Consider the following 85,759-nt stretch of genomic DNA (forward strand, 5'->3'; position numbering starts at 1 on the left):
TGCGTTCCTCACCTACAAAGCAGCCCGAGCTGGTGTTCCGATGATCGAAGTCGATCCCCGGAACACCAGCCGCCGTTGCACCGCGTGTGGACATATCGATAAACGGAATCGGACCAGCCAAGCCGGATTCGTGTGTCGGGACTGCGGATACATCGCAGAACACGCAGACATCCTCGGTAGCGACAACATCGCCTACCGGGCCGCAAGCTCCTGGGCCCAGTCAACGGCCCCTGGCGCGGCGTAAACCTGACAGCCAGTCAGGGACAACAGCTGCAAACCTGCCCCTTCACGGGCGGGTGGTTGACGGTAAGTGAGAAGGTGTGGCTGACGAGGCAGGGGAGATCGGTCGGTTGTATCGATTGGAGCGGTTTCAGCCCGCGGTAGCCGCGCTCGCTATCGCCGCTCTATCGGCGTGCGGAACGCCAGACACGCACGAACGGCCCGGCGATACGCCGCCAGCCGCGACTCCCACCCCCGTTGTCTCGCCGCCGCCGGGGACGATCTGCCGCACTGAAACAGAACTGGTCGTGGAGGTCACCTCAGGCGGTGTCTCTTGCCGCGACGCTGTCGGGCTGATCGAAACGTACCTGGCGCTGCCGATTACAGGGGAGTACGGCCAGGCGAATATTCGGCCCGTCGGCGACTGGGATTGTGCGCTGACAATCGCGATCTCCATGCAGGAAGAACTCGGATATGTTGCCCGGTGTACGCGTGGAGAACTCGAGGTCAGGGTGCCAGTTTGGTAGTGGCTTCCACCTTCGAGGATGGTTTCGCGGCGCAGTGACTGCGCGACTGCGCTTCGTCGTGGGATGATTTGGCTTGTGGTAGTCAGAACCGCCGATGATGAGCGCCTGCGCGATCTCGCGCTGCTCCGGCGCGTCCGTGATCGGATCGACCGCGAGTATGCTCAACCGCTCAACGTCGAGGCACTCGCCCGTGGCATCAATATGTCGGCCGGCCACCTGAGCCGAGAGTTCCGGCGCGCTTACGGCGAATCCCCTTACTCCTACCTCATGACGCGGCGCATCGAACGGGCGATGGCGCTGCTGCGTCGCGGCGATCTCAGTGTCACCGAGGTGTGTTTCGCTGTGGGCTGCTCCTCGCTCGGCACGTTCAGTACGCGCTTTACCGAACTCGTGGGAATGCCGCCGAGCGTGTACAAGCGAGAGGCGGTCAACGATGCGGCGGGGATACCCCCGTGCGTCGCAAAGCAAGTCACCAGACCGATCAGGAATCAAGAAGCGCGCGTCATCGCACCTCATTAACGTGGTCGGCATGGACATCACCATCAACGCCAGTTTTCTCCCACACACAGATGCCGAAGCCTCACTCACGTTCTATCGCGATGCGCTTGGCTTCGAGGTGCGCAAGGACGTCGGATATGACGGAATGCGCTGGATTACAGTCGGTCCTGAGGGGCGCCCCGATATGAACATCGTGCTCACCCCGCCGGGTGCAGACCCGGGTATCACCGATGAAGAGCGTCGCACGATCGCCGAGATGATGGCGAAAGGAACCTTTGCCGCCATCATGCTTGCCTCGAACAATGTCGACGCTACGTTCGAGCGTGTGCAGGCCAGCGGCGCGGAAGTTATGCAGGAACCTACGGACCAGCCTTGGGGCGCACGTGATTGCGCTTTCCGCGACCCTGCGGGCAATACCGTCCGCATCCAGGAAATTCGCTGACGTAACCGTCGAGATGGAGACACAATGAGCATTGCCACTGAAGCCGGGCCGGCGGTCTTGCACACTGCCGACAGTCACGACATGATCCGCGTGCATGGCGCGCGCGAGAACAATCTGCAAGATGTCAGCGTCGAAATCCCCAAACGGCGCCTGACCGTCTTCACCGGTGTCTCCGGTTCTGGCAAAAGCTCATTGGTGTTCAGCACGATCGCCGCCGAGTCACAGCGGCTGATCAACGAAACGTACAGCGCGTTCGTGCAAGGTTTCATGCCCACGGTCTCGCGCCCTGATGTAGACGTCCTGGACGGGCTCACGACCGCAATCGTCGTTGACCAGGAACGCATCGGCGCGAATCCACGCTCCACAGTGGGCACCGTCACTGACGCGAACGCCATGCTGCGCATCCTGTTCAGCCGCCTCGGCGAACCGCATATCGGTCCACCGAGCGCCTACTCGTTCAACACGGCGTCGGTTCATGCCAGCGGTGCGATCACTGTTGAACGCGGCGATCGAACAATCGCGGAAAAAGCCACCTTCACGCGGACAGGTGGCATGTGTCCGCGGTGCGAAGGTCTGGGCCGTACTTCCGATTTCGACCTCACCCAGCTATACGACGCCGAGAAGTCCCTGAACGAGGGGGCGCTCACCATCCCCAACTATTCGTCCGACGGATGGTACGGCCGGATATTCCGCGGTTGCGGCTTCTTCGACCCAGATAAGCCGATCAAGAAGTTCACGAAGCGCGAGCTCCACGACTTGCTATACAAAGAGCCGACCAGAATCAAGGTCGAGGGCATCAACGTGACCTTCGAGGGACTCATTCCGCGAATCCAGAAATCGATGCTTTCGAAAGACCGGGAAGCGATGCAACCGCATATCCGTGCATTCGTCGACCGGGCAATCACGTTTACGACCTGCCCTGACTGTGACGGCACGCGGCTCAGCGAAGCGGCGCGGTCCTCGAAGATCAACGGGGTGAGCATCGCGGATGCGTGTGCGATGGAAATCCGGGACCTGGCACGCTGGATCCGCGGCCTCGACGAGCCATCCGTCGCGCCACTGCTCACCGCCTTGCGGCACACGCTTGACTCGTTCGGTGACATTGGCCTCGGTTATCTGAGTCTCGAGCGGCCATCAGGAACCCTGTCGGGAGGAGAAGCGCAGCGCACCAAAATGATTCGTCACCTCGGATCCTCGCTCACGGATGTGACGTATGTTTTCGATGAACCTACGATCGGTCTGCATCCGCACGACATACAGCGTATGAATAGGCTCCTTCTCCAACTTCGCGACAAGGGCAACACGGTGCTCGTCGTTGAGCACAAGCCGGAAGCTATCGCTATTGCCGATCACGTCATCGACCTCGGTCCCGGCGCCGGTACAGAGGGCGGCACTGTCTGTTTCGAGGGGAGCCTTGAGGGCCTGCGGTCTAGTGACACGATCACTGGCCGTCACCTTGATGACCGGGCGAGGCTGAAGGACGGGGTACGTAAACCGGCGGGCACGGTGGAGGTTCGCGGTGCGACGGCCAACAATCTTCGCAACGTCGACGTTGACATTCCGCTCGGCGTGCTCTGCGTAGTTACTGGTGTGGCCGGCTCCGGGAAGAGCTCGCTCATCCACGGATCGATCCCTGCACATGCTGGTGTCGTCTCGGTCGACCAGGGTGCGATCAAAGGTTCGCGACGCAGCAATCCCGCAACGTATACGGGACTTCTCGATCCGATCCGCAAGGCATTCGCGAAGGCGAACGGCGTCAAACCAGCACTGTTCAGTGCCAACTCCGAGGGCGCGTGCCCCGCATGCAACGGCGCCGGCGTCATCTACACCGACTTGGGGATGATGCAGGGTGTCAGCACCACGTGTGAAGAATGCGAGGGGAAACGGTTCCAGGCGGCCGTGCTCGAATACACGCTCGGCACTAATGGCGACGGCAAAAACATTAGCGACGTACTCGCGATGTCCGTAGCTGAAGCCGAAAAGTTCTTTGGTGCAGGGGATGCGCGCACACCCGCCGCGCACAAGATCTTGCAACGGCTCGACGACGTCGGTCTCGGTTACCTTCGACTCGGGCAGCCGCTCACGACGCTGTCCGGCGGCGAGCGCCAGCGCCTCAAACTCGCTACCCACATGGCTGACAAGGGCGGCATTTATGTCCTCGACGAGCCGACCACAGGATTGCATCTTGCTGATGTTGAACAATTGCTGGCACTGCTGGACCGGCTGGTGGAATCGGGGAAGTCTGTCATCGTTATCGAGCATCATCAAGCGGTGATGGCGCATGCGGACTGGATCATCGACCTGGGGCCAGGTGCTGGCCACGATGGTGGCCAGATCGTGTTCGAGGGCACTCCGCGGGAACTCGTGGACGCGCGCTCAACGCTCACCGCTGAGCATCTTGCCGACTATGTGGGGGCCTAACCGTATTTCCGCCAATCCTGATGTGCGGCAGCTCCGAATCAATGACAGACACGTGCTCTGCCAACCAAAGGGGACTGCCAAATGTCTTTCCGCACACTCCGCACCGCGGTTGCGATCGCAGCAACGCTGATGCTCGGCGCACCCGCGCTAGCCAACGCGCAAGAGGGGAGTATCGCGCCCGCGCTGCTCCAGCCGGTCGACTACCTCGACGTTGAGCGGTACACCGGCACGTGGTACCAGGTCGCGGCGATCCCGCAGCCGTTCAGCCTTGACTGCGCCCGGAACACGACCGCTAACTACGAGCTCATCGATGAGCGGAACGTTCGTGTGCGGAACTCGTGTGACACCTTCACAGGTGGGCAGAATCGGATCGAGGGCAACGCGAGAGTCAACGACCCACAGACCCAGGCCCAACTGCACGTAAGCTTCCCCAGCGTTCCATTCCAGGATTCGCTCGATGGGCCGACGAACTACGTCGTCACCTATATCGCAGACGACTACTCCTGGGCGCTCGTTGGCGACCCATTCCGAACGTCGGGCTTCGTGCTCGCTCGCTCCGGCGAGGTGTCACCTGAACAGTGGCAGGTGATTCGCAGTGTTGTGACGAGCCGTGGTTACAACGATTGCTTCTTCCTGACTAGCCCCGTTGACGACGGAGTGAACGAGATCCGGCCACTCTGCCTGATGTGACTTGCGGCTACGTGTCCGCCCGCCACGGACGTTCGAACGGGAGGCGCCACGTGCGGGGTTCGATGAGCTCGTTTATCACGGCCGGCCCCCACGAACCTGCTTCGTAGGTGTGCAGCGGCGGGGGATTGTCGAGGAGCGGTGCTGATAACTCCCACAGCCGCTCAATCCCCTGAGCGGTGGTGAACAACGTGCGGTCGCCGTGCATTGCGTCCAGTATCAGCCGCTCGTACGCTTCGAGCACGTCATCGGCATCAGCCGTGTCTTTCAAACCGAATTGCATACTCTGCTTGTCGAGAAGCATGCCCGGCCCAGGCCGCTTGCCGTAGAACGACATGGACATTTTCGAGTCATCGGCCAAGTCGAACGTCAAGTGGTCCGGGCCGCGGGTGCCAACGCCGCAGTCCGAGGGAAACATGCTGCGCGGCGGGTCCCGAAACGCGATCGATATGATTCGCTGGCCCTCAGCCATGCTCTTGCCGGTGCGAAGGTAGAACGGCACACCCGCCCACCGCCAATTGTCGATTTCGCATTTCAGGGCGATGAACGTTTCTGTTTCTGATTCTGCTGACACACCTGGTTCGCTGCGGTACCCCTGGTACTGGGCGCGAACCACATTGTCAGGGTTCAGCGGGAGCATTGACCGGAAGACTTTGGTTTTTTCTTCGCTGATGGGCCCTGGTGCCAGTGCCGTCGGAGGTTCCATCGCAACGAACGCCAGCACCTGGAAAAGGTGCGTGACCACCATGTCACGGAAAGCGCCAGTCGGCTCGTAGAACGCCGCCCGTCCTTCGATGGACAGTCGCTCCGGGACATCGATCTGCACGTGATCTATGAAAGTCCGGTTCCAGATAGGTTCGATGAACCCGTTTGCAAAGCGGAACGCGAGGATATTCATCGCAGGTTCTTTGCCGAGGAAATGGTCGATTCGGAAGATCTGGGATTCCGTGAAGGCGGTGTGGATGGTCGCGTTCAGCTTCTGGGCGCTCTCAAGGTCAGTTCCGAAGGGTTTTTCCATGATCACGCGAGACTCTTTGACGAGTCCGGCAGTTTCGAGCATCCGTATCACGGCGGATGCCGCAGCTGGGGGAACACTCAAGTAGTGCAGCAGCCGGGCAGGTCCCTGCAACGTGGCAGACGCCGCTTGCACTGCCGAAGACAGTGCGCCTGCGCCCTTGTTTTGCGGCACGTAACTGACTAGCTGGGCAAAGCGCTCATGCTGTTCGCTAGACGCTGGTCGTCGCGAAAATTTCCGGCACGCCTCAATCACGAGTTCGCGAAAGCGATCATCATCAATGTCATCCAGTGAGGTACCGATGATCCGCATGTCGGGCGCAAGCCGCGAAATCGCCAGATGAAACAGGCCAGGCAGCAGCTTCCGCCTCGCAAGGTCGCCCGTCGCACCGAACAGGACGACAACATGCGGTTGCACACCGGGTCGCTTGTCATCAGGTGTCACGAAGTAATCGTCGCACTTCGGAGTGAGAAGCCGCGGGGTACCGCGCGAAATGTTTGAATACTGCCATGGATGCGCCGGGGATCATCGCTGCGCTGGAGGCGAGCAAGTCATCAGCGGAACTCGCGAACGTCCGTAAGAGGCTGCAGGAAGGCGAGGACGCTTTCGGCGTCCGGATGCGAGTGTTGTTCGATCTCGCGAAAGCGAACGCTACTGTACCGCTCACCGAGGTGGAGCGGTTGCTTGAACACCCCGCGTACGAGCCGCGGATGGCGGCCTTCTGCATCCTCGACTTCAAAGCCCGGGACCGCAAGTGCAGTCGCGCGGAGCGTCAAGAGCTTTACGACTGCTACATCACCCATCATGATCGGATCACCACGTGGGACATGGTTGACCGGTCGGCCCCCAGGGTGGTGGGAGGTTACCTAGCGGGGGGCGATCTCGGCGCGCTCGACGTATTGGCCCGCGCGGACGATCCGCTGCGCCGGCGCACCGCGATCACCGCGCCCCTGTTCTTCGTTCACGCGGGTTCTGATGCGGACGTTGCGGGCGGTTTTGCCATAGCCGGAATGCTTGCCGCGGACGCACACCCGTTCGTGCACAAGGCTGTAGGGATATTCCTTAAGCATGCCGGCGAACGCGATCGACGGACCCTGCACGACTTCCTCGAGAAGTACGCAACGTCGATGCCGCGCGCTGCTCTCCGGCTGGCCACCGAAAAGCTCGGGCCGGACGAACGTCAGCGGTATCTGGTTACCAGCTAAGGCGACGACCCCTTGGAGGCGACCTAGTGGCCCGCCGCAACGAGAGCGTCGGCCGCCTCATCACCTTGCGCAACGTCTCGCGCCGAGCAGCACAGCAAGTCGACACCCGCGGCGACGGCGCTGACGGCCCGGTTCCCCATGCTCCCGTACCGTTCCAGCGCCCCGGCTTCGAGTGCGTCGGTGACAATCAGGCCCCGGAACCCGAGACGCTCGCGCAGGCGGCCCTGGAGGATCGCTCGTGACATCCCGGACGGATGCGCCGGATCCAGCGCAGGGTAGAGCCCCCAGGAAGGCATCACCATGTGCACCCCCGCCGATATTGCAGCGCGGTACGGGTATTCGTCGACATCAGTCAAGGTTTGCTCGGAGAGACTGATCGTGACGGGCGTCAGGTCCGTGTTGGCTTCGGCAGCGGCTGCGCCGAGCCCGGGGAAGTGCTTCGCGCACGCACTGACCCCAAGCCCCTGCGAAGACCGGATAAAAGCGGCTCCTGCCCGCGAGACAGTGTCCTTGTTCATGCTGAAGCTGCGTCCGTACTGGTCAAGAAAGTCGCCCGCGGCCCGGTAAACCCCGAGCACCGGCGCGAGGTTCACGTTCATCCCCGCTGCCCGCAGCGCCATTGCCGCTTCCGAGCCCTGCATCATGCCGGCGATATCCGGATCCGGCTGGCTGCCGGTCTGCTTCGCTGACATCGACGGGCCGCCGGGTAGGCGTTTGACCAGGCCTCCTTCTTGGTCAACAAACAGCCGCAACAGATATCCCGATTCGAGTGCGGTGAGCGTCAGTTGCTGTGTCACGCCGGCGATCTGTTCTGACGACGTGATGTTTTCTCCAAAGGAGATGACTCCGCCGATACCCGCGCGAATACGGCTGAACAGTTCCGGCGGCGGCGCAGTACCGGGGTAGGAGTAGATCACCCGGCGACGTCCGGAAAGGCGTCCTGGTCCGAGGGAACCCAGCGGTTGTGCTACCGCTAGACCGCTTGCTGACAAGGCACCGGCAGCGCCGGTGAGCGCCGCTGTTTTGAGAAAAACTCGCCTATCCATATCGCCACCTCGGTGCGCGAATGCGGCTTATACAACCTCGAAGCTATTCTTCACCCATTCGCGCGGCGGAGGAACACGTGAGCCGTTATCTTGTCGTTATAAATGCACGTATTCAGCGTCTCGTGGGCTCTTCGTAGAGCGCCGCACCAGCGGTTACGCCCGCACCCGCCGTGACGACGAGCGTTCGTGTTCCCGCAGATGGGCGAGGCCCGCTTGCTTCCAATGCGGCGACCAGCGCGGCGGTGTGCGTCCACTCCTCCGCACCGACCGTGATGCGCGCGGGCTCGAGTCCGAGCTTTTCGGCAAGCACTGCCCGGAATCGGGGCCGGGCTGGTGCGGCAACGATGCGATCGATGTCTGCCAATCCGAGCGCTGCATCGCTCAGACATGACGCCACCGCCGTTGCAGCTGTCTCTGCGTACTGCGTGTCAAGCGCAGCCGACTCCTCAATATGCAACACGTTGCGCTTCCTCTCGTGCTGGATACGGGCGCGCAGCGCATCCCCGTCCCGGTTCGCAGCCCAGGACGCAGCGCCCATACCGCCCGGACCATCAGCCCAGCTGCACAGCAATGCACCGCCAGTCGCAGAGAACGGAAAATTATCACTCATGCCGTGGCCAGGGTCGGCATCACTAGCAACGATGATCGCATGCTTGATGGCGCCCGAGCGCAGGAATCCATCAGCGATCTGCAAAGCTGTCAGGACGCCGCACGTACCGTTCGCCACGTCGAACGAGAAGGTGCCATGCGTGTCCACGTGCGGGTCTTCCGGGTGTGCGCCGATGTCCTCCTGGATTAGGGCGGCGAGCGCGGGCTCGCCAAGATTGCGATCCCGGTAGAGACCTGCGTTCAGAACCAAATCAAGATCGTTCGCACTGCGGCCCGCTCTGTCGAGGCACGTTTTCGCGGCCGATACAGCAAGCCGCAGTGCGCTGTGCCGTGACCGCCATGCCCCCTGCACAACGGCAGTCTGTTCAATGATCGTGCCCATAGCGAGCTACCAATTCCTCATCGACGTCGATTAGCAAGATCCCGATTTCCAGCCCGGACGCGAGCGAGATCAGAGCGATAGTCTCACCAGGCTTGATCCGGCCCGCCTCCAGTTCTTCGACGAGTGCCACTGTGTGCGTCGTGGAAGCGGTGTTGCCGTATCGGTCGACGGTAATGACGGCATCGTGGCGTGGTGTATCGCCGAACGATGCCTTAACTTCCGCCATGCCTTTGCGTATAGCCCGTGCGGACGTCTGATGAGTGATCACGTGATCGATGTCGTGTATCGACAGGCCGACTGTGTCGAGCACTTCGTGAAGCAGCAGGGGCGTGACCGCAATCGCCGCCTTCTGGATTGCACGCGAATTCGTAAACATTCTGCCGCCCGGGTCGCCACCCTTCGGATACGCCAAGCACAACCGACTGTAATCGGAAACCGTGGTGAAGCCGGCGAATCGGATTCCGCTCGCACCCTTCGGGGTACGCTCCAGCACCAGTGCCGCCCCGGCGTCGCCTAGGGTCAGCGACGCCAGCTCTTTGCTCATGATGCTGTGGATGTGTTGCGCTGCATTCTGGCCGAGCTGAGATATGTACTCACCGCTCACGATGAGAGCCCGCTCGATGATGCCCTGACGGATCCAGTTGTTGGCTACGGTGACTGCCGTCAGCATTCCGGCGCAGGCGTTCGCAATGTCAAACGTCATCGCGCGGCTCGCACCGATGGCCTGGGCGACAGCACCGCTCATGGTTGGCTCCAGCCAGTGCGTGAGCCCATCGCGGAACTTGGTGATACTGCAACTGATCACCACGTCGAGAGACGCTGCTGTTCTGTCGCATCTTCGCAGCGCATCCTCGGCCGCAGCCACTGCGAGCGTGTAAGAGTCTTCGTCGCCTACTGAGACGCGGCGTTCATGGATGCCGGTCAGCCTCTCCAGGTCGATGTGAGTGCGGTGGCGCGTGGTCGCCATGAGGTCGCCAGTAGTCAGCCGTGTGCACGGCAGGTGCCGTCCAGCCCCCGCCACCCGCGTGCTGTACAGCGCGCGGGTGCCGCCGTCATCTGTGTCCCTCACCAGCCAGTGCTTTGCCATAGCAACCGCCACCTCCATTGAGCTAAACGATGGCGCAACAGGAGCCGTGCGCAGTAGGGCACTACGTCCCTTGCCGAGAGGTCTGGGTAGGGCCCTAAGGCCCTACCCACATATGTCCATGACACAGAAATCTGAGTCAGTAAGGGAAGGAGTGTGCTATGCGCGCGCGGCACATCATGAGCAGCCCGGTCACTACGGTGGACCAATCCGCGAGCCTGGACGAATGCCTCAGCATTCTCGAACAACGGGGCTATACGGTACTGCCTGTCGTGAACGACGAGGAGCGCCTCGTCGGCATCGTCTCCGAGGGCGATTTGCTCCGCGAGAAGTTTCGCGCAGACGTTCAGGGAAAGACTTCTGCAGAGGACGCGATGACGCGGCCAGTAGTCACGATGGGCCCAGATGCCGATGTCAGCGCGCTAGCGTCAGCAATGTTGCGGTCCCGCCTCCGCGGCATACCGATTGTGGCTAACAACAACGTCATTGGAATCGTGACGCGCCGCGACCTCCTAGCGCTGCTTACAAGAAGCGACACCCGGATTGCCAGTGAGATTCAGCATCGCCTTGACGTGTACGCCGGTTCACCAGAGAAGTGGCGAGTGGAGTCGAAGGACGGAACGGTCCTCATCACGGGCCTCAGCCCGGACGACCCTGAACGAGAGGTCGTTGCCGCCCTTGCCGAGACAGTTCCGGGTGTTGAGGCAGTGCGATTTGCGCCGGCGTAAATTTCCTCGCGGAAGATGACGTTAGAGCGGCGAATCGATGCTGCCGAATGCTGTTCCAAGCGCGAGGAACGCTGCCACTATGAGTCTGGGCAGATCTTGCGTGAGATACACCGGCAAGTATTCAGCGATTTCGATAGATCCCATTAGGGGCTCCTCCAGTAAGACGCATCACGGGTAGTTGGGATTGTTGAATTCGGGAATTTCAATACTGATAGGCTTTAGTTCTGACATGTAGAGAAGAACGAACTGCCGCAGGAACTCGTCGAACGTCCAATACGCCTCGTCGGTGTTCGGCAAGGTGAGCAAGCCTTCGCGCACCTGAATAAACGGTCCCCACGCTACATCGAGCAACGGCCCCCACACGGGTTCCCTGGGTATCAGCAGCCAGTCGGCGATCTGGTCGCCGAGGATAAACCGTGTGAACGCGCCGAGGATGGGCCTGGTGAGCAGTGTGAGATCAATCTGCTTGCCGAGATCGAGCAGCATGTCGGCAAGCTTTATTCCCTCCGGCGTGGGCTTGAGAATGGGGTCGAGCACCTGCTGCGCCTGCGATTCAGCGGCGTCCCAGGACGCCGGGATGTACTGGTCTTCCACGCCGAGCATGTGGGCGCTCACCTGCCACGAATGCAGGAACGCGCGGGACTCGTTTTCGGGTATCGGCACCTTCCAGGAGTTCAGCGTGCGCATCACAGTGGTGGGCAGGCTGTGCCACGTGACCATGATGTCGTGCTGACTGATGGGGATGGTCTCCGGTGCGGAGTTATTCCAGTGCGGCGATCGTGGCAGCAGGTTGCGGACGCCAGCGTGCGCCAGGCGTGTCTTCACTGAGGTGACAGCCATCTCGCCGTCGGGCGTATAGGCGTTCCTCGAACCTATGTCGTAACCGAACTTCGCGGTTCTCGAGATGCGGCCCTTCATGTTCGCGCCGCCCTTGGAGTAATAGACCGCGCGCGCCTCCTGGGGGATAACGGTGGCTAGCATGCCGCTCGCAAAACCGTAGAGAACGCCGAGATAGGTGCCTCGCTTTTCATTGAACGCAACTGCTGTTTCGAGCATGCTCTGATCAGCCCACGAGGGCAGCTGACGGGCACGCTCGATGAAGTCCCGGACATCTGCAGGAAGGCCGTCCGGGAGAGGCTGCCCATTCGTCTTCCACGTACGCAGCAAACTGTTGACCCGACCGACCTCACCGCGCTCGAGGAGGTCAGCGACAAGGGGATCCGCCTCCGCGTCCCACACGTTCATAGGATCCGTGCCGCTGCCGCTGCCAATCATTGAATCGGCTGGTGACCACTTCCAGGGCGGGCGAGCAGCGGCGGGCGCGGCGACACTAAAGGCGCCGACTGCGCCCAGCGCACCGCCGATTCGCAATAACGAACGCCTATTAAGTTTGTCCATTCCGTGGCTGACCTTTCGTGAAGGGGAGAATGCGCGTGCATGAAACTATGAAACATACAGCGTATCTAAGTATCACCACACTGTAGTGTCGATCACAAGTACCTGTGGCCAACTCGAGTTATCGAGGGCCCTCTCGCTACGGGGCATCTCAACCTAGGACGGCGTCGCCTAGGATCGGCCGTAGGAGGAACCAGCGTGGAGAACATGTCACCGTTAACGACAGCATCGGCGAAAGCTCCGTCCCTTGTGCAACGCGCATATGCCGATGCAGTGGAGAACGCAGAGGAGTCCGACGAGACACGTGCCCGGCTCCTTGATGCCGCCTATGACTTGTTCAGCCGTATCGGCATTCAACGCACGTCGATGGAAGATGTCGCCAAGCGCGCTGGCCTCTCGCGCATCACGGTCTACCGCAAGTTCGAGTCGAAGCCCGCACTGGTCGATCAGGTCATTCTCCGTGAGTTCCGCCGATATTTCACGACCTTCTTCAGTGACATCAGGGGAGCGGAATCAGTCGCTGATCGTGTTGTCATTGGCTTCGTGAGCGCCCTGCGCACCAGCTGGAACAACCCACTGATAAGCGAACTCGTCAACACCGAACCGACACTCGCCGCAGGATCCATCACCGGAGCAGACGGGAAGGTCTTCGCAGCAGTGCAGCAGTTTGTCGCGAGCCAGCTTCGCCAGGCACAGCGCAAAGGGGGTCTTAGCGATAACGTCGACATCGAACTTGTCGCCGAGATGATGGTAAGGGTTGCCGTATCGTTCCTCACCATTCCCAGTCCCACTGTCGACCTCAGCGATGATGCACAGTTGGCAGCCGTCGCACGCAAATATCTAGTCCCGATGCTCACAACGTAACCGCGAAAGGACAGTCTTGACCGCAGTCACACTTGTTGTAGGTGCCGTACTCACGATCGCCGGGGTCATTGGTTACGCGGTAACCGGAGCTGAGAGTGTTACCGCCCTCATCCCGAGTTTCGTCGGGCTCTTGATGCTCATCGCAGGCATCATCGCGCGCAACGTGAATGCCCGGCGGCACGCCATTCACGCCGCACTCGCCATTGCACTGCTCGGAGCGCTCGGTTCACTGCGCAACGTGGCCGCTATCGGAGATGTCTTCGACGGCACCGCGGAACGCCCAGCCGCGATCATCCTCAGCACACTGATGTTCGTGGTGCTGATCGGTTATCTGGTTCTCGGCATCAGGTCGTTCATCCAGGCCAGACGCGATCGGCAGGGTAAATCGCCCGCATAGCGAGGTCAACTCCTCAACGTCGTCACGGAGCTGGCCAGCGTTACGTGCGGATTCGAAGCGCCGCGGGTGGTGCGCTGATTGATTGAACGAGACGGCATGTCTCGCAAGTGCTGTCTCGGCGCAGCTATGGAGAGGGCAGAACGTGGAACCGAGTGGCAAACACCTTGCAATGGTCAGCATTCCGGCGCCAGGACACGTGAATCCCAGTCTCGAGGTCATCCGTGAACTTGTCGCGCGGCCATCGCGTCACTTACGCGAATGACCCTTCGATGGGCGATCTCATCGCCGCAACCGGTGCTGAACTCAAGCCGTATCGTTCGACGCTGCCGAAGACCAACTCGGAGGGGGCAGATCAATCGGGTGACGCTGAAAAGTCATGGGCGGGCGATGCCATCGACCAATTGACGCTCTTCCAAGACGATTATGAATCGATGCTGCCGCAGTTGCGTGCGCTCTACGAAGATGACAAGCCAGATCTGTTTCTGTACGACATCGCGGGCGGCCCCGCACGAATCCTGGCGCACCAGTGGAACATTCCCTCGCTGCAGCTTTCGCCCACGTATGTGGCGTGGAACGGCTACGAGGATGAAATGAAGCCAATGATGGACGAAATGCGTCGAGATCCCCGTGGCGCCGCGGGTGTGGCAGTACGAGTCGACAGTGCCACGGTTTCGGCCGAGGAACTGCGGCAAGCCCTACAGACGATTGATGGACACCAAATCCGCAGGCGCAGTGCTGAACTGGCGCACGAACTGAAAGGCGCCGGTGGTGCCGCATGGGCTGCGGATATCGCCGAGGACAGGATGACACGTGTTCGCGAGCGCTAAGAACGCAGAATGACTAAGCGCTGCGTCGCGCGGGTCATCGCGACATAGCGGTCGACGGCTCCCTTAATACCCGAGCCGAACAAATCCGTGTCAATGAGGACAACGAGGTCGAACTCAAGTCCCTTCGCCAGTTCTGGTGTGAGCCAGCGGATTTGGGAGACCGCCGGAAAGGGATTGTCGACAGCATCGTTCGTTGTGATGATGCATGCGGTTCCGTCAGCGTGTCTGGCGAGCCAGGCGCTCAGCATCGTGCGCATATCCGACACAGACCCAAAACCAACCGGGACACCGTTGCTGCGGACGGACACCGGGACATTGGCGTCCGGAAGCACCGCGCGAATAACAGGTTCTGCCTCCTTCATGATTTCTTCCGGCGTTCGGTAGTTAATACTTAGCGAAGCGTGGTTGATATTCGCGATTCCGGCGCGCTTGAGTCGTTGCTCCCATGATTCAGTGAACCCGTGCCGCGCTTGGGCGCGGTCCCCGACGATGGTGAAGCTGCGTGCGGGGCACCGGCGCACAAGCATCAGCCACTCAGCGTCTGTGAGCTCCTGCGCCTCGTCAACGACGACGTGCGCAAAGGGACCAGCAAGCCGGTCCGGAGCTGTACTCGGCAGGGCCGACTCGTTGATTAACGCGTCACGCAAATCGTCTCCGTACAGCATCGTCATGAGACCTTCGCCGTCGTCGTACTCGTGGGATGCGATGAGTTCCTCGACCACCCGGTCCAACTGTGCGCGTTCCGCGGCACGAGCAGCCTTGCGGCGCCGGGCAGCGCGGGCTGCTTCGCGATCGCCGAGCCGCTGGCGTGCGGCGTCAAGCAAAGGCAGGTCTGCCACCGTCCATGCCAGCGGGGCAGGGCGTTGCAGCTTTCGAACCTCACTGGGAGTGAGCCACGGGGCACACTTTCGCAGGTACGCCGGCACAGACCACAAATCTCCGACGAGGTCAGCCGCATCGAGCAGGGGCCACGCTCTCGTGAAAGTGCTGGTGAGCTTGTCATTCCGTAGGAGCGACGTACGGAGTTCGTCACGCGTGACGTCGCGTTCGTCATGCTTGTCAATAAGGGTCGATAGAAGGGCATCCCACACGTCGTAGCGGGCCTCGTTGTGCGGAGTTCCCGGTTCCGGAGCCTCGAACGCCTCAGCCCAGTCCGCGGTGGTAAGCCAGACGTCAGCCCAGTCTGTTTCGACCAGCAGATCTTCTGACGGCGGCTTCTCAAAGAACCGGATGGCCGACTCGATCGCAGTTACCATCCCGGCCGACGATTTCAGCGCCGCTATGTTCGGGTCCGCCTCAGGAGTTGCGTCAGCTCCCTCGGCGACCAGGTCTCGCACAGTACATGTCTGCACGCCTTCCTCGCCGAGGCTGGGCAGGACATCGGCAACGTAGGACAGGTACGGCTGATGCGGACCGATAAACAGCACGCCGCCGCGACCGCTCCCCAGACGGGGATCCGCGTACAAGAGATACGCGGCACGGTGTAACGCAACGACGGTCTTTCCGGTGCCGGGGCCCCCATCGACAACGAGAGCTCCCCGGGAACTCGCGCGGATGATTGCATCCTGGTCCGCCGCAATAGTGCCCAGCACATCCCGCATTCGTGTGGAACGGCTGCTTCCAAGGCTGGCGATGAACGCGGACTGGTCGTCAAGGGCGGCACACCGCGCATCCCCGGAGTCCAGCTCTTCTGGGGCAAACACCTCATCCCAGTAGTCGCTGATCCGGCCTCGGGTCCAGCGGTACCTCCGGCGGCTCGTGAGCCCCATAGGATGAGCATGGGTGGCTCCGAAGAATGGTGCGGCCGCGGGGGAGCGCCAGTCGAGCAGCAGGGAATCGCCGGCGCTGTCCGCCAGGCCAATCCGCCCCACGTACACGGGTTCGGAACCATCCGCGCTCTCCATGCGTCCGAGGCAAAGATCGAGGCCGAAGCGCCGAAGCACACGCAGCCGAGAGCTAAGCCGGCGAATCTCGAAGTCGCGGTCCATCGCGTCACGGCCCGTACCGCCCGGCTCCCTGCGCGCTGCATCAAGCCGGTCTGACAGCTCAGCGATCTGTCGGCTGAAATTATTGGCAATCGCCGCGAAGTGCCGCTCGTCGTCCGAGATCAATGCTGGATTGGCCTTGCCCGAGAGGCGATCAGGAAGGTCGAAAACGCTGGTGCTCAGAGGATCCACGCTTGTCACTCCAGATTCAATTCGGCGTGGCTTCTTGCCACGACCAGCGATTATTGGGCATTACCCGGGGCTTGCCGCAAGACCCCCACTGCGCTATATCTTGAAAGGGGCGAGGGGAGTTCCTCGCGTGATCGGTATCGTCCGCCGCATAGCGACAGCATCGTCGGCGCCATCCGGGTCGCGGCCGTTCTCAATTTCGTGACATCACCGCGCGTGGATGCGGGCTCACATCCAGGCCTTGCACCTGACGCGACGTGAGGTCTTAGCGTTGTTCCGGCGGTGCAACTCAGTAAGGAGAAGGATCGGGGTGTGGAAGGTTGGGGACTTGGCTTCCCGGACAGGGTTGTCTCCGATTTACCCTGGGCACACCGGCCACGGGTCTCAGCCTGTCGTGACTGCGTCCCGGCGATGGAACCTATTTGGTGCCGAAGATCCGGTCTCCAGCGTCCCCGAGCCCGGGCCTGATATAGCCGTGATCATCGAGCTCGCGGTCAATCGCAGCGGTATATATCGGCACGTCCGGGTGCGCACGGTCAAGTGCGTTGATGCCTTCGGGACAGGTAAGCAGGCAGGCGAATTTGATGGACTTGGGTTCGAATTCTTTGAGCCGTTCCACCGCAGCGCGTGCAGTGTTCCCGGTTGCCAGCATCGGATCCACGACCACGACATCACGCTCGTGGAGATCCTCAGGCATCTTGAAGTAGTACTCCACCGCAACAAGCGTTTTCGGGTGACGGTATAAGCCAATGTGGCCCACTCGCGCACCAGGAACGACGCGCAGCATCCCGTCAAGAATGCCCGTGCCAGCCCGCAGGATTGACACAAACACAACTTTCTTGCCGTCGATGGCCTTGCCGGTCATCTGCTCCAGAGGAGTCTGGATGTCGACATCGTGCATGGGGAAATCACGCAACACCTCGTACGCCATCAGCATCGAAACCTCGTCGAGCAGCTGACGGAAGTTCTTGGTGGACGTTTCCTTTCGGCGCATAAGCGTCAGCTTGTGCTGCACAAGCGGATGATCGATGACGTGCACTTCGCCCATGTGTCACCACCCTAGAAGACGGAGCCGTCACTGTTGATCGTCAGTGGAGGCAGTCCGCCACGGAGTTCCTGCGCGAGCGCCCGCCCGGCTGCCCACGTACCGCCTTCGAGGACGCACGCTAGCGGCATATGCGCGCGCGTCACGCCAAGCCGGTTGCGTACCAGCGGGGCGAGCTCGTCGAGTAGCGCGACAGTGAGAGCGCGCCACTCTACGACGAGTTCATCACTCACATCCCAGCTTCGATTGGTGACAGCCGGATCGCGTAGCCGGAGTACGCCCGAGTCGATCAGCAGCCCGCCGTTTCGGTACTCAGGCAGCCCGGTCAGTTCGTCGAGACCAGGCACCGCCGACCCCGTCACCTCGAAGGGCTCGATTAGCGAGTAAGTCAGCCATTGCGACAGCTTGTGGAGCGGCACCCAGCCAGCGGTCAGGCCTGCCCCTGTCACCGCTTCATGGCGCCAGCAATCGCCCAGAGGCTCCGAACCGATAGCGTTGCCTGACAACCAAATACCCGAAAGTGTCGCCAGCAGGCGCTCCAGTATGCCGTGTGCGCTCGGCCGTGCCACGTCCTGAAACAGACCGGCAGGACGCCCGAAGGGTGCAAGCGCTTCACCGAGACGGTGCAGCAGTCGCACTCTGCCATCGAGGCCCACAAGCGGGTTGTCGGGAGTCACCTGGAATGCTCGGGCGAGGTCTGCAACCGTCAGACTTCGTAGGCCTTCGGCGTCCGCTTGCAGCGGGCGTGCGGCATCACTGGAGAATACGCCTGCCTGGAAAGCGTGCCAGCTCGCTACGGCCAGTCCCTCGGAGCGGGAGAAGACCTGACCGCTCGACTGTTCAGAGAACTTCCAGTCTGGCCCGGCACCAGCGTCAAGCAGAACGCTAACGACCGCAAGGTCAATCATTGTCGCGACACGTGACTCTGCATTGAATTCCGATGTAAGCTCGTGGAATTCGGACATCCGCGCCACGCCGCCCGCTTCGAAGTGCCGCCACCGGCTGTGATAGGGAATCTGCAAGGAGGGATAGCGGTCGCGAGTAACCGCGGCCACTGTAGCCGCGGTCATGTCGAGTGCATCGTCATCGATGCTGAACCACATCGACCGTCCAGCTCGTGCGCGGTCGAGCAGCTGGCCCGCGCGTTCCCGTACCGCGAAGGTCGATCGCAGCGCGGTGGCTGCCGCAACCGGCGTATTCGTCATCCGTCGAGCCCCCTGCCTTTGGCCTTCTTCAGCTCGTCAGCATCTGGAATGGGGCCGGGTGTGAAGTAGCCTGCAGCCATCTTCGCGTCGATCTCAACCCGAGCGTCCGGCGGAATCAGATAGTCCGGAATATTCACGCGCTCAACGACGTCAATCCCTGAAGCGGTGATGGCGTCGTATTTCATGTTGCTCATCGAAACGAGACGGTCAATCTTGCTGATCCCAAGCCAGTGCAGGACGTCGGGCATAAGCTCCTGGAAGCGCATGTCCTGCACACCGGCCACACACTCAGTGCGAGTGAAGTACTGGTCGGCAGTGTCACCGCCCAGCTGGCGTTTGCGCGCGTTGTAAACGAGGAACTTAGTTACTTCGCCAAGCGCGCGCCCCTCCTTGCGGGAATACGCGACCACTCCTGCGCCGCCGCGCTGAGCGCCTTTGATGCACTCTTCGATCGCATGCGTCAGGTAAGGGCGACACGTACAAATATCCGAACCGAAGACATCAGACCCATTGCATTCGTCGTGAACCCGTGCGGTCAGTTCAACGGCAGGATCCGCCAGGTCGGCAGCGTTTCCGAAGATATACACCGTTTGCCCGCCGATCGGCGGGAGGAAGACCTCCAGATCTGGGCGAGTAACGAGTTCCGGGAACATACCGCCGGTCTCTTCGAACAGCACCCGGCGCAATTCCGCCTCGGTGCATCCGAATCGCTGCGCGATTCCGGGCAGAAACCACACAGGTTCCACCGCCACTTTGGTTACCACCGCGGCACCACTCGCCAGCAACAGACGGCCGTCCGGAATGAGGCGGCCACGGATGATTGCATCAGATATTTCAGGCAGCGAGACGTGCGCCTTCGTGACCGCAATGGTGGGGCGAATATCCAAGCCAGACAGCAGCTCTGCAGCAAATACCTCGGCGACCATCGCACCCCACGGGTCCATGCTCACGATGGCTTCCGGGTTACTCCACTGTGGGTACGGGCCGATCGAATCGGTTGGTGCGGTATTCGTGAGATCCGCGCGGTGCTCGCGCGAGAGCGCGCCGGCTGCGACCGCGAGGGCGCGGTACACACTGTACGAACCGCTGTGCGTACCGATCACGTTCCGTTGCGCCCGCGAGGTAGTTGTACCAATCACTGGGCCACGCTCCGCCGGCGTCGCGGCTCCCCACATGATTACCGGAGTTCCGGAACTTCCGACGTGTGAGGTCAGACGTATATGACCCGCCGTGCTCGCGCCACCCGGTTGCGGGGTACCACCTGATTCAGCGGACATCTCGATCCCCTGCATTCGTCCGGGTGCCTCGGTTATGGCTCCTGGAACGGAAACCACAAGGATACTGGGTAGCGGCGGGCCGCGCTCAGTGAAGACAACTACGCAGGCGGAGCAGTGCATGGAATTTGAACGCAACGTGGTCGTGAATGCGCCAATAGAAAAGGTGTGGGCGCGAGTGGTCAGCCCAGACGGCATCAACGACGAGATGCGTCCGTGGCTCACGATGAGTTTCCCGCGCGATGCAGGGGCGACGACCACGATCGAAGACGTGCCGCTCGGTGAACAACTTGGCCGGGTGTGGTTGCGACTGTTCGGTGTGGTGCCATTCGACTATGACCACCTTATGATCGCGGAGCTAGAGCCCGGCGCCCGGTTCCGCGAGGAGTCGACCATGCTCAGCATGAAGCGCTGGGCACACGAACGGATTCTCACCTCGCTGCCGGATGGCCGATCCGAGGTAAGGGACCGGATCGCGTTCGAACCCCGGGTTCTCCTGCGGCCGGCAAGCTTCGTCCTGGCCCGCTTGCTGCCGGCACTATTCGAGCACCGTCACCGTAAACTGCAGCGGTATTTCGGTTAGTTCAGACCAAGGGTGCGGCATTGTCAGTCCGCCTTCGGGAAATGTGCGATATCGCAAGCGGCGAGAGCACGCCGGCGAGGACAGCCACGATCAGGATGAGCGTGTGGCTGACAGCGGTCGCTTCAGGCAGCCCCGCGGGCGGAAAGAAACCGACCACGACAGCAGCCACGGAGAAGCTGATACCAATCCCGCACACGAGCCGGATACCCCACGTGCCGCCAGGTATCGTGAACGAGCGCGCCAGCTTCGGGTTCTTGCGGCGCAGCTTCAGCGCGGACGCAAACATCATCGCGTACATGATCACGTAGAGCTGCACGAGAAGAGCGCTGAGCAGCCAAAACATACTGGCAACGCTAGGCTGGAAAATGAACAGCAAGCTGATGAGCGAGCCGATCACTGCCTGGCCGAGCAATATTGGTTTCGCGGCGCGCCGCGACGTCTGCCGCGCAAACCGCGGGGGGAGGTGCCCGTCGCGCGCCGCGGTCGACATCGCGGAAGGGGTTGACGCCATCCAGCCAGCGATCTCACCGATCGCGTCCACGTAGATGGCCAGCGCCATCAGCGGTACTATCCAGCCGATGTGCCACACATGATCGACGCCGACATTCATTGCTTGCACAATTCCCGCAGTAATGCTGATCTCATCACTCGGGACCAATACGGCAATCGCGAGAGTCGCGGGCACAAGAAGCGCCGCGATCATTAAAACCGAAATCAATGTCGCTAGCGGGTAGGTGCGAGCAGGGTTCCGCATGTCACCGATCCTGGCGGCCATTACCTCGATGCCCGCGAAGATGAGAATCGCCGAAATCCCGAACGTGATGTTGCTCGGATTCGTGAGATCGGGGATAAGCCGTGCCGATTCGCCGGTGATGTTCGTGTCGCCGTCCCTCAGGAGGTACGCGACGGCGAAGGCGATCAGCACCAATCCCGGGATGATGGTGCCGACGATCGAGCCGAACGTTCCGAGCATTCCGGAACTGCGCAATCCGAGCAGGCTCAGCCAGGTGACCAGCCAAATCGTGCCGACCACGACGACGGCAGCATAGAGCTTATTCTCGGCGCCAGCCTCCCACCGCACCGAGAGAGCGAACATAGCGGCGGCACCTGTCAGGACCACCGTCCAGAATATTATGTTCTGGAACCATTGCAGCCAGGTCGCGACAAACCCGGCACGTGCACCGAAGGCCTCGCTCACCCACACATAGACGCCGCCGTCGCGCTGGCAGCGTGTGCCGAGTTCCGCCGCGACCAGAGCGGCAGGAATAAGGAACAACACGATCGCCACGCCGAGGTAGAAGACCGCTCCCAGCCCGTAGGTGGCGAGCGCGGCCATTCCATTCAAGCTCGTGATGATGCCGAACATCAGCATGACCACGAGGAACAGCCCGAGGGGCCGCTGCGAGATTTGCGCACCGTTGGAGCGACCACGCGGCCCCACACCGGAGAATGGGCTCACTCGCGCAGCCTACGCTTGAGCGCTGGTCACTATGCCCGGTTTGGGGCCGGTTCTCGCAGAGTTTCGTCAATCAGATTCGCATTCCTCGCGCAGAAGTATCGGGCTTTACAGCGGCCAGGTTCGCGTCCACGCTGCACCACACTTCTCGACCTGCCATTCGCCGAAAAGCGCGGTTCCACGACGACGCGCTTTCCCGGGATATGAAAAACTGAATCGTTAAACGACGTGGTGTGATGCGTCGCACAAATATCGAAACGGAAAACAAATCACCAGCTAAACCGCACACCGGTGAGGGCACCGAAGCGCGCGTGCGCCGCGCACACGACATTGCCGACATTACGGGAATGTAGCCTAATACACCTGTCCACCTAGGGAGTTTCTTCATGATTGTTGGTGTCCTGCGGGAGGTTGGTCCCGGCGAGACGCGTGTGGCGGCGACGCCTGCGACTGTGGGGCAGCTGATGAAGCTCGGGTACGACGTGGTTGTCGAGCCTGGTGCGGGTGAGCTGTCGAATTTCGCTGATGTGGCGTATGCGGACGCTGGGGCGTCGATCGGTTCGGTTGCTGAGGCTGATGTGGTGCTGGGTGTGAACGCGCCGTCTGCAGAGCAGCTGGGCGGGTTGAAGCCTGGTGTGACGCTGATCAGTGTTCTGAACGCGCGGTTTGACGAGGGTCTGGTGGCGGATTTGTCGCAGCGGCCGATCACGGCGCTGGCGATGGATGCGGTGCCGCGGATCAGCCGGGCGCAGTCGCTGGATGTGTTGTCGTCGATGGCAAACATCGCGGGCTATCGCGCGGTGGTCGAGGCGGCGCACGAGTTCGGCCGGTTTTTCACGGGCCAGGTGACCGCGGCGGGCAAGGTACCGCCAGCCAGGGTCCTGGTGGTGGGTGCGGGTGTCGCGGGTCTGGCAGCGATCGGTGCGGCCGGTTCGATGGGCGCGGTGGTGCGTGCGACGGATCCGCGCCCGGAGGTGGCTGATCAGGTGGCGTCACTCGGTGGCGAATACCTCGCGATTGAGAACCCTGAAGCGGAAGTCTCCGCGACCGGGTACGCGAAAGAGATGGGTGATGACTACAAGGCCCGGGAAGCGCAGCTGTATACGGCGCAGTCCCGTGAGGCGGACATCATCATCACTACGGCGCTGATTCCGGGTCGCCCGGCACCGCGGATCATCACCGCGGAGATGGTCGCATCGATGAAGCCGGGTTCGGTGATCGTGGATATGGCCGCTGCCAATGGCGGCAACGTCGAGGGCACCGTGCCGGGGGAGAAGGTCATCACCGATAACGGGGTGATCATTCTCGGGTATACGGATCTGCCCGGCCGCTTGCCGGCGCAGGCGTCACAGCTGTACGGGCAGAACTTGGTGAACCTGTTGAAGCTGATGACCCCGGGCAAAGACGGGCAGCTCGTCGTCGATTTCGATGACGTGGTGATCCGGTCGATGACCGTGGTCAAAGACGGTGAGTGCACCTGGCCGCCACCACCGGTCCAGGTGTCCGCGACACCCACCCCCGCTGCGGCGGCGGCGCCGGTGACCGCACCGGTGGTGAAGGAACCGATGTCGCAGGGCAAGCGGATCGCTCTGGTCGCAGCGGGTGCGGCGGTGCTGTTCGCGCTGATCGCGGCGGCCCCGGCCGCTTTGCAGGGCCATTTGATCGTGTTCGCTTTGGCGATCGTGGTCGGGTTTTATGTGATTGGGCATGTGCATCACGCGCTGCACACCCCGCTGATGTCGGTGACGAACGCGATCTCGAGCATCATCATCGTCGGTGCGCTGCTGCAGGTCGGATCGTCTAACGCGGTCGTGACCACGCTCGCGCTTGCGGCGATTCTTCTGGCCAGCATCAACATTTTCGGTGGCTTCGCGGTGACGCGCCGCATGCTCGCCATGTTCTCGAGGAGCTGATTCGCGTGCTCACCTTATCTACTGCCGCTGCGGCGGCGTATGTGATCGCGGCCTTGCTGTTCATTCTCGCGCTGGCCGGATTGTCGAAGCATGAGACCGCGAAAGCGGGCAACACGTTCGGTGCGCTCGGTATGGCTGTCGCGGTGGTCGCGACGCTCGCGCTAGTTTTCGATGACGGTATCAGTGTGACTGCACTGGTGCTGCTGGTGACGGTGGTGCTGATCGGCGGGGCGATCGGGTTGTGGCGCGCCCGGGTAGTGCAGATGACCGGGATGCCGGAACTGATCGCGCTGCTGCACAGCTTCGTCGGTTTGGCGGCGGTGTTTGTAGGCTGGAACCGGTACTTCAAGGTTGAGGCCGACCCCACCGGGCCCTACGCGGCCGAGCTGGGCGAACTGGATCTGCTGGGTATTCACGCCGCTGAGGTCACGATCAGTGTGTTCATCGGTGCGGTCACCTTGACCGGGTCGATCGTGGCGTTCTTGAAGCTGTCGGCGCGGATGAAGTCGACACCGCTGATGCTGCCGGGCAAGAACTACCTGAACCTGGGTGCCCTCGCTGCGTTCGTCGTGCTGACGGCGTGGTTCGTGATCGACCCGCAGCTGTGGATTCTGATCACGATCACCGTGCTCGCACTGCTGCTGGGGTGGCATTTGGTCGCCTCGATCGGTGGCGGGGACATGCCGGTGGTGGTGTCGATGCTCAACAGCTACTCCGGGTGGGCCGCTGCCGCGCTGGGGTTCTTGCTGCGCAACGACCTGCTCATCATCGTCGGTGCGCTGGTCGGTGCGTCGGGTGCGTATCTTTCGTACATCATGTGCAAGGGCATGAACCGCTCGTTCCTCTCCGTTATCGCGGGTGGTTACGGCATCGAGGCTGGCCCGTCGTCAGACACTGATTACGGCGAGCACCGGGAAGTGACTGCGGATCAGGCCGCGGAAATCCTCGCCGCCGCCCGCAGCGTAGTCATCACCCCCGGCTACGGCATGGCGGTCGCGCAGGCACAGTACGCGGTCGCGGAACTGACCCGGAAACTCCGTGCGCATGGCGTGGAGGTGCGGTTCGGTATTCACCCGGTCGCGGGTCGGCTGCCCGGGCACATGAACGTGCTGCTCGCCGAGGCGAAAGTGCCGTACGACATCGTGCTCGAGATGGATGAGATCAATGACGACTTCGGTGACACCGATGTGGTCCTGGTCATCGGCGCGAACGACACCGTCAACCCGGCTGCGGCGGAAGATCCGTCCAGCCCGATCGCGGGCATGCCGGTGCTGAACGTGTGGAACGCGCGCAACGTCATCGTGTTCAAACGCTCCATGGCCTCCGGCTACGCAGGCGTGCAGAACCCGCTGTTCTTCCGGGAGAACACCGCCATGCTCTTCGGTGACGCCAAAGACAAAGTCGAACACATCCACCACGAACTCGACCAGGTAGCCCACGCCACCCACTAACGGGGAACAGCGGGTACATTCTGAGCCCGGCAGCACACGTGCTGCCGGGCTCAGTCGTGTCCGGGGCGACAGAAGACGCGTTCGTCGCTATTCCCACGCCGCAGCGCGAACCTTGTATGGCGAGTCCACGCAGCCGGCTCCGCTGACAATATTCGCGGTCCCGATCTCCCAGGCCGTAGTTATGCCGGAACCGCCGCGGTGGATCTCGACGAGCCGCGCCGCGTGGCCGCCCTCCAGCACCGATTCCACCGAACACAGGCGCACCGACTGCCACGCCTCACCATCCACCATCGGGTGGAGCACCGCCAGCGGCAGGACAAGATAAGCGCTCACCGCGAGAATGGCGGTATTGGCCAGCCTCACCCGGCGATCAGGCGGCACAGGTTGCTGACCGTTCCGTACGCGAACTACGTTCCGCAGCAAGTGAAGCTCCTTCGGCAGGCGGTACGCCAGCGTCGCGAGCGCCGTGGCCATCGCCCACCAGGGACCAAACAGTGCAAGGGCCCACAGAAAGCCGATGACGGGCCGCACGAGGTCGTTGAAAACGTCCGCGAACCGGTATTGCTGTTTCTTTGCCGCTGTGTGCTGGGTGAGCATGCGGCGGGAAGCCTCACCAAGAAACTCGAAAACACGCGAATTACTGATGAGGACGAACAATATGAGAAACAGCAGCGGATATCGCAGTACGTTGTCGATCAGCACATTCACCCATCCGGCGGGTCCGTGCAGCCGGATGATCTCGCCGGTGAGGGCGGGACTTTCGGTGACGTACAGGATCTTCAAGAATGGGAAGCTCAGCACCAGGGCGATGATCACGAGCTGGGCTAGCTGAGCCCGCGAAACCTCACCTTCGCCGACGAAGCCAGGGGCACAATCGGCCTGGTCGGAGGCGTCTGAAGTGTCAGAGTAGCTGTCGCTGTGCCTGCCGGAGCGATTCATTGTCCGAGTTAATCACGGCACCGTACGCGAGGATTCGTTCCCGGTGAAGCTGTGCGGTTCGGCGTTGCTGCACTAAGTTACGATCCTGCGTGGTGCGTGCTGACCTCGTCGACAAATCGCGCGATCTCGTCGAGGGCATCAGATGCGGCCCGCGACACCCTGTGCGCGATCTGAAACACATGTATCTTCCGGTGGTACAGACTCAGCCGTCCGTTCCCGCCAACCGCGTTGAGCTTCTCGACGTAGTGCTCAGCATCCCCGGTCAACAACTCGGCATCGCTCGCTTGCACAAGCACCGGCGGCATGACAGTCAGGTCGTCGTTCGTCAGCAGAAGTTCGGGGTCGGACGGTGCGACACCGCGCCAGTGGGGTTCCATCAACGCCCGCCCGGCATCGGTAAAGTGCACCGGTGCTTTCGGGTGCTTGCTGGTGAGCCAGCGTTTGCTCATCGACATGGTGGGGTCGACCACGGGCGACAGCGCGACAACACCCGCAGGAACGGGCAAGCCAGCCCGGTCAGCTCGGGGTGGCAGACCCAGCGCGAGGTGACCTCCGGCAGAGTCTCCGCACACAACGATGTCTTCGGCGCTGACACCAGAGTCGAGGAGCCAGGCGTAGGCGCGCAGCACGTCGTCGACAGCAGCAGGGTAGGGGTACTCGGGAGCCCTGCGGTAATCCAGCGAGAAAACGGGACGCTTCGTACGGGCTGACAGTTCACTGGTCAGTCCGCGGTGCGACCGCGGCGATCCCACCACGAACCCGCCGCCATGGACGTACAGCAGCACCGCAGCATCGCGCGGACCAGACCCAGGGCGCTCCACCCACTCGCCACGCACCTGACCGTCCCGGAAGCGCACGCGGACTTGCTCAACGCGCGTAGCCGGATCGGCCCGCAGGTTGGGCCGGGTCATGTAACGCTCAAGCATGAGGCGCATGGCACGAACCTCTGCCATCGTGATCGTGCCGCGCGTACCGAGTCGCCGCGCATACCGCCCGGCCGCGCTCCGGCCGCTGGTCATGGCAGCGCGGCGAAAGTGATCCAGCCTAATTACGGTTGGGCGCATAGCTCGATAGTGCCACAGGCCGGTTTTCCCGGACGCTCGTACTGCTCGGCCGGCGGCGACGCCTGGTCTATCAGGGCGCTGAGCGTGCCGACCACGCTGTCCACCCGGCTGGCTCGATGATGATCGCGGGACCGGCAGGCGGATCCTCGCTGTACTGCGAGTACTTGCCCGCCAGTGCGTCGAGGGCGCGCGCCCGTTCTTGGCCGTCCTCAGCGATCCGCCCACGGCCGTCAACCCGTACCCACCACAGTCGCGTCCAATCGTCGTCGTAATGGTCGACAATGAGGCTCACCGCCGGGTTGGTGCGCAGATTGCGGAGGCGCTGAAGGTTGTTCGTCCGTTTGGGTTTCGAGTCGATCGCGGTGACGACCTCTTCATCTGCCACCGCGAAGGTAATGGGTACGACGTGGGGCGTCCCGTCCGGACGAACCGTCGCAAGCCTGGCCACTTTCGCAGCGGCAAATCGCTGACGCGGGGAATCGGGAGGCAAACCCGCACCGGTGGTGGTAGGCATATTTCCAGTGTGCTCGACTCAGAGAGAAGGTGCAGCATGCAGGTCGGAATCGGACTTCCCAACGCAGTACCAGGCGCAACTGGCCGCGGCCTGATCGAATGGGCGCGCCGCGCAGACCAGGCTGGGTTCAGCTCACTCGGCTCCATCGGCGCGGTGTCGTATCCCAGTTATGAAGAGCTCACGGTCTTTGCTGCGGCGGGCGCGGTGACCGAGCGAATCCGCTTCTTCACAAACGTACTGATCGCCCCGCCGCGAAGCGCTGCCGAGCTAGCGAAGCAGGCTGCGACGGTCGACCAACTCACGAACGGCAGGCTCACCCTCGGATTGGGTGTGGGCTGGCGCGAGTCTGACTTTTTGCTCACCGGCCGAGACTTTGACGGCCGCGGTGCGGCCTTCGACGAAATGTTGCCGGCCTTGTACCGCTCGTGGCGTGGCGAAGCGCTCGACCCGGCGGCACGCCCAGCATCCCCGCCCCCTGTGCAGTCACCGATTCCAGTCATGATCGGCGGCACGACCCAGGCAGCGATCAGGCGCGTCGTCGACCATGGGGCTGGCTGGACTGCGGGCGGGCTGCCGCCCGATGCGGTCAGTGAATTCGCCACGAAGGTGCGAACAGCATGGCAGGCTGCCGGGCGCGACGGTGAACCGTACATCACAGCGCTTGTTTACTTCGGTCTCGGCGACACTGAGCAACAGTCTCGCGAAAGCGTGCTCGACTACTACAAACCGATGGGTGACGACGTTGCTCAGATGATCGCGGGGAGTGTGCTGCGCAGTGCCGAAGCCATTCAAGGCGCGATACAGGCGTATGAGGCGACAGGCGCGCACGAGCTGATCTTCGCGCCAACGGTGTCCGCAGTCGACCAGGTTGATCTGCTTGCGAACGTCGTGTTCGGATAAAAGCAAACGCAAGTAGCGTCGGAACCCTCGCTTTGACCTGACCCCTCCTTCTGGTGATAGCGGTCAAATACTGTCCTATGTGTCTGGCACAGTGAGCGGAGCAGATCAGGAATTGTTGAAGGGTAAGGACGGCGGCTATGTCCCACGAGATCCAGGTGACGTTCGACTGCGGTGACCCGGCGGCGCTCGCGAGGTTCTGGGCTGACGCCCTTGGATATCAGATTCAGGAGCCTCCGCCGGGCTTCGACAGTTGGGACGCGGCGCTGGCGGCCATGGGCATCCCGCCTGAACGCCGCAACGACGCGTCTGCACTCATCGATCCAGAAGGACGCGGTCCGCGGATCTTTTTCCAGCGCGTGCCTGAGGGGAAGGCTGCGAAGAACCGGGTACATCTCGACGTTCGCGCAGCACCGGGATTAACCGGCGACGAGCGTATGGCAGCACTTGAAGAATCGTGCGCTCGACTCGCTGAACTCGGGGCGACCCGGATCGCACGATACGAGCCTGCCCCGCCGCTTCAGGCGGGGCACATCGTGTGCACCGACCCGGAAGGCAATGAGTTCTGCCTAGATTGAGAGTAGGTGACAATCGAGACGGGGAGACAGTTGTGCCGGATCATCTCGAAGTGCTGGTTGCGTTGTGTCTCGGGCCACGCGTCCCCATCAGTGGCACGATACGGGCCTGGCGCGACGTCGAAGAAGGAATGCACTTGTACTACGGGAGCTATTTCGGCGAACAACCTCTCGTGCTCTCCCTTTTGACTCCCGACGGAAATCTTCGCGTCACGCGATCGGGAGCCAAAGTCCGAATCGACACCGCCGATGGCACGCCACTGTTTCGATCAGACGGTCACTCTGCGTGGCACTTTCGCAACGACCGCTCCGACCCGCGAGTGACGTCTCCTGCCCGGGTGCGGTTCCTCGGCCCTGGCCGCGAACTCGCCCTGTCGAGCGAGGAGGATCGGTGGGCGAACGAGCGGTGGATCAGACCGGTGGGGCCGGTCGAAGGGGTTGAGTTCCTGGGGAGGCCATGCTGGGAATTCAACCTTGCTCCGCCGCGCCCCTCGCCACGGTCACGGATGCTGGGCGAGTCCGATTCCGTGCGAACGATCCGGCTGGACGTTCACACGCGAGCTGTGGTGGCGCAGTACGATCACAATGGTGACTCCGGCGCCGAGTTCGTGAGCTTCCACGTCGATGAGCAACTCCCTGATGCGGTGTTCACATGGCAGGGGACGGCAGTAACCGACGACGAAGAGATGGCTTTCCACCAGCGAAAAGCCGAAGACGACCGTCGGCTCGCGGACGAGGCCAACGATTGGTTCCGCAGCAACATCCTCCAAGGTGATGTCAATCTTCCCGTATTCAAGAGCTTTTCCCTCAAATCCACTCACGTCAACGAGAAAATCGGAGAGGTCAGCGCGGGCCTTTCTTGCTATAGCGATTGCTTGACGATCCGGCGAAGGCCACGTTCGAACATGCCCTGGACGCTCCCGCCTATGCGGGACGACTATGCAGGGGTACACGAGGAAAGCCGTTACGTATGGTCTGCAGGAGCTTTCGATTGGTTGCTGTCGGTGACGCGCGGAGAACTTAGCGCTTCGTCAATCGCTCACCTGCAGCGGTTACTCCACTCGTCCGAGCAACCGGAGCCGGGGCCCCCGCTTGAACGAATGCACTCGGGCGGGATTGTGGCTATTTCTGCCAATAGCCCGCGCGCAGGGTCCTAAGCCCCTCAGCTTGAGCTGCTTAGAACGAGTATGGCCTTCGCGCCGTGACAAGGAGCAGAATCCAGAGTTAGGCGACCAGCAGCCGGAAGGAGCCGTCGATGGAGGACTGGCGGAAGGTCATGCGGGTGGTGTTCGCGCGGCACAGCAATCCGTGGAGCATGTGGACGAGGTGGGCGAGCACACCGCTGATGCTTGTCCCGTTGTGGCGACGCAGCCAGCGCGACGCCGCGCTGGTGGGCCTATGGATGGCAGTCAACCCGGTGGTGTTCAGCAAGCCCGCGCACGACCGGGCATGGTCGACCCGGGCGGCGCTTGGTGAGGAGCAGTGGCTCGCCAAGCGGCCGATAGACACCGCGATGGCGGTCAACGTGGGCGCGACCGCCGCCTTGCTGGTCGCGATGGTCGCCGCCCATCAGCGCCGCGCAGTACCGGCCGCGGCTGCGACAGCACTGGAGATGGGACTGCTGATGGCGTACTGGGAACTGATGGCCCGCTACTACGAACGCAACTGTGGCGAGAGCCGAACATCCCGATCATGATCTTGGAGGTGGACCGCCTAAGACGATCCAAGGCGCCGCACCGAACCCGGCGAGCGTCCCATCGTCTTGGTGAAAGCCCGGCTGAACGACGCCTCGGATTGGTACCCGAGCTTCGCGGCAACCGTTGCCACCGTTGAGCCGTCCTCCTGCAAAAGGGCTTCAGCGGCCTCCATGCGACTGCGCGTTACATACTGCATCGGCGGAGCACCGACAATCTCGGTGAACCGTGCTGCGAAGGCGGATCTCGACATCGCGGCTGTACGCGCGAGCGAATCGACTGTCCACGGTGCGCCCGGGGAGCGGTGAATCGCGGCGATCACGGGGCCGAGTTGTGGATCGTTCAGCGCGCCCAGCCATCCAGGATGGTTGCTGGTATCGGTCGCGAGCCAGCAGCGAATCGCTTCGATGACGAGGATGTCAGCGAGTCTGGTGGTGACGGCTTCGCCGCCGGGCCGCAGGTGCCGAAGCTCCGACGCCATCAAATCGAGAACGTCCCGGACACGTGATCCTCGCTCGTGTGCGGAGTCGATGTGGATCACGGGTGGGAGAACCGCCAGCAACCGGTTGACGGTGGGCTGGTGAAAACTGACGACTCCGCAGATCAGCGTGGTGCGCGCGCCGCCGCCACCGCAGCGCAGAATCGAATAGTGATCGCTCACCATTTGCTGGGGAAGCTGGTCCACCCGCCCGGAGACGGGGGCGTCCGGCTGATTGCACAGGAGATGTCCCCGGCCGTGGGGGACAAGTGCGAGATCGCCAGCGCGGAGATATTCGGTGGCTTCTGCGATCTCGAGCCAGCAGCCGCCTTCTGTGACGACATGAAAACTCAGGCAGCCAGCGAAGGGCGGCATCTCTAAGGCCCATGGTGCTGTGGCCTCCGTGTGCGAATAGAACACGCCTCGCATCCGCAGCAGGTAGAGCGCCTCGGCGAGCGCATCCTGAGGCGTCCAGGGCACCACTGCTGCTGGACGAATAGACATAGATTCCAGACTACTCGCGATAGATCCTCCACAGAACCACGGATAGCGTGGACGTATCGAACAACGGTCGATGTGAACGCCGTAAAGACTATGGAGGAAGATCATCATGAACATTCTGGTAGCTGGTGCCACCGGCGGCTCAGGACGTGCGGTCGTGGCTGAATTGCTGGCACGGGGCCATTCGGTCACTGCACTTGCTCGGCACGCTAGCGATCTCACTGCTGCGGGCTCCAATGGCGCATTTCGGGCGGTCGATGGCGACGTTACTGATTCAGCGTTTGTGCGTGACGCGGTGAAGGGTCAGGACGCGGTTGTCGTTACCTTAGGGATTAGCGAGAACCCGATGAGAGTGCGTTTACTCGGCCCGAAACACTCTGTGCTGGAAGTACGCTCGATCGGGACACGCAATCTGATCGAGGCGATGCGCGCTCATGGCGTTTCTAAACTGATTGTGCAGAGCTCATACGGGGTGGGAGATACGGCGCGAAAGCTGCGCTGGCTCGATCGGCTCTTCTTCGCCCTGCTCATCAAGCCGCAGATCGCGGACCATGAGAAACAGGAGGCAATGGTGCGATCGAGTGGGCTCGACTGGGTTGTCGTCCAGCCCGTCCACCTGAACGATAACCCATCGAGCGGGGCTCCCCACGTTTCCTCCTCCGGCGAGGTGGCGTCATGGTCAGTACCCCGGGCAACCGTCGCCTCTGCCATCGCCGCGGCTGCGGAAAGCGCTGACTACGTTGGCAATTCAGTGGCGGTGTCAGCTTAGGCTGAGCCGCATCAGCACGCGGGGAAAGCCGCTCAGGACGGAGTCCGTGTCGGCGACGTGGGTGAATCCCGCGGCCTCGAAGTTCTTTCGGAGTCCGGGATACGCCATCGTCAGGTCTACCTTCTCGCCTCGATTGTCCAGTGGATATGCTTCGATTGCCGGCGCGCCGCTCTGACGAGCGTAATCTGCTGCGCCGGCAATCAGCGCGTGTGAAACGCCGTGCCCGCGGTGGCCCGGCCGGACGCGGATGCACCAGAGCGACCACACGGGCAAGTCATCTACGTGCGGAATCTTCCGATTGCGGGCGAATGCGGTGTCGGCGCGCGGAGCGACCGCTGCCCAGCCCACGGGGGTGTCGCCGTCGTAGGCGAGGACGCCCGGGGGAGGACCATTGCGCATGAGTCCCTCGACGTACGCTCCGCGCGCCGGTCCGCGCAGCTCGTTGTTGAGCTTCGAGGGCACTCGGTAACTCAGGCACCAGCACACATTCGCGTCGGGACGTTTTGGCCCGACAAGTGCACGCACATCATCGAAGACAACAGCTGGACGAACGTCGAACGCCTTAGACATCAGGTATTTTCAGGGACGAACTGGTTGGCGCCGAACACCGCTCCAGCGGGGTCTCGCAACACCGACATCCGCACCCAGGGGGCGTCGGTGGGCGGCAGGATGATTGTGCCGCCGAGCTCGACGGCCTTCGCTGCCGTAGCGTCGGCGTCAGCGACGCCGAAGGTGATTCCCCAGTGTGGTTGCGTGTCAGCGTCATCAGCAGCGATGGCGGTCAAGCTGGCGACCACATTTTGGAACCCCGCGGGCGCGCCCATCTCCGCCATCGCCGCGTTTGTGCCGGGATTGAGCAGTTCGAGGTGATCTCCATAGCCCGGGAGGCTCCACATCTGACCGCCGGGGCCGAGGTCAAGAACATCCCATCCGAAGACTGCTCCGTAGAACTGCTTCGCCTTCTCAGGGTCGCGGGTGTAGAGATCGTTGAAGTTCACGCTGCCTGGCTCATTCACGACGGCAGAACCACGGTGCGCGCGAGGCTCCCACACCATGAACGTCGCACCTTCAGGGTCGGCGCATACTGCCATGCGGCCCTGATCGAGGACATCCCACGGGCCCATCAAGACGGTGCCACCGCTGTCTTTCACCTTGGCCGCGGTCGCGTCGGCGCTCTCGACCCAGACATACGTATTCCACACAGGCTTTTTCAAGCCGTCGTCCGGGAACCCCGTGATCGCTGCAACATCACCGCCGCTCAGGCGACCGATGAGGTACGTCGATTCAGCGTCAGGCGGCATCACGTCCTCGCATTGCCAACCGAATAGCTTGCTGTAAAATTGGGCCGCGGCGGCAGGATCTGGCTGATTCGTATCGGCCCAGCACGGCACTCCAGGAATGTAACGATCAGGCGCACTCATTCTCAAAACCTTCCTCGTTGATGAACTGCTGATCTCATCCTGCCCCCTGTAGCGGACAGGTTACGTCCTGAATTCGCACATATTCGGAAAATGTTGGCGCCTGCAGTTTTGCCGTGGGTAACCGCGCCACGTGCGACCATGGATTCTGTGCCAGTCGGATGAATCGAGTTCAGCATGCACGCGTCTCACACCGGCAACCGGCGGACTCTCGCAGCCACTGTGGGGGCGGCCGGGATCGCGCAGCTCCCCACCGCAGCAATCGTGGTCGCCCTCGCTTCGATACACAACGAATTCGGCACTTCGCTCGAAGCACTGCAATGGACGGTCACCGCGTTCCTCATTCCCTACGCCGCATTGATGATTGTTTCAGGACGCGTGGCCGATGTATTCGGGCGCAGAAAGGTACTCATTGCCGGCACTGGGGCGTTCGTCGGCGGTTCCGCGCTGGCCGCGATTTCGGTGGACGCACCAATGCTCATCGCGTGCATCGCGATATCCGGAGCAGGTGCCGCCGCCATGATCCCGTCGTCGATGTCCGTCATCACCGACGTCTTTTTTGACGCCGAACGTGCACTTGCGATCGGCATGTGGGGCGGGGCTACGGAGCTTGTGTCGGGAGTGGGCATTCTGATCGGCGGGGTGCTGATCGAACTGCTCGGGTGGCGGGCAATCTTCGTGGTCTGCATCCTCATTGGAACCGCGATCCTCGTCACCGTCATCATTGCGACCCCAGAGTCGCGGGATCCAGATGCGCCGCGACGTATCGACTATTTCGGGGCGGCAATATCAGTGTTCATGCTGTCCGTGCTGAGTCTGGCTCTCATTCAGGGACCAAGCTGGGGGTTTGGGGCGCCCTCGACTGTGGCGCTGTTCGTGCTTTCCGCTGTGGCAGCGGGACTATTCGTCTTTGTCGAACTTCGCGTTCCGTTTCCGGTCATCGATTTCAGCCTTCTGAGGCGGCGGAACTTCACAGGTTCGCTGGTCGTCATTTTCGCGCTCGACTTCTCGCTCGGTGCGCTGCTGTTCTTCTTGCCGTTGTTTTTCCAGCAAATGGTCGGTTACTCGGCGATCTTCACCGGCGTCGTGCTTCTGCCCCTGACAGGGCTGATGGTGCTCGGTTCACCGCTCGGCGGGAAGATCGCCGCGAAAGTCGGTCCACGCCCGCCGATCGTTGTGGGTCTTGGTCTGATGTCCCTGGGGATCTTCCTGATGACACGGTTGACCACCGAGACGACGGTGTCGCAGCTGTGGTTGCCGACGGCGATCATCGGTTTTGGCACGGGCCTGGCATTGACGCCGATGAACCTGGCCGCCATGAATGCTGTGAACCCCGAACGTGCGGGTGCGGCTTCCGGACTGCTCGTCACCCTCAGCGGGCTCGGCGCGACGATGGGCGTCGCGATCACCGGTGCGCTGTTCAACGAGTTGCAGGCAAACCGGGTGGTTTCGCTGTTAGCTGGTCACGGGGTGACTGTCACCGAGGCGCAGGCGCGTAATCTCACGGGACTGCTGGCCGATACGCCGCGTGCGCGAGCAGAACTCGCGCGAACTGTCGGTGTCAATGAGGCAGAAGCGATCGAAGTTGTGCGAGAGGCGTTCGTCGCGGCTTTGAGCAGCAGCCTGTTTATCTCGGTGGCGCTTGTCGGTGTCAGCATGCTTCTCACCATCGCGGTGATGCGAAAGGAACCTGCCGCGCCTGCTGGCGCGCGCGAACCGGCGGGCGTACCGCCGTTTCGCCCAGCGCAGCCGTAATGCCCGGACCCCCTCCGAATCCATCTGCGCAGGTCACACAAAACGGCCCAAAATCAGGGGTTCTGTGTGACCTGCGCAGATGGATTCGGGCGTGCGGTAGCTCGCGCGGCATACTGAGGCGTGACCATTCAGCAGCAGCCTGCCGATCTCGTCGAACACCGGCGCAGGCAGATCCGACGGTTCGCGAACCTGATGGACTCGCGGTTCCGGATTCCCGGCACGAAACAAACGTTCGGTGTCGACCCGATACTCGGCTTGGTACCTGGCGGCGGAGACGCGGTCGCCATGGTGATCAGCGCGGGCATCGTTATCCAGGCGGTGCGCTTCGGAGCGCGCGGCTCGACACTCGCGCTGATGCTGTTCAACGTCGCGGTCGACGCCATTTTTGGTGCGGTCCCCATACTGGGGTCGGTTTTCGACGTGTGGTTCAAGGCGAACAATCGGAATATCGCGCTTCTTGACCGGCATGTGACAGACCCACAATTGACGCGAGCTCAGATCCGGCGGAGAGTGTTCTGGCTGATCGTGCTCGTCATCGCGTTCACGGTGGCGCTACTCGCCCTTCTGACGGTGGGCATCGTCGCGCTGATCGCGTGGCTCATCTGAGCTGGCGCGCATCCGCTGTGCCGCCTCGCGGTTTTCGGCCTGTGAGCGGTAGATGGTGTCGCCACTGCTGCGGACGATGAAGTACGCGACCGCGACAGCAGCCATCGCCGGGGCAAGAATCGTGATTCCACCCGTCATTTCTGCGACCATGAGCATGACGGCGAGCGGTACTCGGCCAATCGAGCCGAAGCAGGCCATCATGCCGACGATCACGAACGGTGCGGGGCTGTCCGGCACTCCGGGTGCGATTGGTTCGAGCAGCCGCCACAACGCGGCCCCGGTAAACGCACCAATCACGAGACCCGGCCCGAATACTCCACCGGAACCGCCGGTACCGACGGTCAGCGACGTCGCGACGATCTTCGCTACCGGAAGCACCAGCACAATCCACAGTGGGAGGGCGAGGAGAGCCTCCCGGGACAGACCCTGCTGCACCCAGCCGTACCCGCTGCCGAGGACTTGCGGGATCGCAATGGCCATAAGGCCGACCAGCACACCCCCGACGGCTGGTCTGAGTGCTCGTGCGCCAGGCAGCCGCTTCGTCACTGCCACCGTGAAGTAGAAGCTGCGAGCGTAGAGGATGCCGAGAAGCCCCGCGAACACACCTATCAGCGCGTACCAGATGAGGTGCAGTGGATCATCCAATCGATACTCGGCACCCACATACCCGAATAAGGGTTCAAACCCGAAAAAGGTCCCGTATACGGCGTAGCTCACAATCGAAGCGAACAGGCCCGGCACGATCGCGTCGAATTCGAAATCATTCTTGTAGACGATCGCTCCGCAGAGAACCGCCCCGCCCAGTGGGGCACCGAAGATCGCACCGATGCCAGACCCAATACCGATGGCGACTGCAATCCGCCCGTCGGCGGGCGAAAGATCGAGCCGACGGGCCAGCAGCGAGCCAAAACCTGCGGAGATCTGGGCGGTTGGGCCCTCGCGGCCTGCGGATCCGCCAGACCCAATGGTGATCGCGGAGGCGATCAGCTTTATCACCACGACACGGCCGCGAATCATGCGCGGATCCTTGTTCACCGCTTCGATGGCGGCGTCGGTGCCGTGGCCTTCAGCTTCGGGAGCCCAGCGGTACACGATAAACCCGGCGACAAGCCCGCCGAGTCCGACGATAAGCGGCAAAGCCCAGGGACGAGTCACACCGGTCCCCGCACCACCGCCTTCCCCCGCAGCACTCGGAGGCGAATAGCCGCCGATCGTCTCGAGCAGCAAATGAGACGCCCCCATCAGCATCGTCAGAAAAAGCGCAGCACCGAGGCCAGCGATCATACCGATCGCAGTGCCCAGCACAATCCACTTCTTGAGGTAGGACGTGGACCGAACCCAGTTGACGAACCAGCCCGCTGAAGACCGCACGCCGCCACCTCCCGGTGTGTGCACTAAGAAGACGGTACGCCCACCAGGGATGGCGGGGTGTCACATTTCCGGCTATCGAGGTGTCTTCATGACGAGAACCCAAAAAGGAGGCGTCATGACAACGACACGGCAGATCAACATCGTCATACTCGGAGCCGGCTACGCCGGCGTCTTCGCGGCGAACCGCATTTCGAAGAAGGCTCCGAAGAACGTGCGGGTCACCGTCATCAATCCGCGAGACCAGTTCGTCGAACGCGTGCGACTGCACCAACTTGCGGCGGGAACGCACCAAGCCAGTGTGCCTCTCAAGACCGTCCTGCACAGGCGCGCAGAGGTTATGGTCGCTGAGGCTCGCTCAATCGAGGGCCATACCGTGGTGTGCAGCGACGGCAGAGAGGTGCCATTCGACTACCTGATGTTCGCTGTCGGATCGCGTGCTGCCCGAAACATTCCTGGCAGCGAGCACGCCTTTGCGGTCAGCGAGTTCGACAGCGCGTCCAGCCTGCAGCGGAAATTGGCGAGTCTGCAGCCGGCCGAGCGCGTCAACGTCATCGGCGGCGGCCTCACTGCGATCGAGACTGTTACCGAAATCGCCGAGGCCCATAAGGCGCTGAACGTGCATCTCTACTCAGACGAACCGGTTGCGTCGCCGTACCCGGCGGCAAGCCGTGAGTACATCAACCACACGATGCGCCGCCTCGGCGTCACAATCCACGAGGGGCATCGTGTCCGGCGTATCCATCCGGGCAGCCTGGAGGCTGGTGACGGCGACGAAAGGGTGCCCAGCGCGGTGACCGTCCTCGCCGCCGGATTCCGTGCGCCTGAACTCGCACAGCGCAGCGGCTTCACAGTCGATCACCTCGGCCGGATACGTACTGACGAATACCTTCGGTCCCTCGACGACCCCGCGGTTTTCGCGATCGGGGATGCGGGGATCCCGCCAGCGGAGGTGTCTGAACACTTGCGCATGGCATGTGCGACTGCGAACCCAATGGGTGCCCACAGTGCGAACAATGTTCTCGCTGTCATCAATGGTGCAGAGCCGAAACCATTTTCGCTCGGATACGTGGGGCACTGCGTCAGCATTGGCAGCAAGGCCGGAATTCTGCAGTTCGTCAACCGCGACGACACGGCCAAGGACTTCGCACTCAAAGGCCGCACCGCGGCAACTCTGAAGAAGTCGATAAACAATGGTCTGACGTCGGGCCTCAGACTGGCGCCAGCCGTCTGGCGGCATGGGCCGAAGAATGCGCACGAAGCTGCAGGGGATACGGTCGCGATGCGATGACCAGCGGTCACTCGTGACCTGCTCCGAATGCCTCACCCAGATCGACGAGTGGCGGTGGCTGCATGCTCGCGTCTGGCAGCCGCCGTAATCCGCGTGCCACGAGCCAGACCTGACCGTCAGCGGTGGCAGTGAGCCGCGGACACGGATGATGGACAGGCACAGTGATTTCCGGGAGCAGCGTATGCGGATTCAGCCGTGTAAGCAGCCAATACTGGGGGCTTCTCGGGTAGTCAGGATCGGGGCGCAGCGGCCACCAGCCGCCGCGCCCCCTCCCATCGGGTGGGTGGCACACGATCCAGATACTGCCGGCGGATTGCTGGCCTGAAAGTAACCGTCCGCCGAGCATCTGCTCCGCACTGACGGTGAGGTCGGGTGTGATGGCGAAGACGTTGGGGGAGTCGATCACTCGGGGTGGATCGGTCGTGATGAAGGGAAAGTGGCTCACGAAACGGTTCTCGAGTGGCGGGCCGGGGAGCATGCCGTCCGTCACGCTGATCCGCACGATGCGGCCGGTTCCGCGGAAACCGCGCGTTCCCGAATGCTCGCGAAAAAGGAGCAAGAATTCACCGTGACGGGTTGCGGCCATCGACTCCAGCCGCCCGGGCGGGCACTCCGCAGTGAGCAGCACCGACGAATCAGGTCCGGCCAGCATGATCGTTCCCGCATCGTTCTGCGACGTCACAACACAAAGAATGTCACCTGCGACTTCCCCTGCGACGACGTACTCAGACGACACCTGCGAGGCCGGGCTGTTTTGCTGACACCTGAAGAGGCCATCTGGACCACCAGTCCAGCATCCATCGGAAACAGCCCACACATATCGGGAGGGCTCGGTGAGGATTTGCCCGGGGAAGGTGCGGTTGCGCAGCCGCCCCGGACCCGCGCGGTGCACGAGGAGCGGGAGCTTCGCATCGACTATCCAGAGGCTGTCCCCGCAGGCGGACACGTCGCCGGGCACGATCGCGGGCCGTGCCGACCGGTGCGGAACATTGTTGAGGTCGACGTCAACGAGAACGCCGTCCTCCCTGACGAGCTCAGTACCGACGGCGGCATCTGCTGCGGCGCTGCGAAAGTCGGCGTTGAACCACCGCGGGGAGCTTTTAATGTCAGCGTAGCTTTCAGTGCCGCTTACGGGCTCCCACCTGGCGTCTGAGATCAGCCGGTACGTCATGGCAGCCGAACGTACCCGGGTGACTCTGCCATGGACTTCACCGACGGATTCGTACTTAAGCACGCCATGGAAGCGGCCATTGAGGACGACGTTTCCGACCACTGGGCGCGGCGAATGCCATACCGCAGTCCACCTGGGCCCCCGCAGCAAGATAGTCCATTTCGACCGGTCATCACCGCCGGATTGTGTGCCCTGCAGCGTTGGCCGGCCCGAGTGAAGTGGTTCGGCTACCGCGCGTACACGCACGCAAGCAGCGTCAGCACCGTCTGGATCTTCGGTGAAAATCAGCGGAAACGTCGCCAGTTCACCCCGCTGCGGGGGAGTGATCTGGCCGTCTTCGATGGCCAGCTCCGTGACGAGCACCGGCAGAACGCCGGGTGCCGCTTCGTCGCGCTCGGTTGCCACCTTCCGAGGATTGCACACCCGTCGCTGCTTGACCTTGACACACTGACAAGGTTTTGACTGGCACAGAGGAGGTGGCCGCCATGAACACGACTCGCCACAGCACAACGGAGACGCGCATCAGCGCTGCGCTGGCACATTCACAGCCATCGACACGCCTGCAGGCGGCACTCGCCGCTGGTTCGAATCCTGAACCAGAGTTTGTCGAACAGCTTGTCGAGCGGTGCGCGATCGAACCGGACTTCTTCGTCCGAGACATGCTGACCTGGGCGCTGACACGGCAGCCCCGCGAGATCACCGTGCCAAGGCTCATCGCGGAGCTCAGATCCGAGCTCGCTCAGGCTCGGAGCCAGGCTCTGCATAGCCTCTCGAAAATTGGTGACCAAGGCTCGTTCGCAGCGATATCCTCGGACCTGATGCACGATTCCGACGATGAGGTTGCTCGCAGCGCGTGGCGTGCCGCCGTCGCTCTGGTGCCGCGGGGACGGGAAGCCGCGCTGGCGGCTGAACTTGCCACGGAACTGGGCCGCGGCGATCGGGACACGCAGCTTAGTCTTAGTCGTGCGCTTATTGCGCTGGGGGAGACGGTGCCCTCGATCCTGAATGCCGCGGCAGCGCACCATAACCCCCGAGTACGCGCACACGCGATCGCCACCGAGCGGCTGTTGCGCGATCCCGATGGCGAGTTCGCCGTCGCGATCAAACACGCCACGCGCATCGCTATTGGCCCGCCGCCAGTCGGGGATGCAGGATGCTGATCGGGGAAGTGTCGCGGCGCTCCGGGGTGAGCGCCCGGATGCTGCGACACTACGACAAACTTGGGCTTGTGCAGCCAACTGGCCGCACCTCGGGTGGCTATCGAGAGTACTCTCCCGATGATATCCAGCGGATATTCCACGTTGAAAGCCTTCGGTCGCTGGGCTTGTCGCTCCCGCAAATCCGCCGCGCGCTAGACGATCCCGATTTCACTCCGGCAGCTCTCGTCGGCACACTCATCCACCAGACTCAGGAGCGCATCGAGCGCGACAACGAATTGCTCGTACAACTGCAGAGAGTCAATTCGTCCGCACCCACCGACTGGCGCGATGTACTGCGCATCGTCCGGATGCTGCATGCACTCGATTCAGAACACGCCGCACTGCGGCTGCGAGCTGCGCTGTCGGACGACGCGACACTTCCAGCCGACGTGTTGGCGGACGCGATGCTCGCTGAAAATGATCCCAATGTGGCCAGTGCACTGCAATGGGCCCTGGCCCGAGCCGGGAGCGACACTGTGGCATTCGTCGCGCGGGGATTAGCGGCGCCCGACGCTGAGGTACGGCTGCGTGCGATAGCGTCAATTGCTGCGGTGGACGGACCCGAAACGACAGCTCTGCTGACCGGCGCACTCAAAGATCCGGATACGTCCGTGCGCGGGCGCGCGGCTTTGGCCCTCGCCGCCCGCGGCGAGCGGGCAGCTGCTTCGACGCTGATCGACATGGTCGCCGACGGGGTTCGCGATGTCGAGGCCGCTGAAGCCCTGGGGCGGCTCGCGCACATTCCTGAAACGTCCGCGCGGGTCGTAGCGGAACTTGTTGAACGGCTCGGCTCGGACTCCGACCCTCGGATCCGGCTGAGGCTGGCGCAGGCGTTAGCGGAGATTCCGGGGGTTGCAGCAGTGCAGGCTCTTTCAGTACTGACGCACGATGCGGATCCGCCCGTCGCGCGCACTGCACAAGCGATACTGCGTAACCTGGGATAGTTAGTGCGACCATCGCGCGGGAGTCACGAATATGCTCAAATGATCCAGATATCTAGAGGGGTCGCGTGATGGTTGACGTGCCAGAGGTTCGCTCGTTACTTGCCCGGGCGTTTTTCCACGATCCCATGTTCGCCTGGATGTTTCCTCAGGAAGCGATTCGGCTCGATTCGAGCGCTCTATTCTTCGGTTTGCTCACGGAGTTTTATTCGGAGTTTGGGAGCGTCGAAACGGTAGCGTCAGCGGAGGATCCGGACTCCCTCGCTGGTGTGGCGCTGACGCGCGTGTCCGCACGTGATGAGCCGTATCCGCGCGCGCAGACACTTCCATCACTACGGGGATATTTGGCTACGGTCCTCGGCAGCGACCGAGCTGACGCCGTCTTCGGAGGTTTGGCAAGTGTTGACGAGCTTGCCCCAGCGGGTGAACGTTACGTGTACCTCAATACCCTTGGTGTTGAGCCACAGTCTCACGGGCACGGCTACGGTTCCTCGCTCCTCACACGCATCGGTGAGACGGCGAACGCTTCGCAACTGCCAGTGCACCTCGAGACGACGAACCCAGATAACGTCGGGTGGTACGAGAAATACGGCTTCGCAGTCCGGGGGACCATGCAACTTGGCGACGGACCTAACCTGTGGGCGATGACGCGTCAGCCCGTACGGTGATGACAATTGAACTCAGCATGGCCGAGTTGCGGGAAGTCACCGCGTACGCGCTGACCTGCGCGGAGCCCGCACTCGCGATTTTTGACCGCGATGTTCCGGGCGACCGGCGACCGTCTGCCGTGCTCGCTGAGGCACGCATGTCTGCCTCCGGAGGTAAGCGAACACAGCGCCTCCGGGCGGCTGCGCTCGGCGCACACCGGGCGGCGCGGGCCGCGAACGAGATGGGCCTCGACGTGGCCGGCGAAGCGGCTCGCGCCGCTGGTCACGCGGGCGGTGCGGCGTTTCTCCACCCGCTTGCGCGACCTACTCAAGTCATCCACATCCTCGGCTCGGCAGCGTACGCAGCTCACGCTTGTGAACTGGATTCGGGTGGCGACTGGATGGTGGGCGCTGCCTTCGTTCGAGAGGCAACATCGTGGGCGAGCCCCACAGTCGCGAGAGTGCTCTCCCGGTATCCGCAAGCTCCTCCCGGCGGTCGGCGCGCTGGGGAACTCGTGCGGCAGTTAGATACCGCGTTGCGCATGCTGGCCTGAGCGCACTAATCGTTGAGAACGCCCATCTCCATGGCGTGCGGTCAAGTAACGTCGATTTCGCCAGCAGACACCGAAATCACCCTGGGGGACATATGAGTTTGGCCCGCGTCTCTGTCATTGCCGGCGTGGTCGCGATGGCGTCGTTGACCGCAAGCACCGCCATCGCCACCGCGGAACCACCTGCTGCCTCCGGGACTGACGTCACCACACTTCAGATACCGGCCCACGGATTCGTTGTTTCCGGGCTCGTTGTACCCGGCGTCAGCGCTGTTCGCGTGACTGCGACAAGCAATGAACCTGGAGTCGTCACCTTCGCCGCACCAACCAGGCCGGAAGTCTGTGCGACAACGATGGCCGGCAGCCTGGTGCGCATCGACTACCTCAACCTCGCCACCGGTGGCGCGGGATCCGTGATGGTGAAGCCGTGCGAGAACTTCCTGGAAGCGACACCAGTGGAGGCCACGGCGAACATCGGTACAGGGCCGGTTGTGTTCGCCGTGAGTATCACGGGATCCGCATATAGCCCAACTGCCGGGCAGCCCTCGATACCGGGCATCGGAGCTTTCGCGGCGCCGTAGTCATTTAAGGTTGGTGCATGCGGCGACTACCGGCGGTGGTGCTTCTCCTCGTTCTCGGTATTGTCAGCCTGCCGCTCACGGCGTACTTCGCCGATGGGGAGCGGTCGGAGAACTGGATCGTCCCGGTTCAGCTAGTGGCGATGGCGATCGTCGGTGCGCTCGTGGGTGCGCTACTGCCCCTCGCGGGGCCCGGCGCTTCCACTATCCGGCGGATCGGCATTGGCGTGCTAGCCGGTGTCACCATGGCCGTGGTCGGTATTGGGGTCTTCTGGCTGCTCCTCAATGGGATCAGGGGTGCATAACGAACCTCGGGTGCGCGGTTACACCGGTTATGAGGCGCTGGCGACGCACCAATCGAGCGGTAGCGTGAGAGGTATGGTTCAGGCGAACAGCGGGCGGAAACGGCGCTCGCGTCCGGCAGCAGGTCTGCCAGCGATAACATCAGCCCTGATTGTCGACGCAGCATGCACATTAACGGCGGAGACTGGTGTCGAGGACTGGACGCTTCGCCAGCTTGCCGCGGTACTGAACGCTTATCCGGCGGTTATCTACCACCATGTGGGCGACCGTGAAGCCGTCGTGGCGGAAGTACTCGAACGCGTTGTCGCGCAGGTTCACGTTCCCAGCGACGATCTAGCATGGCGCGCGTGGTTCGCGGAACTGCTCACCGACATGCGCAGGGTATTGCGGAGGTATCCGGGAGTCGCGCGCAGGCTCGCGGTGCACGGGCCGACCGTGCCCTCAGCGCTGGCCATCATCGATCAAGGCGTCAGTAAGCTGCGCGCGGGAGGCTTTGGGGATCACAGCGTCCTCGTCTACAACCACCTGCTGACTCAGGTCTGCCTCTTCATTGCGCATCAGGATGACCGCGATGCCGCCGCGGAAGTCCGGTTGCGCAGCAGCGAGGTTTTCAGCTCGTACCGGGACCGCGCGGATCTTCCCGGTCTAGCGGAAATGGGCCGCCTGGTGCATGAAATCGGACAGCAGCCAGACGGCGCCTCGCGGTACTTCGACGAGTTCTTCACGTTTACGCTCGAGCGTGCACTCGATGGTGTGGCGCCGCTTTCAACGTAGCGTCCTCGCATCTGCCTCGCCATGCGTAATCCGCCAGCCAGCGGCGTCGCGCCGCTGCTGCCAAAGCCGCCGATAGAGATCGTTGCGTTCGAGCAGAGCCTCGTGGGAACCAGCATCGAGTACCTCACCACGCTCCAGCACGATGATCTGGTCGGCCGCCATTATCGTCGGGAGCCGGTGCGCGATAACGACGACAGTACGTTCGCGTGCCAGTTCGGCCAGCGCCGCTGTGACTGCCGCCTCGTTGTCGGCATCGAGCGCCGCCGTCGCCTCGTCTAGCAGGACGATAGGAGTGTTCTTCAACAGTGCGCGCGCGATCGACACGCGCTGTCGCTCACCACCCGATAAGCGTGAACCACCCTCTCCCACACGGGTATCTAACCCATCTGGCAGGCGTTGGACCACCTCATCAAGGCGGGCCCGGGTCACCACAGCAGCGATGTCCGCGTCAGATGCGGTGGGGTTGCCCATGCGAATGTTGTCCGTGATCGTGCCATCAAAGAGATACACGTCCTGAAAAACCATGGCGATCTGCCGCATCAACGTCTCGGCTGGTATGTCGCGAACGTCATGGCCCCCAACAGCGACAGACCCATCGGAAACGTCCCAGAAACGGGCAATCAACCGAAGCACCGTCGATTTGCCAGATCCAGACGGGCCGATGAGCGCCGTGAGGCCTCCGGGTTCACACGTGAAAGAAACATTGCGCAGGACCAGGGTGGCGTCATAACCAAAGCTGACGTCGCGGAACTCGATACTTCCGTCACTGGGCTGCTGCGGACGATGGGGCTCGGGCAGCGGTTTCGCATCCAGTATTTCGCTGACTTCGTCGAGCGCGGCACGTGCGAGCTGAATGCCGTTGCCGTAGGCGGCGACGTGTGTCAGGGGCTCGGTAAACCGGACAGCAAGAAGAAGAGCACCAACAGTCTCCGCAACACCGATTTGTCCGCCGAGAACGAGGTATACCGCCAACATGACAACGACGGCTAATCCGGCTTCGATCAGCAGCATGTAATCCGCGAGCGGGCGCTGGGCTCGATTGAGACTGCGGCGCGTGGCCGCCCGGTCGGCGTCAAGTTCACGCGCGAGTGTCGTCCAGCCTTCTTCGGTGCGTCCTGAGGCTCGCAGTACAGCTTGTGCCTGCGCGAACTCAACGATGCGCGCGGTGACAGTTGCGTGGGCGGCACCTTCCGCAGCATGCTCCGGCGCTGTGCGGCGCTGAACCCGCCGATACAGTAGCCACGCCAGCGGGCCGACAGCTGCCATCGCCAGAGAAAGACGCCAGTCAACGAAAAGTAGCACTAAAACGACTGTTACGGGTGTCGTGACTGCGATCACTAGTTGCTGCAAGAACGCCACGGGAACGTTCATGGCGTTTTGCAGCGACGTCGACATTACGGATGAGAGTTCTCCGGCGCGGCGGGCATTGAACCAGCCTAGGGGGAGTTGCACGACATGATTGGCGATGCGGCGCATCAAGGCATCGGTCACGCGTTCGATCCCGACGTAATAGCCTTTGTGCGAGGTCACCATGAGCGCGATACCGGACACGACCGCGCCGCCCGCAGCGAACGCGAACCACGACCAGGCACGTCCAGTTTGGCCGTCGATCAGTGCGCCGAGAAGGGGGATGAGCGCAGCGAACACGATGCCCTGCGCGACACCCGCGATGGCGTAACCCGCAACCTGCCCCCGTAAGCCAGTGGACCCACCCAAGATTCGTTCCGTCTGGCCGATCATGCTGGTACACCTTCTTCCTGTGCGCGCCACAGGTGCGCGTAAAGTCCATCAGCTCGCAGCAAGTCGACGTGGGTGCCCGATTCAGTGACGGTGCCGTCATGCAGCACCACGATCTGGTCGGCCTCACTGATCGTGCGCAGCCGGTGCGCGATCACGAGGACGGTGCGGCCGCGTGCCAGCACGGAAAGTGCTTCCTGGATCTTGGTTTCGTTTTCGGGGTCGGCGTGTGCAGTGGCCTCATCGAGGATGACGATCGGGGCGTCTTGCAGTAACGCACGAGCTATCGTCAGCCGTTGCTTCTCGCCGCCTGAAAGCACGGCCTGATCTCCGAGGAGGGTGTCATACGCTCCGGGCAGTTCAATGATGCGCTCATGGATGTTCGCAGCTCGTGCCGCGGCTTCGACCTCAGCATGGCTAGCCGATGGCCGTCCGAGCCGGATGTTGTCTCTGATCGTTTCGCGCAGAAGAACGACGTCCTGGAAAACCGTCGCTATCTTGGCGAGAAGCTCAGCCGGAGCGATTTCGCGAATGTCGTTCCCGCCGATGCGAATTGCGCCCGCTGTGACGTCCCAGAACCGCGGAATCAGCGCGGCAACAGTCGATTTCCCAGAACCGGACGGCCCAACAAGCGCGGTGACCGTCCCCGGTTCCAACCGTAAGCTGATATTCCGGAGTACGGTGGCACCTTCGTCGTACCCGAACGTCACGTCGTCGAAGTGAACGCCGTATCCACTGAGCAGTTTCGGGTTAGCGGCCACAGGCAGTGACGGTTCAGAAAGCACGCGGTCGACGCTTGTCGCGGCAACCTTGGCCGTCCGGATTGCCCCCAAGAGCTGGCCGAGCAGCAGTATTCCGGTCGGTAAACCAACACCGACGGCGAGGAACGGGAGCACGTCGGCGACGCTCATCCAGCCCATCGATACGAATGTCATACCCACGGCGGTGATCCAGACGATGAGCATCGCTGGGGAGAAGAGGAAGTTCATCGCGTTGATGCCACGTCCGGTTGCCGACATCCACAGCAGTCCGATTGTGGTGAGCTGGTCAGCGGCTCGGTCGAATCGCTTCATCCCATGGCTGCGTTCACCGTATGTCTTAACGACCTCAATGCCGTCGGCGAGTTCGACTGTCGCATCTGCGAGTTCGGAAAGCGCCCGGTCGTAATCGTCCATGTAGAGTGCGTAGACGCGTTGCATCATGGGCATCACGGCCAGAAAGACGGCGATCACATAGCCGACGACCAGGAGCGTGAAACGCCAGTCGATGATCGCCATGTAGACCACTGCAGTGAGTGGGGCTATGACCGCGGAGGTCACGTCACCAATGGTGTGCGCGATAATCACGTGCATTCGTTTGACGTCCTGCGAGACCGCCTTCGCGACGGTCGCGGAACCGTTTCTGCGGAACCAGCCGAGCGGCAGCGCTCCCAGGTGTCGTGACAGCCGCGCCCGCGTCACATAACGGAACTCAGCGTCCGCGTAGTGACACATCTGCGTCGCGGTCCCGTATAAGAGCAGCCGGGCTAACGCTGCTGCGACACCGACTATTGCCCACGCCCACACTGCACTGGCGTCCTGGATGCCGTGCGTGATCAGCGCTCGTCCAATTTCGGCAACCGCGATGAACGGGATCATCGATGCAACGGCAGATAGCGCAGCCAGAACGCCGCCCGCGATGAGCGAGCGCCGGACCGGGTGCATCAACTTGGCTAGCGCTCCGGGTGTGATGACACTCGACCCAGAGCGATTCCCAGAATCAGGCATGGTGAGCTTCTCCTAGGTAGGGGTACTTGGCGTGGCCTCGAGTCTCAAGTCCCTGCACGCCGGAGCGCGCCAAGCTGAGCGTGTCAGCGAGACCCCAAATGACCGTGTTCCCGTCCGTGAACATCCGGTCTTGCACCATGTTCCAGTGACGCTGGCGCTCAGCGTCGTCCGTGGCCGCCATCGCGGCCGCCAGCGCGTCACAGTATTCAGCGTCGTCGAAGGCCATCGCGGGATCATGCGCATTGAGGCGGCCATATAACACGGCGAGAGGCGCGGAGGGCGCGGAGAATGCAACACCATTCGCCGCCGCAAGGCCCTCCGACTCGTAGAACTCAGCGAGCCCCACGATTTGAGGCCGTGCCTCCAGCCCGATCTCCCGCCATTGTTCACAGGCGAGTTCGCTACTCGCATTAAAGCCGCTTTCCCATTCAGCGGTGCGAATAGTCACCGGTGCGTTCGCGGCGCCGGCCGCACGCACGAGTTTGCGCGCCTCGTCGAGATTGCGAGGCAGCGGGTCCCGGTCCGAGAAGTACGGGGCACCAGCGCTCACGAGGTCGTTGCCGGGTATGCCGTAGCCCAGGAAGACTGTGTCGACGAGCGTTTGTCTATCGAGGGCAAGTTTTGCGGCCCGGCGCACACGGGGGTCGTCAAAGGGGGGACGCGTGGTGTTGAGCACAAACCCCATGGACGTTCTGTGGCGGGATCCTGCAGTGTCGAGCTCGATATCGGCCGCCGAGATGCCAGCTCGCGCAGTTGTATACGGTATGTCACTGGTGTAGTCGGCCTGTCCCGAAATGATCGAATTGACCTTCGCTTGCGGGTCGGTGACACTCAGGATGCGGAGTTCTTGGCTTGGCGCGGAACCGCCCCAGTATTCGTCAAAACGGGTAAGCACTGTTTCCCTGCCCGCAGCAAAGGCCGTCACGCGGAACGGTCCCGTTCCAATCGCAGTTTCTGTGGTGAATGCGCCGGAGCCGTCTTTCACCATCTTCGCGGGAAACGCAGCAAGCATCGTCGCGGGATCGCCGAGGGGCTGCAATGTGGGTACCCACACGCTGTGTTCGCTGCGGATCTCGATGCCCGCCATATCGAAGTAAGCCTGGAGTTCGCTGGGGTACAGACGCTCAGGGGAACTCATGTACTCGAAGCTGTATTTGACGTCTGCCGCCGTGAACGCACTTCCGTCATGCCAGCGAACATCGTCGCGGAGATTGAGGATGAAGCCACGCGCGCCGGGACTGACGACGACATCACGCGCCAGGCCGGGCAGCGTTTCGCCCTCGCCAAGAAAAAACAGATTCTCGTATACGACGTCGTTGCGGACGAAGTCGGCAGGTGCTGCCGTGGCGTAGGGATCGAGGGTTTCGCCGGCTCCGCCGCCCGTGAAAACCGCACGGAATGCTCCGCGGGTTGCCTCGGACGCATCGTTTGGGCCCCGCCCATTGCCCGCAGACGGTGACGCTCCGCATGCGGTGAGGAGCGCCGTCGTGCCAGCAGCACCGAGCGTCAGCCCGGCGAGCCTCAGCGCATCACGTCTTTTCATGACCATTCGCCATCCTTAGTAGGGTACCCTAATGACTTGAACATAGTTCAAGCTAGACCGCAAGTGCTTCGCGGCCTACACTGAACGCCACTCTATTGGAAACCGTTGTCACTTTGAAGTAGGTGGCTACGCATCTAGGACGGTCCCATGATTTGTCTCCTGCTGCTGCGGCGTGCCGCGCTCAATCTTGGCCTTTTGGCAATGTTGAGCATCGCGGTGTTCGCGGGCGTGCATGCCCTGCCCGGAGACCCGGTTGTGGCAAGACTGGGGCCAACCGCCTCCGCCGAGCAGATTGACGCGGCAAGATCAGCACTGGGCCTCGATCAGCCTGTTCTCGTCAGGTATGGCGAGTGGGCGTATGGCTTGGCCCAAGGCAACCTGGGCCATTCGATTACCGGTACCGCGGTTACCGACATCATTGCCGATCGCATTGGTAACTCGCTCCTGCTGGCTGGTCTGGCGATGCTGCTGCTTATGCCGACGTCCCTGGCGCTAGGCGTGCTCGCCGCCCGGCACCGAAACTCCGGCGCGGACCGCGGTATCTCAGCCTCCGCCCTCGTGCTGGTTTCACTGCCTGAGTTTCTGATCGCTACAGGACTCATCGTGGTGTTCGCTATCGCATGGCCGCTGTTTCCGCCGGTCTCGCTCATCCCGGCGGGCAGTTCGCCGATGCAGCACCCCGCGGCGCTGGTACTGCCCGTTGCCACGCTGTTCCTTGTGGGTCTGGCCTACGCGACGCGCGTGATCAGGGGAAACTCGGTGGCCGCGTACCAGTCACGCAGTGTCGAATACATGAGACTGTGTGGTGCGCGCGAGTGGCGAATCCTCCGCAGTGGAGTGCTTCCTGCTGTGCTGCCCACCGCCATTCAGGTCTGGCTTCTTACTGGAGTGGCGCTCGTGGGCGGCGCGGTCCTCGTTGAGCGTGTGTTCAGCTACCCAGGTGTCGGTGACACGCTCGTGCACGCGACAGTGACGGGTGACCTGCCAGTTGTGCAGGGGCTGACACTGATCCTCGCCGCCGTAATGCTCGCCGCCCTCACACTGGGTGATATCGCGGTCGTCCTCATGACACCGCGTCTTCGAACGGAACTCGCCACGTGAAAGCTCGATATGTTGCATTGGCACTAGTCACTGCGGGTTCGCTGTTTATTCTCGCAGGCCCTATGCTGGCGCCGCACGCGCCGGACGTCACCGTAGGGCCCGCATACAGCCCGCCGGGCGAGGCCGGACTTCTCGGAACCGACCATCTCGGGCGTGATATCACCTCTCGAATGTTGCACGGCGGATCGTCGGTGATAGCGACCAGTGTCCTTGCCGCCCTCGGGGGAACTGTCACGGGGGCTGCCATTGGACTGACCGCCGCGCTGTCGCTGACTGGGCGGCGGTGGCTCGAGGCATTCCTCATGCGCCCGGTTGACGCAGTGGCCGCAGTACCGCCGATAGTCCTGTTGCTGCTCGTGCTGACCGCGATGCCGGATCGGGCGGGTCTGATACTCGCGGTCGTCGTTATCACGGCACCATTGTCAGCCCGTGTGATCCGCGCGGCCGCGGTCCAGACTGCGGGACGCACCCACGTCGAGAGCGCGGTCGCGCGGGGGGAGAAGTGGTACTGGCTGGCGGGGCGTGAAGTCTTGCCGCTTATCGCCGGCACCGTGGCGGCTGATCTTGGCATCCGCTTTGTGGCAGCCATCTATGTTGTCACTGCTGCCGGGTTCCTGGGAGTAACTGCCGGGCCCGACAATTGGGGCAGGCTCATCGCAGATACGCTGCCAGGCGCTGCGCTTCAGCCGTGGGCTCTCATCGCACCAGTCAGCGCTATAGCGGTGATCACCGTAGCGGTCAATCTGATCGCTGACCGAGTGTTACACGACGCTCGGGGCGTGCTCGCATGAGCCACATCATAGAGCTGCGGGGCCTGACCATCACGTCATCTGATGGGCCGATCATCAGCGACGTCACCTTTGCTGTCGGTCCGGGCGAATGCGTGGCACTCACGGGGCCATCCGGTTCGGGGAAGTCCACTATTGCGCTTGCGACGCTCGGACACACGTCTCCAGGCCTGCGTGTAAGCGGCGGACGCGTGTTGGTCCGCGGTGCGGATGTACTGCCGGAACCGCCAAGCTGGCTGCGCGGCAGAACTGTTGGGTACGTGCCACAGGACCCGGGCCCGGCACTGAATCCGTACGTTCGTGTGCGCACCACCCTCCTGGAGGCGCTGCGTCACCGTCCGCCGCGTCGCAAACGAAAGCAATCCGTAGCGTCCATGCTCGACAGGGTCGGCTTGCCGACCGAATTAGCCCGCAGGTATCCACACCAATTGTCAGGCGGCCAGCAGCAGCGCATCCTCATCGCTGCCGCACTCGCCGCCGAACCTGAGGTTCTCGTGCTGGACGAGCCGCTCACCGCACTCGATCCCGCGACAACGCGAGGCATACTCAACCTCCTACGGGAGGTACGCGACTCTGGGGTCGCGCTGGTTCTCATCAGCCATGACCACGACGCCGTGAACCTGATTGCCGACCGTCGATATCAGGTCTGCGCAGGCAGGGTCAGCGCAAGTCGGGGCCCACTACCTCGGTCGGTGCCGGCCCCGCCCCCAAGGGACGGGCACCAACCCGTCGTACTGACAGTTAGCGGTATATCGGCGCGCCATCAGCGCGGTGAGCCACTCTTCGCGCGGCAATCAATTTCCGTCAGAAAGGGCGAGAGCGTCGCGCTTCTCGGCCGTTCAGGCAGCGGTAAGACAACGTTTGCGCGGTGCATCGCAGGCTTCCATGTGCCCTTCGAGGGCGTCTTGAGGTTGTCCGATGGCGAACCCGTTCCGTGGCGCATCCAGGATCGGGACCGGGATCACAAGGTTGCGATACAGATGGTTTCGCAGAGTCCCGCCGAGGCACTTCACCCACACCAAAGCGTGCGGACAGCACTCGCCCGGCCGCTGTGGACACTGCACCGCGTTCGGGCGACAGAAGAACACATCACCCGGCTTCTCGGCGCTGTTGCTTTGCCGGGCTCATTCGGGAATCGGCTACCGGGCGAATTATCCGGGGGGCAGCGGCAACGAGTCGTCCTCGCTCGCGCGCTCGCCGCCAGGCCCAGCGTTTTGATTTGTGACGAGGTGACCGCCGCGCTCGACACTGACACTCGTGCAGAAGTACTCGCCCTCATTGGCGATTTGCAAGCGCGCGAGAACCTGGCCGTAATCCACATCACTCACGATGAATCCGTCGCATCCCATTCCCAGCGAACGCTCACTCTTGCTGACGGCGCGTTCGCAGCGTCGCCACACTCAGGGGCCCGCCTCGCATACGCAGGGAGAAATCTGTTATGACACCCACATTCCGTCGGCTATTGATCGTACTGCTCGCCGGTTTCACGGCGCATCAGATGTTGGTTCCGCTCGTTGCACCGCTCGCGCGTGCGCTGGTTCTCACTGAGACCCAGATGGGCCTTGTAGTGTCGGTCTCGGCCCTCTCGCTCGCCGCATCTAGCCCGCTCTGGGGCCGTGCGCTCGACGCATCCGGACCGACGGCCGTACTTGTGAGCGGATTATCCTGCGCCACAATCGGGCTGGCGGGTTTCGCGGCCGCTGTGTACGCGGGTCTCCACCAGGGTCTTGAGCCTACGATGGTGCTGACCATCATGCTCGTCACGCGGAGCGTGCTATTCGGGGCCGGAATCGCCGCACTGCCAGTGGTCGCCATCGCGGCTGCCACTGCGTCCGCACGGGATCAGGTCCAGCGGACCAAGTCCATTGGCTACGTCGGTGCCGCGCAGGGTCTCTCGCTAGTTCTGGGGCCTGCGGCGGGCGGCGCGCTCGCTGTGGCTACGTTGATGGCACCGCTTATCGTTTCACCAATCGTCCTTGCGCTGCTCGGTGTGTGGGTGGCGGGCCGCGTGCGCCCAGACGTACGCGCCGGACAGGCCGATACAGTGCCACGCGAGCGTCTCCGGCCCTGGGACACGAGAGTGTCCGCCGCACTAAGTATCGCGTTTCTCTTATACCTGTCCCTAGCTCTGATCCAGGTAGTTATCGGCTTTCTGATTGCCGATCGCCTCCAACTTGGCCCGGAACAGACCGCTGGCGCGGTGGGAATCGCGCTCTTCCTGACGGGTGTCGTGCTCGTCGCCACGCAGGGTGCGCTTGTACCGCGGTTAAGCTGGCCCGCGTTGCGGCTCGTTCACGTCGGGACACCGATCGTGGTCGCGTCGTTCATGCTGCTGCTGGCAGCCGGGCAACTATGGTCTATCACTGCAGCCTTCATGTTTCTCGCGCTCGGCCTCGGGCTCGCTATTCCGGGTTTCACGGTGCTGCCAACGCTAGCGGTCGGCGAACGCCAGGCAGGCGCTGTAGCTGGCTTGATCACTGCGACGACCGGGCTCACCTTTGTTATCGGCCCGGTCGCGGGCACAGCGCTGTACGAAGTGAGCGAGTATGCGCCTATTGCGGCATCAGTCGGTGCGGCAACGGCGGCTGGCATCATTGCCTTTTCGTCCCCCGCGCTGCGTGAGGCTAAAGGATCGAATGGTGGCGAAAGCCCCGCCCCGCGTGAAGCCTCAATGCGCCAGAACGGGAAGGGGACCCGGTTCGAACAGGATTGACAGTCGTCCCTTGACCTCGTCGACCACAACTTCGGCGCAGACGTTGTAGACGGCGGCGATCAACTCAGACGTCAGGACGTCGGCGGGCTTGCCGCCGGCGACAACTCGCCCATCCTTGAGCACGACCACATGGTCACAGAACATGGCCGCAAGGTTGAGGTCGTGCAGCGCAATGACGCTCGTGACGGGCAGCCGACTGACGAGCGCGAGCAACTCCAATTGATGGTGGATGTCGAGGTGGTTAGTCGGCTCGTCCAATAACAGCTCACGCGGGTTCTGCGCGAGAGCACGGGCGATCTGAACCCGCTGCTTCTCACCGCCGGACAGCGTGTGCCACAACCGATCCGCCTTCGCAGTGAGGCCCGTGTGCCCAAGTGCGGCGCTCACAGCAGCGTCGTCGCTAGCCGGGTTACCACCGAACGTTCCGCGGTGCGGGATTCGTCCAAGACGCACAACATCGCGGACCGCAATGTCGACTTCCGTGTCCACTTGCTGACTCACCACTGCGACCGCACGGGCAATGTCTTTGCGCCGCAACGTCGCTAGGTCGTTGCCGTCGAGTGTCACGACTCCGGTGGTTGGGCTAACGACGCCGTTGAGGAGACGCAGGAGTGAGGACTTGCCGGACCCATTGGGTCCGAGCAGGCCTACTGACGCACCTTGTGCCGGCGTGACTGTCACGCCGTCGACAACCAGAGACCCGCCACGATTCCAGGTGACATTTTCGGCGTGCAGTGTCACTGGGCCCTCCTCCGCCGGGACAAGATGACGATAAACACAGGGACGCCCACGAGGGCGGTTCCAACACCCACGGGCAGCGGCGTGGGCGCGAACGCCACACGGGAGATGGCGTCCACCCACACCATGAAGACAGCCCCCATCACAATCGTTGCGGGAATCAGCCGACTGTGCCGGGAGCCGACCAGAAATCGAGCCGCGTGCGGGAGTACGAGCCCCACGAAGCCAATGGCACCGGCGACGCTGACAAGCGTCGCGGTGATGAGCGCGGTAACCACGAGAAGCAGCAGCCGGATCTTCGTGACCGAAATACCAAGAGATGCAGCGACGTCATCACCGAACGCAAAGGCGTCGAGAACATACGCGTAGTGCAAGCACACGGCGGTGCCCAGCACGACGATCACGGAACACAGCACCACGTCGTTCCAGCGCACACCCTCGAGCGAACCGAGGAGCCAGAACATCACGCCCCGGGTCTCGTCGGAGTCGGCGAACGCGAAGATGACGAACGACGTGAGTGCCGAGAACAGTTGGGTACTGGCCACCCCCGCGAGAATGACGCGATCGTTGCTGCCGCCCGAGAGGCGCGCAAGCAGCAACACCAGCCCGAACGCGACGAGCGAACCGACAAAAGCGCCGCCGGACAAGCCGAGTGCAATCCCGCCCACGCCGAGCACGCCAACGACGACAGCACCCGTGGACGCGCCGGAGGAGATCCCCAGGATGAACGGGTCGGCAAGCGGATTCCGGAGGAGGGACTGCATGATGACACCGCACAAACCCAGTCCAGCGCCGCATGCTGCGGCGACTAGGGCGCGGGGGAGCCGTTCCTCCCACACGATCGCGTCCTTGGCGGGTCGCACTGGGATCTCCATTAGCCCTGCGTGATTAAGCAGGATGTCGCGGACATTGACCATCGAAACCTCCGCTGGCCCGAGCGTGATCGCGGCAAGGATCGAAATCACGAGCGCGAGCAACCCCGCGCACGTGCTCAGCGCCACGAGCGCCCACCGCCGCCTAACCAGTGCGCGCCCACCGGTTTCCGCGGGCCTGAGCGTCACGGTCAAGAGGTGACCTTCAATTCGCGCAGGCCCGCGGCCAGTTTCTCGAGGCCGTCAACTGTGCGAATCGAGGGGTTCATTTCTGCCCCATGGAGCGCGATGTAGTGCCCGTTGCGCACCGCATCGAGGTTCTTCGTGAGGGGGTCTGACTCGAGAAAGGCGGTCTTCTCGGCTAGAAGATCCCCGGGGAATCGGTTACGCAACAGGTCACCGAGCACGAGCACATCCGGGTTACGTTCGACCACCGATTCCCAGCCGACGGCCGCCCAGTCGTCATTGATGTCCGCGAACGAGTTTTCCGCACCGACCTGCGTGACGAGCAGGTTCGCGGAACCGAGACCACCAGCCATATAAGGGCTCCTCGTATCGGCAAACCAGAACGCCATCGAAACATCTGCGGACCCGATACTCGCCAGGGCGGCCGCTTCACGGTCCTGCAACTCGTCGATCAGCTCCTCGCCTCGCCGACTGACGTCGAACACGGCCGCGAGTTCGCGGATCTCCTGATAGAGCGCGTCCATCGTCAGTGGGTTCGTGCGCTTGCCACCTCCATTGATGCTTACGCCGTTATCGCAGTCGGTTGGGGAAAGGTAGGTTTCCATCCCGGTTTCCGCGAAGCGGGCGCGTTCAGCCACGCCCCCCTGCTTGAAGTGCCGTCCGAACGACGCGGTGACGAAGTCGGGATCGGATCCGAGTACAACCTCAAACGTCGGAGCGTTGTCGGCAAGCCTCGGGACCGAAGCGTTGGCATCCGCGAGGTTGTCGCGGATGGGGTCCGTCCACGATGCAGTGCCAACCACCCGATCGGCCAGGCCAAGGGATAGCAAGATCTCGGTCGACCCCTGGTCCAGCGACACCACTCGCTGTGGTGCTTCATCGACGGTGACCTGCTCGCCGCAGTTTTCGAGGACAAGCGGGTAGCTCGTTGCCCCCTCTCCGCCCAGGGCGGTACCGCCGTTATCTATAGCTTCGGATTGCCCACACGCGACGAGTACGCTCGCTAATACAGTGGTGAGAGCAAGGATGCCCACGCGGCTCACGGAAGTTCTCATGCTCGTTAGTGCCTTCTGATTGTCCATTATCGGTCCGCTACTCGAGCGCGAGTAGAGCCAGCGATCAGAAGACGCGCGCGAGGAAGCGCGAGAACATTATCACAAAGCTAACCCTAACCTAACTAATGGGCCGGCGATCGTGGTGCCCGGTACGCCGCCGCGACGACTACCTTCACCGAAACGGCAAGGGTGCCAGAAGAACACCCTAGGGTTGGTTATTCTCTGAGCCTCTTCAGCCTGAAGATTGTGGCACCAATATCCACTCCACTTAAGGGGTTCACCATGAGGTTAAAGATGCAAGCAATCATCCTCGCCACTGCCGCGTTTGCAGCCGCACTCGCGGGCGGCATTGGCACGGCTTCCGCCGCGAGCTCAGGGATCAGCAGTAGCTGTCCGGGTCACGTCCAGATTCATTGCCGCTGAGTGGCGCGTGTGATGGTTTCAGCAGGGCGCACGTGCTCGACTGTGACATGATGCAGCGCGGTTAGCCGCTGGGCGATCAGCGAGCGGTGACAGGCTTCGGGATCGCGCTCGACGCAGAGGAGCGCCGCGGTGCCGTGGTTCGGAAGTACGGCCGCGATAGCCGCGAGGTCCACGTGATCGAGGATCTCGCGGGTATATCGGTGGATGTAGGCGGCCGCGAGTTCGCGGCGCGAGCGCTTGCCTACCCTTTGCCGGGCATCCTCGGCATACTGCAGGTGGCGCAGTTCGGTGGTGGGGGCAAGTTCTGGGTGGTGGGCGTAGGCGATCCCGGCGGCTGCGAGGGCGGCTTGCAGCCGGAGTGAGTTCGCCCAGCAATACTCGGGTCCGCGGACACCGCGGCGCTGACGGACGTCGAGCAGCAAGTGCACGTCTGCGCGCCGCAGCCGCTGCAAGAAGGAATCGGCATCGAAGCCGTAGACACCGATTGTCACCAAAGTCGACAAGACAATCTCCCACCTTTGAGCGCCCTGCCCCTCCGGCCGAAGTGTCGGAGGGGCAGGGTGTCAGTCACGCGACAGCGGTACCCTCAAGCTCAACCATCAGTCCCGGCACTGCCAGCCGTGTCACCCCGAGCATCGTGGTCGTGGGCGCTACCCCGGCAGCGCCTAACCGTGCGGCCACCACGTCATAGTGCTGAAAAAGCACATCTACGTCGGTGGTGTAGACGTTGAGGCGCACCAGGTTCGCCAGAGACATGTCCGCCTCTTTGAGCACCGCTTCCAGGTTGTCGAGGCTCAGCGCCAGCTGTGCAGCCATGTCATCAGAATGCTGGGGCTTTCCGTCGTCACTCATTGCAGTCTGGCCGGAGCAGTACAGGGTCCGGTCGTGCCCCGTCACGAGTTCACCCTGGTTGAAACCCAACCCTGTCGACCACATCACCGGGTTGACTGCCGTACGCACCATCGTCACATCAGCTCCATTCGTTTGAAGACGGCTTTCTGACACCGTGTGGGGGAGCCTGCCAACAAATCACGACACCCTGTGTCATGTTTTGTAGAGTTTCTGTATGCGCGCCGACCGGTTGGTGTCACTGGTGCTATTGCTGCGCCAGCGTGGGAGGCTCACCGCGAGCGAACTGGCGCGTGAACTCGAGGTCTCCCCGCGCACCGTGTTGCGTGACATCGATGCACTGTCCGCGGCCGGTGTACCCGTTTACACCGAACGCGGCCGGCACGGCGGATTCGCACTGTTGCCAGGCTTCCGGACGGAACTCACCGGGCTGACCCACGATGAGGCTCTTGCCCTGCTGATCACTGGATCACGGCGCGGAGCACAGACGTTCGGTCTCGGATCCGCGCTCGCGTCGGCCATGCTCAAGGTTGTTGACGCGTTACCCGACAGCTATCGGAACACCGCAGCCGACGTCGCCGAGCGCTTGCTAGTCGACCCCGACACCGACCTTCTCGCACGTAAGCTTGACAAGGAGGAGATTCCGGACAGTGTTCTGGCGGAAGTTCGGCGTGCGGTGTTCGCTGGGAACAAGCTGCGCATCCGTTACTTCGCAGCCAATGATTCCGCCCCAGACTGGCGCACCGTGGACCCGATTGGGCTCGTCACCGTGCGGGATCGGGGATATTTGCTCGCCGCCCGGTCCGGCGCCGAGCGCACCTATCGGCTGTCACGCGTGCTGGATGCGGAGGTACTGCCCGAACCAGCTGAGCGCTCGGATCGCGTCGACCTCTATCGGGCCTGGCAGGAGCGCAGCGCGCGCTTCCGCCACGGTGGCGACCGCCTTGACGTGCTGGTGAGGGTGCGGCCGGCGCGACGGGAGAACCTGGTGAGTACCGCGCTGGCTGTCTGCAGCGAAGAGATCGAAGCAGGTGGCTGGCTGCGTCTGGAAGTCGTGTTCCAAGACGCACGACATGCTGAGTGGGCACTGTGGCAGCTCACCGCGGACGCAGAAGTCCTGACACCGAAATCGCTGCGCAACTCATTCCGTGACCGAGCCGAGGCGATTGCTCACCGATACCGGGGAAGCGGGTGACTGGTGGCTGGCGAGTGCGTCAAAATCCTCGAGTCACGCACATTGCCTCGGGATACACACGATTGCCTTAAGAAGTTTTTTGAGGCAATCAGCAGTTTCTTGAGGAAATGTGCCGCGGCTCAGCGAATGGCATAAATCGTCAGTAACTTGTCCTTGCCGCCACCTGGCCGCCTCGGCCACGATAAATGGGTGCCCACCAAAGACGGTTTCCGCGAGGTCGTGGTTGTGGTGTTTGACGGCTGCACCCTCCTCGACCTCGCCGGCCCGACAGACGTGTTTCGGACCGCATCACTGCTTGGTGCGAGCCCTGCGTACCGCGTCACCCTGGCCTCGCCGGACGGGCAGCCGGTGCGCGCGGAAAGCGGCATCACCATCGGTGTCGATTCCTCGCTCGAAGCCAGTGCGCGGCAGTCCGAAATCGACACCCTGCTTGTCATCGGGGGACTGGGTGTGTACGGGTTCGCGGAGAAGTACCCAGCCGCGGTTGATGACCTTCGGCGCATCTCGGGCTTCGCGCGCCGCACCACCTCGGTGTGTACGGGTGCGGAGATCGTCGCTCACGCAGGCCTTCTCGACGGCTACCGAGCAACAACGCACTGGGCCACCTGCGGGCAACTGCAAAGTGCCCACCCGGGCGTGAAGGTTGAGGCCGACGCCATCTACGTCCAGGACCGGGACCGATGGACATCAGCGGGCGTCACCGCAGGTATCGACCTGGCGCTGGCACTAGTCGAGGACGACTGCGGCACTGAGATCGCGCACCACGTGGCCAGTTGGCTCGTGGTCTTCCTCCGCCGCCCAGGCGGGCAGTCACAGTTCAGCGTGCACATGCGCAACCCACCGGCCCGGACGCCCGCACTAGTGGAACTGCAGCGTTGGCTGCCGGATCATCTGGGCGAGGACCTCTCCGTCGAAACCCTCGCGGCGCGCGTGGGCATGAGCCCGCGGAACTTTTCCCGCGTGTTCCGCAAGGAAGTCGGCGTCACCCCAGCGGCCCTCGTCGAGTCGCTGCGGGTCGAGGCCGCGAAAGTGCTACTCGAAACGACCAGCCTGCTTATCCCCGCAATCGCGACCCAAGTAGGTTTCGGGCGCCCGGAGACTCTGCACCGGGCATTCTTCCGGCGCGCAGCAACAACACCTGGCCGGTACCGCGAGCATTTCCAGACCACACCTAGAGTTTCGTAAGGGAGCAAGATGCAGATCGCGATCGTCGTTTACCCAGGTATGACCGCCTTAGACATCGTGGGGCCGTACGAAGTATTGCGATTCATTCCCGGAGCGGAGCTACGTTTCGTCTGGACCGAGCCGGGGCCGGTGATCGCTGACAGCGGCGTATTCATGATGGCAGCCACGCATTCGTTCGATGAGACGCCCACTCCGGACGTTGTTCTGATCGGCGGCTCCGGGACTGCAAGCGGCACAATCGCAAAGAACCAGCAGCTTCTCGAATGGCTGCGGCGAGTGCACGAAAACGCCCAATGGACCACGTCAGTGTGCACAGGTTCGGTCGTGCTCGCGGCCGCGGGTCTGCTTGACGATCAGCCTGCCACGACGCATTGGTCCGAGATGTCCGTACTCGAAGGCCTTGGCGCGCAGCCCAAGAGCAATGAGCGAGTGGTGCACACCGGCAAGATCGTCACCGGCGCCGGAGTATCAGCGGGAATCGATCTGGCGTTGTGGCTCGTCGGGCGAATTGCCGGGGATGACGTTGCTCGCGCCGCACAGCTCGCGATCGAGTACGACCCGCAGCCACCGTACGACAGCGGCAGCCTGCAGAAAGCGAGCGCAGAAACGAAACGGGCTGTTGCTGCCCTCGTGCGCCGAGAGACCGTCAAGCTCGCAGCGAACGAGCCGTCGGCGTTCCTGCGTGAAGCCGCCGCGCTGTCAGAACTCGCTTGGCGGATCGCGGTGCGCAAAGCCCGCACACGCCGCTCGGTGCTTCGCCGTGCCAAACCTGCGCGCCTCCAATCGAAAGCGTTGTTAAGCCAGTGAGTTGCTGCAATTGAGGAAGCGCGTGGGCCGGGGCTGGTTCGCAAACTAGCCCCGGCCCACGCCCGTCCTAACGCACTAGAGTCCCGCGTGGGCGGCTTCGCCGCAGCTGCCTCCTCGGTTGTGGACGAGCACCCTGTGCTCGCCGTCTGGACCACTAAGCACAGTGGTGTCGTCGCTTGTCTCGGCCGACCACCCCTCGGCGCTGAGCAGTCCCACAAGGCCTCCCGGCCCTAGGTTCACGCGTTCACCGTTGCGGTAGAGCACTCGTTCATTGACGCCCTCGGTTTTCGCGCTCGTGCATGCCAGGTGAGCACCTTCACCGGGACCGGAAGGTGTGTTGGCCATTGCCACCGCGCCAGCGCCACCCGCGAGCGCGACGGCGCCCACCAGTCCTGCTGCGACTTTCCGCGAAAGAACCCGCATCGTTGTTCACTTCCCTTCGGTTGCTTGCGAACCCGCTGCCTTCGGGCGACGGGTTGTGGCCGCAGATAGCCACAACCCCATGGAACTCCGCTGCGCGTTTGGTCTGCGAGAGGTGAGCGTTTCACACAAGAGCCGTCCACCTAACACCAACCGAACAGGCGCACACGCATGATTGACTCATGCGAGTGCTTGTTGTCGAGGATGAACAGTTACTAGCCGAGACGATTGCCGAGGGGCTGCGCCGCGAGGCGTTCGCGGTCGACGTCGCCTACGACGGCGACCGGGCACTCGAGAACGCGGCGGTTAATAGCTACGACGTCCTCGTGTTAGACCGCGACATCCCGAAGGTTCCGGGTGACGAGGTCTGCGCCTGGGTGGTCAGCGCCTGCCCGCAAACTCGGATCATTATGCTCACCGCAGCTGCCGGCGTTCCGGATCGTGTCGGGGGATTGCAGCTCGGTGCAGACGACTACCTCACCAAGCCCTTCGCGTTCAGTGAACTGGTCGCGCGTGTCCACGCGCTCGGGCGGCGCTCACGTGCCAGCGTGCCACCGGTACTGGAACGTGCTGGCATCCGTCTGGACAGCCATACGTTGACGGTCACCTTTGAGGGCCGCGCCGCAGCGTTGTCTCGCAAGGAGTTCGGCGTGCTCCAGGAACTCTTGCGGGCGGAAGGTGGTGTCGTACCTTCCGAACATTTGCTGGAGAAAGTGTGGGATGAGTTTGCTGATCCGTTTTCGACGGTTGTTCGCTACACGATCATGAACCTGCGACGAAAACTCGGGGGAGCACGGATTATTGAGACGATCCCCGGCGCAGGGTACCGGATTCCATGAGCCCGATGCGACGCTTCAGACTGACGGTACGCGCCCGCTTGACGATTCTTTACGCCGGCATGTTCTTTCTTGCCGGAGTCATCTTAGTTGCACTGGTTAACGTGGCGCTCCGGCAGGAGCTCGCACGGCAATCGAACCGGCGCGCTGGAATGCTGCGAACTGTCAGAGACGACCTGGACGCTGATGACCTGACACGAGTGGTGTCGCCCGCGGACAACCCCTTGCAACCGCTGGTCGTTCAACTCGATGAAGAGACGGCCACCGTGACTAACACGGTTCTGCTGTGGTCGATAGTCGCACTCGTCCTCCTCGGTTTGGCGGCCTTCGCGATAGGCTGGATCCTCGCGGGCCGAGTCCTTTCACCGCTGCATACAATTACAAATACCGCTCGCCGCATCGCCGACCGGAATCTGCACGAACGGATCGCGCTTGAGGGACCTCCCGACGAAATCAAAGAGCTCGCCGACACCTTCGACGCAATGTTAGCGCGCCTCGACCACGCATTCGACGGCCAGAAACTGTTCATCGGCAACGCATCACATGAGCTGCGCACCCCCCTTACTGTCGCTCGGACACTTATCGAGGTCTCAATGGGTGACCCGGACGCGACACCGGAGTTCAAGCGGCTCGGACGGACGCTCCTCGACCTAAACGAACGCCACACGCACCTCATCGACGGCCTGCTCATGCTGGCGATGAGTCAGCGCGGTACTTCCGTGCGGCAGCGGGTTGACTTCGCGGAGATCGTTGCGCGGGCCGCCTCCGATGCGCAGGACGAGTCGATCGAGATGCGACTGAGCCTGAAATCGGTGATCGTCGATGGGGATCCAGTCCTTCTCGAACGCCTGGCGTTCAACCTGGTCGACAACGCTGTCCGCTATAACATCGCCCACGTCGGCTGGGTGAGTATTGCCGTCGAGCGTGCTGGCGCGGACGCCGTCCTCACAGTCGCCAATTCCGGACCCGAGATGTTCGCGCACGAGATCCCGGCGCTGTTCGAGCCCTTCCGCCGGCAAGCAACAGCACAGCGGCATGCGCATGTGCCTGGGTCGCGGATCCGGGGCGCGGGTCTGGGACTGTCCATCGTGCGCTCGGTTGTACACGCCCACGCCGGGGAGGTGGCTGCCGAGCCCCGGACCGGTGGCGGGTTGATCGTGTATGTCACCTTGCCGTGCGTGGGCGAGCAGGAGACGAAACAATAAGGTGCGGTGTTAGTTTCCCGCCCGACTGAGTACATCGCTTTCGGCGGTCGCGCTCAGATCTATTGTGGGCCACGTGCTCAAGTCCCGAAGCAGCTGACGGTCGTGGGACGAGAGCACGACGGCTGCTTGCGTTGCTCCGAGTGCGTCGGTGAGTTCGCCGACAAGCGCGATGGAGAGGTGGTTCGTGGGTTCGTCGAGGAGAAGGACGTGCGGGCGAGTCGCGAGCACCAGCGCTAGGTCGAGGCGGCGTTGCTGGCCGATCGATAGTTCGCCCACACGTTTGCTCGTCTCACGTGGCCGCAACAGACCTAGTTGCGATAGTCCGACGACCTCCGACTCTGGCACCACGCCCGCGGCAACGAGCGCGCTGACGCGCGTGGCGAACAGCTCGCTCGCCCGCCAATCTTCTGGCAGCGCAGATTCCTGACGGAGGAAGCCCAGTCTGGTGCCTTGCGAGATCCGCGCAGCACCCGTATCTGGCGGCAGGTCGCAGGCGGCAACGTTGAGGAGAGTCGATTTACCAGTACCGTTTTGCCCAGTCACGACTAGCCGGTCACCATGCGAAAGGACGAACGACACCGGCCGGGTCAGCTTTCCGATGACACTGACCTGGTCGACCCGCAGCAGGACCGCGCCAGTTCGAGTTGGCAGGCCAGGAAACCGGAGCTCCTGCGGCGGTTCCGGCACTGTCACCGCGTGCGCCGAGAGTGCCTCCTGACGCCGGTGCACGCTCTGGACGAGGCCGCCCGTACGTGTGGCTCGGCCGTGCTTGTTGGTGCCCTTATCCGGCCGCCATCCCGTAATGAGGCGGTTCTGTGCGGCACTGAGACTCGTCTCGAGTCTGGTGAGCTCCGCTTGCTGCCGTTCGTAGTCTTGCGTCCAGCGCTCCCGTTCGGCCAGTCGGCCCTCCTGGTAACCGGAATATCCACCACCGTAGACGCGAGGGCGACCGTCCGATGTCGGGTCCAGATCGATGAACGTCTCCGCGACATCGGCGAGTAGTGCTCGATCATGGCTGACTATGGTGACGCCGCCGCTTCGGTTCCGCAGCTCAGCCGTCAAGAAATCGAGTCCGCCGCGGTCAAGATGATTCGTGGGTTCATCAAGGAGCAGAAAGTCATCGTCGGCGCCAAGGAGACACGCCAAACGGACTCGGTACCGCTGTCCTACTGAGAGGTCGCTGAGCCGTCGTGACATGTCGTGTTCCGCGTCGAGCGCGGCCAGCGCTATCTGCACGCGCCGCTCGGCGTCCCACGCGCCGAGCGTTTCGGCCAGTTCGAGTGCAGCGCCGTACTCCTCAACCGCACCGTCTCTGCCATCAGCTAGCGCGACGGTGGCGGCGTCGAGAGCCGCAAGGGCAGCGAGTGGCTCAGCGATCGCGTCCGCGACCGTATCGCCAACTGTTCTGCTGTTGTCAGCCGGCATTTCCTGGCCGGCGACACCGAGCGTGCCAATGCGCTGCACGGAACCGCGGTCCGGTTCCAGGTTTCCAGCGAGCACATGCAGGAGCGTTGACTTCCCGCGCCCGTTCTCGCCGACGATCGCCACCCTTGATGACGGCGTGACGGCGAGGTCGACGTGGTTGAGAACGATGGTGGCTCCGCGTATCACGGAGACGCCTGATGCGATGAGCTGGGCGCGCTCGCGCGCCGGAAAACGAGAGGCAGGGGAGAGCATTTCAGTCCTTCGAGACATTGCACCACTAGCCGCGAGACCAATGGATGAGCAATTGACGACGACCCCGACAGGGGGCATTAACAGCGCGGCCACCGGATCTCGGAGTCACTCAACGAGCGCCGTGGGCCCACTCAGTCGTCACAGGAAGTACAAATGCATGATTCCACGATAACCGACCGCCGGTGCGCGCACGATCCCAATTTCGGTGAAACGGGACACTCTTGCGCTGGAGTGCACTCCAGCTTCTATCGTCATGGCCATGACCGGGATTCTGGGAATTGCTGAGGTGTCGCGGCGTACAGGACTGAGCAAGGACACGTTGCGCTGGTATGAATCCGAGGGTCTCATACCACTGGTTCCGCGCGGCAGCGACGGACGGCGGCGCTACAGCGAACCAACCGTACGCATGATCGAACTGCTTGTGCGCCTGAGACGAACCGGCATGCCGGTCAAACAAATGCGCGCATTCGTAGCGATGCTCGCGGAAGCCGAAAGCACCCACGGCCGCCGTATGGCCCTGCTCGAGGAGCACCGCGAAGAAGTGCTTTCGCGCATACGTGAATTGCTTACAGATCTCGACGCAATCGAGGAAAAGATCACGCACTACGCGCGGCTTATCCAGGATGGCCGGGACTGCGCTGAAGAACCGATCACCGACCCCGCCATCCGTGCGGAGCAGAGGAGAAAAGAATGATCGTCCCGCGCATAGAACTCGCTCCAGGCCTGACCGTCAGCAAAATGGGCTTCGGTGGCATGGCGCTGACCGGAGTCTACGGACAAACAGATCCTGACGAAGCCCTCGCCACGCTGCACGCCACAGTTGACGCGGGAGTGCGGTTCATCGACACAGCGGATGTATACGGGACACCACGGCCCGGTACCGACGGGCCAGCCGGTACCAACGAGGAATTGATCGCACAGCTGCTCGGTGTTCGGCGGGATGAGGTGCAGATCGCTACCAAGTTCGGCATCACAGGCGAAGTCGGTGAGCGCAACAGCACTCGAGGTGATCGAGCGTATGTCAAGCAGGCGTGTGAGGCGTCGCTGCGTCGGCTTGGCACAGACGTCATCGACCTGTACTACATGCACCGGCGTGAACTGACGCGGCCGATCGCAGAGACGGTCGCGGCGATGGCCGAACTCGTCACAGAAGGCAAGGTGCGCCACCTTGGGCTCAGTGAGGTGACCGCGGCAGAGCTACGGGACGCCGCAGCGGTGCATCCGATCGCGGCAGTGCAAAGTGAGTGGAGCATCTGGAGTCGTGACGTCGAGGCAAGTGTGGTTCCTGCCGCGCGGGAAGTGGGCGCAGGGTTCGTTCCGTATTCCCCGCTTGGCCGGGGATTCCTCACCGGCACGCTGCGGCGCGACAATCTGCGGTCGACCATGCTCGCCGGACAGCCACGGTTCGACGAGCACTTCGACGCGAATGTCCGTGTCGTGGAGATGATCCGGAGCGTCGCCCAGGAAATGGACGCAACACCTGCTCAGATTGCGCTCGCATGGCTCTACGCCAAGGGAACTGAACTCGGCATCCCCGTCGTCCCCATCCCCGGTACCCGGTCGGCGGCACGGGTGAAAGAGAACGCGGTCGCCGCCACCCTCACGCTCACCGCGGGGCAGGTCGCCCAGCTCGACAGTGCGGCCGCGCTTGTGCAGGGCGGGCGCAACCTGACGTTCAACGGCGCTGACTGGATCTCCGCGGGAAGGGAGTAGCGCCGCACTGCGGCCACCGACCGCTTCGGCTGTGAGTCCAGTACTGCCGGGGGGTTGCTGGAGAGGTAATTCGTGTTCTGCACACCTCTCAGCGCGGCTCCTGGCAAGCAGGCCGCTGGTGAGGATGGAGACGCCGTCAGCGCCTGTGGACCCGGCGACAGCCCCGGCGGTGAGGGGATGATGACTTGCCCGAGCCTGTTTCCGGTCAGGCGCAGGGAGAGGGCGGATGCGCGGTTAGGGGAGGATGGGGATGATGGCGACGGGCAGCGCGGAGTACAGTGAGCCGGAGTTGAGCAGCCATTTCCGGGGTACCACTGCGAGGAGCTGCGCGAGGAATAGTCGCGAGACGATCGCTGTTAGCGCGCGTGCGGTGATGATGGTTGTGACGGTGAGAGCTGAGAAGCCGTGTTGCTCACCAAGAACGGGCAGGTAGGCGGCCGTCAGATCCATTGAGGTCACCACAATCAGGCTGCTGAACACGGCCGGGCGCATCCCCGGGTGGTCAGCATCGAGAAGGCCGACTCCAGGGCCGGGGTTTCTTGTCGTGTGCGGGCCGCGCGGATGACGATGCTCGCGAAGGATGGATCCGCAGCGCAGCACGGCGGCGGCGTGAAACCCATCGACGGCCCGGCCGATCGGGATGGCCGCGAGCATTCACACCTGACCAAAGTCGCGGAACGGTTGAAGCGACTCGCACCTGCCAAGTCGCAGGCCCTGGACCCATCACGGATACCCTGCGGCGCCACGTCATCGGATACAGCCCAGCCATGACTGCCACGACCGGCCAACCGCCGAGAAAGGTGGAACCCGACCACACAGAAAAGCCATCGATCGACGCGCAGGGTGCACGTCGGTGCCGCAGGGGAGAACTCCCCACCCCGCGCACGGGAGTTGAGCCGTGCCTGATCCACTGTCACCGCCAGGCTGCGGTCGGCAGCACTGGGCGGTGGTGCAGTTGCGTCTCGTGCGCCGGGGAGCCCGTGGCGGGTTGCCGTTTTCGGCATGACTACCTGCCCCAAGCGGATGTTAGCGCTCACTCAGTCGTCATGCAGTTTCAACATCAACACAACATAATGCGTGATCAGGGGTTGACACATTTCGTGTTAGCGCTAACACTGGGAACAGCGCACAGCAGAGTGGCTCAACTCACAGTTTCAGATATCCGTGCTACCGCACGGTCCCGCAGAAGGAGGGGCCCGATCCGATCGGGGATCTGCAGCGCCGACCAGGTCGCCGGACGCAGAGAGGACCAGATATGGCAGACAATCGACTAGCCCAACCGGCTGAAGAATCCATCGCCCTTACGTACCTGAACGATGCGGAGGCGCGAACGGTCGAGGTGATCGCCGAACGGATCATCCCCGACGGAGGCGATGGGGCCGGGGCGACACAGGCCGGCGTGGTCTACTACATCGACAGGGCCCTGAGTGGCGTGAGCCAGAACCTCCAGCACGTGTATCGCACCGGTCTCCGGGCGCTGGCGAAGTACTGCGCCGCTGCGCACGCGGCCGAGTTCGCCGACCTGCCCGTCGACATCCAGGACGAGGTGATCCAGCGCTTCCTGGGCCCGGCCGTGCTCGAGGAGGGCTCGACACCGATCATGCACGGCGACGAGGCCGGGGAGCACGGAGAGAGTGCCGACCTGCCCACGCTGCGCCGCCTGTTCGCCGTGGTCCGCGAGCATGCCATTGAGGGTTTCTTCTGCGATCCGGCATACGGCGGGAATCGCAACGCCGTGGGCTGGAAGCTGGTTGGGTTCCCGGGCGCGTACTGGGGCTATACAGCCGAGCAGATGGGCCGGGGCTTCGACGGGCGCAGCCTGCCGATCATGACCCTGTCCGACCTGAGGACCCAGCTGAGGACCAAGAACCTGCCCGACAACGCAACCTTCTACCGCAACGAGGAGAACTGAAAATGGGTGGAGAAAAGATCGATGTCATCGTGGTCGGTGCGGGCGCTTCGGGAGCCGTCATCGCGTCCGAGCTTGCGAAGGCCAACTTGAAAGTCGTCTGTCTCGATAAGGGGCCGAAGCACACCACTGAAGACTTCCGCCTGAAGCAGGACGAGATCCGCTACTACGCTCGCGGATCGCTCGTGCCCAGCATGGACACTGATCCCATAACGTGGCGCGAAACCAGCGCTGATGGAGACGGAGAACTCGCGCCGTGGGCAGCCGGTCCCCTGGGGACCGCGAACCCGCTCCACCTGCCGCCCTCCCTGGGGGCCGGTGGTGGAACCATCCACTGGGGCGGTGCGTGCTGGCGCTTCCGGGAGACCGAGTTCCGCATGAAGACCGAGATCGAGGACCGTCTGGGCAAGAACGCCCTCCCGGAGGGCAACACTCTCGTCGACTGGCCCATCAGCTACGCCGACCTCGAGCCCTACTACAACAAAACGGAGTGGGAACTCGGTATCTCAGGCCGAGGCAGCAACGTGGCTGGGCGCCCCGATCTCAATGAGAACCCGTGGGAGGCGCCGCGCCAGCGGGACTATCCCATGCCGCCACTGCGCCAGAGCGCCGCGGACATCGATTTCGGCCAGGCCTGCGAGCGGCTGGGCTACCATCCTTTCCGCACCGCCGCGGCGATCGCTTCCGAGCCGTTCAAGGGGCGGTCCGGATGCACCTACTGCGGCTTCTGCCACGGCTACCCGTGCCATGTGGACGCCAAGACGTCCACTCACGTCGCGGCCCTGCCCTACGGCGAGGCCAGCGGGAACCTGGAGGTGCGTGACTACTGCCGCGTCTACCGGCTCAACCGCTCCAATGACGGCAAGCGCGTAACCGGGGTCTCGTACTTCGACGCAGACGGCCGGTCCGTCGACCTCGAGGCCGACAGGGTCGTGCTCGCGTGCTACGCACTTGAGAACGCCCGGCTGCTTCTGGCCTCCGGCATCAATGCCAACGGGCAGGTCGGCAAGCACATGATGACCCACGCCTTCGGCTTCTTCATGGGGCTTACCAAGGAACCGTCGAACCCGTACATGGGCACGCTCGTCGCCTCCACCTCGATCGAGGACTTCAGCGGCGAACTCGTGCACGAGTACGATCCCACCGTCCTGTGGGGCGCTCCCATCATCAGCTGGCCCGGCGACTACCAGCCGATCGAGATTGCGCATGCCATGCCGCCCGGTGCACCACGCTGGGGTGCCGGATTCCGCGACTGGATGCGCGACAACTACGCGCACGTGTGGTCCATGTACTCCCAGACCGCCAACATCCCCACCCACGAGACCTATGTCGACCTCGACCCCCGCCGCAAGGACCCGTGGGGCCAGCCGGCACTTCGCATGACGCACGGGTGGGGCGAGTGGGACCAGCACATGGTCGACTTCCTGCTCGGCATCAAGCGCAAGATCGCCCGGGAGATGGGCCTGACGTACTGGTGGGAGGAGACGACGAAGCCCGACTACCACCTCTCCACGCACGAGGTCGGCACCCACCGCATGGGCGAGGACCCGGCGACCTCCGTCGTCGATATCTACGGCCGGTCCCACGAGTGCGACAACTTGTTCGTCGTCGGCGGGGGGCAGTTCCCCAGCTACCACGGTTACAACCCCACGGAAACCATCTGGGCCATGGCCTACATGACCGCCGACCACATCATCGGCCGCTCGGCACCGATACCTGCCCAGGCCCACGCCGCTCACACCCACTAGGAGAACAGCACATGGAGAAGCGTCCGCTCGGCAGCACAGGTCTGTCCGTCACCCCGATCTGTGAGGGAACCAGTCCGCTGGGCAACTTCCCGGCACAGTACGGCTACGAAGTCGGTGAAAAGCAGGCGGTGGACACCATCCTGCGGATCCTCGAGGGCCCTTTGAACTTCATCGACACCTCCAACAACTACTTTGATGCGGAGCGCCGGATCGGCATCGCACTGCGGGAACGCGGGGGTCTGCCCGAGGACTTCGTGCTCGCCACGAAGGTCGATCCCAAGCCCGGGAGCAGCGACCTTTCTGGCGCCCGCGCCCGGGACTCGGTCGAGGAGAGCCTGGAGCGCCTCGGTCTGGACCGCCTGCAGCTCGTCTTCATCCACGACCCCGAACTCCACGACTTCGATGCGGTCACCGGGCCTGGGGGCGCCGTCGAGGCGATGGTCGCCATGCAGCAGGAGGGCCTCATCGACCACATCGGCGTCGCCGGCGGACCCATCGACCTCATGCTGCGCTATGTCGACCTCGGGGTCTTCCAAGCAGTCATCAGCCACAACCGCTACACCCTGGTTGACCAGTCCGCCCGACCCTTGATCGACGCAACGGAAAACCGGGAGATGGCGTTCATCAACGGCGCGCCGTACGGCGGAGGGATGCTCGTCAAGGGTCCAGACCAGCACCCGAACTACTGCTACAGCCCGGCAAGCGAAGCCACGAAAGATCGGGTACGACGGATGCAGGACGCCTGTCGGCAGTTCGGCGTGCCCCTCGCAGCGGCAGCTCTGCGGTTCTCCCTCCGCGAGCCGGCCATCGCCTCGACCATCGTCGGCATGTCCAGTCCGGAGCGCCTGGACCAGACGCTGGGCTTGGCTGAAACACGCATCCCGGACGAACTCTGGTCCGTCCTCGATGACCTTGCACGAGTGGGCCGCAACGGTGTTGAAGAACCCGTTTTGCAAACACCGTCATGATAGCGCTAACACACATTCCGGTATTAGCTGCCATTTCTGGCCGGAATGCGTCTGAGTAAGCAGGTGATGAAAATGGCTGATAGCTCGACTGGCCCAGCGTTGCGTGTCTCGGGTTTGACGAAGCACTACCCAGGCGTGACTGCTCTCGCTGGGGTTGATCTCGAGGTCCAGCCCGGGCAGGTTCTCTCTCTTTCGGGGGCCAACGGTGCGGGCAAATCAACCCTGGTGAAGATCCTTTCCGGCGCAGAACAACCGGATACCGGCCGTATCTGGATTGACGGGAAGGAAGTGAAGCTGGAGAACCCACACGCTGCTCGTGAGGCCGGTATCTACACGATCTATCAGGAGATGAGTCTCATACCGGCAATGTCGGTAGTCGAAAACATCTTCCTCGATGAGTTCGCAGCTGGCGGGTTGTTCCGCCGCTCGAAGATGGAGAGGCAGGCGCGTGAGCTCATGGACCGCCTTGGCCTTAGCGTGAATGTCAACGACCCCGTGGGGTCGCTTCCGCTCGGCAAGCAGCAGTTCGTTGAAATCGCCAAGGCACTGAAGTCTCAACCCCGAGTGTTACTGCTGGACGAACCGACGACCACCCTCCCGCCGCGTGATGTGAGTGCTCTGCTCGAGCTGATGCGGGAATTGGCGGAGTCCGGCGTTGGCCTGATCTTCATTTCACACCGCCTGGATGAGGTGACGGAGGTCTGCGATGCCGTCGATGTGCTGCGTGACGGTCGGCGCGTCGCGCACTTTGATCTCGTGCCGGACCACCACGAGATCGTCAAGGCGATGATGGGCGACCGCTACGAGAACTCCTTGGCCGCGGCAGCAGCCGAGAACGCTGAGGGATATCTGGGTGGAATAGCTGGTGACGAGGTCGTCCTCGATGTTCGGGGGCTCACCGACGGGAACCGTGTGGCACCTGCCACCTTCGACCTGCGGCGCGGTGAGGTGCTGGGTATCACTGGGCTCCTGGGCGCTGGTCAGACAGAGCTCGCGGAATGCTTGTTCGGTATCCGGGAGGCCACGGGCGGCACCATCAGCGTGGACGGTCGACCGGTCCGGGTCCGATCGCCGCGTGAGGCGATCGCGGCTGGGCTGGGCCTGATCCCTGAAGACCGGAAGTCGCAGGGTCTGGTTCTGGGCATGAGCGCCAACAAGAACATGACCCTGGCATCGCTGACGTCTTTCACCCACATAGGAGTTCTGGACCACCGCAAGGAGGTGCAGCACGGGCGCGGTCAGGTGCGAGAACTCAACATCAAATGCAGCTCGGTCCATCAAACCGTCGGCACTATGAGCGGCGGCAACCAGCAGAAAGTTCTCCTGGCGCGCTGGCTTACCAAGAACAGCAAGGTACTGATCCTGGCCGAACCGACCAGGGGCGTCGACGTCGCTGCGAAGGAGGAGATCTACCGTCTCGTTCGCGCTTACCTCCGTGATGGCGGGGCAGCCATCATCATCACGTCCGAGGTCGCCGAGGCCGCACATTGCGACCGAGTGCTAGTCCTCTCCGCCGGCAGGGTCGTCGCGAAGGCCACCCACGACGAGATCCGCTCTCAACAACAGAATCTCCTGACCCATCTTCGTTGACAACTATGGCCGACCCACTGGAGGAACCCATGTCGGTAACTACACTTAGCACCCCACCCGCAGATACACCGAAGAAATGGCTCGGCGGCGTAAAGGGCAAATTACCTGCGCTATCGCGGTTCAAGATTGGCCCGCCCGGCTATCTGATCATCGTCTTCGTGCTGGTGGCGATCGTTGGCTCGCTGGTGTCACCACACTTCCTGACCGTGCGAAATCTCGAGAACATCGCCGTCGCGGCATCCGTCGTCGCGGTGCTCGGTGTCGCACAGTTTATCGTTATCGTCACACGAGGCATCGACCTTTCGGTGGGATCGGTGGCGGCGCTGGCCACGGTTATCGCAGCAGTGCTGCTGCAACAAGGCCACGGGTTCTTCATCGCGATCATAGTCACGATCACCGCTTGCGCTCTGGCGGGACTGATCAACGGGATCCTCGTGGTCTACGCGCGGATCGCGCCATTCGTTGCAACGCTGGCGATGATGAGCATTGCCCGTGGTGTGGCGTTCCTCGTGCAGGTCGGCACGCTGATCGTCATCAGCGACCGGACCTTCCTGAACATCTTCGGCGGCAGCACCGGTGCGATTCCCAACGTCGTGATCATCGCCCTGGCGGTTACGCTCGTCGCGGCATTCGTCATGCGGTACACATCTGTGGGCCGACGGCTCTACGCTCTCGGGGGGAACCCGGAAGCCGCGCGGCTTTCGGGTCTGCCAGTCAAGCGTGACCAGGTGATGGCTTACACGACGAGCGGCGCCCTGGCCGGCCTGGCCGGTCTCATGCTGGCGGGACGGCTGTCCCAGGGAAGCTCCCTCGTCGGCCAGGGCTATGAACTGGATTCAATCGCGGCCGCCGTCGTCGGCGGTACCTCGCTCTTTGGCGGCACGGGCGACCCGATCAGCACGGTTCTCGGTGCTCTGATCATCGGCATGATCGGCAACATTATGAACCTCGCGGGGATCCAGTCCGAGCCCCAGATGGTCATCCTCGGAATCGTCATACTCGTCGCGGTTTTCCTCACATCCGGAGGAGGCGTCCAGCGGATCCGCGCGGCGCTGTCAAAACTGCGCCCGAAGCGAAACGAGGTCTCCGACAGCACACCTGGCTCGACATCCGAGGATGTACCGATTTCGCGTCGGCCCGATCTCGCAGAGGGCGTCGACTCCCCGGGACCCAATCGTCAGTCCACCAACACGGAAGGAAACCCATGATGCGTGCTACCACAGGCATAGCCACTGTCGCCGCACTTACCGCCAGCCTCGCGCTCACCGCATGCGGCTCAGAAGGCGGCACAACGGACGGCACCACGGCCTCCGGAGCCGACGGTGAGTCGATCACAATCGGATTCTCCCAGCGACGCCTAGCCGGCAGCGACTGGTGGGCCACGCTTCTGCAAGGCGCCGAGGACAAGGCCGCGGAACTCGGTGCGGAAATCATCGTCACCGACGCAGGCGGCGACACCGTCAAGCAAAATTCCGATGTGCAGACTCTTCTCACCCGCGGGGTCGATGCCATCATCCTCAACCCGCATGATCCCACCGGCGTCGCCGGCGCGGTCACGTCCACGGTCCGGGACGATGTGCCTCTCGTGGTCGTCAACGGCAGCCTCTCCGACGAGCTGGCTCCACATCAATTCTGTTACGTCGCCGAGGATCAGGTTGCGGTTGCCGCTCGGCTCGGCGCGGCAATCGCCGAGAAGGCCACAGAGCGCTGGGGTGACAGGCCAGTCACCGCTGTGGTGATCGGGGGGTACAGCGGTGAGACGATCACTAACCTGCGGCACAAGGGTGTGATCGAGGGATACGAGAGCGTCGAGGACGCGCCTGAGATCACCTACCTGCCCATCCGGTACGGCGAATGGCTGCCCGACAGGGCCCTCACACCCATGCGAGATGTCGCCACCGCGAATCCCGACATCGACATCGTGTTCAGCCTGAGCGACGTCATGCTCCCTGGCATCGAGCGAGGGCTTCAGGACGCCGGTGTTCTCGACCAGGTGCTCATCGGCACCTACGACGGCCAGATGGCCGTGCTCAGGAAGATGATGGAAAACCCCGATGGCCCGGTACAGGTCAACGCCTCCAACGAACCCTACAAGCAGGGGGAGACGGCCGTCGAGATGGCGGTGGCTGCGGCCCGGGGTGAGTCCCAGGAGGAGGTGTGCCCCGGCGGCGAGTTCTTCATCGAGACGTTCCTGGCGACGCCCGAAAACGCCGAGGAGCACCACGACCCGCACCGGCAGTTCTAACCCCCAACTCACCAGCGGCGTTCACGCGAACATGCCGTGGACACCATCAACCCGTAAACCAAGCAAAAGAAACTGTGAGCGGGACCCCAGCTCACACGATCGAAGGAGATCACAGTGATCGAGCCCTTTTCCGTCGTCGCACTCTCGCCCCGGACGTTCCAGCTCAAGGAACGCGAGGACGGGATCAAAAACGTCAAGCGGATCAACGAGTTTATGGACACTGCCGTCATGGTTGGCGCATGGGAGGGCGCCCCGGTCCGTCTCGTCGTCATTCCCGAGATGGCCATTCAGGGCATGATCGCGAACATCCCGGGCAACCGCGAGAAGGAAGCACACTTCGCGGTCACGATCCCCGGTCCTGAGACCGACGAACTCGCCAAGAAAGCGCGGCAGCACAACACCTACATCGCCGCCGAACTCTACATGGTCAAAGACGACGACTTCCCCGACCGCTACTTCAATGTCGCGTTCATCATCGATCCAAACGGGGAAGTCGTCTACAAGCGGTACAAGGCGACTAGCGATGCCTACGAAGGCGGGATGCTCGGCAATATGAACCCGCACGACGTGTGGGACGAGTGGATCGCCAAGAAGGGAAACGGGAACGTGATGGACGCGATCTTCCCGGTCGCCCGCACCGAAATCGGCAACATCGGCATCGCGATCTGCCACGAGGGCGTGTACCCCGAGGTCGTGCGCGGTCTCGCGATGAACGGTGCTGAAATCATCATCCGGCCCACTCTTATCGAGCCGGCTGTGATGACCGGCATGTGGGAGATCCAGAACCGGGCGCACGCACTGTTCAACTCCGCCTACGTTGTCGCCCCCAACCTCGGTCCCGAGATCAGGGAGGATGGCGGCATCCAAGATCTCTTCGGCGGCCAGTCAATGATCGTCAACCCTCGAGGGCAGATCGTCGCCCAGCAGAACGGCTGGACCTCCGGGGACTCCTTCGTCTGCACGACCATCGACATCGAGGCGCTGCGGCGGGCCAGGGTCGCCAACGGACTGTACAACCAGTTCAAGGACATGCGCACCGAGCAATACCGCGCCATCTACGACCAGCCCATCTACCCCAAGAACCAGTACCTCGATGCACCGCCCACGGAGGACTGGCTCGCCCGCGAGGAGGCCACCCGGGCACGCAACATCCAGACGCTCATCAAGCGGGGTGTGATCACACCTCCCACCGGTTACCAGCCGAACGGGTCCGCAAAGGAGTCCTCGGTGATCGAGGCGAGGTCTGAGGTCAGCGGCTCCTAATGCTGATGGGATCGGTGCGCGGCAGGCACATCACAGTCTGCTGCGCACCCATCGTCCCAATGCCGCTCACCATAGTCGGCCAAGTCCGGATTCTGAAACATAGAGGAGGTAAATGATGAGTCCCATCAGGGTGCTGGTTCTCGGCATGGGCCGGTGGGGAAACCGATGGCTGGAGGCATTGGCAGACATCCCGGGAGTTGCACTCGCAGGCACCGCTGGAGGAAGGGTGCGGGTCGCGGCCGACAAGCTGCCCAAGACGAACTCCTACTGTCATTACCGCAGTTTCTCAGAGGCCTTGGATCGCTGCCTGGCCGACGCCGTGATAGTAACGCTTCCTGTCCGCCTTCATGCCGAGGCCATCACACGGGCAATTGAGGCCGGAATGCACGTTCTCGTCGAGAAGCCCCTCGTGGGCACACGACAAGATCTCGCTGCTGTCCTGTCAGCCCGGTCTGGGCGCCCCGACATCCAGGTCGTCGTGTCGCAGAACTACCGGTACCGGCCATGGGCGCGGCGAGCCCGACAGCAAATCACAAGCGGTATCCTCGGAGAAGTCCGGCATATCTCCATAAGATTCAGCAAGGCGGAGTTCCTTGAAGGTGGGCGAGACCAGCTGCAAGCTCCTCTCCTGGAAGATATGTGCATCCATCATCTCGACCTCGTGCGCTATCTCACCGGCCGCGAAGCTGTCGAAGTGTTCGCCATCCAGCACCGCGCGCCGTGGAGCCGCTACTCCGGAATGCCGGGCCTCGAAGCTCTCATCACACTCGATGACGGCACGGTGGTTAACTACTCCGGTACATGGGCTGGGAGAGGGCCAGAAACCTCCTGGGACGGTGAGTTCGTCTTCCACGGCGAGCACGGCGTGCTCGAGGTCGCCGAGGACAAGGTCGCGCTCAACGGCGACCCGACCGCCGCCCTGATACCACAACGAATTCCCAACGAAACCGACGACCTCCGCGCTGTGTTCCAGAGCTTCCAACAGGCTGTTGACGGGCACAAGGTTGCAGAAACCGACGTGGTCGACAATCGCTGGACCGTCGAATTGCTGTTTGCTGTTGAAGAATCGCTCAAATCGCGCCGCCCCGCGCCAGTGCGGGCTTGAGGGAGCAGAGAGGACGGAGGCATGCGAGACAAGGTAAACGGATCTGCGCAGGCACCACGGATGATCGATGTCGCACGATTGGCTGGCGTCTCGCAGCAGACCGTCTCTCGCGTACTCAACGGCAATGTATACGTGTCGAGGGAGCTACGGGAGCGAGTTGAACAGGCTGTTCGGCACCTAGGCTATCGCCGGAACAAGTCGGCTCGTGCGCTCGTCACCAACGAGACTATGCATCTGGGCGTCATTACAGTCGGAACGGCGCAATACGGGCCGTCCCGCGCTTTGTTCGGCGTTGCACTGCAAGCCCGGAGCCGAGGTTATGCCACCAGTTTGGTGAGCCTCGATGACGCCAACCGTGCGAACATGCGGCAGGCGCTTGACCATCTCCTCGCTGACGGGGTCGACGGGATCATCATCCTCGCGCCGACCGCGGCGGCCGCCGATGCGTCCGAGTCTCTGGACGCTCGGGTGCCCTTGGTGATGTTCCAGCCAGGTGCGGTGGACGGTCTCCACACCGTCTCCCACGACGAGATGCTCGGTGCATGCATCGCAACCCAGCATCTTGTGGATCTCGGCCATCCCACCGTGCACCATCTCGCCGGTCCCACTGGCTGGCTCGCATCCGAGGCGCGGATCGAGGGTTGGCGCACCACGCTCGGTGCCGCGGGGAAGGTGGCCGTTGAGCCTCGGCGGGGAGACTGGAGCGCAGCCTCCGGCTACACAGTGGGCCTCGGTCTTCTGCAGCAGGACAAACCCACCGCCGTCTTCGTGGCCAACGATCAGATGGCCCTTGGCCTGCTGAAAGCAGCAGCAGAACTTGGGATTCGTGTGCCGGAGGCGCTGAGCGTCGTCGGCTTCGACGATATCCCTGAGTCGCAGTACTTCTGTCCCTCCCTCACAACCATGCGCCTGGACTTCGACGAGGTCGGCCGACGTTGCGTGGACCGGGTGATCAACCTTATCCGGCACGGCGAGTACTTCAGCCAGCCCGTCGTCGCCCCGTACCTTATCCCGCGGGCGAGCACGGCCCGGCACGAAAAGACGTGATTTTCCGACCCAACACAAGAAATGGGCCAGCTCCCGTCTGCGCTCATTTTTTTGACAATCTATGTTAGCGCTCTCATACCTAAGGAATACTTAATAAGTGAAAGGTGAGTGATGGGAATGGCCCATCAGGGATCAGCTGTCGTTGTGGGAGTCGACTACGGAACGCTCTCCGGCCGGGCTGTCGTGGTGAGGGTTCACGACGGCGCGGAACTGGGCAGCGCGATGCACGAGTACAAGCACGCCGTGATGGACCGGACGCTCGACGCCCACGCCGGTGAGGTGCTGCCTCCAGACTGGGCGTTGCAGGTGCCCGCCGACTATATCGACGTGCTGAAGAATGCGGTGCCGGCGGCAATAACGGCTGCGGGTGTAGACCGTGCCGATGTCATCGGGATCGCGACCGACTTCACGGCGTGCACTATGGTGCCTACCACCGCTGAGGGGACGCCGTTGTGCGAGCTGAAGCAGTTCGCCGACCGTCCACACGCCTACGTGAAGCTGTGGAAACACCACGCGGCTCAGGGACAGGCGGACCGGATTAATGCTCTGGCTCACGAGCGGGGGGAGATGTGGATCAACCGATATGGAGGGTTCATCTCCTCGGAGTGGGAGTTCGCCAAGGGGCTGCAGCTGCTCGAGGAGGACCCCGAGATCTACGCGGCGATGGACCACTGGGTCGAAGCAGCCGATTGGATCGTGTGGCAGCTGACCGGCCGGTACGTCCGTAACGCCTGCACCGCTGGGTACAAGGGCATCTACCAGGACGGCGCCTATCCTTCAGAGGAATTCCTTGCCGCCCTGAACCCCGACTTCGCCGGGTTTGTGCGGGAGAAGCTGGAGCACGAGATCGGCCAACTCGGCCACCGCGCTGGCGCCTTGTCGGCAGAGGCCGCTGCCTGGACCGGCCTGAACAAGGGCATCGCGGTCGCCGTGGGCAACGTCGATGCTCACGTGAGCGCTCCGGCGGCGAACGCGCTCGAGCCCGGGCAGATGATGGCGATCATGGGAACGTCAACCTGCCACGTGATGAACGGGGAAACCCTGGCCGAGGTCCCCGGCATGTGTGGCGTCGTCCACGGCGGGATCGTCGAAGGTTCGTGGGGCTACGAGGCCGGTCAGTCCGGTGTCGGTGACATCTTTGCGTGGTACGTGGCTAACCAGGTACCTGGTGAATACACGGAGGAGGCTCATCGGCGGGGAATCTCTGTCCACGAGCTGCTCACGGAGCGGGCCGCGAACCAGCAGGTCGGCGAGCACGGTCTGATCGCGCTGGACTGGCACTCGGGCAACCGTTCGGTACTCGTGGACCACGAGCTCTCTGGACTGGTCGTCGGGCAGACACTAGCGACACGCCCTGAGGACGTCTACCGGGCGCTCCTGGAGGCAACCGCCTTCGGGACCCGCGCCATTGTGGAAGCCTTCGATGATGCAGGGGTGCCCGTCACTGAACTGGTAGTGGCCGGTGGCCTGCTCAAGAACGCCTTCCTTATGCAGACGTATGCCGACGTCACTCATCTGCCGCTGTCCGTCATCGCCTCCGAACAAGGCCCGGCGCTCGGCTCGGCCATCCACGCCGCAGTCGCCGCGGGGGCCTACCCCGATGTGCGGACCGCCGCCCAGGCGATGGGCCGCCGTGTCGTCGGCGCCTACACCCCTGATGAGATCGCCGCTCAACGGTATGACGCGCTCTACGCCGAGTACAAAGTGCTGCACGACTACTTCGGCAAGGGAGTCAACAACGTCATGCACCAGCTCAGGAGGATCCGGCGGGAGGCCCTGACCACGCAGCGCAAGCCGGTGCCGCCCGAGCCGACCGCCAATGAGACCGACGGGGCTGCAACCCCGCTTCACGCAGCGGAGGTCCTGACGTGAATATTGCGCTGACTGAGTTGCCCCCTGCAGTGCAGGCCTCCGTCGCTAAAACCCGAGAACGGGTGGCAGCCCTGCACGCGGAGCTTACTCGATACGAACTAGTGGTGTGGACGGCCGGGAACGTTTCCGAACGCGTGCCCGATTCTGGCCTGTTTGTCATCAAGCCCTCTGGCGTCTCCTACGACGCCCTCAGCGCCGAGATGATTGTCGTCTGCACGCTCGACGGGAAGAAGATCGACGATGGGACCCCGGCCCACCTCCAGCCCTCGTCGGACACAGCTGCCCACGCCTACGTCTACCAGCACATGTCCGACGTCGGCGGGGTCGTGCACACCCACTCCACCTACGCCACGGCTTGGGCCGCTCGCGGCGAACCTGTCCCGTGCGCGCTCACAATGATGGCCGACGAATTCGGAGGCGTCATCCCCGTGGGGCCATTCGCCCTCATCGGTGACGATTCCATCGGCCGCGGCATCGTGGAGACCCTGCGGGGATCCCGGTCGCCGGCAGTGCTCATGCGCAACCACGGCCCCTTCACTATCGGCAAGGACGCGCGGGCAGCCGTTAAGGCCGCTGTGATGTGCGAAGAAGTCGCCCGGACCGTCCACATCTCCCGCCAGCTCGGCGAGCCGGGCCGTATCCCGCAATCAGACATCGATCGTCTCTACGACCGCTACCAGAACGTCTATGGCCAACGCACCACGCAGCAGGAAGAGCACCACTGATGAAGAACCCCTTTGACGGCAAGGAAATCTGGTTCCTAACAGGCAGCCAGGACCTCTACGGCGAGGCCACGCTGCGGCAGGTGGCTGAGCAATCGCGGACCATCGCCGCTACGCTCAACGACGCCTCCGGTATCCCTGTCCGCGTGGTTTGGAAGCCGGTCCTCAAGGACCGCGAGGCCATTCGCCGGGCCGCCCTGGAGGCCAACGCCGACGACAAGTGCCTGGGCGTTATTACGTGGATGCACACCTTCTCACCGGCGAAGATGTGGATCGTGGGCCTTGACGCCCTGACCAAGCCGATGCTGCACCTTCACACCCAGGCCAATGTCGCATTGCCGTGGGGCGAGATCGACATGGACTTCATGAACCTCAACCAGGCTGCCCACGGCGACCGAGAGTTCGGCTACATCGCCACCCGTCTCGGGGTTACACGAAAGACCGTGGTGGGGCACGCGAGCGATGCTGTCGTCCAGGCTAAGGTCGGTACGTGGGCACGCGCCGCGGTCGGCTGGGCGGCCATGCACGAGCTGCGGCTGGCGCGTTTCGGTGACAACATGCGCAACGTCGCCGTCACCGAAGGCGATAAGACGGAAGCGGAGATCCGTCTCGGTGTGTCGGTTAACACCTGGGGTGTCAATGATCTCGTCCAGGCAGTGGATGCCGCCACCAGCTCGGATGTCGACAACCTTGTGGCCGAGTACCAGGAGGCCTACGCGGTCACCCAGGAGCTCCGTCCCGGCGGGAACCGCCACGAGTCGTTGCGCTACGGCGCCCGTATCGAGCTCGGTCTGCGCAGGTTCCTCGAGGACGGCGGGTTCGCTGCCTTCACTACGAATTTCGAGGACCTCGGTGGCCTGCGCCAGCTGCCTGGACTTGCGGTCCAACGGCTAATGGCGGACGGGTACGGTTTTGGCGCCGAGGGTGATTGGAAGACTGCAGTTCTGGTTCGGGCGGCAAAGGTCATGGGCTACGGGCTGCCTGGTGGAGCGTCACTCATGGAGGACTACACCTACGAGCTGACACCTGGGAGGGAAAAGATCCTCGGTGCCCACATGCTTGAGATCTGCCCGACCCTGACTACCGGCCGGCCGCGGCTGGAGATCCACCCGCTGGGGATCGGCGGGCGCGAGGACCCTGTCCGGCTCGTCTTCGACACGGACCCTGGGGAAGGCGTCGTCGTGTCGATGTCCGATCTGCGCGAGAGATTCCGGCTCACAGCCAATGTCGTCGACGTTGTTCCCCCAGACGAGCCACTGCCCAACTTGCCCGTCGCCCGAGCCGTCTGGCGGCCGCAACCAGATCTCCCTACCTCGGCCGAGTGCTGGCTCACGGCCGGCGCGGCTCACCACACCGTCCTCACCACCGCCGTGGGTCTGGAGGTATTCGAGGACCTCGCGGACATCGCAGGGATAGAGCTGGCGGTCATCGACGAGACGACGACAACCCGGCAGTTCAGCCGGGACCTCAGGCTGAACCACGCCTACTACAGACTGGCTCAGGGCCTTTGAGCGCCATCGGCGCCCAGCGCAGCCGCGGGGGAGAGGTGGGCTGTCCGTGTGCGGACACGTACAACGCCGCGAACGGTACGGTTCACACTCTGGTCGCCGGTGACTACCGCGCGACGGTCTTTTCCTCGGGTGCGGCGCTGGGGCGGCTAATCTGGCGCGGACACGACATCGTCGTCCCAGTCACAGCGTCGGAGATCCCCATCGCATATGAGGGGAAGACGCTCGTGCCCTGGCCGAACCGCATCGCGGACGGCCGGTACTCCTTCCGTGACAGAACACACGAGCTACCCATCAACGAGCACGCCACGAACAGCGCCTTACACGGATTCGGCTGCTGGGTGAACTGGGAGGCGCTCGAGCTGACCTCCTGCGAGGCCAGATTCCGACTGCACTGCCTGCCGCGATACGGGTACCCGTTCCACCTGATAACTGAGGTCACCTATCGCCTCACCGCCGACCGTGGGCTATCTACCGAGATCACCTCCACCAACATCGGGGCGTCCCCCGCCCCGTACGGCGCGTCGTCCCATCCGTACCTAACTTGCGGCCTGGCGCCTGTCGACGAGTGCATACTCACTCTTCCAGCCGGGCGCGTCATGACGGTGGACGATCGGCTGCTGCCAATGGGAACGGTCCCGGTTGGGGAAGTGGATCTCGACTTCCGTGGGTCCCGGGCGGTAGGTCCCCTCCAGGTCGACCACGCCTTCGGAGGTCTGCCCCATGACGAATGGGAGGTGGTGCTCCGTCACCCCGACTCGGGGCTATCCGCCCGGGTGACGGCGACGGCACCATGGCTGCAGATCTACACCGGCGACAGGCTTGGCCGCCGTGGCATGGCTGTCGAACCCATGACATGTCCACCGGATGCATTTAATTCCAAGGACGATCTCATCGTGCTTGACCCAGGAGAGCACCACACCCTCCGGTTCAGGATTGAGGGTGTCTTTTTGCCTAACATGTGAGACCAACAGTGAAGTGGAGTCGAACAGGCAGCCATTGCCAGGCTCACCTCGGCGCTGGCGTGCCCGAGCAACCATCAGCGCTTGCAGCGAAACGCCCAGGCTGACCAGCGCGTACGCATGGGCGTTTCGCAGCTGGCGGGAGGTGACACGGCCGAGGCCCGCTGTGGGGCAACATGGTTGAGCTCGCGGCGCACACCCTGCCTGCGCCGGGGTTGGTGAACAGGAACTGCGCGGGGCGCCGGTAGCGCGGGTGTGGCATCCGGCGTGTGTGGGAGTTGGGCGTACGAGAGTGGCCCGTGGCGTGAGCCGTCCTGAGGAAGGCTCACGCCACGGTGTGTCTAGCCGAGGAGTCCGGTGAGTGTGTAGGTGGCGACCATGTAGGGGGCGCCGGTGGTGACGTTGCTGTTGATGCCGAGGTGTGCGGTGTTGTCGCCGTCGATGCGGGTGGCTTGGGTGTCGGTTTGTGCGCCGGGGTAGTTGTTGGCGAAGAATGAATCGCCCCGGCTTTAGTGGAGGGCGGGTTCTCCC

General features: G+C 62.9%; 83 protein-coding genes. 53 read left to right on the plus strand and 30 right to left on the minus strand.

Features of this window, described 5'->3' with window-relative positions:
- The 6 genes from ONR57_RS11890 to ONR57_RS11915 all read left to right on the plus strand — a co-directional run.
- Positions 1–244 (plus strand): transposase (locus tag ONR57_RS11890; protein WP_265123640.1); only part of this gene is annotated, 244 nt, incomplete at its 5' end.
- 76 nt (positions 245–320) lie between these two features.
- A complete protein-coding gene (locus tag ONR57_RS11895; protein WP_265123642.1) occupies positions 321–746 on the plus strand; it encodes a hypothetical protein in 426 nt (141 codons plus the stop codon).
- A 63-nt stretch (positions 747–809) separates the two neighbouring features.
- The gene (locus ONR57_RS11900; RefSeq protein ID WP_374116438.1) at positions 810–1,265 is read left to right on the plus strand and encodes a helix-turn-helix transcriptional regulator; all 456 of its coding nucleotides are present in this window, start codon (positions 810–812) and stop codon (positions 1,263–1,265) included.
- Positions 1,266–1,275: 10 nt separating this feature from the next.
- Positions 1,276–1,686, plus strand: coding sequence for a VOC family protein (locus ONR57_RS11905; protein WP_265123646.1), 411 nt, complete (start codon positions 1,276–1,278; stop codon positions 1,684–1,686).
- A 24-nt stretch (positions 1,687–1,710) separates the two neighbouring features.
- Complete coding sequence (locus ONR57_RS11910; RefSeq protein ID WP_265123647.1) at positions 1,711–4,107, plus strand: excinuclease ABC subunit UvrA; 2,397 nt, start codon at positions 1,711–1,713, stop codon at positions 4,105–4,107.
- A gap of 81 nt (positions 4,108–4,188) precedes the next feature.
- On the plus strand, positions 4,189–4,797 hold the full coding sequence (locus tag ONR57_RS11915) for a lipocalin family protein (protein ID WP_374116439.1): 609 nt from the start codon (positions 4,189–4,191) through the stop codon (positions 4,795–4,797).
- 7 nt (positions 4,798–4,804) lie between these two features.
- Here ONR57_RS11915 and zwf read toward each other — a convergent pair whose 3' ends face one another.
- The gene (gene zwf / locus ONR57_RS11920; RefSeq protein WP_265123649.1) at positions 4,805–6,253 is read right to left on the minus strand and encodes a glucose-6-phosphate dehydrogenase; all 1,449 of its coding nucleotides are present in this window, start codon (positions 6,251–6,253) and stop codon (positions 4,805–4,807) included.
- A 65-nt stretch (positions 6,254–6,318) separates the two neighbouring features.
- Between zwf and ONR57_RS11925 the strand changes: the two genes are divergently transcribed.
- The gene (locus tag ONR57_RS11925) at positions 6,319–7,014 is read left to right on the plus strand and encodes a DNA alkylation repair protein (RefSeq protein WP_265123650.1); all 696 of its coding nucleotides are present in this window, start codon (positions 6,319–6,321) and stop codon (positions 7,012–7,014) included.
- 23 nt (positions 7,015–7,037) lie between these two features.
- On the opposite strand, the gene ONR57_RS11930 is transcribed toward ONR57_RS11925, so the two are convergent.
- The 3 genes from ONR57_RS11930 to ONR57_RS11940 all read right to left on the minus strand — a co-directional run bounded on the left by ONR57_RS11930 (position 7,038) and on the right by ONR57_RS11940 (position 10,138).
- Entirely contained in the window at positions 7,038–8,060 is a 1,023-nt protein-coding gene (locus tag ONR57_RS11930) for a glycoside hydrolase family 3 N-terminal domain-containing protein (RefSeq protein WP_265123651.1), read from the minus strand.
- Positions 8,061–8,172: 112 nt separating this feature from the next.
- A complete protein-coding gene (locus tag ONR57_RS11935; RefSeq protein ID WP_265123652.1) occupies positions 8,173–9,051 on the minus strand; it encodes a 3-oxoacyl-[acyl-carrier-protein] synthase III C-terminal domain-containing protein in 879 nt (292 codons plus the stop codon).
- Positions 9,035–10,138: a 3-oxoacyl-ACP synthase III family protein gene (locus tag ONR57_RS11940; RefSeq protein WP_265123653.1), complete on the minus strand. Its 1,104-nt coding sequence runs from the start codon at positions 10,136–10,138 to the stop codon at positions 9,035–9,037. Before ONR57_RS11940 ends, ONR57_RS11935 begins: the two co-directional genes overlap by 17 nt.
- A 158-nt stretch (positions 10,139–10,296) precedes the next feature.
- On the opposite strand from ONR57_RS11940, the gene ONR57_RS11945 reads away from it, so the two are divergent.
- On the plus strand, positions 10,297–10,863 hold the full coding sequence (locus tag ONR57_RS11945) for a CBS domain-containing protein (protein WP_265123655.1): 567 nt from the start codon (positions 10,297–10,299) through the stop codon (positions 10,861–10,863).
- Between the two features lie 21 nt (positions 10,864–10,884).
- Here the strand turns inward: ONR57_RS11945 and ONR57_RS11950 are convergent, their stop codons facing one another.
- Both ONR57_RS11950 and ONR57_RS11955 read right to left on the minus strand, forming a co-directional pair.
- Complete coding sequence (locus ONR57_RS11950) at positions 10,885–11,007, minus strand: hypothetical protein (protein WP_265123657.1); 123 nt, start codon at positions 11,005–11,007, stop codon at positions 10,885–10,887.
- A gap of 24 nt (positions 11,008–11,031) precedes the next feature.
- On the minus strand, positions 11,032–12,261 hold the full coding sequence (locus ONR57_RS11955) for an oxygenase MpaB family protein (protein ID WP_265123659.1): 1,230 nt from the start codon (positions 12,259–12,261) through the stop codon (positions 11,032–11,034).
- A gap of 204 nt (positions 12,262–12,465) precedes the next feature.
- On the opposite strand from ONR57_RS11955, the gene ONR57_RS11960 reads away from it, so the two are divergent.
- The 3 genes from ONR57_RS11960 to ONR57_RS11970 all read left to right on the plus strand — a co-directional run bounded on the left by ONR57_RS11960 (position 12,466) and on the right by ONR57_RS11970 (position 14,346).
- Complete coding sequence (locus ONR57_RS11960; RefSeq protein WP_265123756.1) at positions 12,466–13,122, plus strand: TetR/AcrR family transcriptional regulator; 657 nt, start codon at positions 12,466–12,468, stop codon at positions 13,120–13,122.
- Positions 13,123–13,138: 16 nt separating this feature from the next.
- Entirely contained in the window at positions 13,139–13,519 is a 381-nt protein-coding gene (locus ONR57_RS11965; protein WP_265123661.1) for a hypothetical protein, read from the plus strand.
- Positions 13,520–13,740: 221 nt separating this feature from the next.
- Positions 13,741–14,346: a hypothetical protein gene (locus tag ONR57_RS11970; RefSeq protein ID WP_265123662.1), complete on the plus strand. Its 606-nt coding sequence runs from the start codon at positions 13,741–13,743 to the stop codon at positions 14,344–14,346.
- Here the strand turns inward: ONR57_RS11970 and helR are convergent.
- The 4 genes from helR to ONR57_RS11990 form a co-directional block, all read right to left on the minus strand.
- Complete coding sequence (gene helR / locus ONR57_RS11975) at positions 14,343–16,523, minus strand: RNA polymerase recycling motor ATPase HelR (RefSeq protein WP_265123663.1); 2,181 nt, start codon at positions 16,521–16,523, stop codon at positions 14,343–14,345. The genes ONR57_RS11970 and helR overlap by 4 nt on opposite strands.
- A gap of 415 nt (positions 16,524–16,938) precedes the next feature.
- Complete coding sequence (gene upp / locus ONR57_RS11980) at positions 16,939–17,568, minus strand: uracil phosphoribosyltransferase (RefSeq protein WP_265123665.1); 630 nt, start codon at positions 17,566–17,568, stop codon at positions 16,939–16,941.
- Positions 17,569–17,579: 11 nt separating this feature from the next.
- Positions 17,580–18,770, minus strand: a complete 1,191-nt coding sequence (locus ONR57_RS11985) for a URC4/urg3 family protein (RefSeq protein WP_265123666.1) — start codon at positions 18,768–18,770, stop codon at positions 17,580–17,582.
- The gene (locus ONR57_RS11990) at positions 18,767–20,047 is read right to left on the minus strand and encodes a GTP cyclohydrolase II (protein WP_265123668.1); all 1,281 of its coding nucleotides are present in this window, start codon (positions 20,045–20,047) and stop codon (positions 18,767–18,769) included. The genes ONR57_RS11985 and ONR57_RS11990 overlap by 4 nt, the downstream gene beginning before the upstream one ends.
- Positions 20,048–20,165: 118 nt before the next feature.
- Between ONR57_RS11990 and ONR57_RS11995 the strand changes: the two genes are divergently transcribed.
- Complete coding sequence (locus ONR57_RS11995; protein WP_265123670.1) at positions 20,166–20,627, plus strand: hypothetical protein; 462 nt, start codon at positions 20,166–20,168, stop codon at positions 20,625–20,627.
- A 1-nt stretch (position 20,628) separates the two neighbouring features.
- On the opposite strand, the gene ONR57_RS12000 is transcribed toward ONR57_RS11995, so the two are convergent.
- Positions 20,629–22,086: an amino acid permease gene (locus tag ONR57_RS12000; RefSeq protein WP_265123671.1), complete on the minus strand. Its 1,458-nt coding sequence runs from the start codon at positions 22,084–22,086 to the stop codon at positions 20,629–20,631.
- Positions 22,087–22,469: 383 nt separating this feature from the next.
- On the opposite strand from ONR57_RS12000, the gene ONR57_RS12005 reads away from it, so the two are divergent.
- Together ONR57_RS12005 and pntB are read left to right on the plus strand one after the other, a co-directional pair.
- Positions 22,470–23,996 carry a Re/Si-specific NAD(P)(+) transhydrogenase subunit alpha gene (locus ONR57_RS12005; protein WP_265123672.1) on the plus strand — a complete coding sequence of 509 codons (1,527 nt, stop codon included), beginning with the start codon at positions 22,470–22,472 and terminating at the stop codon, positions 23,994–23,996.
- A gap of 5 nt (positions 23,997–24,001) precedes the next feature.
- On the plus strand, positions 24,002–25,447 hold the full coding sequence (gene pntB, locus ONR57_RS12010; protein WP_265123674.1) for a Re/Si-specific NAD(P)(+) transhydrogenase subunit beta: 1,446 nt from the start codon (positions 24,002–24,004) through the stop codon (positions 25,445–25,447).
- A gap of 87 nt (positions 25,448–25,534) precedes the next feature.
- On the opposite strand, the gene ONR57_RS12015 is transcribed toward pntB, so the two are convergent.
- The 3 genes from ONR57_RS12015 to ONR57_RS12025 form a co-directional block, all read right to left on the minus strand.
- Positions 25,535–26,386, minus strand: coding sequence for a hypothetical protein (locus ONR57_RS12015; RefSeq protein ID WP_265123676.1), 852 nt, complete (start codon positions 26,384–26,386; stop codon positions 25,535–25,537).
- A gap of 77 nt (positions 26,387–26,463) precedes the next feature.
- The gene (locus ONR57_RS12020; protein WP_265123677.1) at positions 26,464–27,450 is read right to left on the minus strand and encodes an alpha/beta hydrolase; all 987 of its coding nucleotides are present in this window, start codon (positions 27,448–27,450) and stop codon (positions 26,464–26,466) included.
- A 70-nt stretch (positions 27,451–27,520) separates the two neighbouring features.
- Positions 27,521–27,964, minus strand: coding sequence for a TIGR03668 family PPOX class F420-dependent oxidoreductase (locus tag ONR57_RS12025; RefSeq protein WP_265123678.1), 444 nt, complete (start codon positions 27,962–27,964; stop codon positions 27,521–27,523).
- 36 nt (positions 27,965–28,000) lie between these two features.
- Between ONR57_RS12025 and ONR57_RS12030 the strand changes: the two genes are divergently transcribed.
- The 4 genes from ONR57_RS12030 (at position 28,001) to ONR57_RS12045 (ending at position 31,132) form a co-directional block, all read left to right on the plus strand.
- Complete coding sequence (locus ONR57_RS12030; protein WP_265123680.1) at positions 28,001–28,864, plus strand: LLM class flavin-dependent oxidoreductase; 864 nt, start codon at positions 28,001–28,003, stop codon at positions 28,862–28,864.
- A 137-nt stretch (positions 28,865–29,001) separates the two neighbouring features.
- Positions 29,002–29,439 (plus strand): VOC family protein, encoded by a 438-nt coding sequence (locus tag ONR57_RS12035; RefSeq protein ID WP_265123681.1) that lies wholly within the window; start codon positions 29,002–29,004, stop codon positions 29,437–29,439.
- 32 nt (positions 29,440–29,471) lie between these two features.
- A complete protein-coding gene (locus ONR57_RS12040) occupies positions 29,472–30,593 on the plus strand; it encodes a hypothetical protein (protein ID WP_265123683.1) in 1,122 nt (373 codons plus the stop codon).
- A 98-nt stretch (positions 30,594–30,691) separates the two neighbouring features.
- Positions 30,692–31,132 (plus strand): DUF6653 family protein, encoded by a 441-nt coding sequence (locus ONR57_RS12045; protein ID WP_265123684.1) that lies wholly within the window; start codon positions 30,692–30,694, stop codon positions 31,130–31,132.
- A gap of 17 nt (positions 31,133–31,149) precedes the next feature.
- Here the strand turns inward: ONR57_RS12045 and ONR57_RS12050 are convergent, their stop codons facing one another.
- Positions 31,150–32,112 (minus strand): AraC family transcriptional regulator, encoded by a 963-nt coding sequence (locus tag ONR57_RS12050; RefSeq protein WP_265123685.1) that lies wholly within the window; start codon positions 32,110–32,112, stop codon positions 31,150–31,152.
- Positions 32,113–32,218: 106 nt separating this feature from the next.
- Between ONR57_RS12050 and ONR57_RS12055 the strand changes: the two genes are divergently transcribed.
- A complete protein-coding gene (locus tag ONR57_RS12055) occupies positions 32,219–32,878 on the plus strand; it encodes an NAD(P)-dependent oxidoreductase (RefSeq protein WP_265123687.1) in 660 nt (219 codons plus the stop codon).
- Here ONR57_RS12055 and ONR57_RS12060 read toward each other — a convergent pair.
- Positions 32,870–33,448 (minus strand): GNAT family N-acetyltransferase, encoded by a 579-nt coding sequence (locus tag ONR57_RS12060; RefSeq protein ID WP_265123688.1) that lies wholly within the window; start codon positions 33,446–33,448, stop codon positions 32,870–32,872. The genes ONR57_RS12055 and ONR57_RS12060 overlap by 9 nt on opposite strands.
- The gene (locus ONR57_RS12065; RefSeq protein ID WP_265123689.1) at positions 33,448–34,299 is read right to left on the minus strand and encodes a VOC family protein; all 852 of its coding nucleotides are present in this window, start codon (positions 34,297–34,299) and stop codon (positions 33,448–33,450) included. Before ONR57_RS12065 ends, ONR57_RS12060 begins: the two co-directional genes overlap by 1 nt.
- 174 nt (positions 34,300–34,473) lie before the next feature.
- Here ONR57_RS12065 and ONR57_RS12070 point away from each other — a divergent pair, with 174 nt between their 5' ends.
- The gene (locus tag ONR57_RS12070) at positions 34,474–36,051 is read left to right on the plus strand and encodes an MFS transporter (protein WP_265123690.1); all 1,578 of its coding nucleotides are present in this window, start codon (positions 34,474–34,476) and stop codon (positions 36,049–36,051) included.
- A gap of 120 nt (positions 36,052–36,171) precedes the next feature.
- Entirely contained in the window at positions 36,172–36,657 is a 486-nt protein-coding gene (locus tag ONR57_RS12075; RefSeq protein ID WP_265123692.1) for a DUF4112 domain-containing protein, read from the plus strand.
- On the opposite strand, the gene ONR57_RS12080 is transcribed toward ONR57_RS12075, so the two are convergent.
- The gene (locus ONR57_RS12080; protein WP_265123694.1) at positions 36,604–38,028 is read right to left on the minus strand and encodes a chloride channel protein; all 1,425 of its coding nucleotides are present in this window, start codon (positions 38,026–38,028) and stop codon (positions 36,604–36,606) included. The two genes, ONR57_RS12075 and ONR57_RS12080, sit on opposite strands and share 54 nt — an antisense overlap.
- Before the next feature lie 115 nt (positions 38,029–38,143).
- On the opposite strand from ONR57_RS12080, the gene ONR57_RS12085 reads away from it, so the two are divergent.
- Entirely contained in the window at positions 38,144–39,316 is a 1,173-nt protein-coding gene (locus ONR57_RS12085) for an NAD(P)/FAD-dependent oxidoreductase (protein WP_265123696.1), read from the plus strand.
- 7 nt (positions 39,317–39,323) lie between these two features.
- Here ONR57_RS12085 and ONR57_RS12090 read toward each other — a convergent pair whose 3' ends face one another.
- Entirely contained in the window at positions 39,324–40,892 is a 1,569-nt protein-coding gene (locus tag ONR57_RS12090) for a hypothetical protein (RefSeq protein WP_265123697.1), read from the minus strand.
- 80 nt (positions 40,893–40,972) lie between these two features.
- Between ONR57_RS12090 and ONR57_RS12095 the strand changes: the two genes are divergently transcribed.
- The 7 genes from ONR57_RS12095 to ONR57_RS12125 all read left to right on the plus strand — a co-directional run bounded on the left by ONR57_RS12095 (position 40,973) and on the right by ONR57_RS12125 (position 45,480).
- The gene (locus ONR57_RS12095; protein ID WP_265123698.1) at positions 40,973–41,647 is read left to right on the plus strand and encodes a HEAT repeat domain-containing protein; all 675 of its coding nucleotides are present in this window, start codon (positions 40,973–40,975) and stop codon (positions 41,645–41,647) included.
- Positions 41,641–42,630: a HEAT repeat domain-containing protein gene (locus ONR57_RS12100; protein WP_265123699.1), complete on the plus strand. Its 990-nt coding sequence runs from the start codon at positions 41,641–41,643 to the stop codon at positions 42,628–42,630. Before ONR57_RS12095 ends, ONR57_RS12100 begins: the two co-directional genes overlap by 7 nt.
- A 68-nt stretch (positions 42,631–42,698) precedes the next feature.
- A complete protein-coding gene (locus ONR57_RS12105) occupies positions 42,699–43,295 on the plus strand; it encodes an N-acetyltransferase (protein ID WP_265123700.1) in 597 nt (198 codons plus the stop codon).
- Entirely contained in the window at positions 43,295–43,828 is a 534-nt protein-coding gene (locus ONR57_RS12110) for a putative immunity protein (RefSeq protein ID WP_265123702.1), read from the plus strand. The genes ONR57_RS12105 and ONR57_RS12110 overlap by 1 nt, the downstream gene beginning before the upstream one ends.
- Positions 43,829–43,920: 92 nt before the next feature.
- The gene (locus tag ONR57_RS12115; RefSeq protein WP_265123704.1) at positions 43,921–44,406 is read left to right on the plus strand and encodes a hypothetical protein; all 486 of its coding nucleotides are present in this window, start codon (positions 43,921–43,923) and stop codon (positions 44,404–44,406) included.
- Positions 44,407–44,423: 17 nt separating this feature from the next.
- Entirely contained in the window at positions 44,424–44,708 is a 285-nt protein-coding gene (locus ONR57_RS12120) for a hypothetical protein (protein ID WP_265123706.1), read from the plus strand.
- 73 nt (positions 44,709–44,781) lie between these two features.
- Positions 44,782–45,480: a TetR/AcrR family transcriptional regulator gene (locus tag ONR57_RS12125; RefSeq protein WP_265123708.1), complete on the plus strand. Its 699-nt coding sequence runs from the start codon at positions 44,782–44,784 to the stop codon at positions 45,478–45,480.
- On the opposite strand, the gene ONR57_RS12130 is transcribed toward ONR57_RS12125, so the two are convergent.
- The 3 genes from ONR57_RS12130 to ONR57_RS12140 are packed head-to-tail and all read right to left on the minus strand — an operon-like array spanning position 45,472 to position 50,526.
- Entirely contained in the window at positions 45,472–47,220 is a 1,749-nt protein-coding gene (locus ONR57_RS12130; protein ID WP_265123710.1) for an ABC transporter ATP-binding protein, read from the minus strand. The two genes, ONR57_RS12125 and ONR57_RS12130, sit on opposite strands and share 9 nt — an antisense overlap.
- The gene (locus ONR57_RS12135; protein WP_265123712.1) at positions 47,217–48,983 is read right to left on the minus strand and encodes an ABC transporter ATP-binding protein; all 1,767 of its coding nucleotides are present in this window, start codon (positions 48,981–48,983) and stop codon (positions 47,217–47,219) included. Before ONR57_RS12135 ends, ONR57_RS12130 begins: the two co-directional genes overlap by 4 nt.
- Positions 48,976–50,526 carry an ABC transporter substrate-binding protein gene (locus tag ONR57_RS12140; protein ID WP_265123714.1) on the minus strand — a complete coding sequence of 517 codons (1,551 nt, stop codon included), beginning with the start codon at positions 50,524–50,526 and terminating at the stop codon, positions 48,976–48,978. Before ONR57_RS12140 ends, ONR57_RS12135 begins: the two co-directional genes overlap by 8 nt.
- Positions 50,527–50,673: 147 nt before the next feature.
- Between ONR57_RS12140 and ONR57_RS12145 the strand changes: the two genes are divergently transcribed.
- Genes ONR57_RS12145 through ONR57_RS12160 form a run of 4 tightly spaced genes read left to right on the plus strand, consistent with a single transcriptional unit; the run spans position 50,674 to position 55,128 of the window.
- Positions 50,674–51,627, plus strand: a complete 954-nt coding sequence (locus ONR57_RS12145) for an ABC transporter permease (protein ID WP_265123716.1) — start codon at positions 50,674–50,676, stop codon at positions 51,625–51,627.
- Complete coding sequence (locus tag ONR57_RS12150) at positions 51,624–52,418, plus strand: ABC transporter permease (RefSeq protein ID WP_265123718.1); 795 nt, start codon at positions 51,624–51,626, stop codon at positions 52,416–52,418. The genes ONR57_RS12145 and ONR57_RS12150 overlap by 4 nt, the downstream gene beginning before the upstream one ends.
- Complete coding sequence (locus tag ONR57_RS12155; RefSeq protein ID WP_265123720.1) at positions 52,415–53,857, plus strand: ABC transporter ATP-binding protein; 1,443 nt, start codon at positions 52,415–52,417, stop codon at positions 53,855–53,857. The genes ONR57_RS12150 and ONR57_RS12155 overlap by 4 nt, the downstream gene beginning before the upstream one ends.
- The gene (locus ONR57_RS12160) at positions 53,854–55,128 is read left to right on the plus strand and encodes an MFS transporter (protein WP_265123722.1); all 1,275 of its coding nucleotides are present in this window, start codon (positions 53,854–53,856) and stop codon (positions 55,126–55,128) included. Before ONR57_RS12155 ends, ONR57_RS12160 begins: the two co-directional genes overlap by 4 nt.
- Here the strand turns inward: ONR57_RS12160 and ONR57_RS12165 are convergent.
- The 5 genes from ONR57_RS12165 to ONR57_RS12185 all read right to left on the minus strand — a co-directional run bounded on the left by ONR57_RS12165 (position 55,084) and on the right by ONR57_RS12185 (position 59,365).
- Positions 55,084–55,869, minus strand: coding sequence for an ABC transporter ATP-binding protein (locus tag ONR57_RS12165; RefSeq protein WP_265123724.1), 786 nt, complete (start codon positions 55,867–55,869; stop codon positions 55,084–55,086). The two genes, ONR57_RS12160 and ONR57_RS12165, sit on opposite strands and share 45 nt — an antisense overlap.
- Entirely contained in the window at positions 55,866–56,867 is a 1,002-nt protein-coding gene (locus ONR57_RS12170; protein WP_265123757.1) for an iron chelate uptake ABC transporter family permease subunit, read from the minus strand. The genes ONR57_RS12165 and ONR57_RS12170 overlap by 4 nt, the downstream gene beginning before the upstream one ends.
- A 62-nt stretch (positions 56,868–56,929) precedes the next feature.
- Positions 56,930–57,979, minus strand: coding sequence for an ABC transporter substrate-binding protein (locus tag ONR57_RS12175; protein ID WP_265123726.1), 1,050 nt, complete (start codon positions 57,977–57,979; stop codon positions 56,930–56,932).
- A gap of 410 nt (positions 57,980–58,389) precedes the next feature.
- Entirely contained in the window at positions 58,390–58,905 is a 516-nt protein-coding gene (locus ONR57_RS12180) for a DUF488 domain-containing protein (RefSeq protein WP_265123727.1), read from the minus strand.
- 64 nt (positions 58,906–58,969) lie between these two features.
- Positions 58,970–59,365 (minus strand): RidA family protein, encoded by a 396-nt coding sequence (locus ONR57_RS12185; protein ID WP_265123759.1) that lies wholly within the window; start codon positions 59,363–59,365, stop codon positions 58,970–58,972.
- A 103-nt stretch (positions 59,366–59,468) separates the two neighbouring features.
- Between ONR57_RS12185 and ONR57_RS12190 the strand changes: the two genes are divergently transcribed.
- From ONR57_RS12190 to ONR57_RS12200, 3 genes are all read left to right on the plus strand, one after another.
- The gene (locus tag ONR57_RS12190; RefSeq protein ID WP_265123728.1) at positions 59,469–60,446 is read left to right on the plus strand and encodes a YafY family protein; all 978 of its coding nucleotides are present in this window, start codon (positions 59,469–59,471) and stop codon (positions 60,444–60,446) included.
- A 189-nt stretch (positions 60,447–60,635) separates the two neighbouring features.
- Positions 60,636–61,631 (plus strand): GlxA family transcriptional regulator, encoded by a 996-nt coding sequence (locus ONR57_RS12195; protein ID WP_265123730.1) that lies wholly within the window; start codon positions 60,636–60,638, stop codon positions 61,629–61,631.
- 9 nt (positions 61,632–61,640) lie between these two features.
- Positions 61,641–62,438, plus strand: a complete 798-nt coding sequence (locus tag ONR57_RS12200) for a DJ-1/PfpI family protein (RefSeq protein ID WP_265123732.1) — start codon at positions 61,641–61,643, stop codon at positions 62,436–62,438.
- A gap of 75 nt (positions 62,439–62,513) precedes the next feature.
- Here the strand turns inward: ONR57_RS12200 and ONR57_RS12205 are convergent, their stop codons facing one another.
- Positions 62,514–62,861 (minus strand): hypothetical protein, encoded by a 348-nt coding sequence (locus tag ONR57_RS12205; RefSeq protein WP_265123733.1) that lies wholly within the window; start codon positions 62,859–62,861, stop codon positions 62,514–62,516.
- Between the two features lie 179 nt (positions 62,862–63,040).
- Here ONR57_RS12205 and ONR57_RS12210 point away from each other — a divergent pair, with 179 nt between their 5' ends.
- Together ONR57_RS12210 and ONR57_RS12215 are read left to right on the plus strand one after the other, a co-directional pair.
- Positions 63,041–63,697, plus strand: coding sequence for a response regulator transcription factor (locus tag ONR57_RS12210; protein ID WP_265123734.1), 657 nt, complete (start codon positions 63,041–63,043; stop codon positions 63,695–63,697).
- Between the two features lie 5 nt (positions 63,698–63,702).
- Positions 63,703–64,899 (plus strand): cell wall metabolism sensor histidine kinase WalK, encoded by a 1,197-nt coding sequence (locus tag ONR57_RS12215; protein WP_265123735.1) that lies wholly within the window; start codon positions 63,703–63,705, stop codon positions 64,897–64,899.
- Between the two features lie 9 nt (positions 64,900–64,908).
- Here ONR57_RS12215 and ONR57_RS12220 read toward each other — a convergent pair whose 3' ends face one another.
- The gene (locus tag ONR57_RS12220) at positions 64,909–66,576 is read right to left on the minus strand and encodes an ABC-F family ATP-binding cassette domain-containing protein (RefSeq protein ID WP_265123736.1); all 1,668 of its coding nucleotides are present in this window, start codon (positions 66,574–66,576) and stop codon (positions 64,909–64,911) included.
- A 259-nt stretch (positions 66,577–66,835) separates the two neighbouring features.
- Here ONR57_RS12220 and ONR57_RS12225 point away from each other — a divergent pair, with 259 nt between their 5' ends.
- Together ONR57_RS12225 and ONR57_RS12230 are read left to right on the plus strand one after the other, a co-directional pair.
- On the plus strand, positions 66,836–67,270 hold the full coding sequence (locus ONR57_RS12225; RefSeq protein WP_265123737.1) for a MerR family transcriptional regulator: 435 nt from the start codon (positions 66,836–66,838) through the stop codon (positions 67,268–67,270).
- The gene (locus ONR57_RS12230; RefSeq protein WP_265123738.1) at positions 67,267–68,289 is read left to right on the plus strand and encodes an aldo/keto reductase; all 1,023 of its coding nucleotides are present in this window, start codon (positions 67,267–67,269) and stop codon (positions 68,287–68,289) included. Before ONR57_RS12225 ends, ONR57_RS12230 begins: the two co-directional genes overlap by 4 nt.
- Before the next feature lie 234 nt (positions 68,290–68,523).
- On the opposite strand, the gene ONR57_RS12235 is transcribed toward ONR57_RS12230, so the two are convergent.
- On the minus strand, positions 68,524–68,943 hold the full coding sequence (locus ONR57_RS12235; protein WP_265123739.1) for a hypothetical protein: 420 nt from the start codon (positions 68,941–68,943) through the stop codon (positions 68,524–68,526).
- A 601-nt stretch (positions 68,944–69,544) separates the two neighbouring features.
- Between ONR57_RS12235 and ONR57_RS12240 the strand changes: the two genes are divergently transcribed.
- The 13 genes from ONR57_RS12240 (at position 69,545) to ONR57_RS12300 (ending at position 85,231) form a co-directional block, all read left to right on the plus strand.
- Positions 69,545–70,201, plus strand: a complete 657-nt coding sequence (locus ONR57_RS12240) for a gluconate 2-dehydrogenase subunit 3 family protein (RefSeq protein ID WP_265123740.1) — start codon at positions 69,545–69,547, stop codon at positions 70,199–70,201.
- A gap of 2 nt (positions 70,202–70,203) precedes the next feature.
- Complete coding sequence (locus ONR57_RS12245) at positions 70,204–71,946, plus strand: GMC family oxidoreductase (RefSeq protein WP_265123741.1); 1,743 nt, start codon at positions 70,204–70,206, stop codon at positions 71,944–71,946.
- 11 nt (positions 71,947–71,957) lie between these two features.
- The gene (locus tag ONR57_RS12250; protein WP_265123743.1) at positions 71,958–72,914 is read left to right on the plus strand and encodes an aldo/keto reductase; all 957 of its coding nucleotides are present in this window, start codon (positions 71,958–71,960) and stop codon (positions 72,912–72,914) included.
- 72 nt (positions 72,915–72,986) lie between these two features.
- Complete coding sequence (locus tag ONR57_RS12255; RefSeq protein ID WP_265123744.1) at positions 72,987–74,504, plus strand: sugar ABC transporter ATP-binding protein; 1,518 nt, start codon at positions 72,987–72,989, stop codon at positions 74,502–74,504.
- Between the two features lie 29 nt (positions 74,505–74,533).
- Positions 74,534–75,712 (plus strand): ABC transporter permease, encoded by a 1,179-nt coding sequence (locus tag ONR57_RS12260; protein WP_265123745.1) that lies wholly within the window; start codon positions 74,534–74,536, stop codon positions 75,710–75,712.
- Positions 75,709–76,749, plus strand: a complete 1,041-nt coding sequence (locus tag ONR57_RS12265; RefSeq protein WP_265123746.1) for a substrate-binding domain-containing protein — start codon at positions 75,709–75,711, stop codon at positions 76,747–76,749. Before ONR57_RS12260 ends, ONR57_RS12265 begins: the two co-directional genes overlap by 4 nt.
- A 114-nt stretch (positions 76,750–76,863) precedes the next feature.
- Entirely contained in the window at positions 76,864–78,012 is a 1,149-nt protein-coding gene (locus ONR57_RS12270) for a nitrilase-related carbon-nitrogen hydrolase (RefSeq protein ID WP_265123747.1), read from the plus strand.
- Between the two features lie 112 nt (positions 78,013–78,124).
- Positions 78,125–79,117 (plus strand): Gfo/Idh/MocA family protein, encoded by a 993-nt coding sequence (locus tag ONR57_RS12275; RefSeq protein ID WP_265123748.1) that lies wholly within the window; start codon positions 78,125–78,127, stop codon positions 79,115–79,117.
- Positions 79,118–79,138: 21 nt separating this feature from the next.
- Positions 79,139–80,164 carry a LacI family DNA-binding transcriptional regulator gene (locus ONR57_RS12280; RefSeq protein WP_265123749.1) on the plus strand — a complete coding sequence of 342 codons (1,026 nt, stop codon included), beginning with the start codon at positions 79,139–79,141 and terminating at the stop codon, positions 80,162–80,164.
- 117 nt (positions 80,165–80,281) lie between these two features.
- Positions 80,282–82,036 (plus strand): ribulokinase, encoded by a 1,755-nt coding sequence (gene araB, locus ONR57_RS12285; RefSeq protein WP_265123750.1) that lies wholly within the window; start codon positions 80,282–80,284, stop codon positions 82,034–82,036.
- Positions 82,033–82,761 carry an L-ribulose-5-phosphate 4-epimerase gene (locus ONR57_RS12290; RefSeq protein WP_265123751.1) on the plus strand — a complete coding sequence of 243 codons (729 nt, stop codon included), beginning with the start codon at positions 82,033–82,035 and terminating at the stop codon, positions 82,759–82,761. Before araB ends, ONR57_RS12290 begins: the two co-directional genes overlap by 4 nt.
- Positions 82,761–84,269, plus strand: coding sequence for an L-arabinose isomerase (gene araA, locus ONR57_RS12295; RefSeq protein WP_265123752.1), 1,509 nt, complete (start codon positions 82,761–82,763; stop codon positions 84,267–84,269). Before ONR57_RS12290 ends, araA begins: the two co-directional genes overlap by 1 nt.
- Before the next feature lie 35 nt (positions 84,270–84,304).
- Positions 84,305–85,231: an aldose-1-epimerase gene (locus tag ONR57_RS12300; protein WP_265123754.1), complete on the plus strand. Its 927-nt coding sequence runs from the start codon at positions 84,305–84,307 to the stop codon at positions 85,229–85,231.
- The last annotated feature ends 528 nt before the right edge of the window (positions 85,232–85,759 follow it).

Origin of the sequence: Hoyosella sp. YIM 151337, from assembly GCF_026041215.1 — a bacterium.
Classification (GTDB): domain Bacteria; phylum Actinomycetota; class Actinomycetes; order Mycobacteriales; family Mycobacteriaceae; genus Hoyosella.

Bases quoted from the DNA above. Each gene is read 5' to 3' on its own strand.
- ONR57_RS12025 (WP_265123678.1), bottom strand. From the start codon at position 27,964: ATGCCTACCACCACCGGTGCGGGTTTGCCTCCCGATTCCCCGCGTCAG.
- ONR57_RS12215 (WP_265123735.1), top strand. From the start codon at position 63,703: ATGCGACGCTTCAGACTGACGGTACGCGCCCGCTTGACGATTCTTTAC.
- araA (WP_265123752.1), top strand. From the start codon at position 82,761: ATGAAGAACCCCTTTGACGGCAAGGAAATCTGGTTCCTAACAGGCAGC.
- ONR57_RS11945 (WP_265123655.1), top strand. From the start codon at position 10,297: ATGCGCGCGCGGCACATCATGAGCAGCCCGGTCACTACGGTGGACCAA.
- ONR57_RS12050 (WP_265123685.1), bottom strand. From the start codon at position 32,112: ATGTCTATTCGTCCAGCAGCAGTGGTGCCCTGGACGCCTCAGGATGCG.
- ONR57_RS11990 (WP_265123668.1), bottom strand. From the start codon at position 20,047: ATGTCCGCTGAATCAGGTGGTACCCCGCAACCGGGTGGCGCGAGCACG.
- ONR57_RS12065 (WP_265123689.1), bottom strand. From the start codon at position 34,299: ATGAGTGCGCCTGATCGTTACATTCCTGGAGTGCCGTGCTGGGCCGAT.
- ONR57_RS12210 (WP_265123734.1), top strand. From the start codon at position 63,041: ATGCGAGTGCTTGTTGTCGAGGATGAACAGTTACTAGCCGAGACGATT.
- ONR57_RS11940 (WP_265123653.1), bottom strand. From the start codon at position 10,138: ATGGCAAAGCACTGGCTGGTGAGGGACACAGATGACGGCGGCACCCGC.
- ONR57_RS12070 (WP_265123690.1), top strand. From the start codon at position 34,474: ATGCACGCGTCTCACACCGGCAACCGGCGGACTCTCGCAGCCACTGTG.
- ONR57_RS11925 (WP_265123650.1), top strand. From the start codon at position 6,319: ATGGATGCGCCGGGGATCATCGCTGCGCTGGAGGCGAGCAAGTCATCA.
- ONR57_RS11995 (WP_265123670.1), top strand. From the start codon at position 20,166: ATGGAATTTGAACGCAACGTGGTCGTGAATGCGCCAATAGAAAAGGTG.
- ONR57_RS11985 (WP_265123666.1), bottom strand. From the start codon at position 18,770: ATGACGAATACGCCGGTTGCGGCAGCCACCGCGCTGCGATCGACCTTC.
- ONR57_RS12200 (WP_265123732.1), top strand. From the start codon at position 61,641: ATGCAGATCGCGATCGTCGTTTACCCAGGTATGACCGCCTTAGACATC.
- ONR57_RS12250 (WP_265123743.1), top strand. From the start codon at position 71,958: ATGGAGAAGCGTCCGCTCGGCAGCACAGGTCTGTCCGTCACCCCGATC.
- ONR57_RS12175 (WP_265123726.1), bottom strand. From the start codon at position 57,979: ATGAGAACTTCCGTGAGCCGCGTGGGCATCCTTGCTCTCACCACTGTA.
- ONR57_RS12280 (WP_265123749.1), top strand. From the start codon at position 79,139: ATGCGAGACAAGGTAAACGGATCTGCGCAGGCACCACGGATGATCGAT.
- ONR57_RS12205 (WP_265123733.1), bottom strand. From the start codon at position 62,861: ATGCGGGTTCTTTCGCGGAAAGTCGCAGCAGGACTGGTGGGCGCCGTC.
- ONR57_RS12115 (WP_265123704.1), top strand. From the start codon at position 43,921: ATGAGTTTGGCCCGCGTCTCTGTCATTGCCGGCGTGGTCGCGATGGCG.
- ONR57_RS12255 (WP_265123744.1), top strand. From the start codon at position 72,987: ATGGCTGATAGCTCGACTGGCCCAGCGTTGCGTGTCTCGGGTTTGACG.
- ONR57_RS11960 (WP_265123756.1), top strand. From the start codon at position 12,466: ATGTCACCGTTAACGACAGCATCGGCGAAAGCTCCGTCCCTTGTGCAA.
- ONR57_RS11900 (WP_374116438.1), top strand. From the start codon at position 810: ATGATTTGGCTTGTGGTAGTCAGAACCGCCGATGATGAGCGCCTGCGC.
- ONR57_RS12185 (WP_265123759.1), bottom strand. From the start codon at position 59,365: ATGGTGCGTACGGCAGTCAACCCGGTGATGTGGTCGACAGGGTTGGGT.
- ONR57_RS11955 (WP_265123659.1), bottom strand. From the start codon at position 12,261: ATGGACAAACTTAATAGGCGTTCGTTATTGCGAATCGGCGGTGCGCTG.
- ONR57_RS12190 (WP_265123728.1), top strand. From the start codon at position 59,469: ATGCGCGCCGACCGGTTGGTGTCACTGGTGCTATTGCTGCGCCAGCGT.
- ONR57_RS12220 (WP_265123736.1), bottom strand. From the start codon at position 66,576: ATGCTCTCCCCTGCCTCTCGTTTTCCGGCGCGCGAGCGCGCCCAGCTC.
- ONR57_RS11910 (WP_265123647.1), top strand. From the start codon at position 1,711: ATGAGCATTGCCACTGAAGCCGGGCCGGCGGTCTTGCACACTGCCGAC.
- ONR57_RS12020 (WP_265123677.1), bottom strand. From the start codon at position 27,450: ATGCGCCCAACCGTAATTAGGCTGGATCACTTTCGCCGCGCTGCCATG.
- ONR57_RS12110 (WP_265123702.1), top strand. From the start codon at position 43,295: ATGACAATTGAACTCAGCATGGCCGAGTTGCGGGAAGTCACCGCGTAC.
- ONR57_RS12245 (WP_265123741.1), top strand. From the start codon at position 70,204: ATGGGTGGAGAAAAGATCGATGTCATCGTGGTCGGTGCGGGCGCTTCG.
- ONR57_RS12030 (WP_265123680.1), top strand. From the start codon at position 28,001: ATGCAGGTCGGAATCGGACTTCCCAACGCAGTACCAGGCGCAACTGGC.
- ONR57_RS11950 (WP_265123657.1), bottom strand. From the start codon at position 11,007: ATGGGATCTATCGAAATCGCTGAATACTTGCCGGTGTATCTCACGCAA.
- ONR57_RS12275 (WP_265123748.1), top strand. From the start codon at position 78,125: ATGATGAGTCCCATCAGGGTGCTGGTTCTCGGCATGGGCCGGTGGGGA.
- ONR57_RS12045 (WP_265123684.1), top strand. From the start codon at position 30,692: ATGGAGGACTGGCGGAAGGTCATGCGGGTGGTGTTCGCGCGGCACAGC.
- ONR57_RS11905 (WP_265123646.1), top strand. From the start codon at position 1,276: ATGGACATCACCATCAACGCCAGTTTTCTCCCACACACAGATGCCGAA.
- ONR57_RS11915 (WP_374116439.1), top strand. From the start codon at position 4,189: ATGTCTTTCCGCACACTCCGCACCGCGGTTGCGATCGCAGCAACGCTG.
- ONR57_RS12160 (WP_265123722.1), top strand. From the start codon at position 53,854: ATGACACCCACATTCCGTCGGCTATTGATCGTACTGCTCGCCGGTTTC.
- ONR57_RS12260 (WP_265123745.1), top strand. From the start codon at position 74,534: ATGTCGGTAACTACACTTAGCACCCCACCCGCAGATACACCGAAGAAA.
- ONR57_RS12145 (WP_265123716.1), top strand. From the start codon at position 50,674: ATGATTTGTCTCCTGCTGCTGCGGCGTGCCGCGCTCAATCTTGGCCTT.
- ONR57_RS12105 (WP_265123700.1), top strand. From the start codon at position 42,699: ATGGTTGACGTGCCAGAGGTTCGCTCGTTACTTGCCCGGGCGTTTTTC.
- ONR57_RS12235 (WP_265123739.1), bottom strand. From the start codon at position 68,943: ATGCTCGCGGCCATCCCGATCGGCCGGGCCGTCGATGGGTTTCACGCC.
- ONR57_RS11930 (WP_265123651.1), bottom strand. From the start codon at position 8,060: ATGGATAGGCGAGTTTTTCTCAAAACAGCGGCGCTCACCGGCGCTGCC.
- ONR57_RS12060 (WP_265123688.1), bottom strand. From the start codon at position 33,448: ATGTCTAAGGCGTTCGACGTTCGTCCAGCTGTTGTCTTCGATGATGTG.
- ONR57_RS12265 (WP_265123746.1), top strand. From the start codon at position 75,709: ATGATGCGTGCTACCACAGGCATAGCCACTGTCGCCGCACTTACCGCC.
- ONR57_RS12100 (WP_265123699.1), top strand. From the start codon at position 41,641: ATGCTGATCGGGGAAGTGTCGCGGCGCTCCGGGGTGAGCGCCCGGATG.
- ONR57_RS12155 (WP_265123720.1), top strand. From the start codon at position 52,415: ATGAGCCACATCATAGAGCTGCGGGGCCTGACCATCACGTCATCTGAT.
- ONR57_RS12120 (WP_265123706.1), top strand. From the start codon at position 44,424: ATGCGGCGACTACCGGCGGTGGTGCTTCTCCTCGTTCTCGGTATTGTC.
- ONR57_RS12240 (WP_265123740.1), top strand. From the start codon at position 69,545: ATGGCAGACAATCGACTAGCCCAACCGGCTGAAGAATCCATCGCCCTT.
- ONR57_RS12125 (WP_265123708.1), top strand. From the start codon at position 44,782: ATGGTTCAGGCGAACAGCGGGCGGAAACGGCGCTCGCGTCCGGCAGCA.
- ONR57_RS12085 (WP_265123696.1), top strand. From the start codon at position 38,144: ATGACAACGACACGGCAGATCAACATCGTCATACTCGGAGCCGGCTAC.
- ONR57_RS11935 (WP_265123652.1), bottom strand. From the start codon at position 9,051: ATGGGCACGATCATTGAACAGACTGCCGTTGTGCAGGGGGCATGGCGG.
- ONR57_RS12225 (WP_265123737.1), top strand. From the start codon at position 66,836: ATGACCGGGATTCTGGGAATTGCTGAGGTGTCGCGGCGTACAGGACTG.
- araB (WP_265123750.1), top strand. From the start codon at position 80,282: ATGGCCCATCAGGGATCAGCTGTCGTTGTGGGAGTCGACTACGGAACG.
- ONR57_RS12015 (WP_265123676.1), bottom strand. From the start codon at position 26,386: ATGAATCGCTCCGGCAGGCACAGCGACAGCTACTCTGACACTTCAGAC.
- ONR57_RS12035 (WP_265123681.1), top strand. From the start codon at position 29,002: ATGTCCCACGAGATCCAGGTGACGTTCGACTGCGGTGACCCGGCGGCG.
- ONR57_RS12230 (WP_265123738.1), top strand. From the start codon at position 67,267: ATGATCGTCCCGCGCATAGAACTCGCTCCAGGCCTGACCGTCAGCAAA.
- ONR57_RS12055 (WP_265123687.1), top strand. From the start codon at position 32,219: ATGAACATTCTGGTAGCTGGTGCCACCGGCGGCTCAGGACGTGCGGTC.
- upp (WP_265123665.1), bottom strand. From the start codon at position 17,568: ATGGGCGAAGTGCACGTCATCGATCATCCGCTTGTGCAGCACAAGCTG.
- ONR57_RS12135 (WP_265123712.1), bottom strand. From the start codon at position 48,983: ATGCCTGATTCTGGGAATCGCTCTGGGTCGAGTGTCATCACACCCGGA.
- ONR57_RS12130 (WP_265123710.1), bottom strand. From the start codon at position 47,220: ATGATCGGCCAGACGGAACGAATCTTGGGTGGGTCCACTGGCTTACGG.
- ONR57_RS12095 (WP_265123698.1), top strand. From the start codon at position 40,973: ATGAACACGACTCGCCACAGCACAACGGAGACGCGCATCAGCGCTGCG.
- ONR57_RS12140 (WP_265123714.1), bottom strand. From the start codon at position 50,526: ATGAAAAGACGTGATGCGCTGAGGCTCGCCGGGCTGACGCTCGGTGCT.
- ONR57_RS12005 (WP_265123672.1), top strand. From the start codon at position 22,470: ATGATTGTTGGTGTCCTGCGGGAGGTTGGTCCCGGCGAGACGCGTGTG.